Below are 115,343 nucleotides of genomic sequence, written 5' to 3' on the forward strand. Positions count from 1 at the left end.
GCCGATATCGGTCGGCATCGGCGCTCTTACTTCTTGGCGGCCTGATAGGCCCCGGGCACCATACGGGTCGCGATCGCGATCCGGTTGTACGCGTTGATGACCGTGGCCGCCCAGATCAGCGCCGCCACCTGCGCCTCGTCGAAGACACCTGCGGCCTCGGCGTACACCGCGTCCGGGACCTGGCCGTCGTGCACCAGGGTCACCGCTTCGGTCAACGCCAGTGCGGCGCGCTCCCGTTCGTTGAAGAAGGGGGTCTCGCGCCAGGCGTTCAGCGCGTAGATACGCTGCTCGGTCTCGCCCTGGGCGCGGGCGTCCTTGGTGTGCATGTCGAGGCAGAACGCGCAGCCGTTGAGCTGTGAGGCGCGGATCCTGATCAGTTCCAGGATCTCGGGGTCGACCTTGGCGTCCTGCGCCGCGGAAACGGCGACGCCGTGCAGGGAGCCCATCGCGGCGGAAACATCGGGGGTTATCTTCTTGAGCGCCACACGGGACACGGAATTGTTGTTCGTCATGAGGGCGACTCTATCCGATGTCCTGTCGGGGAAAAGTAATTCCGGAGCCGTTCTCACCGAATGGAAGTGCCCGGCACAACGCGTCCAGCGCGCCGGACCAGGCGTGGTCCGGCGGGGTTCCGTACCCGACGACCAGGGCGTCGAGAGGCTCGGTGACCGCGTCCGGGTGGCGGTAACGGGGCACGAGGCCGTCGACCGCCAGGTCCTGCCCGGCCGCCGCCCGGACCGCCTGCTCCTCCGTGCCCGGCGGGAGCCGCAGGACGGCGTGCAGTCCCGCCGCGATGCCGGTGACGCGGATCGCGGGGGCGCGGGCGGCGAGGGCCGCGACCAGCGCGTCACGGCGCCGGCGGTAGCGCAGACGGGCGGCCCGGACGTGGCGGTCGTACGCGCCCGACGTGATGAACTCCGCCAGCGTCAGCTGGTCCAGGACCCCGGCCGTGTCCACCCCGCCCTTGGCCGCCGTCACCTCCTCCGCCACGCCCGGCGGCAGCACCATCCAGCCCAGCCGCAGGCCGGGGGCCAGGGACTTGCTGGCGGTGCCCAGGTACACCACATGGTCCGGGTCCAGGCCCTGGAGAGCGCCGACGGGCTGGCGGTCGTAGCGGAACTCGCCGTCGTAGTCGTCCTCCAGGACGAGGCCGCCGGTGTGCCGCGCCCGGTTCACGACGGCCGTCCGGCGGTCGGGATGCAGGGCGGCTCCCATCGGGAACTGGTGGGCGGGGGTGAGCAGTACCGCGCCGGCGCCCTTCCACTCGCCCGGATCGGTGCCGAGTGCGTCGAAGGGCAGCGGGACCGTGCGCAGGCCCGCCGCCGCCAGCAGCCTCCAGTGCTCGTCCAGGCCGTACGACTCGACGGCGATCGTGCGCGTCCCGCGCGCTCTCAGGACGGTGCTGAGCAGCTTCAGGCCGTGCGCGAACCCTCCGCAGATCACGAGGTTCCCGGGGTCGGCGCGCACCCCGCGGGCGCGGGCGAGGTAGCCGGCGAGGGCGGTGCGCAGTTCGGCACGGCCGCGGGGGTCGCCGTAGCCGAAGGCGTCGGAGGGGGCGTCCGTGAGGGCGCGGCGGGCCGCCCTGAGCCACTCGGCGCGCGGGAAGGACGCGAGGTCGGGGGTGCCGGGGCGCAGGTCGTGGGCGGGCCTGCGGGGTGCGGGGCGGCGGGGCCCCGCACCCGGCGGCGGGCTGACCCGGCCCTCGGCCACCCTGGTGCCCGAGCCCTGGCGGGCGGTGAGCCAGCCCTCGGCGACGAGGTCGGCGTAGGCGTCGGCGACCGTGTTGCGGGCGATGCCCAGGTCGGCGGCGAGGGAACGCGAGGAGGGGAGCCGGGTCCCGGAGGGCAGCCGGCCGCCGCGGACGGCCTCCCGCAGGGCATCGGTCAGCCCTCGGCGCAGCCGCGGCCCGGTCGGTTCCAGATGCAGGTCGACACCGAGAGTGGCCCATGATCTCGCCATGGAAATGGACCATACTCCTGGGCTGCCCCGCTCCTAAGGTCGAGGTCATGACGACGCACGCACATCCCACGACCACCGACGAACAGGTGCGGTACGCCCCCGAGCACACTCCCCGGCTGAACTGGTCCGCGCACGCCCCCGAGGTGTTCTCCGCGATGCGCAGGCTCGACGCCGCGGCCCGCAAGGGCCTCGACCCGAAGCTGGTCGAGCTGGTGAAGATCCGCGCCTCGCAGGTGAACCGCTGCGCGCTCTGCGTCGACATGCACAGCAAGGACGCACTCGCGGCGGGCGAGAGCGTCGAGCGGATCGTCCAGCTCAGCGCGTGGGACGAGTCGGAGCACTTCTACACGGAGAGGGAACTGGCGGCGCTCGCGCTGACGGAGGCGGTGACCGTCCTCACGGAAGGCTTCGTGTCCGACGAGGTGTACGGGCGGGCCGCGAAGCACTTCGGGGAGGCCCAGCTGGCGCAGCTGATCGCCACGATCACGGTCATCAACGCCTGGAACCGGTTCGGCGTGGCCTGCCGGCTCGTGCCGGGGCACTACCGGCCGGGGCAGCACGCCTGATCACCGTGGCACGGAGGGGGACGGGCCCGCGCCGGCGTGAGGCGACCCACGCCGGCGCGGGCGTGTTCAGGACAGCCACGCCTTCCATGTCGAGGCGTGGCCGTCCACCCACTTCTTCGCGGCCTGCTCCGGAGTGAGCTTCTGGTCCGCGATCATCAGGGCCACCTCGTTCTGGTCCTCGAGGGTCCACCTGAACTTCTTCAGGAAGGCGGCCGCCCTGCCGCCGTCCTTCGCGAAGTCGGCGTTGAGGTACTTCTGCAACGGGGTGTGCGGGTAGGCGCAGGCGACCTTGTCCGGGTCGGCGTCGCAGCCCTCCTTGTAGGCGGGCAGCTTCACCTCGGTCATCGGAACCTTCTCGAACAGCCACTGCGGGGCGTACCAGTAGGTGAGGAAGGGCTTCTTCTCCTTGGCGAACTGCTTCATCTGCGTGATCTGGGCCGCCTCGGAACCGGCGAAGACGACCTGGTAGTCGAGCTTCAGGTTCTTCACCAGGGCCTTGTCGTTGGTGACGTAGGACGGGGAGCCGTCCATGAGCTGGCCCTTGCCGCCGCTCTCCGCGGTACGCAGCAGCGGGGCGTACTTGTCGAGGTTCTTCCAGTTCGTGACGTCCGGGTGCTGCTTGGCGAAGTACGTCGGGACGTACCAGCCGATGTGTCCGGTGACGCCGAGGTCGCCGCCGCGCGCGATCGTCTTCTTGTCGTCGACGTAGCGCTGCTCCTGGTCGGGGTGGCCCCAGTCCTCCAGGATCGCGTCGACCCGGCCCTGGCTGAGCGCGTCCCAGGCGGGCACCTCGTCGACCTGAACGGTGTCGACGCGGTAGCCGAGCTTGTGCTCCAGCAGGTACTGGGCGACGGCCACGTTGGCCTGTGCGCCCACCCAGGACTGCACCGAGAGGGTGACGGTTCTGGCGCCCTGCGCGTTGGCGAAGGGCGATGCCTGCTTGGTCATGTCGGCGGCGCCGCAGCCGGTCAGCAGCAGGAGCGCCGACGCCCCGGCGGTCAGCGCCGTCACGGCCGTCGTACGAGACCGCGTGTCACGAAGTCGTAGCCGTCGAAGTCGCATGTCACGCTCCCTTCTTCACGCGCCGGTCGGCCGGCTGGGTCACCCGGTCGAGCATCAGGCCGAGGCAGACGATCGCGGCGCCGGCCACCAGACCGGTCGCGAGGTCGCCCTGGGCGAGCCCGAAGACCGCCTCGTAGCCGAGTGCGCCTCCGCCGACCAGCCCGCCGATGATGACGACGGCGAGGACGAGGACCACACCCTGGTTCACGGCGAGCAGCAAAGCGGGCCGGGCCAGCGGAAGTTGGACCTGGCGCAGTTGCTGCGCCCCGGTCGCGCCGAGCGAGCGGGCCGACTCCATCGCCGCCGGGTCGACCTGACGCAGGCCCTGCGTGGTGATGCGGACGACGGCGGGCAGCGCGTAGACGACGGCCGCCGCGACGGCGGGGGCGCGGCCGACGCCGAACAGGGCGACCACCGGGATCAGGTACACGAACTGCGGCATCGTCTGGAACACGTCCAGGACCGGACGCAGCAGCCGTTCGAAGCGGTCGCTGCGGGCGGCGGCGATGCCGATGGCGAAGCCCAGGACGAGGGTGACGGCCACGGCCGCCAGCACCTGGGAAAGGGTGTCGAGGGACGGTTCCCACACGCCGAGCACACCGGTCGCGGCCAGCGCGAGGACGGCGGTCAGCGCGGTGCGCCAGGTGCCGATCGGCCAGGCGATCGCGGCGACCAGCAGGAGCACCGCCCACCAGGGCAGGCCCTGGAGTCCGGCCCGGACGGGGTCGAGGACCCAGGTGGTGAAGTGGCCCGCCCAGTCGGCGGTTCCGCCGATCACCGGGACCCCGGAGTAGAGGTGGTCGGTCATCCAGTCGACGGCGTCGTTGACCGGTGCGGCGATGGCCACCGTCCAGCTGTCGGGCCAGTCGAGCCGGCCCGCCGCGCGGCCGGCGAGCGCCACGGCCACGGCGGCGACGGCGGTCCAGGCCCATGCGGCGCGGTGGCTGCCCGGTTCACCGTCGCCGGCGTCACCGGCGGCGGCCGTGACACGGTCCAGCACGACCGCGAGCAGCACGATCGGGATGCCGGCGGCGAGGGCCGCGCCCACGTCGACCGAGGCCAGCGCCTGGTAGACGCGGTCACCGAGGCCGCCCGCGCCGATCACCGACGCGATGACCGCCATCGACAGCGCCATCATGATCGTCTGGTTGAGGCCGAGGAGGAGTTCCTTGCGGGCCAGCGGGATCCGGGCGGTCAGCAGACGCTGGCGCGCGGTCGCGCCCAGCGACTCCACCGCCTCCAGGACCTCCTTGTCGGCGCCCTTCAGTCCGAGCGCGGTGAGCCGGGCCATGGGCGGGGCCGCGTAGACGACGGTGGCCAGGACGGCCGCCGGGACCCCGATGCCGAAGACCAGGACGACCGGGAGCAGGTACGCGAAGGCGGGCAGTACCTGCATGGTGTCGAGGACCGGGCGCAGGGCGCGGTCCATGCGCTCGGAGAGACCGCCGGCCAGGCCGAGCAGCGCGCCCACGACGACCGACACCAGGACGGCGACGACCATCAGGGCGAGGGTCTGCATCGTCGGCACCCACATGCCGAGCAGCCCGCAGGCCAGGAACGCGGCCGCCGTGCCGAGCGCGAGCCGCACCCCGGCCACCCGCCAGGCGACCAGCGCGGCCGTCGCGGTGACCCCGGCCCAGCCGGCGCCGAGCAGCACCAGGTACACGGCGCGCACCGAGAGGACCACGCCGTTGCTGAGGTAGCCGAAGAAGTAGGTGAACAGGGGGTGGCTGTCGCGGTTGTCGATGATCCAGTCGCTGGCGCCGGAGAGCGGCTGGGTCAGGTCGACGGTGAGCGCGTGCGGCCAGGTGCCGCCGCCCCACCGGGCATGGGCCAGCGGGACGAGGACCGCGGCCGCGAGAGCGAGCAGCAGGAGCTTGCGGACGGCCTGGTGTCCGAGGACGCCCGGGAGGGCGACCCGCGGGGCGGGGGTGGTCAGCGTGGCCATCAGACCGCCTCCTTACGGGTCTCCGTTCCGACCGCGACGGACCCGGGCGGGACGGATCCGGGCTCCCGTCCGGACGGGGCGGATCCGGGGCTGCGGTCGGCCGGGGCGGGGGCCGTTCCGGCGGGTTCCGTACCGGCCACGACGCCGAGCAGCCGCTCGTGGTCGACGACGCCCAGGCACCGGCCCGCGTCCATGACCCGCGCCGGAGCGCCGGCCCTGGCGACCGCCTCGATGGCCTGGGACACGGTGGCGTCCGGGGCGAGGGCGGGACCGCCGCCCGCTTCCTCGACGGAGGCGGGGCGCATGGCCGTACGCACCGTCATGACCTGCTCGCGCGGTACGTCGCGGACGAACTCGCGGACGTAGTCGTCGGCCGGGGAGCCCACGATCTCCTCGGGGGTGCCCAGCTGCACCACCCGCCCGTCGCGCATCAGGGCGATGCGGTCGCCCAGCTTCAGCGCCTCGCTGAGGTCGTGCGTGATGAAGACCATCGTGCGGCCCTCCTCGCGGTGCAGCCGCACCACCTCCTCCTGCATGTCGCGCCGGATGAGCGGGTCGAGCGCGCTGAACGGCTCGTCGAAGAGGAGGACCTCCGGGTCGACGGCCAATGCCCTGGCCAGGCCCACGCGTTGGCGCTGGCCGCCGGAGAGCTGGCCGGGTTTGCGCTGCTCCATGCCCTCGAGTCCGACCTTCTCGACGACCTCCTTGGCACGTGTGCGCCGCTCGGAGCGGCCCATGCCCTGGATCTCCAGGCCGTAGGCCACGTTGTCCAGGACCGTGCGGTGCGGGAGGAGGCCGAAGTGCTGGAAGACCATCGCGGCGCGGTGCCTGCGCAGTTCGCGCAGCCGGGTGCGGTCCATCGCGCGGACGTCCTCGCCGTCGACGACGATCGTGCCGGCCGTCGGCTCGATCAGCCGGGTCAGACAGCGCACCAGGGTGGACTTGCCGGAACCGGACAGGCCCATCACGACGAAGACCTCACCCTTGCGGACGTCGAAGGAGACGTCCCGGACGGCGGCCGTGCAGCCGGTGCGCGCGCGCAGCTCGGCGGGGTCGAGGGCGGTGAGCCCGGGGTCGGCCGGGACGCGCTCGGGCTTGGGTCCGAAGACCTTCCAGAGGCCGTCCACCGAGAAGACGGGTGCGCCGGTCGTGGCGGTGGGCGGTTTGCGAGTGGCGGGCGTGGTGGTCATCGCGCACCACCTCCGATCAGGTCTACGGCTTTCTCCCCGACCATGAGCACTCCGATCATCGGGTTCACGGCGGTCATGGTCGGGAAGACGGATGCGTCGGCGATGCGCAGGCCGTCCAGGCCGCGCACCTTCAACTCGGGGTCCACAACTGCGAGTTCGTCGTCGGCGGCACCCATGCGGCAGGTGCCCGCCGGGTGGTACACGGTGTGCGCGACCCTGCGGGCGTACTCGCTCAGCTCCTCGTCGCCCGTGATGTCCGGGCCCGGCGCCACCTCGCGTTCGAGCCAGCCGGCCAGCGGCTCTGTCTTCGCTATCTCGCGGGCGATCCTGATCCCGTCGACGAGGGTGCGGGCGTCGTGGTCGTCCTCGTCGGTGAAGTAGCGGAAGTCGAGGGCGGGCTTCACGGAGGGGTCCGCGCTCTCCAGGTAGAGCCGCCCGCGTGACTTCGGCTTGGGGATGTTGGGGGTCATCGAGACGCCGTACGGCGGGCGTTCGTACCCCAGGCGCTCCGGGTTGTCCGTGAAGGGCACCTGGTAGAAGTGGAACATCAGGTCGGGTCCCGGGTGTCCGGGGTCGCGGCGCACGAAGAGGCCGGCGTCGGAGTCCATCGCGGAGTTCTCCGGAAGCGGGCCGCGGGTCTCCCAGACGATCACCGACTCGGGGTGGTCGAGGAGGTTCTCGCCGACGCCCGGAAGGTCGTGGACGACGGGTATGCCGAGCGCGTCCAGGTCGGCCTTCGGACCGATGCCGGAGTGCAGGAGGAGGCGGGGCGAGTCGACGGCCCCCGCGCACAGCACGACCTCGCGGCGGGCCCTGACGAGGATCTCCTCGCCGTCCTTGGTGCGGACGTGCACCCCTTGCGCGCGCGTGCCGTCCAGTTCCAGCCGGTGCGCCCAGGTCTCCAGCAGGATCGTCAGGTTGGGCCGTTCGTCCATCACCGGGTGCAGGTAGGCGACCGACGCGCTCGACCGCTTGTTGGTCTCCGGGTGGTAGGCGAGGTCGAAGAAGCCGGCACCGTCGTCGAAGGGCTTCTGGTTGAAGCCGTCGATGCGGGGCACTCCGGTCGCCTTCTGGGCGGCGTCGACGAAGTCGCGGGCGATGGGGTTCCGGTCCTTCTCGTCGACCGGGACGATGTTGTTCAGCAGGCGCGTGTAGTACGTCTCCATGGAGCCGGCGCCCCAGCCCAGGGCGCCGGCCGCCTCCCACTCGTCGAAGTCGGAGGGCAGCGGCTTGAAGGCGATGAGCGTGTTGTGGGAGGAGCATCCACCGAGGACGCGGGCGCGGCTGTGCCGGATGTGGGAGTTGCCGCGCGGCTGCTCGGTGGTCGGGTAGTCGTAGTCGAGTTCACCGCCGAGCAGGCCCATCCAGCGGCGCAGGGTCAGGACGTCTTCGCGGCCGACGTCGCTGGGGCCGCCCTCGATGACGGCGACGGTCGTGTCGGGGTTCTCGGTGAGCCGGGAGGCGATGACGGAACCGGCGGTTCCGCCTCCGATGACTACATAGTCGTAGAGGTGAGTGCTCTCTGGCATGGGGGGTACTCCAGGGGCGTGCGAAGTCTTGGGGGCCGGTCGGGTCTTGGTGGACGGTCGGGCCTTGCGGGACAGTCGGGCCTAGGGAGACAGCGGGGACAAAGCGGGAGGGGCGCAGGCCGACACGGACGGACGAGCCGCAAGGGACGGGCGGGCCGTGGGGGGCCGGCCGGTCCCGGGAACGGCGGGGTGTCAGCCGGCGAACCAGCGCACGGGGCGTGGCGCGAGGTTCTGGTAGACGTGCTTGGACTCGCGGTACTCGGCGAGTCCGGCGGGACCGAGTTCGCGGCCCACGCCGCTCTTGCCGAAGCCGCCCCACTCCGCCTGCGGGAGATAGGGGTGGAAGTCGTTGATCCAGACGGTGCCGTGGCGCAGCCGGCCCGCGACGCGTCGGGCCCGGCCCGCGTCGGCGGTCCAGACGGCGCCCGCGAGGCCGTACTCGGTGTCGTTGGCGAGGGCCACGGCCTCGTCCTCGGTCCGGAAGGTCTCGACGGTGAGGACCGGACCGAACACCTCCTCCCGCACGACCCGCATCTCGCGGTGGCAGCGGTCGAGGACGGTGGGCTCGTAGAAGTAGCCGGACTCCGGCCGGTGCGGGGCGGGCTGCGGACGCCGGCCGCCGCTGCGCAGTTCCGCGCCCTCGGCGAGCGCGGAGGCGACGTACGCCTCGGTCTTGGCGCGCTGCTGCTCGGAGACGAGCGGACCGCACTCGACGCCGTCCTCCGTGCCCCGTCCGAGCCGGATCCTCTCGGCCCTGCGGGCGAGTTCGGCGACGAAGCGCTCCCGGACCGACTCCTCGACGATGAGCCGGGAGCCCGCCGAGCAGACCTGGCCGCTGTGAATGAAAGCGGCGTTGAGGGCCTGGTCGACGGCGGTGTCGAAGGCCTCTTCGGTGGCGCAGGCGTCGGCGAAGACCACGTTGGGGTTCTTGCCGCCGAGTTCGAGGGCGACCTTCTTGACGGTCGGGGCGGCGGCCTGCGCGACCTTCGTGCCGCTGACCAGACCGCCGGTGAAGGACACGAGGTCGACGTCGGGGTGCTCGGCGAGCCGGGCGCCGACCGTGTGCCCGGGTCCGGTGACGATGCCGGCGACCCCGGCGGGCAACCCGGCCTCCAGCAGCAGGTCGATGAGCGCGATCGTCGTCAGCGGGGTGATCTCGCTCGGCTTGACGACGAAGGTGTTGCCCGCGGCGAGAGCCGGGGCGATCTTCCAACTCGCCTGGAGCAGAGGGTAGTTCCAAGGCGTGATCAGTGCGCACACGCCGACGGGCTCATGGACGACGACGCTGTGGATGTCGGGCGAGCCCGCGTCCACGACCCGGCCGGGAGCCTCGCTGGCGACGAGTCCGGCGAAGTAGCGGAAGGCGTCGGCGACGCAGTCGATGTCGACACGGCCCTCTTCGAGCGTCTTGCCCGCGTCCCGGCTCTCCAGCAGACCCAGCCGTTCGCGGTCGCGTACGAGGAGGTCGGCGACACGCTGGAGCACGGCGGCGCGTTCGACGACGGGGGTGTGCGGCCAGTCGCCCTCGTCGAAGGCGGCTCGGGCGGCCGCGACCGCCAGGTCGGTGTCCTTCTCGTCACCCTCCGCGACGACGGCGAAGGGGCGGCCGTCCGCAGGGTCGAGGATCTCGCGGGTCTCGCCGGAGACGGCTTCCAGCCACTCTCCGCCCGCGTGGATCGTCCGATGGTCTAGCTGTTCCGGCTGTTCCGTCCTGTCGGCCATGATCGGTATTGCCTTCCGTTCCTGTTCAGTCCCCCTGCGTCACCCGTGGATCGGTCTCGGCGACCGCGACCACCTGCCCCGGACCTTGCATTGCATGCGCAATCCATGGCCGAAAGTGCGCCGCATCACTGAAGTTGTGGACATAAACCGACAAAAAGTACGCGTGGTCATGAGCGAACGGGATGGACGCGGTCAGAACCTTTGACTAAAGTCAAAGAACTATGGAGCCAGTGCAGCCGACACAGCCCGCACGCCCGACATCCGCACCCTCGACATCCGCACGGTCGTCATCGACACGGCCGACATCCGCACGGGCACAGCAGTCCACGCGCCCGACGCATCCGGTGGCTTCGGAGCAGGTGGCCGCCTTCCGCCGGTTCAACCGCTACTTCACACGCCGCATCGGCGCCCTGGACGACCACTTCCTCGGCCAGGACCGCCCACTGGGCGAGGCCCGGCTGCTGTTCGAGATCGGTGACGGGGTGTCCCTGCGCGAGCTGCGCGGCCGGCTCGGTCTGGACGCCGGGTACCTGAGCCGGATGGCGAAGGCCCTGGAGGCACAGGGCATGGTCCGGATCAGGGTGCACCCCGACGACAACCGGCTGCGCGTGATGGAACTGACCCCGGCCGGACGGGTCGAGCTCGAGGAACAGAACCGCCGCGCCGACGTACTCACGGCGGACCTGCTGACGGGGCTCGACCAGGGACAGCGCGCGGAACTGACCGCGGCGATGGCCACGGCGCGCCGGCTGCTGCGGCTGGCGGGCATCACCGTCGAGCACGTCGACGGCGCCGCGCCGGACGCCCGCGCCTGCCTCGACGCCTACGCCGCCGACCTCGGCGCCCGCTTCGGCGGATTCAGCGCGTCCGACCTGGTCCGCCCGGAGGAGGTGTCCGGCGCGAAGGGCGCGTTCTTCGTGGCGTACGAGGAGGGGCGCGCGGTGGGCTGCGGGGGACTGCGCACCCTGGAACCGGGCGTCGGCGAGCTCAAGCACGTCTGGGTGCACCCGGACGCCCGCCGTCTCGGCCTCGCCCGACGGCTCCTCGACCACCTGGAGCGGGCGGCGGCGGCGCGCGGCCTGCACCTGCTGCGCCTGGACACGAACGCCACCCTCACCGAGGCACGGGCGATGTACCGGGCGTGCGGATACCGGGAGATCCCCGCGTACGTCGACCACGTCTACGCCGACCACTGGTTCGAGAAGCGGCTGTCACCGGCCGTCCGCTAGTGCCGTGACCCGAAGGGTCTGCCGGGCGTCGCTGGCCGGTGACCCCTTCCGGTCACGGCACCGGACCACCGGCCGGAGCAGCGGCCGTCATCACGGAGCGGGACGCACTGATCCCCGGGCGGCCGAAGCCGTCCGGGGATCAGTGGGGTTTGCGGGAACTCAGATGAGGCCGAGCGCGCGGACCGCCTCGCGCTCCTCGGCCAGCTCCTGCACCGAGGCGTCGATACGGGCGCGGGAGAACTCGTTGACGTCCAGGCCCTGGACGATCTCGTACGAGCCGTCCTTGGTGGTGACCGGGAAGGAGGAGATCAGGCCCTCCGGGACACCGTAGGAGCCGTCCGACGGGATGCCCATCGAGGCCCAGTCGCCGTCCGCCGTGCCGTTGACCCAGGTGTACACGTGGTCGATGGCCGCGTTGGCGGCGGAGGCGGCGGAGGACGCGCCACGCGCCTCGATGATGGCCGCGCCGCGCTTGGCGACGGTCGGGATGAAGTCCTCGGCGAGCCACTTCTCGTCGCCCACGACCTCGGCCGCGTTCTTGCCGGCGACCGTGGCGTGGAAGATGTCCGGGTACTGGGTGGCGGAGTGGTTGCCCCAGATGGTCAGGCGCTTGATGTCGGCGACCGTCGAACCCGTCTTCTTCGCGAGCTGGGTCAGCGCGCGGTTGTGGTCGAGGCGGGTCATCGCGGTGAAGCGCTCGGCCGGTACGTCCGGGGCGGCGGCCTGGGCGATCAGCGCGTTGGTGTTGGCCGGGTTGCCGACGACGAGGACCTTGATGTCGTCCGCGGCATGGTCGTTGATGGCCTTGCCCTGCGGCTTGAAGATGCCGCCGTTGGCCTCGAGGAGGTCACCGCGCTCCATGCCCTTGGTGCGCGGCCGGGCGCCGACGAGGAGGGCGACGTTGGCGCCGTCGAAGGCGACGTTCGGGTCGTCGCTGATGTCGATGCCCTGGAGCAGCGGGAACGCGCAGTCGTCCAGCTCCATCGCGGTGCCTTCGGCGGCCTTCAGCGCGGGGGTGATCTCCAGCAGGCGCAGCTTGACCGGCACGTCCGCGCCGAGCAGCTGGCCGGAGGCGATGCGGAAGAGCAGGGCGTAACCGATCTGGCCGGCCGCGCCGGTGACGGTGACGTTCACGGGAGTGCGGGTCATGGCGTTCTCCGTATGACAGCTGTCGGTGGGGCGTCCCTGCCCCGGGTGGGACGTACAGATGATCGATCTCTTGGTATCAAGAGATTCGACCAGCGGTCAGGCTATCGCGCCTGCGGGATCACGGACGGCCGGGGTTGTGTAACCCGCCCCACAGAGCGACCCGGTTCCGCACGGCCGGGGCGCAGAACGCGGCGACCGCCGGTCCGGGAGAGGTGGAACCGAGCGGCCGCCGTGGTGGGGGTGCCGGGTCGCGCCGGACTCCCGTGGGGGTACGGTTCGCCTTCCCGGCTCGGAGGCGGGTATTCCTGTGCGCGCCGCCCTTTTTCACCGCGGATACCGCCGACCCGCCTCACCTGGCCGGTTCCCCCGTACCCCCACCCGTCCTGTCGGACGTGCGCCACCTGTCACCCGGCCGCGTCGATACGCCGGCCGTCTCAGGGCGTGCACCCCTGCTGTCCCGACGCCAGCACCGCGCACGCCGTCGCGGCCGCCGCGTCCGCCGCGCTCCTCACGGCCACCATCGGCGTGTACGCGATCGTGTCACCGGCCACCGTGATGGCGCCGGTCTGCCGCGCCGAGCCCGCCGTCAGGCGCACCTCGTCGCCCTGTCCGGCCCGGGTGATCCGGCCCCAGACCGCCCCGCACGTACGGCTGTAGCGGACCTCGACCAGGGTCGTCCCGACGGTCGCGCTCCTCGCCGTCGTCGCGAGGTCGCCGCTGCACCCCATCTCCTCCGCGTCCCGGCCCGTGCAGCCGGCGCCACCGCACAGCACCCCGGACGGCAGGACGGTGCTCGGACCGGCCGAGGCGGACGACGACGGCGCGGTGGCGCCCGCGGTCCGCTCCGGGTCCCCTCCGTCGCTCAGCAGGAACGCGCCCACGGCGACGACCACCACCCCGACGGCCCCGGCGAGGAACAACGTCGTCCGGCGCGGTCCGGCGCCCCGGGCACCACCGCCCGCCGGGCCGGTGCCGTCCGGGGTCCCCGCGTCGCGGTCCGCGCCGTCCGCGCGCACCTCGGGCGGCGGCCCGAACTCACCCAGCGCGGCCCGCGCCTGCGCGATGCGGACGGCCTCCATGGTCCGGTCCTGCCGCATCTCCGAGCGGCTCCAGGCGCGTTCGGCCAGCTCCCACATCGTGGTGAGGTGGACGGGCGGCGTGCCGGTGACCTCGGCCAGCGCGACGACCGCACCCTTGGGGGCGAGCAGCCGGCCGTCGAGGTACCGCTCCCAGGACGTCCTGCTGTAGCCCGTACGGTCGGCCACCGCCGCGACGCTCAGTCCCGAGCGGTCCACGACCCGCCGCAACTGCTCGGCGAACTCCCGTACCTGCGGGTCGAGTTCGTCGGGAAAAGTCCTCCACCGAGGCATCGAACCCCCCTCCCTCCGCCAAGTCCCCATCGGCCACGTTAGACCCGATGCCGAGACGATCCGGGACACATGCCCGAACTGTCGACGTACCGGCACGAGGCGCGCACATCCGGACGCCGGGCGCACCTCAGCCGAAGACGACCGCTCCCCCGACGGCGGTGCACAACAGGGCCAGCAGGAGCAGGGCCGCGTAGAGCAGAAGACGTCCGGCGGACCGCGCCGGAGCCTGGGGGACGGGCTCCTCCGGCCGGTCCCACCAGGGAACCGTCGGGTCTTCCCGGTACTCCTCGCCCCGGTGGTCCTCGGCCGGGCTCAGCGGCGCCGGCCGCGGCCATGCCTCCACGGCCAGCTCCCAGCGCACGACATGGCGTTCCGCCTCCGCGCCGAACAGCCCCGCCACCCTGCACAGCGCGGCGACGGCCTGCCGGGGCGGCGGCTGGACACCGTTGAGATAGCGCTGCCAGGAGGACTTGCTGTACGCGGTGCGCGCGCCGAGAGCGGCCAGGCTGAGGCCCGTACCGTCCTTGAGCTGCCGCAACTGCTCCACGAAGTGCCGTACCTCCGACGGCAGCCCGTCCGGCAGCGGCTGCCAGGCGCCCATCCCGCCCACCTTTCCTTCGATCCGTTGGAGGGACGACGCGGAGCGGGCGGGCGGTTCCCGCGGCGGGCGCGGCTGTGGCACGGCGCGCACACCGTGGCGGAACGGTCACCTCCGTGCCACAGCGGCCGGCCGGCTGTTGAACCGGCCGGTTGCGAAGGGGAACGTGGAACGCGTCGGCGGCCCGTCCTCCTCGGGGGATGAGGACGGGCCGCCGTACCGCCGCATGCCCGTACGCGCCGGCGGGTCCAGCCGCGCGTCGCCGGGTTCAGCTGCTGACCGTGAAGTGCAGGGTGTCCTTGAGGAAGGGGATCTGGAGCCACGGGTCGGGCTGTGCCATCAGCGCCAGCAGGACGATCGCCGCGCCCAGCACGGTGTAGGTGACGATGTCGGTGAAGCGGGAGCGCACGGCCAGCATGCCGACGCCGGGCAGCAGCCAGCGCAGCACCGCGCCGAGCAGCAGCCCGACACCGATCAGGATCGAGCCGATCCGGAACACGTCGAGCGCGGTCACCAGCAGCCCGAGCGCGACGATGCCCAGGACGACGATGATCGGCCACTGCCGGGCGGCCAGCGCGTCACCGGGGGCGGCCCTGCCGCCGCCCTCGGGGCGCGCGGTGTCCCGGGTGAACAGCGGGAAACGGCGCGTGGCGCGGCGCGGCACCCCGTCGACGTCGGGCGCGCTGACCGGGTCCCGCACCTCGATGCCGTCGATGCCATCGGTGCTGTCGGTGCCGTCGGTGCCGTCGGTGCTGTCGGTGCCGTCGGTGCTGCCGACGCGGGCGGTGGCACGAGGGGTGTCGGCGGCACGAGGGGTGTCGTCGGCGCGGGCGGCCCCCGTGCGAGCGGTGCCGTCGACGCCGTCGACGCCGTCGTCGAGGCGTCCGGTCCTGCCGGAGGTGCTGTCAGCCGACACTGCGCTCAGCCGCCTCCACCACGTTGACGAGCAGCTGGGCGCGGGTCATCGGACCCACTCCGCCGGGGTTCGGGGAGATCCAGCCGGCCACCTCGTGGACGTCCGGGTGCACGTCGCCCACGATCTTCCCCTCGGCGTTGCGGGAGACGCCGACATCCAGGACGGCCGCGCCCGGCTTGACGTCCTCGGCCCGGATCAGGTGGGCGGAACCGGCGGCGGCGACGATGACGTCGGCCCGCTTCAGGTGCGCCGAGAGATCCCGGGTGCCGGTGTGGCACTGGGTCACCGTCGCGTTCTCGCTGCGCCGGGTCAGCAGCAGCGGCATCGAGCGGCCGATGGTGACCCCGCGGCCGACGACCACGACCTCGGCGCCCCTGATCTCGACGCCGTGGCGACGCAGCAGCGTGAGCACGCCGTTGGGGGTGCAGGGCAGCGGGGCGGGCTCGTTGAGGACCAGCCGGCCGAGGTTCATCGGGTGCAGACCGTCGGCGTCCTTGGCCGGGTCCATCAGCTCCAGGATCCGGTTCTCGTCGATGCCCTTGGGCAGCGGGAGCTGGACGATGTAGCCCGTGCAGGCCGGGTCGTCGTTCAGCTCGCGGACGACCGCCTCGATCTCCTCCTGCGTGGCCGTGGCGGGCAGCTCGCGCTGGATGGAGGCGATACCCACCTCGGCGCAGTCGCGGTGCTTGCCGGCGACGTACTTCTGGCTGCCGGGGTCGGTGCCGACGAGGATCGTGCCGAGTCCGGGTGTCACGCCCCTCTCCCTCAGCGCCGCCACCCGGGCGGTCAGATCGGACTTGATCGCGGCTGCGGTGGCCTTGCCATCGAGAATCTGGGCGGTCATGGACCCATCCTCCCGGATGACGGCCCCCCGGTTCCAATCCGGATGAAGCCGGGCAGCGGTGGAGGCGGCTCCCGCGCCCCGCCCCGACACTTCCGGCCGGTGCTGTTCAGGCCATGATCGGCAAGGTTGCACTTGCACAAAGCCTGCGGAAAGCGGCTGGACAGGAGCACACCTGGCCAAGAACATAGTCATCCGCAGTACGCGGTCGGTGTTGGGGGGCAAACCGCTTATTTACAGACGTTCCTCCGCGCGCTCCGCTCGTCCCCGCTTGTGCAACGGAGGAGATCCACCATGAGTTTCGGCCCGCCCAACGACCCCTACGGCCAGCCGCAGCACCCCCAGCAGGGCCAGCCCGGTTACGGCTACCCGCAGCAGGGTCAGCCCGGTTACGGTCAGCAGGCTCCGCAGGGCGTCCCCCCGCAGGGGTACGGCCAGCCGCAGCACCCGGGGTACCCGCAGCAGCCCGGCTATCCCCAGCAGGGTTACGGCTACCCGCAGCAGCCCGGCTACGGCGGGCAGCCGCCTTACGCGAACTGGGGCCAGCGGTTCCTGGGCACCCTGGTCGACATGCTGGTGTTCGCGGTCCCCTACGCCCTCGTCATCATCGGCAAGGACACCCCGGTGCTGATGCTGGTGGGCGCCCTCGTCCTGATCGGCCTCGCCATCTGGCAGCTCATCCAGGAGGGCCGCACCGGCCAGACGGTCGGCAAGAAGGCGCTGGGCATCCGCCTGGTGCGGGAGAGCGACGGGCAGCCGCTCGGCGTCGGCATGGCGTTCGTCCGCCGCCTCGCCCACTTCCTGGACAGCCTGGCGTGCTACCTGGGCTGGCTGTGGCCGGCGTGGGACGCCAAGAAGCAGACGTTCGCCGACAAGGTGTGCAGCTCGATCGTGATCCGCACGAACTGAACGGCGTGACCCGCACGCTGCGCGGCGTGCCCCGCGCGCGACGAGCGGCGGGCGAACGGACGACGGCCCCGGCCCCCTGCTTCAGGGGACCGGGGCCGCTTCACCGTCCGTCCGGCCGGGCGGTCAGTGGAAGAAGTGGCGCGTACCCGTGAAGTACATCGTCACGCCCGCCTTCTTCGCGGCCTCGACGACCAGCTCGTCACGGACCGAACCACCGGGCTGCACCACGGCCTTGACGCCCGCCTCGACCAGGACCTCCAGCCCGTCCGGGAAGGGGAAGAAGGCGTCGGAGGCGGCGTAGGAGCCGCGCGCCCGCTCCTCACCGGCCCGCTCGACGGCCAGCTTCGCCGAGTCGACCCGGTTGACCTGCCCCATGCCCACGCCGACCGACGCACCGCCCTTCGCGAGCAGGATGGCGTTGGACTTGACGGCCCGGCAGGCCCGCCAGGCGAAGGCCAGCTCGGCCAGTTCGGCCGCGTCGAGCGCCTCGCCGGTCGCCAGGGTCCAGTTGGCCGGGTCGTCGCCGTCGGCCTGAAGCCGGTCGGTGACCTGGAGCAGCGCGCCGCCGCCGACGGGCTTGAGCTCGACGGCACCCGAGGGACCCTGCGGAGCCTTCAGCACCCGGATGTTCTTCTTCTTGGTGAGGGCCTCGAGGGCCCCCTCCTCGTAGCCGGGCGCGACGATGACCTCGGTGAAGATCTCGGCGACCTGCTCCGCCATCTCCCTGCTGACCGGCCGGTTCACGGCGATCACACCGCCGAACGCCGACAGCGGGTCACAGGCGTGCGCCCTGCGGTGCGCCTCGGCGACGTCCGCGCCGACGGCGATCCCGCACGGGTTGGCGTGCTTGATGATCGCGACAGCCGGCTCGGCGTGGTCGTACGCGGCACGGTGCGCGGCGTCCGTGTCCGTGTAGTTGTTGTACGACATCTCCTTGCCGTGCAGCTGCTCGGCCTCGGCGAGACCGCCACCGCTGCCGTCGACGTACAGCGCGGCGGGCTGGTGCGGGTTCTCGCCGTAGCGCAGGGTGCTCTTGCGCTCCCAGGTGCCGCCGAGGAAGTCGGGGAACCGCGACTCGTCCACGGGCGCGTAGGAGGAGGCGAACCAGGAGGCCACGGCCACGTCGTAGGCGGCGGTGTGCTGGAAGGCCTCGGCGGCGAGCCGCTTGCGGGCGGCGAGGTCGAAGCCGCCGGACTGCACGGCCGAGAGGACGTCGCCGTAGCGCGCCGGGCTGGTGACCACGGCGACCGACGGGTGGTTCTTGGCGGCGGCGCGCACCATGGACGGCCCGCCGATGTCGATCTGCTCGACGCACTCGTCCTCGGAGGCGCCCGAGGCGACGGTCTCCCGGAAGGGGTAGAGGTTGACGACGACGAGGTCGAACGGCGCGACGCCCAGCTCGTCCAGCTGCTGCCGGTGGCTCTCGAGCCGCAGGTCGGCGAGGATGCCGGCGTGCACCTTGGGGTGCAGGGTCTTCACCCGGCCGTCCAGGCACTCCGGGAAGCCCGTGAGCTCCTCCACCTTGGTGACGGGGACGCCGGCGGCGGCGATACGGGAGGCGGTGGACCCGGTGGAGACGAGCTCGACGCCGCTCTCGTGCAGCCCGCGCGCGAGCTCCTCCAGACCGGTCTTGTCGTAGACGCTGACGAGCGCGCGACGGATGCCCCGCTTGCCGCTCTCTGCCGTGACAGTGCTGTCGGCGGTCACTGGATAACTACCTTTCGTCCCTCAATGCGATAGCCGTTGCGGGCGAGCCGCCCCACGACCTCGACGAGCAGCCTTCGCTCGACTTCCTTGATGCGCTCGTGCAGAGCGCTCTCGTCGTCCTCGTCCCGGACCTCGACCACGCCCTGGGCGATGATCGGTCCGGTGTCGACGCCGTCGTCGACGAAGTGGACGGTGCAGCCGGTGACCCGGGCGCCGTACGCGAGCGCGTCCCGCACACCGTGGGCCCCGGGAAAGCTGGGCAGCAGGGCCGGGTGCGTGTTGACGAACCGCCCCCCGAACCGTGCCAGGAATTCCTTCCCCACGATCTTCATGAACCCGGCGGAGACGACGAGGTCCGGCTCGTGCGCGGCCACCGCCTCGGCGAGCGCGGCGTCCCACTCCTTGCGGCTTCCGAAGTCCTTGACCTTCGCCACGAAGGTGGGGATCCCGGCACGCTCGGCACGGGCGAGCCCCTCGACACCCTCACGGTCGGCTCCGACGGCCACGATCTCGGCGCCGTAGGTGTCGACGCCGGTGGTCGCGATGGCGTCGAGGAGAGCCTGGAGGTTCGTACCGGATCCGGAGACCAGCACGACGAGGCGCTTGGCCACGGGCTTGGCGGCCACGGTGGGGCCCTTTCTCGGGGGGAGCGTCTGTCCGGCCGGTTTATACATTCGTACGAATGCTTCGCGCCCCGGGATACGGGGAAGTCTACGAAGCGGCCGACCGTCAGCAACGATACCGGCACACCGGGCGGCCCCCGTGGGACGGGGGCGTGGCCGGAAGGTAGCGTCAGGGGCGAGCGGGCTCGGGAACGCGGTGGTGGTGCGGTGCGTTCTGCAAGTGACGGCCCGGCGAGGCAGTACCAGCTCCGTACCGGCCGGCACCGGCCGAAGCCGTGATCACCGCCAGGATCACAGCCTCGGTCAGCACGTCGGCCACCACCTCGATCACCGTCGTAGCACCGTCCTGACCACCGCCTGATCACTAGGGGAAGACGCTCACTTGATGCCGGACCGCAGTCTGCGACTCCTCACGCTCCCCCCGCAGTCACCGCAGGGAGGGGAGCGCGGCGCCGTGCTGCTGCGAGAGCGCCCGCCCTCTCCGCCCGACGCTCCCTCGGGCGACAGCACGCCCCCCGAGGACGACAATCCCTTCGCTCCTCCGCCCGAGGGCTCCCCGGACCGCCCGTGGCAGCCCCGCCGCCCGGCGGACGGCGACCCCGAGGGCGGGCGCACCCCGTGGGGCGGTCAGTGGAGCGACCAGCAGCCCGGCCGCTCCCCCGGCGGTTTCGGCGAGCGTCCCGGCGGCAACCCCGAGGGCGGCGGCGGCCCCGGCACGGACCCCGCCAAGCGCTGGGACCCCACGGACCCCGCCCAGCGCCGCGCGCGCTACGCCCTGCTCTGCGGCATGTGGGCCTTCTTCTTCGCCCTCTTCGGCTGGCCTTACGTGGCGCTGCTGCTCGGCGCGCTGGCCCTGAACTGGGGAATCGGCGCCCTGCGCGCCAAGCCCCGCACTCCCGACCCGGACGCGCCGCCCGCCCCGCCCACGCAGGAGACCACCGGCCGCCCCCAGCGGACCGCCGCCGTCACCGGTCTGGTCACCGCGTCCCTCGCGCTGGCCCTGGTCGCCGCGAGCTTCACCGCGCAGCTGGTCTACCGCGACTACTACACCTGCACGAACGACGCCCTCACCAACGAGGCGAAGCAGTCCTGCGGCGACCTGCTGCCGAAGGAACTCAAGAGCATCCTGGGCGCAAACGCCTGAGAGTCCCGGATCGGGGACGAGGCCCTTCGGGCGGAGCGAGGGCCGGAGGCGGCAGCCTCCGGGGACGGGACGGCCTGGGGGGGCGGGCAGCATCTGGCCGGCCGTCACCGTCCCTCGTCGGCCCCCTTGCCCTCCTGCGGTCCCTTGCTCTCCCGCGATCCCTCGTCCTCCTGCGGCCCCTTGCTCTCCCGCGGCTCCTCGTCCTCCCCCGCTTCCCGCAACGCCGCCCAGCGGACCTCCCGAGCCGCACCCCGGTGCCACACCGGCTCGACGTGATCCGCCGGATCCATGGGGTCGACCAGCTCGGACGAGTCCAGCGCGTCGAGAGGTTCCGGCGGGTCCAGCCACGCGACCGGCTCGGCCGGCCCGGCGAACCCTGCCGGGGCCGGGGGCAGAGCAGGACCGCGGTCCACCAGCGCGTCGGTCCCGGCGTAGCCGCCGGCCCCGCGGAACCCGGCCGTCCCGGCGTGCCCCACGGCCTCGGCAGGCTCGACGTGCCGCGCCGGACCGCCGTGCCCGACGGACGAGAAGTCGTACAGCTCCGACTCCGTCAGGGGCACACCCGACTCCTCGCGCACCCCACGCCGCCCCCTCCAGGTCCTCCGGGTCCCTCCCTGTGACCCGGTGCTCCGCTTCCTGCACCGCCACCCCCGCACCGCCACTGCCACCGGCATCCCCACCCCCACGGTCCACGGGACCACCGCGCCCCCCACCTGCCACCACACCGGTCCGAACCGAGCCAGTGCGGAAACCCCCAACGGCCCACCGCTCAACCCCGCGAGCGTCCCCATCAGCACCCCGCACCCGACCCCCGCCAGCAGCACAACCCCCACGGTCCTCCCCCGGGACCAAGCGCCCCGGGCCCCGGCCGCCCCCACCGCGCCAGCCCCGCCCACCGTGCTGTTCCGGCTTCCCGGGCCACCCGCCGCCCGCGCCACGAACACGCCCAGCGTGACTCCGGCGGCCACCGGCACGACCCCCGCCGCCCAGTTCCACAGTGTTCCGCTCCCCGCCTCGGGCACCGCCGCCAGCAGCGGGAACTGTGGCAGCAGGGGCGCCGGGTCGGAGGACAACGGCGCCACCACATGCCCGGCGCCGAGGACGAACCCCGGCCCGAGGGCGTACGCCGCCCCCCACACGGCCGCGTTCGGCACCAGCGCCACACACAGCAACAGCACCGCGAACCGCCCCGACCACCCCTCCGTCAGTTGCAGAAACGCCTCCCGGGCCGCACCCAGGTGCCACACCGAGGACACCGCCACCAACAACACCCCGCCCCCGAAGAGCACCGCCGCACCGGCTCCCGCCGCCCGCCCGGCGACCCCGAGCCGCTCCCGCCCGTCCACCCCGGGGAACAGCCGCCGCACCCCGCCGGGCAGCAGGAGCAGCGCGCTGTCCACGGACCCGCGGGGACGGCCCTGTGCCGACCACGCCCCCGCCCCGGCGGCCAACGCCGCGACCACCGGCACGCACACCGCCGTCCACGCCCACGAGGGCCGCAGCGCACCGCCGGCGGCGTAACAGGCGGTTCCCGATCCGACCGCGAGGTAGCCGAGCACCACACCCGCCCACGCCGCGGGGGCACTGCCGGACACCGTGCCCTCGTCGTCGTACCCCCCTTCCACCGCGTCTCGCGCCGCGCGCCACACCAGCCACACCGGCAGCCCCAGCAGCAACAGCGGTGTGACGCCGACCGGTGCCGGAACCCCGGACAGCGTGTCCACACGCACCACCTCGGCGCCGTGGGCCAACAGCCAGAGCGCGGCGGCGACATGCAGCGCGCCGCCCGGCCCGCTGTCGGGATACGGCGAGCTGATCCACAGCACCATCACGAGCACGGCGAACGAACCGAACCCGAGCCCGGCCGCGAGCGCTCCCCCCAGGAGGCCGGCGGCCAGCCCGGATGATCGGTCACGCATCCGGCTGAGCAGGGGCGACAACGACGGTCGGCGAGCGGTCATCTGGATCACGCCCGTCATGCTCCCAACGACACGCGCTTTCCCGTCGTAACAGGCGAAGCCCCGTTGTGTCGCTCAATATATGTTTATGTACTTTTTCGCCCGAAGGGTTCGCCGGTGACCCAGAGCCCTGCCACCCCGCTCCCCTCCCCCGACCAGTGCCGACACCTGCGCGTGGCGGCCTCGTTGACGCAGGCTCAGGTCGCCGCGCGGGTGGGGGTCACCCAGGGGACGGTGCGCGCGTGGGAGTCCGGCCGCACGACACCGCGCGGCCACAGGCGGGAGGCGTACGCAAAGCTGCTGGCATCACTGACCGGGACGGCCGAAGCGACGGACACCCTGAAGACGAACACCCGGAAGGCGGCACCTCCCACCCGGATGACGGTGCGCCGGGGCAAGGACTCAGGATCCCCCCGAGCGGCATCGGCCCCCGCGACCACCCCGGTCACCCGCGCTCCCGTCGCCACTCCGCCCGGCACGTCCCCGACCCCCGCTCAGGCCTTCGACGCGCTCTACGCCTTCTGCGCCCCCGCGCTCGTACGGCAGACCTACCTGCTCTCCGGGCGGCGCGAACTGGCGCGGGAGTCGGTCGAGCGGGCGTTCCAACTGGCCTGGCAGCGCTGGCCCGAGGTGGCCGTGGACCGCGACCCGCCGGGCTGGGTACGGGCGACGGCGTACGAGTACGCACTGTCCCCCTGGCACCGGTTCCGGCCCCGTTACCGCAACCCGGAGCCGCCCCCGGCCGACGCGTCCGACCGTGCGCTGCTGGACGCCCTGCTGGCCCTCCCCGCGCCGTACCGCCGCACGCTCCTCCTCTACGACGGTCTCGGCCTCGATCTCCCGGAGACCGCGGCGGAGACGGAGGCGAGCACGCCCGCGGCCGCGAACCGGCTGCTGCACGCCCGCGCGGCCGTCGCCGAGCGGCTGCCCGAGCTGGCGAACCCCGCCCGGCTGCACCGGCGGCTGGCGGAGGTGGCGTCCGCCGAACGGCTGCGCGCCGCCAAGCCGCCCACGGTGCGGACCGGCGGCGAGCAGCGGGCACGCTTCTGGACCAGGACGGCGATCGCGTTCACGGTCGCGATCGTCGGCGCGACCGCGCTGACCCTGCGTACCGCGCCCACCCGCTACGAGCCCCCGGTTCCCCCCGGCGAGACCGTCCAGGGCGTCCCCCCGCGGGCGGCCCCGGGCACGCTCTCGAACAAGGAACTGAAACTGCGGTCCAAGCTGAGATCCGAGACCCAGCACGGTCCCCAGCGGCTCATCCCCCTGCCCGGCTGATCCCTCCCCACCGCGCCGCCCCGCCGCCCCCTCCGCCGCCCCGATGTTCCGCCGCTGTGCCCCTGCCCCTGCTCCTGTCCCTGCCGAGTTCACGGTCGGCCGAGCCCACCGCCGGCGAGCGGCGCCGCCTGCCGGCACGGTGCCAGGAAATGCCGGTGGGCCCGCCCCCGCAAGGGGAACGGGCCCACCGGCACGTGGCTGAGGATCAGCCGGCCGCGAGGATCTCGCGGGCCAGCTTCGCCGTCTCGGTCGGCGTCTTGCCGACCTTGACGCCGGCGGCCTCGAGGGCCTCCTTCTTCGCCTGGGCGGTGCCGGAGGAACCGGAGACGATGGCGCCGGCGTGGCCCATGGTCTTGCCCTCGGGCGCGGTGAAGCCCGCGACGTAGCCGACGACCGGCTTCTTCACGTTGTCCTTGATGAAGGCCGCGGCCCGCTCCTCGGCGTCGCCGCCGATCTCACCGATCATGACGATCAGGTCGGTGTCGGGGTCGGCCTCGAACGCGGCGAGCGCGTCGATGTGCGTCGTGCCGATGATCGGGTCGCCACCGATGCCGACGGCGGACGAGAAGCCGATGTCACGCAGCTCGTACATCATCTGGTAGGTCAGCGTGCCGGACTTCGAGACCAGACCGATGCGGCCCGGCTTCGTGATGTCGCCCGGGATGATGCCGGCGTTCGACTGGCCCGGCGTGATGAGACCGGGGCAGTTCGGGCCGATGATCCGGGTCTTGTCGCCCTTGGACCCGGCGTACGCGTAGAACGCGGCCGAGTCGTGGACGGCGATGCCCTCGGTGATGACGACCGCGAGGGGGATCTCGGCGTCGATCGCCTCGACGACGGCGGCCTTCGCGAAGGCCGGCGGCACGAAGAGGACGGACACGTTGGCGCCCGTCTTCTCGATCGCCTCGGCGACGGTGCCGAAGACCGGGATCTCGGTGCCGTCGATGTCGACGGAGGTGCCCGCCTTGCGGGGGTTCACGCCACCGACGATGTTGGAGCCGTCCGCCAGCATGAGCTTGGTGTGCTTCATGCCCGTGGCACCGGTCATGCCCTGGACGATGATCTTGCTGTCCTTGTTCAGGAAGATAGCCATGGCTGTTCTGTCCCTCTTCCCTTACTTCGCAGCCGCGAGCTCGGCGGCCTTGTCGGCCGCGCCGTCCATGGTGTCCACACGCTGGACCAGCGGGTGGTTGGCGTCGGAGAGGATCTTGCGACCCAGCTCGGCGTTGTTGCCGTCGAGACGGACGACCAGCGGCTTGGTGACTTCCTCACCCTTGTCCGCGAGCAGCTGGAGCGCCTGGACGATGCCGTTGGCGACCTCGTCACAGGCGGTGATGCCACCGAAGACGTTGACGAAGACGGACTTGACGTCCGGGTCGCCGAGGATGATCTCCAGGCCGTTCGCCATGACGGCGGCGGAGGCGCCACCGCCGATGTCGAGGAAGTTGGCGGGCTTGACGCCACCGTGCGCCTCACCGGCGTACGCGACGACGTCCAGGGTGCTCATGACGAGACCCGCGCCGTTGCCGATGATGCCGACCTCGCCGTCGAGCTTGACGTAGTTGAGGTTCTTCGCCTTGGCGGCGGCCTCGAGCGGGTTGGCCGACGCGTGGTCGACGAACTCCTCGTGGCCCGGCTGACGGAACTCGGCGTTCTCGTCCAGCGACACCTTGCCGTCGAGGGCGATGACGTCGCCGGAGGCGACCTTCGCCAGCGGGTTGACCTCGACGAGGAGGGCGTCCTCCTCGATGAAGGTCTTCCACAGCGTCACGAGGACGTTGGCGACCTTGTCGGCGACCTCGGCCGGGAACCTCGCGGCCTCGACGATCTCGCGGGCCTTCTCGGGGGTCACACCCTCGTTGGCGTCGATCGGCGTCTTGGCGACGGCCTCCGGACGGGTGGCCGCCACCTCCTCGATCTCCATGCCGCCCTCGACGGACGCGATGGAGAGGAAGGTGCGGTTGGCACGGTCGAGGAGGAAGGAGACGTAGTACTCCTCCAGGATCTCCGGGGCCGTCTCGGCGATCATCACCTTGTGGACCGTGTGGCCCTTGATGTCCATGCCGAGGATGTCCGTCGCACGGGCGACGGCCTCGTCCGGGGTGGCGGCCAGCTTCACGCCGCCGGCCTTGCCGCGGCCGCCGACCTTCACCTGGGCCTTGACGACGGACTTGCCACCGAGACGCTCGGTGGCTGCGCGGGCCGCCTCAGGCGTGTCGATGACTTCACCGGCCAGCACCGGTACATCGTGCTTGGCGAAGAGGTCCCTCGCCTGGTACTCGAACAGGTCCACGCGCTTCCGTCCCTATCAGTGATCTCGCGGTTCGTTGTCTGCGTGGGCGTGCCGCGAGGGCAACGTGACGTCCGCTTCGTCTGTCAGTCACAAGGGAGGCGCACACGGTGTCCGAGCGCGCGGCATGTCCGTCTCGCAGGTTATCGCTGCTTGCAGGAGGCCCCTAAATCGAGGGTCACACCTGAGCGGTGATACCTGTCACATGATGCCGGGATCACTGGCACCCCGTGCCGGATGTGAGGCGGACGCGAGTCCGCTGGGCGGGCTCTCGGCGGGATGCCAGCGGGGCCTCACCGGGTTGGGATTGGCCCGGTGAGGCCCCTGGAACAGCCCCTCAGGGGCTCAGGGCGCGCGATCCCCACCCCAATGGGGACCACTCGACCCCGTCCATGAGGTCTCGGCCCGACAGACCGATGGCTTTCGGCCGTCCGGGGGCTGACGCCTCACGGAGTCAACCGGTCAGTCGCGGTTCGCGCTGCCGGAGTGTGTGGTGTGCGGGCCGCCCGGACTGCGCGGCCCACGCCCTTCACCTCACCTGCGTCGCCTGCGTCCCATACGTCACCTGCCCGGCCTGTACCGCCTGGCTTGCCTGCCTGGCCTGGCTTGCCTGTACCGCCTGGCCTGCCTGGCTTACCTGTACCGCCTGGCTTACCTGTACCGCCTGGCTTACCTGTACCGCCCGGCTTGCCTGTACCGCCCGGCTTGCCTGCCTGCCTGGCTTACCTGCCTGGCTTCCGTGGCGTGCCACCCGGTGTGACCCTTCCGGTCCGTCCGGCTCCGACGGCTCCGGACGACCGGCCGGGCGACGCCGTCGACGTGACACCGGCATCGGGGACCGGCGGCATGCCCGCACCGGAGCGGGCGACGTCCGTGCAGGGAGCGGGTGGACGACCGGGGTGGGCCGCTCCGGCCTGCGCCGAAGAATCACCCGGGAGGGGAAGCGGGGTCGCCCGTCCTACACGGGGAAGACCTGGATGCCCCGGTGTGCCTGACCCGCGTCCCGGCCGCGTCGGAGCGCACGACACCGCCGGAGACCAGCCGTAGCGGCACCGGATGACACGACGCGACGGCAGGCTCGTCGTGTCGCCTCGGAGCACCTCCGCCGAGCACCGGCCCACCGCTCAGGACACCGTCGTACCCACCGGCGGGCCCGGGGGGCTCGGAGGACTCGGGGAGGTCCGGTGCGACCGCGGTCCGCCCGGTCACCGCGGCCGGTGTGGGCCGGCCCTCCGCCGCATGCGCGTGTTCGCCGCGGAGGAACGCGAGCGCGACCGACGGACCCGGCAGCAGGGCGAGTTGCAGCACGCGCCGCCTCACCGCGCCGCGCGGCACGCGCGGGGCGGCAACAGTCGAAGCGGTGGGCCAGGTCAAGAGGGGACGTTCCTCCCGTGCGGCGGCAACGTGGCCCCAGATCCTTGCACGGGCGCCCCTCGGTTGCGCAAGCCCCTGTTACCGATGGGTAAGCATGTCGGCCGTGCCCCTTCCGCCGGCGTTCCCTCTCCTCTCAGGCGGTGTCCGGCACCGGCAGCGGACGCTTCTCGATCGCCGCCGCCAAGACCTCCGGGAAGAGATCGGGCGTGCAGGCGAACGCCGGCGCCCCCAGCACCGCGAGGGCGGCCGCGTGCTCACGGTCGTAGGCGGGCGCCCCCTCGTCCGACAGCGCGAGCAACGCGACGAACTGCACGCCCGACGCCTTCATCGCCGCGACCCGCTTGAGCATCTCGTCCCGTATACCGCCCTCGTACAGGTCGCTGATGAGCACCACCACCGTCTCGGCGGGCCGGGTGATCTGCGACCCGCAGTACGCGAGCGCCCGGTTGATGTCCGTACCGCCGCCGAGCCGGGTGCCGAACAGGACGTCCACGGGGTCGTCGAGCCGGTCGGTGAGGTCGACGACCGACGTGTCGAAGACGACGAGCCGGGTGCTGATCGCCCGCATCGACGCCAGCACCGCCCCGAAGACCGAGGCGTACACCACCGACGACGCCATCGACCCCGACTGGTCGATGCAGAGGATCACCTCCTTGCGCACGGACCGCGACGCCCGTCCGTACCCTACGAGCCGCTCCGGCACGACCGTCCCGTACTCGGGCAGGTAGTGCTTGAGATTGGCGGCGATCGTGCGGTTCCAGTCGATGTCGTGATGACGTGGACGGCGGACCCGCGTGCCACGGTCGAGGGCACCGGTGAGGGCGGCACGGGTGCGGGTGGCGAGCCGCTTCTCCAGATCCTCGACGACCTTGCGGACCACGGCCCGTGCCGTCTCCTTCGTCGTCTCGGGCATCGCCTTGTTCAGCGAGAGCAGCGTGCCGACGAGATGCACGTCGGCCTCCACCGCCTCCAGCATCTCCGGCTCCAGCAGGAGCGCGGACAGCCCGAGCCGGTCCATGGCGTCGCGCTGCATGATCTGTACGACGGAGGAGGGGAAGTACGTCCGGATGTCCCCGAGCCAGCGGGCCACCGACGGCGCCGACGCCCCGAGCCCGGCCGAGCGGTCCCGCCCCCCGCGCGCCGCGCCGTCCTTCCCGTAGAGCGCGGTGAGCGCCCCGTCCATCGCCGCGTCCCGCCCGGAGAGCCCGTGGCCGGTCCCGTCCGCCGTCTCGCCCCCGAGCACCAGCCGCCAGCGCCGCAACCGCTCCTGTCCGGCTTCCGTCGTCCCCGCGTCGATCGTCGTCATGTGCCCGCCTCCGCAAGCTCGTCGTCGACCCTGCCGGGGTCCAGCCCGAGCAGCAGCCGCACCACCGGCAGGACGGCGTCCGCGCGTCCCGCGTCGAGCCCGGCCGCGAACCCGGGTGTCCCGGAGCCCGCGCCCGTCCCTCCGCCGCTTCTGTGGCCAGGGCCGCGCCGGACCAGTTCACCGAGCGTTCTGCGCACTCCCGCCTCGTACGACGAGAACGTCCGCCGCAGCAACGGCAGGACATCGGTGAACGCCTCCGCCGGCACCGCCGTGAGCCACCGGTCGACCAGCCCGAGCAGCCGTTCGTCGTGCACGAGGAGCATCCCGCCCCCCGCTCCGCCCCCGACGAATCCCTCGATCCAGCCAGCCGCGTCCGACGGCGGTGTCCCCGGTGACAGGGCGAGCCCCATGAGTCGCGCCGCTTCGTCCTGGTCCACCTCCCCCTCGTCCAGAAGCAGCCGCACGGCCCGCCCTCGGATCACCCCTGGCACGCTGTCCCGTCGGGAGAGCACCCCCAGCACCCCCCGCCAGCGCGCCCGCAGGCCCCCGCGCCCCTCTCCTGGTTCGCCGCTCCGGTCCCGTCCCTCACCGAGACCCCGGCCTCCCACCTCGAAAGCACCGGGCAGCCCTCCGCCACCGCCGGTCACCCGGGCCCCGGGGGAACCTCCCAGTGCGCCGCCGGGCGCGCCGCCAAGTTTCTGCTCGCCGACGTCGCCGACCTCGGCGGCACCCGGCAGCCCCCTGCCACCCCCCGTCTCCCCGTCCCCGTGCGGAGCTCCCCCCGCTCCGGCGGGCGCGCCGCCGAACACCCGGTCGCCCCGCTGGACGGCGCCCGGCAGTCCTTCCCCGACGCCGGCCTCCACGGCCTCGGACCGGCCCTCCTGTGCTTCAGTTCCAGCGGGCGTGTCGGCCCGGTCCGCTCGGCCGCCCGCCCGGTCCATCCGGCCTGCTCGGCCCGGCTGTCCTGGCCGGTCGGCTCCGTCGGTCCCGTCGGTCCCGTCGGCCCCGTCGGCCCGCCCCGGAGGCGCCGCCGTCTCCTCCAGCAGTCCCACCGCCCCGTGCACCGCGTCCACGTGGCGCCGCATCTCGTCCGCCGCGTCCGCGTCCAGCGAAGCGCAGGCCGGGGGGAGGCCGACGAAGATCCGTTCGGCGAGGCCCGCGGCCACCTCCGCCAGCGCACCGGTGTCGGTGCCGCGTACGTCGCCGTAGCGCAGCGAGCGGACGAGCGCGGGCAGCGCCTGGGCGAGATGGCCGACGTCCGTGTCGAGGGCGGCCCGGTCCGCGAGGACCCGCATCACCGTGGGAAGCGCGTCCGGCAGCCCGGCCAGCAGACAGCGCTCGGCGAGCCCTGTCACCTCGCCGAGGCCCCGCGCACCGACGGCTTCCGCCTCCGCCCTGGCGGTGGCCGCGGCGAGCACGGTCGTCCCCCACACCCCCGCCTCGGCGGTCCGCACCGACAGCTCCGGCTCCCACCGCAGCCGCCACGTCTCCCGGAACGTCCCCGTGCTGCCGGGCGAGGCGGCCGGCACGCCCCAGCCGACGCGCAGCAGCCGCAGCCGGTGCAGGAGCCTGCTGCGCTCGGCGTCGTTCTCCTTGCGCAGATCGAGCGCCAGCTCGCGTTCGTCCGCCTCCGGTCTGAGCCGCAGCCGGCGCTGAAGCCGGTCGAGGTCGCGCTGCAACGGCACCGCGGGCGCGCCGGCCGGCACCTCACCCAGCACGTCCCCGACCACCAGCCGGTCGCGCACCAGCGCCAGCGGAACGTCCGACCCCTCGCACAGCACCGCGCGCGCCGCGTCGGTCGTCTCGCTCAGTCCGGGCAGCGGACGACCGCGCACCGCGGCAAGCGTCTCGGCCAGCCGGACCGCCTCGATGACGTGCGCCGAGGACACGATCCGGTCCTCCTCACGCAGCAGGACCGCCACCTTCGTCAGCCAGCGCTCGACCGGCCGGTCCCGCGCACCGAACAGATGGGCGTACCAGCCCGGCGAGTCGATACCCGCGCCGTACCCTCCGGCCCGGGCCAGCCTGCGGTGTGTCCACGGCACCCAGGTCAGGTCGGCCTTGACCTTGGGCAGCCCCTTGAGCAGCGCACGGTCGGCCGCGACGGCGGCCTTCAGGCGCAGCGCGGGCACATGCCAGGCGCCGCACACCACCGCCACCGCGTCCTCGCCGAACTCCCTCTGCGCCGCCCGCACCTGGAGACGCATGTACGCCTCCCGCACGAGGTCCCGGTCGTCACCCTCGCGCCCCGCGTCGGTGTCGTAGGCCTCCCTGAGCGCGCCCATGGCCTCCTCGATCACGGCGAACGGCGCGAACGGGTCCTTCGCCCCCGTGGACCGATGCTCGACGACGTCCTCCCACCAGCGCTCCGCGTCGTCGTACCCGGCGACCGCGGCGAGCCCCCCGAGCGGATCGCCCCGCACCTCTTCCCCGACGCCCTCCTTCTCGTTCCCCTGCTCGCTCTCGCCGCCCTTGACGCCCTCCTCCCTCTTCCACGCCAGGGTGTGCGTGGCGGGGAGGTCGATGAAGCGGGCGGGGACACCGTGGTCCAGCGCCCAGCGCAGGGCGATCCACTCGGGGGAGAACGCGGCCATCGGCCAGAAGGCGGAGCGGCCGGGCTCGTCGACGGCGTGGGCGAGCAGCGCGACCGGCGGGTGCATGTCCTCGTCGGCGGCGAGCGGGATCAGCGCGTCGGCCTCGGGCGGCCCCTCGATCAGTACGGTCCGGGGCCGGGCGGCGTCGAGCGCCGCCCGTACCGCCCGCGCCGACCCCGGCCCGTGGTGACGCACCCCGAGCAGCAGCGGCCATGGCGCCCCCGCGTCCGGGCCGCCGCCCTCGTCGGCTCCTGTCATCCCGCCGCCCCACGCCTGCGGGGCCACCTCGTGTCGTCGTCCACTGTCACCCTCCACGCTCCCCGGGCCCACGCCCGGATCCCGGTGCTCCCCTTGTCGTCCCTGTCCCTGTCCCCGTGGCCGCCGTGGCCGCGGTAGGTCCCGTTCACGCGCTCACCTCCCGGCAGGCTCGGTAGAAGTCGGTCCAGCCGGCACGTTCCCGGACGACCGCTTCCAGGTACTCCTGCCAGACGACACGGTCGGCCGCCGGGTCACGGACGACGGCCCCGAGGATGCCCGCGGCCACGTCCCCCGCCCGCAGCACGCCGTCCCCGAAGTGCGCGGCCAGCGCGAGACCGCTGGTGACGACGGAGATGGCCTCCGCGGTGGACAGCGTTCCGCTCGGTGACTTCACCTTGGTGCGGCCGTCGGCGGTGACGCCCGCGCGCAGTTCCCGGAAGACCGTCACCACCCGGCGGATCTCGTCGACGCCGTCGGGGGCGGCCGGCAGGTCCAGGGAACGCCCGATCTGGTCGACGCGCCGGGCGACGATGTCGACCTCGGCCTCGACGGTCTCCGGCAACGGCAGCACCACCGTGTTGAAGCGGCGGCGCAGTGCGCTGGACAGCTCGTTGACCCCGCGGTCGCGGTCGTTGGCGGTGGCGATCAGGCTGAACCCGCGGACCGCCTGCACCTCCTGCCCCAACTCCGGTATCGGCAGCGTCTTCTCCGACAGGATGGTGATGAGGGTGTCCTGCACGTCGGCCGGGATACGGGTCAGTTCCTCCACCCGTACCGTCGTCCCCTCCGCCATGGCCCGCATGACGGGGCTGGGCACCAGCGCGGCCCTGCTCGGCCCGTTCGTGAGCAGCTGCGCGTAGTTCCAGCCGTAGCGGATCGCCTCCTCGGGTGTCCCCGCGGTGCCCTGCACCAGCAGCGTCGAGTCACCGCTGACCGCCGCCGCCAGGTGCTCGGAGACCCAGGTCTTGGCGGTTCCCGGGACACCGAGCAGGAGCAGGGCGCGGTCGGTGGCGAGGGTCGACACGGCGACCTCGACGATGCGGCGCGGGCCCACGTACTTCGGCGAGATCGTGGTGCCGTCCGGCAGGACGCCACCGAGAAGGTAGGTGGCTACGGCCCACGGCGACAGCTTCCAGCGGGCCGGACGCGGGCGCTCGTCCTGCGCGGCCAGCGCGGCGAGTTCGTCGGCGAAGGCGTCCTCGGCGTGCGGGCGCAGTGCCTGAACCGACGCGGTCCCACTCGGCTCCACGGACGTTGGATCTACGGACACAGACATGGCTGAGGCCCCCTCCAGCTCGGCCGGTTGCGATCTGGTGTCCACCGTGCACCACACCACTGACAATGCGACCTGACCTGCACAAACGCACTCGCGCCCGGGTTCGCGGGACCGATTGTCAGTGGGAGGATCTACCTTCGGGGACATGACTCAGCAGGGGGTGCGCTGGACCGCGGACCAGGTGCTGGCACTGGCGCCTGACTCCACGTCACGCAAGGCGGGGAGCGGACTCGGCACGGCCGGTCCGTGGTCCGGGACGGGCAGTTCGCGGGAGGGCGCGGTGTGGGGGCTGTGCGAGGGCGGTGGCGGCCTGCCCTACCGGACGGTCGTCGACACCGCGGACGCGGCCGGTCCGGCGTACAGGTGCAGCTGCCCGAGCCGTAAGTTCCCCTGCAAACACGCGCTCGGGCTGCTGCTGCTCTGGTCGGGCGGCGAGGGATCGATGCCGGCGGGGCAGGCACCGGACTGGGCTGAAGAGTGGATCGCGGGGCGCAGGCGTGCGCAGGAGAAACGGGAGGCGGGCCCCACGGGTTCCGCGACCGGCCCCGCCGATCCGGAGGGGGCGCGCCGCCGGGCGGAACGGCGCGCCGAGCGGATCACCTCGGGGGCGACAGAGCTGGAGGAGCGGCTGGCCGATCTTCTGCGCTCCGGCCTGGCCTCGGCCGAGCAGTCGGGGTACGGGCTGTGGGAGGAGACGGCGGCCCGCATGGTCGACGCGCAGGCGCCCGGACTGGCCGCCCGGGTGCGGGAGTTGGGTTCGATACCGGCATCCGGGCCGGGCTGGCCGGTGCGGCTGCTGGAGGAGTGTGCGCTGCTCCATCTCCTCGACCAGGGCTGGCTGCACCGTGAGCGGCTGCCGGACGCCCTGGCGGCGACGGTCCGCGCCCGTGTGGGCCTGCCCTCCTCGGCGGTGGGCCCGCCGGTCCGGGACCAGTGGCTGGTGCTCGCCCAGTACGACACGCCGGACCCGAAACTGACGACCCGTCGCATCTGGCTCCACGGCACCACCTCGGGCCGCACGGCACTTCTCCTCTCCTACGGCGCCGCGGGGCGCGCACCGGAGCTCTCGCTGCCCGTCGGTCTCGCCCTGGACGCCGAACTGTCCGCGCACGCGGGCACCGGGCAGCAACGGATGTCGCTGGGCGAGCAGTTCGCCCCGCCCGTCCCCACCGGAATCCGGCCCCCGGGCGTGACGCCGACCGAGGCGACCGCCCGGTACGGCGACACCCTGCGCCGCGACCCCTGGCAGGTCTCCGTCCCGGTGACGCTCGACGCCGTCGTCCCGACGCCGGCCGACGGCTCCTGGCAACTGGCGGACGCCGAAGGCGACACGGCCCTGCCGCTCACCCGCCTGGCGGCCTCCCGACCCGGCCTGTGGCGCCTGGTGGCCCTCTCGGGCGGTGCCCCCCTCAGGGTCTTCGGCGAGTGCGGCCACCGTGGCTTCACCCCGTTGACGGCCTGGCCGACCGGCGCTGGAGAGGCGGTACGGCTGTGCTGAACCGAGCCCCGCGACTGCCCCGACGGCCCCGAACAGAACACCACCCACCGCTACGGCCGCACCGATGCCCAGGGGCGCCACGGCGGCCACCCCGACCACGACGATGACGACGGCAAGAGAAGGGAGCCCGATGAACGCGCACCCGTCCCGCCTTCCGACGCCCGCCTGGGAGGACCTGGTCACCGCGGCCCTGCTCGGCACGGACCGCCGTACACCCCCGGGGGCGGCCCCCGGCCGGTCCGCGCCGGCCGCCCTGCTGGACGCGGCGGCCGCGGAGACCGTACGCCGACGGGCCGGCCTGCGTCCGGGTCCGGCGGCCCCCCTCCTGGAGCCCGCTCCCGAGGACCCGCGCCCGAAGCTGCCCGTCGCGGCGGCCCGTCGGCTCGCATTCCTCCTGGCCGACCGCCCCGGCACCGGCACCGGCGGCCGCCGAGGTACGGCACCGGATCTCATGGAGCTGCTGCCCCAGTGGCTGACGGCGGTGAACACCCGGGGGTTCGCCGCGCCCGCCGAGTCCCTCCCCGCACTCCTCGACGCGGCACGCGGACGTACGGATCTGCGCGCGGCGGCGCTGGAGTTCGCCGGGCCGCGGGCCCTGTGGCTGGCCCGGCTGAACCCCGACTGGCGGTTCGCACTGCGCGCGACCCCGGGCGGCGGCGCCTCACTGCCCGGCCCCGACGAGCGCCGGCGCGTCGAGACGCTCTGGCAGGAGGGCCTGTTCGCCGAGCGCGTCGCCCTCCTGGCGGCGATCCGCTTCCGCGCCCCCGACGCGGCCCGTGAGCTGCTGGCCGCCACCTGGTCGACGGAACGGGCCGAGGACCGGCTGATGTTCCTGGACTCGCTGCGCACCGGCCTGAGCGCACGGGACGAACCGTTCCTGGAACAGGCGCTGGCGGACCGGAGCCGCAACGTGCGGGCCACGGCAGCGGAGTTGCTCTCGGCGCTCCCCGGTTCGGCGCTCGCCGCGCGGATGGCGGTCCGGGCAGGCACCTGCGTGGCCGTCGACCACACCGCCGACACGCCGACGCTTGTCGTCGAGGCACCGCACGAGTGCGACGCGGCCATGGAACGCGACGGCGTGTCGGCCAAGGCGCCCCCCGGCCGGGGTGAACGGTCCTGGTGGTTCGGCCAGCTGGTGGAAGCGGCCCCGCTCGCCGCCTGGCAGGCGCGTCTGGGCGGCCGTACGCCGCAGGAGATCGTGGCGCTGCCGGTGGCCGACGACTGGCTGAGCGAACTGCACGCGGCCTGGTGCCGGGCGGCCGTACGGCAGCGCGACGCCGACTGGTCCCGGGCACTGCTCGGGGCGCCGTCCTCGCCCGGCGCGGGCGGCCCGGGCGCGGTCTCCCTCGCCGAACGGGCCAAGCTGCTGGGCACGCTTCCGGTGGCCGAACGGGCCGACTGGGTTGCCGGTTTCATCGCGGCGCACGGCCTGTCGGAGGCGTTCCAACTGCTCGGGGTCTGCGCCGTGCCGTGGGCCGGGCCGCTCGGCCGTTCCGTCGTGGACGCCCTCAACATCGCGCGGGACGCGGGGAGTTACCCGTGGAGCTTCAGCGGCGTGATGGGTCTGGCTGAACGCTGTCTGGACCCCGCGGAGGCGACCCGCCTCGACGCCCTCCTGGCCGTTCCGGACGAACCGGAGGACGCCTCGCCGGGCGCGGGTGGCTACTGGGCGGAGGCGTTCCAGCGGCTGGGAAGGACGCTGCGGCTGCGGGCGGTGATGGCACAGGAGCTGGAGGTGCCGTGAGGGGCGGGAGCCGAGGGGGAGTCCGGGGGCGGCACCCCCGGTGGGCGGCCGCCCGAGCGCCCCGCGCGACCGCCGCTCAGGCGCCGGCGGGCTGCCGCACGTTCGCCCGGACCCAGTCCACGATCGAAGCGGTGGTCGCCCCCGGCGTGAAGATCTCCGCGACGCCCTTCTCCTTCAGCGGCGCGATGTCCGCCTCCGGGATGATGCCCCCGCCGAAGACCAGGATGTCCGCCGCGTCCCGTTCCTTCAGCAGCTCGATCACCGCGGTGAAGAGCGTGTTGTGGGCCCCGGACAGGATGGACAGACCGATCGCGTCGGCGTCCTCCTGGATCGCGGTGCCGACGATCTGCTCGGGCGTCTGGTGGAGCCCGGTGTAGATGACCTCCATGCCGGCGTCGCGCAGCGCCCGCGCGATCACCTTGGCCCCGCGATCGTGGCCGTCGAGTCCCGGCTTGGCCACCACCACGCGGATCGGACCGGCTGCCACACCCATCACTGCCTCCATGAAGCGACTACGTCCATCCTCAATGGCACGGACCCCCCGTGCCAGACCCGCCCGGGGAAGTGAACGAACGTTATCGCCAGCATCCCGCAACCGGCAGTTTCACGGTGTCGACCGAGGGGGAAATCACACGAAGGGACACGTTCACCGCGCACCGCTCCCCCACGTCACGGGGAACAGGCGCACCGGGAGCCGCAACGAGGTCGCCGTACCGTCCGCCAGAGGCCGCTGGCGTGGCGGTGCGGCGCATCGGAGGGCACGATGGGCACGTAGGACAGGTAAGGCACGACAGCGAGGAGCCTCGTCGCCACGCCGGCAGGGATCCCCGTACGTCACCGGTGCAACGGGTGTCACACAAGCCGTACACACCCCGCACTCCGGCCGAACCGGCCCCACGCCCTGTTGTGCCCGATCGACCTCCTCCAGCGCGACTTCCACGAGGGCACACGGGGGACAGAGACGTCCTCGGCGTGCCGACAGGAGGTCGGCCATGAAGGTCACCCGGGCACTACAGCCCTTTATTCCGTTGTGTCAGCGTCTGTTGCCGGACCTGCGGACCCTGCCGGGCATCCTGAACCTCTCGAGCCTGCCGAACCTCCCAGGTCTCCCCGGCCTTCCGAGCAGACTGGCCGGACTGTCCCTGACCCTGCTCAAGGCGACCGCCCTCGACCTCGCGATACTCGCGGGACACCTGCTCCTCTACCCCTCCGGCATCGCCCAGGAGCGCCGCGCCGCGGTCCGCCCGGCGCTGTCCGGGACGCCGTCCGCCGGGGACCCGCCGCAGTTGCCGACCCAGGCCCCGCCCCCCGTCGTCCTGCTGCACGGGTTCATCGACAACCGTTCGGTGTTCGTCCTGCTGCGCCGCAGCCTGGCGCAGCACGGCAGGCACCGGATGGAGTCGCTCAACTACTCGCCCCTGACCTGCGACATCCGGACCGCGGCCGAGCTGCTCGGCCGGCACATAGAGGAGATCTGCGAGCGCACCGGCAGCCCGCAGGTCGACGTGGTCGGACACAGCCTGGGCGGCCTCATCGCCCGCTACTACGTGCAGCGCCTGGGCGGTGACGGCCGCGTCCGGATCCTGGTCACGCTGGGTACCCCGCACTCCGGCACCCGGGTGGCGCCGCTGGCGAACGCGCACCCGATCGTGCGCCAGATGCGCCCCGGGTCCGCGGTGATCGAGGAGCTCTCCCGGCCGGCGCCGGGCTGCCGTACGCACTTCGTCAGCTTCTGGAGCGACCTCGACCACCTCATGGACCCGCTGGAGAGCGCCTGCGTCGATCACCCCGACCTGCTGGCGCAGAACGTGCGGGTGACCGGGATCGGGCATCTCGCCCTGCCCGTGCACCCGGCCGTGGCCACCGGCATCCGGCAGGCCCTCGACACGGCGCAGACGGAAGGGTCCCCCGGCGCACGGACGGGCACCCGCAGCGGCCTCTCCCGCGCCGGCTCGCAGACCGACGGCCTCACCGTGGCGTGACGGCCCTCCGCCGAGGCCCTGACGAGGGCCCGGCGGCGCGTCACGACAGCGCTTGCACGGCCGCCCGACAGCGGGCGCAATTAGAACGCTATTCGAACGTAGAGCCAAACCCGCGTCCGCCGTTCCCCGAAACACGGCCGAATGCCCCTTTCCCGCGGGCACGAAACCTGCGGAAGATTGTCGTGCCCGCGTACTGCCGGGTACAGTCGCCGCACTGCTCTGGCAGCCCCTGTTGTCGGCGAAAGAGAAGTTGGTGAACGACCGTCACCCGTCGGGGAGCATGACCACCCCGACCCCGGCTTCCGACGCCGCTTCGGCGACCTACGCGTCGTACGGCGCCCAGGAAGCCCAGCACGACGACTTCACCGCGTTCCATGGCTACGAGACCGGCGCGTTCGACGCCGGCACCCACGCCACCGGCCACTTCATGGCGGCCGACCCCCTCTTCGGTGAGTTCCCGGGCGGCGACACGACGGCCGTCACCGGCACCTACGACGCCACCCAGTGGGGTACCGGCGGCCATCAGCCCCTGGACACGGGCAGCCACCAGAGCCTCACCTACGACGGGTACGCGGCCCAGCACCACGCCACGTACGACACGGGCGCGTACGACGCCGGCGCGTGGTCCACCGATCACCACCAGCACCTGTCCGCCATCCCCCAGCAGGGGACGGCACCGGATGCCAGTGGCCACGGGGACGCGAGCGCCTGGCTCCAGCCCGACCACTCCGCGAGCCCCGCCGACCGGACCCAGCAGTGGGAATGGGGCACGCAGAACTTCGACACCGGCGCGTACGACGCCACGCAGTGGAACTCCGCCGGCGGCGAGACCGCCCAGCAGGCCGCAGACGAGTACGAGCAGCAGGCCGAGGTCCCCTTCGACCAGCAGGCCACCGCCACCTTCGAGCAGGTCGGGTACGACGAACACGGCCCGGCCGAGGGTGAGTCGTCCGACGACGCTCCGCTCCTCCTGGACGACCAGGAGGAGGCCGCGCCGGCAACGTCCTTCGCCCCGGGCGGGCGGGCGGCCGGGCGCGGCGCCGGCCGATCCCGGCGCCGGATGCCCGCGAAGCGCTCCGCGCTGCTGACCGTGGCCGTGCCGTCGGCCTGTGTCATGGGGGTCGCCGGCATCGCCGCGGCCTCGGTCGGCACACTGACCGGTGGCGACGACAAGGACACGACGGCGTCCGCCTCGGACGCGCAGGCGGTGAAACCGTCCGCCGCCAACACCAAGCTGGACGCCCAGCTCGAGACGCTCAGCGCCGGCGCCGACGACTTCGCCGACCGGGCCAGCCGCACGCAGGAACGCATCGACCTCAAGGCGCAGCAGGAGGCCGAGAAGAAGAAGGCGGCGGCCGAGGCGGCCCGCAAGGAGCGGCTGCGCCCCAAGTACGCCCTCCCGGTCGCGCAGCACGGCCTCAGCGCCTACTTCGGTCAGGCGGGCATCAACTGGATGTCCCAGCACACCGGGATCGACTTCCCGGTCTCCTACGGCACCACCGTGATGTCGGCCACCGACGGCACCGTCCGGACGCAGTGGAACAGCGCCTACGGCAACATGCTGATCATCACCGCGAAGGACGGCACGGAGACCTGGTACTGCCACCTCTCCAGCTACCGGGTGCCCTCCGGCACGACGGTCAAAGCCGGTGAACCGGTCGCGTACTCCGGCAACTCCGGCAACTCCACCGGACCGCACCTGCACTTCGAGGTCCGGCCCGCGGGAGGATCCGCGATCGACCCGCTGCCGTGGCTGCGCAGCCACGGGCTCAACCCGACGTAAGTGCGCTCCGCGCTCCGGCCCCCGCTGTCGCAGCGGGGGCCCGCTCGTGCTCTACGCCGTGTCCGGCCTAGAGCTTCTCCACCGGCGCGTACCGCAGGAGCAGCCGCTTCGGTTTGACGTCGCCGAAGTCGACCGTCGCCTCCGCGTTCGCGCCCGTGCCGTTCACGCCGACGACCGTGCCGAGACCGAACTGGTCGTGGGTGACGCGGTCCCCGACGGCCAGCGCCACCACCGGCTTCTCGGCGCTCCGGCGCGTCGCGAAGCCGGAGGCGCCTGCGGCCGAGGAGCGTGAGCGGGACGAGGACAGCGAGGCCGCCACACCGGAGACGGGACCGGAGGCCACGGGCCCGGCCGCCCCCGTCCGCTTCCAGTCCACGTGCGCAGGCGGAATCTCCTCCAGGAACCGGGAGGGCGGGTTGTAGGACGGCTGCCCCCAGGCGCTGCGCAGCGCGGACCGCGTCAGGTAGAGCCGCTCTCGCGCGCGCGTGATGCCGACGTAGGCCAGCCGGCGTTCCTCCTCGAGCTCCTTGGTCTGACCGAGGGCGCGCATGTGGGGGAAGACGCCGTCCTCCATGCCGGTCAGGAAGACGACCGGGAACTCGAGGCCCTTGGCGGTGTGCAGGGTCATCAGGGTGATGACTCCCGAGCCGTCCTCCTCGTCGGGGATCTGGTCGGAGTCCGCCACCAGGGCGACCCGCTCGAGGAACGCGGAGAGTCCGGCCGGGGCCGTGGCCTCGCCCTCCGCCTCGCTTGCCTCCTGCTCGAACTCCAGGGCCACAGCGGCGAGTTCCTGGAGGTTCTCGATCCTGGTCTCGTCCTGCGGGTCGGTGGAGGCCTGCAACTCGGCGAGGTAGCCGGTGCGTTCGAGGACCGCCTCCAGGACCGTCGCCGGTCCGGCGCCCGACTCCACGATCGTGCGGAGCTCCTCCATCAGCACGTTGAACCGCTTCACTGCGTTCGTCGAGCGCGAGGCCATGCCGTACGCCTCGTCGACACGCCTCAGGGCCTGCGGGAAGCTGATCTTCTCCCGCTGCGAGAGGGCGTCGATCATCGCCTCGGCCCGGTCGCCGATGCCCCGCTTGGGCACGTTGAGGATCCGGCGCAGCGGCACCGAGTCCTCCGGGTTGGCCAGCACGCGCAGGTAGGCCAGGACGTCCCGGACCTCCTTGCGCTCGTAGAAGCGGACCCCGCCGACGACCTTGTAGGGCAGACCGACGCGGATGAAGATCTCTTCGAAGACACGCGACTGGGCGTTGGTGCGGTAGAAGACGGCGACATCGCCCGCCTTCGCGTCGCCCGCGTCCGTCAGCCGGTCTATCTCGTCGGCGACGAACTGCGCCTCGTCGTGCTCGGTGTCGGCGACGTAGCCGGTGATGCGCGCGCCCGCGCCCGCGTTGGTCCACAGGTTCTTGGGGCGGCGGGACTCGTTGCGTTCGATGACGGCGTTGGCGGCGGACAGGATCGTCTGCGTGGAGCGGTAGTTCTGCTCCAGCAGGATCGTCGTCGCGTCCGGGTAGTCCTCCTCGAACCGGAGGATGTTGCGGATCGTCGCGCCGCGGAAGGCGTAGATCGACTGGTCGGCGTCACCGACGACGCAGAGCTCGGCCGGCGGCAGGTCGTACTCGCCCGGGGGGACGTCGACGGGGTGCTCGGAGGTGCCGACCAGCTCGCGCACCAGGGCGTACTGGGCGTGGTTGGTGTCCTGGTACTCGTCGACCAGGACGTGCCGGAACCGGCGGCGGTAGTGGTCGGCGACGTCCGGGAAGGCGCGCAGCAGATTGACCGTCGTCATGATCAGGTCGTCGAAGTCGAGGGCGTTCGCCTCGCGCAGCCGCGACTGGTACATCGCGTAGGCCTGGGCGAGGGTCTTCTCGAACCCGTCCGCGGCCTGCGCGGCGAAGTCCTCCTCGTCGATCAGCTCGTTCTTCAGGTTGCTGATCTTGGCGCTGAACGATTTGGGCGGGTAGCGCTTGGGGTCGAGGTCCAGGTCACGGCAGACCAGGGCCATGAGGCGTTTGGAGTCGGCCGCGTCGTAGATCGAGAACGACGACGTGAAACCGAGCCTCTTGCTCTCGCGGCGCAGGATGCGCACGCACGCGCTGTGGAAGGTCATCACCCACATCGCGTTCGCGCGCGGGCCGACGAGCGCCTCGACGCGCTCCTTCATCTCGCCCGCGGCCTTGTTGGTGAAGGTGATCGCGAGGATCTGCCCCGGGTGCACATGCCGCTCGGCGAGGAGGTGGGCGATGCGGTGGGTGAGCACGCGCGTCTTGCCGGAGCCCGCGCCGGCCACGATGAGCAGCGGGGTGCCCGCGTGGGCGACGGCGGCGCGCTGGTTGTCGTTCAGCCCCTCCAGGAGCGCGGCGGCGTCCAGCACGGGGCGCGGGGCGCCGTCGCGGTAGTGGGTGTCCCGGTCCGGAGGCACGTCGAACTTCCCGCCGAACAGATCGTCCGGAACCGACTCCGGTCCGTGATCGTCCTCGGGCGGTGGCGGGGGTTCCTCCTCGTGGGCACGGGGGCCCTGGAGGTTCGCCAGGAAGCTGTCGTCAAAGAGGCTGCTCATCGCTCTACGAGTCTAGGGGGCGCCACCGACAACCGGCCGCCGTCCCGGAACTTCCCCCCCTGCCACCCTCCGGGAGACCCCGGTCACCATCCGCGACCGGGGCGGCACGGGCGGCTGAACATGGCCTCAGGTCACGAAAATGTATCGGGCATATCGCCCAGCAACCTTCACACGGACCACACGAGTTGGCTACCGTGCCGAGCAGGCCGTACGACCCCCGACCGGCGACCCCCGCCGGACCGTACGACCTCCGCCGAGTCCGCCGCGTCCGCTCACGCCGGCCGGAACCGGGAACGACCGCAACCCGGGGTGAACCGGTCCGCCGCCCCCTGGGAGGCGGGCCGCAGGGCAACCCTTCCGACGTACCTGCCCGCACCCTCCCCGGTGCCCGAACGGGCCCGGGAGGGACCCCACCGCCGACCCGGCAGGCGGAGCACTGGAAGGAGTCGCCCCCCTTGGCGTCGCAGCACCGCAAGCCGCGTACCGCGGGCATGCGCGTGGCGGGTGTCCGCACCCCCGCCCTCGCCACCGCCGCCCTCACGTCCGTGGCCCTGCTCTCCCAGACGGCGGACGCCGCCCCGTCGGAGGACGGCCGGCCGAGCCTGGAAGAGGTCGAGAAGAAAGTCGACGACCTCTACCGCCAGGCTGAGTCGGCGACGGAGAAGTACAACGCCGCCAAGGAGAAGACGACCAAGCAGCGCAAGCGGGTCGACGGTCTCCTGGACGAGGTCGCACAGCGCGCCCAGAAGCTCAACGAGGCGCGGGAGAAGCTGGGTTCCCGTGCCGCGGCCCAGTACCGCGCCGGCGCCGCCGCGCCCGAGACCGCGGCCCTCCTGCTCGCGGACACCCCGCAGGACTACTTCGACCAGAACCAGCTGATGAGCCGTCTGACGGAGCGCCAGAAGGGCCTGGCCGACGAGTACGTCACGGAGCGGTCCGCGACGACGCAGCAGCGCCGGGAGGCCACGGAGAGCCTCGCGACGCTCACCGACGCGCAGCACGACCTGAAGACCGCCAAGGCCACCGTCCAGAAGAAGCTCGGCGACGCACGCGAGCTGCTGTCCCGGCTGACGGCTCAGGAGAAGGCCCGCCTCGCGGCGGTCGAGAAGCAGCGTCAGGAAGCGGCCGCGCGCGAGGCGGCGGAGCTGGCCCGGCAGCAGGCGGCGGCACAGGCCGCGGCCCGGCAGGAGAGCGGCGGCGGCACGTCGGGCGCGGGATCGGGCACAGGGCCGAGCGCGGGGTCGAGTACGGCGCCGGCCCCGGTCCCGGCCGGTGCCTCCCCCGTGGACTCCTCGTACGCCACGAAGGCCGAGAAGGCGCTCGCCTTCGCCCGCGCGCAGATCGGCAAGCCCTACGTGTGGGGTGCGACGGGCCCCGACTCCTACGACTGCTCCGGCCTCACCCAGGCCACCTGGAAGGCCGCCGGCGTCGTCCTCCCGCGCACCACCTACGACCAGGTGAACGCGGGCGCCGCAATTCCCCTCGCCGACGCCCGGCCCGGCGACCTGGTCTTCTTCTACGGCGACGTCAGTCACGTCGGCGTCTACACCGGCAACGGCATGATGATCCACGCCCCGAAACCGGGCGCGTACGTGCGTGAGGAGTCGGTCTTCTACGACGGCCAGTCGGGCATCCACAGCGTGGTACGCCCGGCCTGAGAGACCACACGGCCGCCAAGGGCTCGAGGGGCGCCCGGACTCACCCCGGTGAAGGATCCCGGGCCCCGTGTCCACGCCCTGCACGCGCGCGTATTTCCGTGCCCACGCGCGCGTGCCCCGCTCGCGCGGCGCGCCGTGCTCCTTAGCATCGGCCGCATGTCAGGCTCTCCGGCTTCCCCGTCCCCGGCGCCCCCTCTCGGCTCCGCGCTCCGCGACTGGTGGGCGGGGAGGCCGCCGACGGCGGGGGCCGCGGTCATGGCGACCGGCGTCGTGTCGATCGGACTGCACCTCACGGGGTACGACGTGCTGTCCCGCGTCACCCTGGCGATGACGGCCGCCGCCTGGGTGGCACTGGCGGCGGACTTCGCCGTACGGCTGGTGCGCGGGCGCGAGCGATGGCTGACGGAGGCGGGCACTCCGGGGGCGCCGACCGCCGTGGCGGCGACGACCGTACTGGGCACGCGCGTGTGCGCGCTCGGCCGGGTGACCCTCGCCGAGGCGCTGCTGGCGCTGGCGGTGGTGCTGTGGCCCGTGCTGCTGGTGACCGTCGTACGGCAGTGGAGGCGGGGCATGCCGGGGGCGGTGTTCCTGTGCTGCGTGGCCACCCAGGGACTCGCCGTGCAGGGAGCGGTCCTCGCGAAGGCGGAGGCGGCTGCCTGGCTCGCTCACACGGCGCTCGTGCTGTTCTGGCTCGGGCTCGTGCTCTACGCCGTCGCCCTCGCCCTCTTCGACCTGCGCCAGGTGGCCGAGGGCGCCGGCGACCAGTGGGTGGCGGGCGGCGCGCTCGCCGTCTCGGCACTGGCGGGAGCGGAACTCCTCGCGGCCGACGACGGGGGCCTGTACCTGTGGAACGACGACGACACCGGCGTCCTGCGCACGGTGACCGTCGCGCTACTGGTGCTCGCCCTGACCTGGTACGCCGTCCTGCTCGTCGCCGAGGTGCGATGGCCGCGGCCGCGCTACGACATGTGCCGCTGGGCGACGGTGTTCCCGATGGGGATGACGGCGGCGGCGGCCCTGTCCGTGGCCGCCGCCGTCGACGTTCCGTCGCTGAGGGGCCTCGGGGAGGTGCTGCTGTGGGCCGCCGTGGCGGCGTGGCTGGCCGTCGCCGCGGCCGCCCTGGCAGCGGCCCTGGCGTCCGTCAGGTCCAGAGCACCGCGATGAAGACGTTCGCCACGGTCAGCAGGCCGACCAGGCCGAACAGGGGCTTCTCCACCGTCTCGTCGTCGCGCTTCACATAGACGAGCCCGAGGATCACGATCAGCAGGGCCAGCTTCACGCCGATCTTGATGTTGTTGACCGGCTGGTCGTCGGCCTGGTTGAGGCCGACCAGGATGACGCCGGTGACCAGCATCGTCGCCGCGCCGTGGAGCATCGAGGGGACGAAGCGGGCCGCGCCGCGGCCCATCGCCTTCAGCTGGGTGAGGAAGCCGCCCAGCAGCGCCGCGATGCCGATGATGTGCAGGCCGACGAAGAGATGGATGAGTACGTCCATGAGGCCGGATGCTAATCAGCCCCGCGGGTGCGGTCCGACACCGGCCCCCCTTGCGGCCGCTCATGCATATATGCGCGCCATAGCATCCTGGCGCTCCGCCCTGCCCCGAAATCACCGTTTCGGTCAGGGCACCGCGTGAAGCCGACGGCCCCGGTCCGGAGGACCGGACATATGCGATCACCCCGCGGTCCGCTCGCGTCACTTCCGTACTTCGCGTTACCCAACCGTCACAGCCGGGCCTAGCGTCCTCCCCCAGGTGACCGGCTCCCCACCGCCGCCCGGGCCAGGGGCGGCAGTCGGCCACCACCGCCGAGAAGGTCCGGCGGCGTTCCGCTCCCCCGTGCGGGCCGTCGCCGGACGCGTCAGCCGCCACCCGGGACCGTCCGTCCGCTCCCCCGACGGTCGTCCGGAAGCTGTACGGACGGACGAGGCGGTCGACGAAAGGACGTGCAGTCCCCAGTGGCAGCGCACCGCAAGCCCCGTCGGAGTCCGGTCGGCGGCCGAACGGCCCGCACGGCGTTCACTCTCGCTCTCGCGGGCGCCGCGACGGCGACGGCCTTCGACGGAACCGGACAGGCCGAGCCGAACCTGACTCCGGCCCAGGTCAGGGCGAAGGTGGCCAAGCTCTACCAGGAGGCGGAGGAAGCCACCGAGAAGTACAACGGAGCGAGGGAGAAGGCGACGGCGGCCGAACAGCGGCTGGAGAGCCTGCGGGACGAGGCGGCACGCAAGGAGGAGAAACTCAACGCGGCCCGGGAGACGCTGGGTTCGATGGCCGCCGCGCAGTACCGCAGCAGCGGACTCGACCCCGCCGTGCAACTGGCCCTCTCCGACGACCCCGACCGGTACCTCGACGGCGCCGCCTTCGCCGAACGGGCCGGCGACCGCCAGTCGGCCGCCGTCACCCGGGTACGCGGACAGCTGCGGGAGATCGAGCAGTTGCGCGGCGCCGCACGCGTCGAACTGACCTCGCTCAGAACCCGCCAGGCCGAGCTGAGAACGCACAAAAAAACAATCACCGGCAAGCTGGAGGCCGCGCGCCGTCTGCTGTCCGGGCTGACGGCGGCGGAGCGGTCCCGGATCGGCGGGGGAACCGGCAGCGGCGGCACGGGCGGCCGGGCCTCACGGGACGCGACGGACGGACGCGACGCCCTCCAGACACCCGGCACGTCCACCGCCGCGGCCCCCAACTCCCGGGCCGCGGAGGCCGTCTCCTACGCCTACTCCAAGCTCGGCAGCCCCTATGTGTGGGGCGCGACCGGGCCGAACGCCTTCGACTGCTCGGGCCTCGTGCTCGCCTCGTACCGCTCCGCCGGCGTCTCCCTGCCCCGCACCACCTACGCCCAGATCGGCGCCGGACAGCGGGTCTCCCGCTCCGAACTCCTCCCCGGCGACCTGGTGTTCTTCTACTCGGGCATCACCCACGTCGGCCTCTACATCGGCAACGGCCAGATGATCCACGCCCCGAACCCGTCGGCCCCGGTCCGCGTGGCCCCGATCGACCAGATGCCGTTCGCGGGGGCCACGCGGGTGGTGTGAGGGGCTGACGGGACCGAGCCGTCCCTACTGGAACTCGTCCCAGACGTCGTCGGCCACAACCGCCTTCAGTTGCTCCACCGTGAGCGGTGGGACGGAACGGGTCGGTGCATCCGACCCGGGGCCAGCGTTGTAGCACGTGGCGATCACCCGAAGACCTCCTGGCCGTACCGCGGTCACGGACCGGCGCAACGTGCCCGCGTGACTCCACGGGTCCAGGCCATCCAGCTTCGTGAGCCGCACCTGGTCGCTGTCGTTCTTCCCACGATGGTCGAAGGTGATCTCAACCAGACCCCAACCCCTGCCGTCGTCGACTTTGAGACTGAGGAAGTTCGTGGGGCTGGTGCCGCCCACGAGGAATTGGTGATGCTTCAGACCCGCTGGGAGCAGCGGTGTGACCATGTCCTGCATATCGTCCGCGCTCGGCGCGTCCGGGTCCGGCTCTGCGGCGCCTCGCCGAGGGAAGGAGTCGAGAGTGTCCTGCCACTCCTTCGCCGTGACCACGTCGGTCAACTGCTGCTGTGTCAACGGGGGCGTTTCACGCACGGGCGCGCCGCCCTTCTGCCTGGGGGCGTTCCACTCCATGACGGTGAGCATCGATCCGTCCGGCGTGATGAGGCGAGCACTCCACACCTTCGGATCCTGATCACGGTAGGGCTGCTCATATGCCTGAGTGAGCAGCAGGTCGGAGCCGTCTGCCAGTTTTTTCTCCGTGCAGGTTCCCCTGGGACCCATGCTGCCGACGCCGCCGCCGCCGACCGAGCAACCCGCCTGGCTCGCAGGGTTCGAAGGCGAGTCCAACCTGTCCAACACGATCGAGATCGCGGCCGCGCCCTTGCCGTCGTCGAAGACGAGCGAACCGCCCAGGTACGGCCAGAAAGAACTGCTGTGCTTCTGGTTCCGTTCCTCAGTCACCTTCCCCTTGGGAAGCAGACCCTTGAGGATGGAAGCCGGCCGTGCCGTTTCACTCTTCTCCGCCGCGAGGTCGCCTCCCTCGCCCCTGCCCGTGTCGAACACTCCCGCGTACACGCCGCCCGCCCCCACGACGCCGATCAGTGTGAGGCTCGCGGTGACCATGGCCGTACGCCTGCGCCGCAGGGTGCGGCGGCCCCGGGCCACCAGGACGGCCGACTGCGAGAGCGCATCGGCCGAGCAGTCCGCCTCCGCCAGCTCGTGCAGCCCCCGCCTGAGCAGTTCCTCTTCCGCATGGGCCGTCTCGCTCATCGCGTTCCCCTTCCCGCGTAACCGGCCAGCGCGCCCGCGGCACGCAGCCGTTCCAGGGCCCTGTTGGTACGGCTCTTGACCGTCCCGGGCGAACAGCCGAGCAGGTCGGCCGTCTCTTCCACCGACAGGTCCTCGTAGAAACGGAGCACCACGACCACGCGTTGCGCACGGGGCAGGGTGGCGAGGGCACGGTCCAGCTCGAGCCGTGTCTCCGCGTTGTGCGCCATGTCCCCGGCGTCGGGGGTGTGGTCCGCCTCGGGACGCACGACCTCCGTGTGCCAGCGTCGCCTGCGCCAGGTCGCGTAGAGATTGACGACGACCTTGCGGGCGTAGGCGTGGGGCGAGCCCCAGTCCGCCGAGCGGGACCAGCGCAGGTACACGCGCACCAGCGCCGCCTGGAGCAGGTCCTCGGCGCTGTGCCGATCGCCGGTCAGCAGACGGGCCGTCCGCAACAGTGACGTGTGCGCCCCCGTCACGAATTCCGCGAATTCTTCGTCGCGCACCGAACTTCGGTCACGCACGGATGCTCCCCCCAGGAGTACGAGGTCCGAGGACCCTGTCACCCACTCGACAACGTGGGCTCTCCGGGGGGGTTCCATCCAATTCCGGTTCACACCAGCCGTCGTGCCGTGGCCCAGCGGGTCAGCTCGTGCCGGTTGGAGAGCTGGAGCTTGCGCAGCACCGCCGAGACGTGCGACTCGACCGTCTTGACGGAGATGAACAGCTGCTTGGCGATCTCCTTGTAGGCATAGCCGCGGGCGATGAGGCGCAGCACCTCGCGCTCGCGCTGGGTGAGACGGTCGAGGTCCTCGTCGACCGGCGGCGCGTCGGTGGAGGCGAAGGCGTCGAGGACGAACCCGGCGAGGCGGGGCGAGAACACGGCGTCGCCCTCCTGCACGCGGAAGACGGAGTTCACCAGGTCCTTGCCCGTGATCGTCTTGGTGACGTAGCCCCGGGCTCCGCCGCGGATCACCCCGATCACGTCCTCCGCCGCGTCCGACACGGACAGGGCGAGGAAGCGCACCGGCTGCTCGGCGTCGGCCATCAACGGGGCGCAGCGGCGCAGTACTTCGACCCCGCCGCCGCCCGGCAGGTGGACGTCGAGGAGGACCACCTCGGGCCGGGTCGCGGTGATGACGGTGACCGCCTGGTCGACGTCCGCCGCCTCGCCGACGACCTCGACGCCGGTCTGCTCGGTCTGGCCGATCTCGGCCTGCACTCCGGTACGGAACATGCGGTGGTCGTCGACCAGGACCACGCGCACATGGCGCCCGGCGCCCGTGCCGTCGCCCGGGGACTTCGTCGGCTCGGCCGCCTCCGCCGCTCCCGCAGTGCCGTTCGTTTCCGTCGGGTCGCTCATGACGTCTTCTCCGCCCTCTCCATCTCCAGCTCGACCTCCGTGCCGCCGTCCGGGACGGCCCGCAGCCGCGCCGTGCCGCCGTGGCGCTCCATGCGGCCGATGATCGATTCTCTGACGCCCATGCGATCGCCGGGTATCGAGTCGAGGTCGAAGCCGGGGCCGCGGTCCCGGACGGACACGAAGACCGTCCTGCCCTCGACTTCGGCGTAGACCTGCACGGCGCCGCCGTCGCCACCGTACTTGGCCGCGTTCACCATCGCCTCACGCGCGGCCTGCATCTGTGCGCCGACCCGTTCGTCGAGCGGGCAGTCGCCGACGACCACCACCTCGAGGGGGACGCCGTGCTTGTCCTCGACCTCGGCGGCGTTGCGCCGCACCGCCTCGGCGACCGTGGCGGGCTCGTCGGCCTCCTCCTTGCCCGTGCCCTCGGGTCTGTAGAGCCAGGTGCGCAGGTCGCGCTCCTGGGCGCGGGCCAGGCGGCGCACCTCCCCGGCGTTCTCCGCGTTGCGCTGGATCAGGGTCAGGGTGTGCAGCACCGAGTCGTGGACATGGGCGGCGACCTCCGCGCGCTCCTGTGCCCGGATGCGCATCAGGCGCTCCTCGGAGAGGTCCTGGGTCATACGGACCAGGTAGGGGCCGGCGAGGAGCGTGATGCCGACGAGGACGGCGAGAGCCGCCTGGAGCACGGAGCCGAGGTGGGCGGCGGAGCCCTGGAGGACGAAGATGCCGGAGACCCCGGCCGTGACCAGCAGGACTCCGGCGCCCGCCCGCAGCAGTGTGAGCGTCCGGCGTCGGCGGCCGACCTCGACCCAGCGGGCCCGGCGCGCGTTGTCCGCCTGGCGCCAGACGAGGGCGACGCCCGCGCCGACGAGGACGGCGGGCAGCAGATACGCCTTGGCGCCGTTGCCCAGGTTCACGTTGCCCACGAAGACCATGGCGACGACGACCATGAGGAGCAGCGCGACGATCTGCCCCTTGTCCGGTTTTCGGGCGACGAGCCGGCGACGGCCGTCGGGAGCGGTCTCGGTGCCGACGAGCGCGGGCGGCTTCTGGCCGCCGACGCCTCCGACCCCGAGCGGCACGAAGAACCAGAAGGCCGCGTAGAGCAGCGCGCCGAGACCGTCCGCCATGAACAGACCGGCGAAGACGAGCCGCACCCACACCACGGGCAGCCCGAGGTGCCCGGCGAGCCCCCGCGCCACGCCACCCAGCCAGCGTCCGTCGCTGCTGCGGTAGAGCTTGCGCGGCGGCCGCGGTTCGGCGAGGGGCATGGCTGCGGCTTCCGGCATGCCAACGATGGTCACACGGGTGCCGGTCCAGGGCATCAGGGTTCGCCCCCTAGACGCCCCTGATCTGCGGGGCCCGCGTGCCTCGAACGCCTTCCCCGCGCCGGATCAGGGCCGATATCAGGGTCCGACCAGGGTCGTTCCGACTGCCGTGCGGGCGGCTCGCCCGCCACCATGGACTCATGACAGATCACCAGCACGCCGCGGATGCCGTGCCCGACGGGGGCGCCGCGCCCGACGCGGCCGCCCCGTCCCCCGGCGCCCCGGGCGCCGCAGGTGAGCAACCGCGCGCACACGGGCGGGCGGGCGCGCACGCGAAGGAGAAGGAGGGGGAGCGGCCAGAACCCGGCCGGTCCACCCACGCGGCCGCCGACACCGACACCGACGCCGACACCAACGCCGACACCGACGTCAGGACCCCGCTCGAGGCGGCTGCCGAGGCCGCGACGGCGGCGGCGGCGAGCGGGGCCCGGCCGAGCAGTGGCGGCGGACCGGAACCCGGCGGCGGCCCCGGCAGCGGCGGCTCGGCGGAACGGGCTCCAGGGCCGGAGGGAGGCGGAAGGCCAGGGAGCCCTCAGCCACGACCGCGCGGCACCGAGGCAACCGAAGCGACCGGAGCAGCCGGGCCGTCGCCGAGGTTCCGGCGGGACCGCGAGCACAAAGTGCTCGCCGGGGTGTGCGCGGGCCTCGGACGGCAGTGCGACATGGACCCGGTGATCTTCCGGATCACGCTCGCCGTGCTCTCCGCGACCGGCGGCATCGGGCTCATTTTCTACGGCTTCGCCTGGCTGTTCGCCCCCTACGCCGACGACGAGCAGAACGAGGTGCGCAAGCTCCTGACCGGCCGGGTCGACGGCCAGGCCCTGGCGGCCGTGCTGTTCGCCCTGGTCGGCTGCGGAGTCTTCCTCTCGATGCTGAACAACGGCAGCGTGCTGGCCTTCGCCGTCGTCGTCTCCTTCCTCCTCGCGGGCGCCGGCTACTGGTCACGGCACCGGGACTCCTCGGACCCGGATCCGCTGGCCGCCCAGGCCGTGGCCGACGCCCCGCCGGAGGCCCAGGCGCCGCCCGTCCCCTCCGCCTACCCCTCCTGGTGGCGCGACCCCATCGTCAAGGACGGCACCCACGACGGTGGCACGGGCTACCTGTGGGGCCCCTGGGACGCCCGGCACCGGGACATCACCACGACCGTGGAAGTCGACCTCATCGGTCACCACCGCCGCCCCGAGGACACACGCCCCGCGCACCAGCCGTACACCGGCCCACGCGGCCCGCGCTGGATCGGCGGCTGGCTCTTTCTGCTCGCGGTGCTCGCGGGCGGCCTCGTCACCCGGCTCACCTGGGACGACCACCCGCTCGGCACCAGTCTTCAGGCCGGGCTTGCGGCCGCGCTCATCGTGCTCGGCGCGGGCATCGCGGTCAGTTCGTTCCTCGGGCGGACAGGCGCGGGATCGGTGTTCCTGGCGATCGTCACGGCGGGTCTGCTGGCCGCTACGGCCGTGCTGCCCAAGGACATCGGCACCCGCTGGACCGACACGCTGTGGCAGCCCGCGTCGGTGACGGCCGTACGGACGGGCTACGACCTGGGCACCGGGGACGGCACCCTGGACCTGTCCCGGCTCCGACTCGCGAAGGGAGAGACCATGAGCACCCATGCCGAGGTGGGGGCGGGCCGGCTACGGGTGATCGTGCCGCCGGACGTGACCGTGAAGGTGAGGATCGACGTGGGGCTGGGGGACATCCAGCTGCCGGGCGACGACAAGAAGGACGTGGACGTGCAGCCGGGCAGACACAAGGAGGTGACGCTGTCGCCGGTCTCGGGCGGGAAGGACGCCGGGACCATCGACCTCGATCTCCAGGTCGGCGTGGGACAGGCGGAGGTGGCCCGTGCTGCGTCATGAGTTCCGGCCCGGCAGGCTCGTCGCCGGCGCCTTCTTCGTCCTCGCGGGCGTGATCTACGCGGGTGATGCCGGCGGCCTCTGGGAGACACCGTGGTTCGTGGTGATCCCGGTCGTCGTGGCCGGTCTGTGCCTGGCGGGCGCGACGGGTGTCGTGGCCAGGAGCGTGCGCAGACGACGGGGCCCGTCCCCACTGACCGGCCCGGCGCGGACGACCGGCCCGGACACGGGCCGCTGATCCGACCCGGGTGGCCTCGGCACGCCACCCGGTCGGAGTCGGGCCGTGCCCGAGCTGAAGCGGCTGCGTGCCGGTCATGCCCCGGCGGTCCTGGCCTTCGAGCCGGCGGACCGCGCCTGCTTGGCCGCCTCGGTCTCCGACCGGGGCGACGACTTCTTCGAGTGATCTGGTGGTCCATCCGTAGACCGCGGTCTTGGCTGCGGGCTCGACGCAGAGCCGGCAGAAAGGCGGGCCGCGGCCACCGCCGGTCCTCGGTGCGCGAGGAGCGGACCCGGCTACCGCCAGGCCCCGGCCTGGTCCCGTCCCTGCCGTCGGCCCCTGATCAGGGCGTCCAGTGACCAGTAAGGCGCTCCGGCCAGGACGAAAGGCACCCAGAGGAACATGTACGGGAGATCGTTGCCGTAGTAGTACGGGTCCGAGGCCCAGCTCACCGTCAGCCAGAGGCTGAGCGAGATCAGGGCGCCGCCGAGCGCCGCGAGCCGGGTGAGGAGACCCACCAGGATGCCGATGCCGACGGCGAGTTCGCCGAACGCCATCGCGTAGCCGAAGCCGACGGGGTTCTTCAGGGCCATGTCGACCATCGCGGGGATGGCCGAGGAGTCACGGACGGCGCGCATCGTGTCGCCGATCGAGCCGGCGCCGCTGTCCTTGAGGAACGCGCTGTCGGTGAGTTTGTCGAGCCCGGCGTAGATGAAGGTGACGCCCAGGAAGATCCGGAGGGGAAGGAGGGCGTAGCGGGTGGCGGTGCCCCGCCAGTCGCGGCCGCCGCCGTCGAAATAGGGGGGGTGGGTATCCGTCCGCATGCCGTGAGTCATCGCCCGTAGCCGCCTCTCGCCCCGAGTGGTGGGATCCCTCAACAGACCATACGTACGAAATGGGGGGTGTGCTCAACTGTTTGCACGAGCTCTGCGCATCGCCGGTTCACTTCGCCCGGTGGATTCACTCCGCCCCACCGGTCCCCGGTGCCCCGAGGGTTCCTCCGCCCCACCGGTCCCCCCTCCCAAGGCTGGTCGGGGCGGTCGGTTCCGTCGGCTCCTCGGGCCCGGCCGGTTCAGTCCGTGACGTCGATCGCGTATCTGTTCGTCTCGGCTCCCGCCGCCGTGACGACCTGTACGTCCAGGCGGCCCGGTTCCACGTCCGCCGGGACGGGCACGGTGAGGACGGCGTCGGTGGGGTTGCTGAAGCCTCCCGTGACCGGCACGAGGGGGACGTGGACATGGACCGGGCCGATGCGGACGACCATGCGGGACAGCCGGTCGGCGGTCTGCGCGCCGGGCGGGACGAAGCCGGCGCCGCGGATCTCGATGTCGTCGCCGGTGCGGATCGGGGCGTCGAGGTCACCGGCCTCACGGGAGCGGACGACGGAGAGGATGACGGGCCGGCCGCCCTCCGCGTACTTGCCGGCGACGTAGGTGGCGGCCGACACCAGGACCACGACCGCCAGGCCCCAGGGGAGGTCGGGCAGTTGGTCGGGGCGGCGGGCCAGCCGGACGGCGGCGAAGACCAGGGCGACGGCGCCGATCACGACGTACTGGATGTCGGCGAAGGTACCGCGGCCGGCGTCGTCGGTCAGCAGGTCGGCCGCCCGCGGGCGATGGGCCCGGATCTTCTGGAGCCGCTGGGAGAGGACGCGCAGGCCGACCACCCGGCGCACCAGCACGGCGATCCCGCAGACCACGGCGAGGACGGTCACCACGCCCGCGCCCCGGGCGAGGTCGAGCCCGGCGAGCAGCGCGTCGCGTTCGGCGTGGCCGGAGGCGGCGGCGAGCCGGCCCACCAGGACGAGTACCGCGTAGGCCACGAGCAGGACCCAGGCGGCGGCGACCGCGCGGGAGGTGGAGAGGCGGTTGTCCTCGCCGATCACGGGGGCCAGTGCCCCGCCGCGAGCCCGGTGGAACCAGGAGGCGGTGGTCAGCGCACCGGCGACGACGAGCGCGGCGAGGAGCCCGGCGGTGCGGGCGTCGGTCCAGCCCGCGCCGATGGCGGTCAGGGACTGCACCAGCAACAGGACGACGACCGACGCCCACACGGTGACCGCCGTACGGAGCCACAGGCGGGCGAGCCATGCCTCGCCCTCGGCGCGGCCGCGTTCGGCGACGACGTCCGCGGACTGGGCGAGTTCCTCGGAGACCCACTGGCGGGAGGCCGGGACGGAGTGGGCGACGGCGGCCGGCAGGCCGCGCCCGGCGGCGAACCCGTCCCGTTGCAGCAGGAACTCGGCGACCGCCCGCCGGTGTCCGGCGCGGGCCCCGTGCGGGCAGTCTCCGCAGGTACAGCCGCCCTCGTGCGCGCCGGGTCCTCTGCCCGGCTCCGCGCCCTGTCTCGCCTCCTGGACCGCCATGTCCGACGCCCGCCTTCCCCACGACCCGATCGGATGGCGGCCCTCCGGGGACCCGGTAAGGGCCCCGCCTGCCGCCTGTGAACAACTCCCCCGCAATGACAGCGAATTGTGCCCTACCGAACGCCCCCCGTTCCCGGCAGGTCTGGTCAGCGCGGGTGACGTGGGCGGGGCCGTGTTGACCCGACTGCGAGAATTCCCGTATGGCCGAGATCATCCAGCGTGACGGGACCTGGGCCTTCGACGGCACATCGGTCAGGATCACACCGGGGCTGCACCGCTCCGTACCGCTGTTCCGCCAGACGTACGGGGAGATCACCGTGCCCCTGGAGGCGGTCGCGGGGGTCGTCTACGAGCCCGACCGCAAGCGGGGCCGGCTGCGGATGCGGCTGCGCGAGGGGGCCGATCCGCTGTTGCAGGCGACCGGCGGTCGGCTGCCCGACCGGGCCGACCCCTACCGGCTCGTCGTGGACGCGGACCGTTCCGGGGTCGCCGAATACCTCGCCGAGGAGGTCCGGCACGCGCTGCTTCTCGACGAGATCCCGGGCGAGCCGACGGTGGGCTATCTCCTGCCGGGTCCGCCGGTTCCGGTCTCGGTGCGTTCGTCCGACGGCACCGTCTCCTTCGACGGCACCCAGGTGCGGGTGGACTGGGCGGACACCTCGGACCGGGTGAAGCGGGCGACGGGCCCGCGTGTGATCGACGTCGGTGATGTGGTGCGCGTCGAGTGGCTGCCCAACTCCGGTTACGAGGACGGCTTCCTGCGGTTCGTGACCCGCGAGACGGTGTCCTCGGAACTGACGCCCGAGAAGGATCCGTACGCCCTGGATCTGTGGGGCAACGTGAGCCGCGACCTGCTGACGGCGCTGGTGGCGACCGCGGTCACCGCCCGGCTCCCCCACCCCACCGCCCGCGCGGGAGCCGGACAGGCGTCCGGGCAGGAGCACGAGGACGGGGGACCGGCGCGCAGGCGCGGGCTCACGGCGGCCGTCCCGCCGCCGTCCGACCACCACGACGTGCTGCTGCGCCGCCTGCGCGAGTTGGGCGAGCTGCACCGGGACGGGGTGCTCACGGACGAGGAGTTCGCGCGGACGAAGGCGGTCGTCCTGCGCGGCTTCTAGGAGAGGAGTCCCACGGTTCCGGCGGGTTCCCTGACACGGCTCACCGGTCCCGTTCCACCGCACACGCCTCACCGCGCACGCCTCACCGGTCGCGGCCGTCGGGACGGGGCTCAGCTGAGCAGATCCGGCTCGCTGCGGCTGATGTCCTGCCAGAGGGGCTGGTAGTTGATCCAGGCCACCAGGTCGCCGCCGAGCTGTTCCCGGGTCGCCACCGCCGCCCGGTGGTCGATCAGGACGGGCCGGCCCGCCGCTTTCGCGGTCAGCTGGACCTGGCTGGAGCGTTCCATCGACAGGAACCACCAGGCGGCCGCGTCGACCGAGTCGCCGACCGTCAGCAGCCCGTGGTTGCGCAGCACGAGCGCCTTGCGGGAGCCGAGCGCGGCCGCGATGCGCTTCCCCTCCGCCGCGTCGACGGCGACGCCGGTGTAGGCGTCGTACAGGGCGTGGTCCTCGTAGAACGCGCAGCTCTCCTGGGTGATGGGGTCGAGCAGCTCGCCGAGTGCGGCGAGGGCACGGCCGTGCACCGAGTGGCAGTGGGCGACGGCGACCACGTCGGGGCGGGCGGCGTGCACCTGGGCGTGCACGGTGAAGGCGGCCTGGTTGACGTGGTAGCGGCCCTCGACGACCTGTCCGTCGGCGTTGGCGAGTACGAGGTCGCCGACGGTGACGTGCTTGAAGGGCATCCCGAAGGGGTTCACCCAGAAGCAGTCGTCGAACTCCGGGTCGCGAGCCGTGATGTGCCCGGAGACGCCGTCCTCGAAGCCGAGCCGCCCGAAGATCCGTACCGCGCCCGCCAGCCGTTCCTTGCGGTGTCGGCGCTCGTCCTCCACCGAGTCGTGCATCGGCGGCATCGCGAACTGAAGCCGGTCGGTGGGCAGCGGGGCAGGCGGCGTGGGCCCGTGCATCGATCCTCCAGCACTGGGTTGCTTGACGAAGCGGAAGTTACCGTCGGTCAGCGCAAAAGGGCAGAGCCGTTATGCAAAGATGACGATTTCCGTCACCTCCGGAGCACACCTTGAGCATGGCCGACCGCCACATCACCGCCCTCATGCGCCAGATCGCGACGCGCGACGCCATCGAGCTCGTCCACCCGTTCGCGGAGCTGGAGACGTTCGCCGCTCTGGTCTACATCGCCGAGTGCTACGGCTTCCGGTACGAGAGCGTGCGCCTCGTCGGCAAACACCGCATCATGCACATCCAGCTGGTGCGGGACCCCGGCCCCTGGGCCCGCCGGCGCGCCGAGGCGAACACGGCGGCGTTCCCCGACCCGGGCCCCGGCCGCCCGGTGCCGGGTATGTACCTGGGCTCGCTGACCCCGGTCCCCGAGGCGCAGGCCGACGTGGACGTGCTCACGGCGCTCATCCGTCACGACGCGCTGGGCGCGGCCGCCAACCGCAAGCAGATGCTGGCCATCGGCTGGGGTGCCGCGGTGCTGTTCCTGCTGATGGCCCCGCTGACCGGCGCGTATGCCGTCCTGCTCCCGCTCGCCGTGCTGATGCCGCTGTTCATGCTGGGCGCCCTGCGGGTGAACACGAGCCGGCGCGCGAAGCTGGCGCGGCGGCTCACGGCGGCCGGCTGTACTCCTGTGCGGGACGCGGCGGGGCTGGAGCGGTACGTACGACCGGTCCCCCAGGGCTTCTGACCCGCGGTTGCGGTCTCCGGCTCCGGCGCCCGACGCCGATACCGGACAGTGGATGTCGGGTATCGGGGTCACACTCGCGGTATGACAGCGAACTGGGCGGCCTTCGCCGCAGCCGAACCCGCACTCGCGAAGATCACCGAGGACCGCTTCGGGGCCTTCACGCACCACGTCCTGGCGACCTTGCGCAAGGACGGCTCCCCGCGCACCACCGGCATCGAGGTCCGTTTCCTCGGCGGAGAGCTGTGGCTCGGCATGATGCCGGGCTCCCTCAAGGCCCTCGACCTGCGCCGTGACCCCCGCTTCTGCCTCCAGGCCAACCCCGGCGAGGGGACCGGGATGGGCGGGGGCGACGTACGGATCGCGGGGCGCGCGGCCGAGGCGGCGGACGGGCCGGCGAAGTCGGCGTACGTGAAAGAGGTGGAACCGCCGCAGCCGTTCCACCTCTTCCGCACCGAGCTGACGGAGGTCGTACGGACCTACGTCGAGGACGACACGTATCTGGTCGCCCAGGTCTGGAAGCCCGGAGAGGCGGTGCGCACTCTCAAGCGGACCTGACCCCTGCTGTCAGGGGATCCTGGGAAGGCCTACTCCCACTCGATCGTGCCCGGCGGCTTCGAGGTCACGTCGACGACGACGCGGTTGACGTCGCGGACCTCGTTGGTGATCCGGGTGGAGATCTTCGCAAGGACGTCGTAGGGCAGCCGCGACCAGTCGGCCGTCATGGCGTCCTCGGAGGAGACCGGACGCAGGACGATCGGGTGGCCGTAGGTGCGGCCGTCGCCCTGGACGCCGACACTGCGGACGTCCGCGAGCAGGACCACCGGGCACTGCCAGATCTCACGGTCGAGACCGGCGGCCGTCAGCTCCTCGCGGGCGATCGCGTCGGCGTCGCGGAGCAGGTCGAGACGGTCCTTGGTGACCTCGCCCACAATCCGGATACCGAGGCCGGGGCCGGGGAACGGCTGGCGCTGGACGATCTCCTCGGGCAGGCCGAGTTCCTGGCCGACCATGCGGACCTCGTCCTTGAACAGCTGGCGCAGCGGCTCGATCAGCTGGAACTCGAGGTCCTCCGGCAGCCCGCCCACGTTGTGGTGGGACTTGATGTTCGCGGTGCCGGTACCGCCGCCCGACTCGACGACGTCCGGGTACAGCGTGCCCTGGACGAGGAACTCCACGGCCGGGCCCTCGTCCGCGATGATCTCCGCCTGGGCCTGCTCGAAGACCCGGATGAACTCGCGGCCGATGATCTTCCGCTTCTCCTCGGGGTCCGAGACGCCCTTGAGGGCGGTGAGGAAGCGCTCCTCCGCGTCCACGACCTTCAGCTGGACGCCGGTCGCGGCCACGAAGTCCTTCTCGACCTGCTCGGTCTCGCCCTTGCGCATCAGACCGTGGTCGACGTACACGCAGGTCAGCTGGGAGCCGATGGCCTTCTGCACGAGGGCCGCGGCGACCGCCGAGTCCACACCGCCGGAGAGGCCGCAGATGGCGCGCTTGTCACCGACCTGCTCGCGGATGGCGGCGACCTGCTCGTCGATGACGTTGCCGGTGGTCCAGTCCGGGCTCAGACCCGCGCCCCGGTACAGGAAGTGCTCCAGCACCTGCTGCCCGTGCGTGGAGTGCATGACCTCGGGGTGGTACTGGACGCCGTAGAGCTTCTTCTCGTCGTTCTCGAAGGCGGCGACCGGGACGACGTCCGTGGAGGCGCTGACGCTGAAGCCCTCGGGGGCCGCGGAGCAGGCGTCTCCGTGCGACATCCACACGGCCTGCTCGGCCGGGGTGCCCTCGAAGAGGGTGGAGGAGGCGCGGGAGACGCGCAGCTCGGTGCGGCCGTACTCACGGGCGCCGGTGTTGTCGACGGTGCCGCCGAGGGTCTGCGCCATCAGCTGGAAGCCGTAGCACATGCCGAACACGGGGACGCCGGCCTCGAAGATCTCGCGGTCGAGACGGGGGGCGCCCTCCTCGTACACGGACGACGGGCCGCCGGAGAGGATGATCGCCGCCGGGTTCCTGGCGAGCATCTCCTGGACCGGCATGGTGCTCGGCACGATCTCGCTGTAGACCCGCGCCTCGCGGACTCGGCGGGCGATGAGCTGGGCGTACTGCGCACCGAAGTCGACGACCAGGACGGTGTCGGGGGCGGCGGCAGTAGGAGTCGCTGATGACACGGGGGCCTTCCGGCGGTGGGGCGGGGTCTCTGTGTGACCCGATTCTACCGAGGCGGGCGCGGGACCGGACCCGGCGCCGGAGGCACCACCGCGTCTCAGGATGCGAACCGCCTCGCGAACCGCCTTGGACCTCACCCCGCGACCCTGCATACTGACCGCATGCTTTCGCACACGACCTTCGTCTTTACCTATGGCAACCGGCCCACCGGCTGCCATGGTCGTGCTGCTTGAGCAACTGACGAGCGACTTCCCAGGCGCCCCGGGCCGACAAGGCCCGGGGCGTCTGTCGTTCTTCCCGGGTCCTGCCGCTCCGGGGCCTCCCGTACCCACCACAGGAGCCCCCATGACCGCCATCGACGTGACCGGCGCCCGCACCTCCGAGGCCGCCGACGTGATCACCGGCGCCCGTGAGCGCATCGACGCGCTCGACGACCGGATCATCGGTCTGATCCAGGAACGGATGGCCGTCTCGGCCGTCATCCAGGAGGCGCGGATCACCTCCGGCGGCCGGCGCGTGAACCTCTCCCGTGAGATGGAGGTCCTCGGCCACTACAGGGACGCCCTCGGCAAGCCCGGCACCCCGCTGGCGATGACGCTGCTCGAACTGTGCCGGGGGCGTGTCTGAGGTCGGGCGTCAGTTCGGCCCTCTTCTCACCCGTACGGCGCGTGACCGCCGCCCGGACGGCCTCGTTGGTCCCGGTGTCCGCTCCAGCCAGGGGCGGGCCCGGAACAACCACGCGTGGCTCGCCGGAGCGATGAGGCGTACGGATCGTGCAGTGCGCCGTGGGACCTCGCTCCGTACAGGTGACCGGACGGCAGGGGACAGCAGTCCGGTCACCCAAGAGAACGGCCGGTCCCGGGGACGCCCGGGACCGAGCCGACCGGCGAAAAATGCAAAAATGCACAAGGCTGGGTCAAACGGTTGCGGGGGCCGCGCTCATCCAGCACGATGCGTAGAAAGCCCCGAACACCCCCAAGTCCCCCTACAGGCAACCGTCTTACGCGTTGCCCGTACTGCCAGAGGTCCAGGCCAGCGGCGCGACCCCCCGGCGCCGCTCCCCGGCACCGGCGCTGCCCTGACGCCGGTGCTGACGATAAAGAAGGGCCTCGCGGATCCGTCCCGCGGGGCCCTTCGTCATGCCCGGGGCGAGCCCGCCTCGGCGTCGGCGGGTGTGGCTCGCACGGGCGGGCGGGCGGTGTGACGGACGTCGGCCGGAGCGGCGGGTGCGGTGACGGTGACTGGCGCGACCCATGCGGTCGCCGTGCCCGGTGCGGCGGGGTGCGGCTGTAGTGACCGGTGCGGCGGGGTGCGACTCTCGTGACCGGTGCGGCGGAGTGCGGCTCTCGTGACCGGTGCGGCGGGGTGCGGCTCTCGTGACCGGTGCCGCGGAATGTGGATATCGCGACCGGTGCGGCGGGTGTGACACGAGCCACATAAAGATTATGTGAGCTGCGTACAACGGTTCTCGGCCATCACGGGTCACACCCAGTGAACCAAGGCCCACTCCCACACCCCCATGCGGAAGGCCTCCTCCCCACTGGATCCACCGAGGTCTTCATGAAGCTCCGCCGCTCACTCGTCACCGCCGCCGCCACCGCCGCCCTGGTGCCGCTCGCCCTGCTGTCGGCGCCCGCCGCCTTCGCGCAGGAGAGCGGCTCACCGTCCGCGGGCTCGTCCGCGTCGGACGACACCACCACCGCCTCGCCGTCCGGATCGAGCGACTCGTCCCCGTCCGGCTCCGCCTCGGAGTCCGACGCCTCGTCTCCGTCGGCCTCCGGATCGCAGAGCGGAAGTGCCTCCGGCTCCCCGTCCGGTACCTCCTCGCCGTCCGCTTCCGGCTCGGGGAAGTCGACCGCCGACCCGTCGGCCGACGAGGGCGGGTTCGACCCGTACACGGACTGCAAGACCTTCGACCTGGACGAGAACATCACGGCCGAGATCAAGGGCCTGCCCAGCAAGATCGTCGCCGGTTCCGGCTGGCACGACTTCACGTACGAGGTCGAGAACAACTCCGACGTCGACGTCAAGAACGTGTACATGGCCACGTACCTGGAGTACGCCGACGACACGGACGCCTGGCTGTCCGAGGGCCTCGCGGTCATCCAGGTCAAGGAGGACGGTAAGTGGACCGACGCCTACCAGGACTCCTACGAGGACGAGGACGGCAAGAGCGTCAACGTCACCGGTTCCTTCGTCGCCCTGCTCGACGGGCTGGAGAAGGACTCCTCCGAAACCCTTGACCTCCGGGTGAAGGTCAAGGCGTCGGCCCCGGCGGGTTCCTCGTTCGCGATGAGCGAGGCCCTGTACGTGGGCGACAAGGGCGACTGCCACATCAACGGTGACGAGTACGACGTCGAGATCCTCGCCGCCGGCGGCGACGCGGACGGCGTGGACGACGCCGAGCCGAACGGCGACAAGCCCACCGACGGCGCCAAGGCCCAGGGCGGCGCCAAGCCGATCAGCGGCAGCCTCGCCGCGACCGGCTCGAACTCCGCTCTGCCGGTGATCGGCCTTGTCGGCGGCGTCGCCCTGGTGGCCGGCGCCGGTGCGGTGTTCGCGGCGCGCCGCCGCAAGGTCGGCACGCACGCGTAACGCGTCACGAGACCAGCGAAGGGACCTGCGCTCGGAGGGGGGCGCAGGTCCCTTCGCCTGTGCCTCGGGCGGGCAGCCGCCTGGCACGGCGGCCGGACGGCGGCCCGGGCGAACGGCCGGACTACTGCTTGGGCGGTACGGTCGGCATCCCCAGGAACGGCAGGCGCAGTGCGCCGAACGCCTCCGCCGGCACCGCCGGGCCGACCGGCTCCACCGGCTTCAGCCGCTCGTACGCCGCGCCCTGTGCCGGGCGCGGGTCCGTCTCGCCCTTGTTCGGCCAGTACGACATCGCGCGCTCGGCCTGGGCGGTGATGGTGAGCGACGGGTTCACACCCAGGTTCGCCGAGACGGCGGCGCCGTCGACGACCGAGATGCCCGGGTGGCCGTAGAGGCGGTGGTACGGGTCGATGACGCCCGTCTCGCGCGAGTCGCCGATCGGACAGCCGCCGAGGAAGTGCGCGGTGAGCGGGGTGCCCATCAGCTCGCCCACGTTGGAACCGGCGAAGCCGTTGATGTCGGCGGCGATCGCGGAGGCCGCCTCGGAAGCGGCCCTGATCTGCTTGGGGTTGGGGGCGCCGTGCCCCTGCCGGGCCGTCAGCAGGCCCCGGCCCACACCCGCCGGCTTGAGGTACGTCGTCAGCGAGTTGTCCAGGGACTGCATCACCAGCCCGATGATGGTCCGCTCCGACCAGCGCCGGTTGGAGAGCGAGCGCAGGACGAGGAGCGGGTGACGGGCCGCGTTCGTCAGCCAGCCGGCGACCCTCGACGAGCCCTCCGCGTAGGGCACCTGAAGGATCGACAGGCTGCCCATCGAGTTGGAGCCCTTGCCGTAGCGGACCGGCTCGATATGGGTGCTGTCGTCCGGGTGGACGGAGGAGGTGATGGCGACTCCGCGGGTGAAGTCCACCTTCGCCGCGCCCGTCGCCTTGCGATAGCGGCGGTCGTCGGTCTGGGCGCCGACGAGCGCCTCCGAGTTGGTGCGGGTCAGCTCACCCAACCGGCTGGAAACGTAAGGAAGTTGACCGTTCGCCTTCATCCGGTGCAGCAGCGTCTGGGTGCCGTAGGTACCCGCGGCCAGCACCACCCGGCGGGCCTTGAAAACCCGGCCCTTCGCCTTGCGGCGGCCGTCGGTGGGGAGGGTGGCGACCGCGAAGCCGCCCTGTGAGTCGTCCGTGACCGACACGACCGTCGTCAGCGGGTGCACGACCGCGCCCGCCTTCTCGGCCAGGTGGAGGTAGTTCTCGTTCAGGGTGTTCTTGGCGCCGTGCCGGCAGCCGGTCATGCACTCGCCGCACTCGGTGCAGGCCCTGCGGGCCGGGCCCGCGCCCCCGAAGTAGGGGTCGGCGACCTGCTCCCCGGGCTTCGCCTTCGCCGTCCCGTCGGCGTCCTCTCCGTCGCCGAAGAACACCCCGACCGGCGCCATGTGGAAGGTGTCGCCGACGCCCATCCGCTCAGCGGCCGCCTTCAGGTGCACGTCGGAGGGAGTGGTCGTCGGGTTGAGCCGTACGCCGAGCATGCGCCGGGCCTGGTCGTAGTACGGCTGCAACTCCTCCTGCCAGTCCGTGATGTCCCGCCACTGCGGGTCGTCGAAGAAGGGCTTGGGCGGTACGTAGAGGGTGTTGGCGTAGTTGAGCGAGCCGCCGCCCACGCCCGCGCCGGCCAGCACCATGACGTTGCCCAGCAGATGGATGCGCTGGATGCCGTACAGGCCGAGCCTGGGGGCCCAGAGGTAGTTCTTCAGGTCCCAGGAGTTCCTGGGCAGCGACTCCCGGGTGAACCGGCGGCCCGCCTCCAGGACGCCGACGCGGTAGCCCTTCTCCGTCAGGCGCAGGGCGGTCACCGAACCGCCGAAGCCCGATCCGACGACAAGGACGTCGTAGTCGTAAGCGTCCTGGGACACATGCTCTCCTCGTTGAGAACGGGTGTGGTGGGGTGCGCCCGGGCGCGGCCGCCTTCCGTGCGAGTCGCCCGGGCGCGGGCCCTCTAGCGGAAGCGGAACGCCTTCATCAGCTTCAGGCTCCGGCTCATGAACTCCGCGTACTTCTCGTCGTTCATGCCCAGCGCCGGGGCCATCGGCAGCAGGCGCTGCTGGGCCACCGTCTGGGCCTCGGTGTACTTGAGGATCCCCTCGGAGCCGTGGCGGCGGCCGAGCCCGGAGTCCTTCATGCCGCCCATCGGGGACTGGACGCTGCCGTAGGCCGAGGCGTAGCCCTCGTTGACGTTCACGGTGCCGGCCCGCACCCGGGCGGCGACCTCGCGGCCACGGCGGCCGTCCTTCGTCCAGACCGACGAGTTCAGGCCGTACGGGGTGGAGTTGGCGAGCTCGACGGCCTCGTCGTCGGTCTTGAAACGATAGATCGAGACGACCGGGCCGAAGGTCTCCTCGGTGCAGACCGACATGGGTTCCGTCACCCCGTCGAGGATCGTCGGCTCGAAGAAGTACGGGCCGACGTCCGGGCGGGCGACCCCACCGGCGACGACCTTGGCGCCCTTGGCGACGGCCTCCTCGACGTGCCGGGTCACCGTCTCCAGCTGGCGCTCGCCGACCAGGGAGCCCATGTCGGCGCCGTAGGCCAGGGAGGTGCCCAGGCGCATGGCCCTGGTACGGGCGGCGAAGCGCTCGACGAAGGCGTCCGCGATCGACTCGTGGACGTACAGCCGCTCGATGGAGATGCAGAGCTGGCCCGCGGAGGAGAAGCAGGCGCGTACGGCGCCGGCCGCGGCCTTCTCTATGTCCGCGTCCTCGAGCACCAGCATGGCGTTCTTGCCGCCGAGTTCGAGGGAGACCCCCACGAGACGGGCGGCGGCGCCCTGCGCGACCTCACGGCCGGTGCGGGTGGAGCCGGTGAAGGAGACGTAGTCGGCGTGCCGCACCACCTCGGGGCCGACGACGGGACCCTCGCCGAGGACGACCTGGAAGACCTCGGCGGGCAGACCGGCCTCGACGAGCAGGTCACGGGCCCACAGAGCGGTCAGGCAGGTCTCCGTGTCCGGCTTCATCACGACCGCGTTGCCCGCGACGAACGCCGGGAGCGCGTCTCCGACCGACAGTTCCAGCGGGTAGTTCCAGGGGGCGATCTGGCCCACGACACCGCGCGGGTGGCGCAGCTCGGTGACCTTGGTCAGCGTCGGCATGGCGCCCGCGTGCCGCTTGGGACGGAGGTAGGAGGGGGCCTTGCGGCCGTAGTGCCGGGCGGCCACGGCCACCGCCTGCACCTCCTCGTGGGCGTGCAGCCTGGCCTTGCCGGTCTCCAGCTGGATCAGGTCGAGCACCTCGGCCTGACGCTCCAGCACCAGGTCGTGGAAGCGGAGCAGGACCGCGGCGCGCTCCCGCACGGGCGTGCGCTCCCAGACCGGCTGCGCCTCGCGGGCCGCCTCGAAGGCCTTCAGCACGTCGTCGGGTGTGGACTCGGGCAGGTCGGCCAGCTTCCCACCGGTGAACGGCGTGTGGTTGGCCGTACGGCCGGAGCCCGTCACGCCCTTGGTGAGCTGGGCGATCAGCTCCGGGGTGACCACGTCCGCGGCGGTACGGACGCCGGTGGGCGAGGGGGCGAGGGGGTTGGTACCGGTCGTGGTCTTCCCACTGATCTCGGTGCCGGTCTTTTCCGGGGCCTGCGAGTCCGTCATGAGGCGCAGGGTATGACGTGGGGAGGACTTTGGGTACCCGCCGGTAATACCGGTTTCACCGACCGGATGCACGGCGCCAGCGTTCACTGGCAATAAACCCGCTGATCAGGACGTTGAGCCCGGTCGTTCGCCGCGTTCCCGGCGGTCGTCCGCCTCCCCGGCTAAAGCTTGTCGATCTTCAGGTTGGCGATCGCCGTGCGGGCCACCTCGCGGCCGCGCGCGGTGAAGTCACCCTTGCCCGGGTAGCCGATCATCAGCTTGTACATGTCGCCGCCGGTGGACTTGTAATACAGGATCCTGAGCTCGCGCGGGGCCGGTTCCTGGCTGTCGTCGGTGGTGTAGACGACCGTGTTCCCGGCGGCCTTGCGGCCATGGAAGGTCATGTCGCCGTCGGTCCGGGTCCGCGGCCCCTTCGGCATATCGAGTTCGTAGCTGCCGGACTCCCTGAAGTCACCGTCGTCGGCGTACATCTCGGCGGCCGCGGACGCCTTGATCTCGTGGCCGGTGTCCTGCGCCCTGCGGTTCACCAGCAGGACGACCGAGATCGCGCCGCTCGGGTCGGTGTAGCTGACCCAGTGATCGTCGGCGGCGGCGTTCTTCCCGGGCTCGCCGCGCACGTAGGAGCCGGGCACCGCCAGCGTCGCGGTGACGTCCTTCTCGGGCTTCGTCTTCCAGTCGTCCGGCAGCGGCCCCGCGAACGGGTCGGCGACCACCAGGTACACCGCCACCGCGGCGGCGACGACCGCGGCCCCGAGTCCGGTCCACGCCGCCCGGGCGAACCTGCGCCGGACACGGGGGGCCTGCGCCTGTCGCACGGCCTGCGTGGGCGGGGGCACGGGCGGGGTGGCGGCGGCCTCCAGCAGGGCCCGCACCCGGGCGGCGGGCAGGCGGTGCGCAGGGTCCTTCTCCAGCAGGCCGCCGATGGCCTCGGCGAGCGGGCCCTGCGCGGCGGCGGGCGGCGCGGGGACCGCGTTGAGGACGGACTGGAGCGTGGCCGGGGTGTTGCTGCGGTGGAACGGCGAGACGCCCTCGCTCGCCGCGTACAGCACCACACCGAGGGACCACAGGTCGGCGGCGGGGCCGGGGCGCCGGCCGAGCACCCGCTCGGGGGCGATGTACTCGGGCGAGCCGACGATGCCGCCGGTGTCGGTCAGGTTCGTCTCGCCCTCGATCTGGGCGATGCCGAAGTCCGTGAGCACGATGCGGTCGTGGCGGCCGAGGAGGATGTTGTCCGGCTTCACGTCCCGGTGCAGGATGCCCGCCGCGTGCGCCGCCTCCAGGGCGCCCAGTACCTCCAGGCCGATCCTGGCCGCCTCGCGTGCACTGAGCGTGCCCTCCTGGAGGGCGTCGCCGAGCGAGCGTCCGTGGACCAGCTCCATCACGATCCAGGGCCGGCCGTCGACGACCGCCACGTCGTGCACGTTCACGACCGCCGGGTGGTCCAGCCGGGCCGCGGCCCGTGCCTCGCGGCGCATCCGCTCGAACACATTGGCCTGTTCGCGTTCGGGAAGGTGACCCGGTACCCGGGGCTCCTTGACGGCGACCTCGCGATCCATCGTCTCGTCCTTGGCCCGCCACACCGTGCCCATGCCGCCGTGTCCGAGCTTGCCGAGCAGCCGGTAGCGCCCCGCGACAAGCCGCCCGACGCCGGGCTCCCGCGGCGGGGCGACCTGCACGGGTACGGCGGTCTGCGGCGGCGGCTCCGGCCACACCTGCGCCTGTGCCCGCGGCTGCCCCTGAGCCTGCGGTTCCGGCGGCGCCGACCCGGGTCTGGGTGGTTGCAGAACAAAACTCGTCGTGTCGTCGGCCTCGTGGCCGGCGCCCCCGTCGTGACTCATGCGTCCATCCCTATCGCGCCGCGCAGGCCGGATTCCACCGTCGTCGCGTACCGGTCACAGACCCGTGACGCGCGGTGTCGCTTATCTCCCGTTCAGGTGGATACGGTGAACGTGTCGACGGCGACGTCGAAGTACTCCCGCGCCTCCCGCACCTTCCCGACCGGCGCCGACACCCAGACGTCGTACAGCAGCCCGTTCTCCTCCCAGCACAGGTCGTACGTGTGCCGGGGGCCCTCCGCCGCGCTGAAGCCGTTCCAGGTGAACTCCCAGAGGGCGGCGGGCCGACCGCCGTGGCTGGTCCTGGTGACCCGGCCGTCGTGGTAGCCGGGGTTGGTGTCCGCCCCCTTGGCGGCCGCGCGCTCCATCACGCCGAGCGGGCCGCCGGCTTCCGGTACGGCGATCTTGACGCCGAGCCGGAAGACCTGCCCCGGGGACATGTAGAAGACCCGCTCGCCCTGCGGCACCCGGGTGAAGTCCTCCGGCACGGCGAGCGCGAACCCGGCGGGGTCCTGCGCCGTCCGATAGCCGGAGGGGGCCGTGGGCGTGCCGGGACGGTCGTCGGAGGCGGGGGAGGCCGAGGAGGAGCCGGCGGGCCGGGAGGAGGTGAGGGAGCCCGACGGGGAACGGGTCGCCGAGGAGGAGCCGGCCGAGGTCGGCGCGTGGCTCGCCGAACCGCTCGCGGAGGCCCCCGGCGCCGAACTCGTCGGCGTGCGCCCCCCGTCGCCGTCACCCTTCATCAGCAGCGCCGCCGCCGACACGCCCGCCCCCGCCATGGCGGCGACCAGCAACGCGGCCACCAGCACACCCCGCGTGGAGCGCTCGCGGGGCAGAGGCTCCGGCTGCGGCCGGGGCAGGTCCGCCTGGGTCGGCGTGTAGCCCGAGGACACCGGCGCCGGCGTCCGTCCGGTGTCCAGGTAGGCGCGCAGCAGCCGCTCCGCCTCCGCGGCGCCCAGCCGCCGGTCGGGATCGCGCTCCAGCAGCCCCCGCACGACGGGCAGCAGCGGCGCCGCCTGCGCGGGCGTCCGGATCTCGGCGAAGACGACGGCGTGCAGGATGCCGCCCAACGAGTCGCGGCGGAAGGGGGATTCGCCGCTCAGCGCCGTGCAGAGCAGCGCGCCCAGCGACCACAGGTCGGACTCCGCGCCGGTCCGTGCCCCGGACATCCGCTCCGGCGCGGTGTACTCGGGCGAGCCGACGAACGACCCGGTCTCGGTGAGGGTGGTGGCCCCCGCGACCTGCGCGATACCGAAGTCGGTGAGGACGACACGGTCGCTGTCGCGTTCGAGCAGGACGTTCGCGGGCTTGATGTCCCGGTGCAGGACCCCCGCCGCGTGCGCCGCGCGCAGGGCACCGAGCAGGGCGATACCGATCCGGGCCGCCTCGTCCGGCTGGATCGGCCCCTGCGCGGCGATCCGGTCGGCTAGCGAGCCGCCGTCGATCAACTCCATGACGATGTAAGGGCGTTCGCCGTCCTCGACGACGTCGTGCACCACGATGATGTGCGGATGGCTCAGCTGCGCCACCGCGCGGGCCTCGCGCAGTGTCCGGTCGCGGCGGCCGCGTGCCTCCTCGGCGGAGAGCGTGTCGTCCTGGGTCAGTTCCTTGACCGCGACGCGCCGTCCCAGCAGCTGGTCGGTGGCGCCCCACACGACGCCCATGCCGCCGCGGCCGAGCCTCGCGTCCAGCCGGTATCGGCCCGCGATGACCCGTGCGCCGTCCCGGCCCCCCTCGGTCCCCATGGGCCCATCATGCCCCACCGGACGCCGCGCCTCCGGGGCGCCGTCCGGCCAACTACCGTGACCCGCCCGCCGGGAGCCGGCCATCCGCCGCCGGTGGCCGGAACCCTACGCGGCCGGCTCGCGCCAGCTCTGCAGTACGGACGTGAACTGCTTGGCCGTCGTGGCCCAGTCCGCGGCGGGCGAGGACATGTAGATCACGTACTCGCTGCCGTCCCGGGCCATGTACGTCTCCTCGATGGCGCGGCGCGGCCCGGGGAAGTCCGTGTCCTTCGCCAACGCGGTCCAGGTGTACTCCCATTCGGAGCCGGCCCGGTCCCGGTAGACGTTCTTCTCCAGGGTGACCCGGTCGTAGTCGACCAGCCGCTCGAGCTGCTGTTCCAGGTCGACCTGATGCGCGTAGGGGTCGCTGAAGTCGGGGGACGAGTCCAGGGCGATGCGGACGAAGTGCTCGCCGCCGTCGGGCGTGTAGTCGATCTGCTTGAGGTCGCCGTCGTCCTGGTACACGACGCGCTCCCAGCCCTCGGGGAGGGCGAGCCCGAAGCCCAGCGGGTCGTCGATCTGGTGCCATGAGCCGGGCGCGGCGCCCTCCCCGCCGGGCTCGTTCGTCCCGGCCGGGGTGCTCGGGCTGGGCGAGTCGGACGTCGACGCGGACCCGCCGTTGCGCTGCCGCCCCTCGTCCCACTTCTGCCAGGCCACCGCCGTACCCCCGCCGACCAGCGCGGCGAGGACGACCACGAGCGCGAGCACACGCCGGCGGCGCCGGGGCGGCCGCTCGGACGGCGCGGGCCGGCCCGGGCCCATGGCCGTCGGTCCCACGGCTGTGGGCCCGGTGACGGGGTGGCTCGGTACGGGCGTCGACGCCTCCGGTCCGAGCGGGACGTACGAAGCGCCTGACGCGGGGCCGGTCTGCGGGTGGGGCAGGGAGTGGGCGTGCGGGTGGGGCGGGGAGTGGTCACCCGTGGCCCGGTCGGGCCCCCCGAACTGGGTCGGCACATACGCCTGCGCCCCGCTGGGGCGTCGTCCGTCGGCCGCCTCGGCGAGGAGCCGCTCGGCCTCGGCGGTGTCCGGGCGGGCGGCCGGGTCCTTGCGCAGCAGAGCCGTGATGACGGGGGCGAGCGGTCCGGCGTACCGGGGGTCCGCGGCCTCCTCCTCCACGACGGCCTGAAGGGTGGTCAGCGGTGAGGTGCGCCGGAACGGCGACCGTCCCTCGACCGCCGTGTACAGCGTCGCGCCCAGGGCCCACAGGTCCGAGGACGGGCCGGGATCGTGGCCGCGCACGCGCTCGGGCGCCAGGTAGTCGACCGAGCCGACGACCTCCCCGGTACGGGTGATGGTGCTGTCGCCCTCGATCTGGGCGATACCGAAGTCGGTGAGGAGGACCCGCCCGTCGTCGGAGAGGAGCACGTTGCCGGGCTTGACGTCACGGTGCAGGACCCCGGCGGAGTGCGCGGCGCGCAGGGCACGCAGCACCCACAGCCCGATCCGGGCCGCCTCGGCGGGCTCCACCCGCCCGTCCTCCTTGACGGCGTCGGCCAGCGAGCGGCCCTCGACCAGCTCCATCACGATCCACGGGCGGCCGTCGTGCTCGAGCACGTCGTGCACGGTGACCACGGCGGAGTGGTTGATCCGCGCGGCCGCGCGGGCCTCCGCCCTGGTCCGCGCGAGCAGGACGGCCTGGTCGCTCTCCGCCACGTAGAGCGCGGCCGTCAACTCCTTGATGGCCACGGCCCGGTGGAGCAGCTCGTCGTGCGCACGCCACACCCGGCCCATACCGCCGCTCCCGATGGCGTCGGCGAGCCGGTAGCGACCCGCCAGGAGCAGGCCCTGCATCTGATTCACGTTGCCCCGCAATGCTCTTGACAGGCTCAGCGTAAAGACCGGGCCGCTTCCGGGGAACCAGCGGGGTCCCACGAAGACACCACTGTGACGGTTGTCGCTTCTGCGTCCACACCGGAACCGGCCTGGGTCGGTGACGACGGGGAGGGTTCCAGGCGGGAGGCCCGGGGGCCCGGGGAGAACCGGGGCCGGTCCCGGGCGGGAGACCGGGCGGGTCCCGGCGGGAGACGGGGACCGGTCCCTGGCCGGAGACCGAGGCCGGGGCCAGGTGGGAGACCGAGGCCGGTGCCGGGCGGGAGATCATGCGGGTCGGCAGGCGCTCAGCCGGTGTACCGGTAGGTCGACGATGCCTCCTCGAACAGCCGGGTGACCTCGTCCCGCTCGGCCTCCGGCCCCCTGACCTGCACAATGTGATACCGCCCGGCGATGAGGATCGCGACGTTGCGGACGTACAGCTCCCGTCCACCGCCATCGGTCCAGGTGAACTGTCCCTCGGCCATGGTCCGCGCACCCACCGTCGTCGTGCGCAGCCCGGAGGCCGTCGCCCAGCTGGAGTCGCGGTACGGCTGGAGTTCGCTCTCCTTCTCCCGCTGATAGACCATCGGGTCACTGCCGTTCGACGACGCGCTGTCGCGTCCGGGTACGACGATCAGCTCGAAGTCACCGTGCGCGTAGACGACCTGACCGCGGGCGTTCTTCGGCGTGCGGTCCCATCCGTTGGCCACGGCGACCTTGAAACCGGCCTGGTCGGAACGGATCGTGAACCCGGCGGCGGCATCCGTCCCGGCCCCGCCGCCGTTCTGCGTCTGGGTGGCCTCCGCCGCCGAGGACGCGGAGGAAGGGGAGGAACCGGTGCCCGGCGATGTCCGGTCGGGCCGTGGCGCACCGCTGGCCTGGGGCTTCTGGCCGCCTGGCGCCCCGGTGGCCCCGGTCCGCCCGGAGCCGTCCGTACCGGCCGCGTCCTTCTCACCCGACTTCGGCATGAACATCAGGGCGTACGCGATCGCCGCGGCCAGCAGGAGCAGGATCAGCACCAGCAGGGTGCGGCCCAGGCTGCGGGGCGAACGGTTCGTCTCCGGCCGGCCCCGCTTGTGCCGCCCGTGGGTCGCGGGCAGCCCGGCGCGCCGTCTGCGCACCAGTTCGCCCCTGCGGCGGACGATCGGAAGACGGCGCGGATCGGTGGGCGGCGCGGCGATGACATACGTACCCGCCTCCGGCTCCGGCGCGGACCGCACCAGCGAACGCAGCCAGCCCCGCAGCTCCTCGAAGCCGAGGCGCTCGGTGGGGTCCTGGCGCAGCAGCGACTCCACGACCGGCCTGAGCGGTCCGCACTCCTCGGCGAAGGCCGGCGGCTCGGCGCACACCATCTGCACCAGCTCGGCCGTCGACTCCTCCGGATAGGGCGCGTGCCCCTGTACGGCCCTGAACAGCAGCGCGCCCAGCGCCCAGAGGTCGGTCGCGGGACCGATCGGCGCGGCCAGCTGCCAGTTCTCGTGCACCGGTCCGGCCTGTTCCGGCGCCCACCGTTCGGTGACCGGCCCGACGACGGCCATCCGCGCCTGACGCGCCCGCTCGGCGGCCAACGCGGTGGCCGGCCCCCGCCGGACGGCGCTCCCGGGCGCCCCGGCCGCCGGCTCGTCCCAGTGGGCCCCGCCCCGCGTCTCACCCGAGGGCGCCTGCCCCTGGACGGGGATCTGGGCACCGGGCACGGGCGTGAGCGACGCGTGCGATCCCGGGGCGGGGGCATGCGGTGAGCCACCGGGAGCAGGGCCTGCGGTGTGGACGTGGGCGGGCGGCGTCCGGCCGTACCCGGGCAGGGGTGGACCGGGCACGGGTGCGCCCGAGACTCCGTAGGGGTCGGCGATCTGCCCGGGAGGATCGCCCTGCGTGGTCCCGTGGCCGCCGTCGGCCGCGGTGCGGGCGCCGGGCAGGGCCGCGCGTTCGTTCTGCTGGGCCTCCTGGGCCTCCTGCACGCGGGCGGCCGCCCGCGCTCCCGCGCGGTACGCGGCGATCGCCCCGGCGCGCGCGGCGCGGATGTCTCCGCCGGTCTCCGTGGGCGCCCTGCGGGCCACCGCCCCGCCACCGGACGGCTCACCCGTCGGCGCCGGCAACGCACCCGCCCCCCGCGCCTCGATGGCGGCCCGCCGGGCCGCCTCCGGATCGACCGCCCCGCCACCGGGCCCGACCCCGGCAGAACCCCCGAACCCACCGGACCCTGCCGACCCGCCAGGACCAGGACCGCCTGCCCCTCCAGAACCACCGGGCCCACCAGGACCACCGGAGCCGACGGGCCCGGCGACACCTCCCGACGGACCGACACCAGCCGGCCCGCCGGCATCTCCCGGCGCGGGACCACCGACGCGACCTGGACCACCGGGCCCCACCGGACCGCGGAAGCCGCCCACGTCTGCGGGGCCACCCGGACCGCCGACAGCACGTGGGCCTCCGAAAGCCCCCGCGCCACCCTGCTCCAGGGGAGCGGCGAAGCCCCGGGGCCCGGCATTCCCGCCGATGTCCGCGACCCCGCTCTCCCGGCCCCCCGCGCCCCGCGCGCTCACCTGGCCCTGCGCGCCCGCGGCGCCGGGCGCGCTCCGCGTCCCGGCCGCCGCGTCCTCCGTCGGCACCGGGTCGTACCCGCACAGTGCTTCCTCGGCCGCGCCGACCGCCAGACCGGTCAGCATGACCCGTCCGTCGTCGCAGACAAGGACCGTGCGCGCGGTGATGTTCCGGTGGACCCAGCCGTGCGCGTGCAGCACCCGCAGCGCCATGAGCACGTCGGAGGCGACCTCGGCCGCCCGGTACGGCGTCAGGGGCTTCTCGGCGAGCAGCGCCGACAACGGCCGCGCGGCCACCAGTTCACTCACTATCCACAGCGAACCGCCCTCGGCGAACACGTCGAAGACCTGGTCGAGCCGCGGATGGTCGGGGATGCTCGCGGTGGCCTGCGCCGCCTCCATCGCCCGCCGTACGACGGGGTCGGCGGGCCGTCGTGTGCCCTCACCCGCGCCGGCGCCCTGTGTCCGCGGGCGCCGCGCGCCGCGGTCCCGGGCCTGGAACCCCTCGGGCAACCCCTCCGCGTCGAGCACCTCCGCCTCGACGACCTCCGGCAACGGCACCTGGCGGACCAGGACTTCCTGTCCGCTGTAGGTGTCGAAGGCCCGTGTCTCGGTGAGTTCGAACTCGTCGGAGGGCGGCAACGGCAGGCGGTAGCGGTCGACGAGTACCCGACCCGCATAGTCGTCCACGTTGCCTCCCCCGGCCGCCCGGTCCGTCAATTCCGTTCGCCTTGCGTGCCGTTGGAGCCGAATCCGGCCGTCTTGCTGGATGCGTACGGTCCGCAGCCACTCACGATACGTGCCGGAGGCAACCTGCAAAGAGGGGTTGCCGGATCTCACGTCGAACCCGGCTCCCCGGCAGCTTCCCGACGACTCGTCCGCGGCTTCCCGCCAGCCGCTCCACGGGTTCCCGACGACCGGTCGGCGATGTCCGACGACCGGTCGGGATGCCCGACGGTTGTTGCTACTTCTTCGGCGTGAAGCTGTCCGCCAGCGCCTTCCAGGTGCTCTCCCGCAGGTCGGTACCCCATGCGGCGGACTTCGCCGTGTACATCAGGGCGTAGCCGAGACTGTCGTTCACCACGAACCCGCGGTCGATGGTGCGGTACGCGGTCCCGCCGTCCGTGTAGGTGAACTCCCAGTCGGCCGTGTTCCAGCCGCGGTAGCCCACCTGCTCTATTCGGATCTTCTTGTACTGCGAGCGCACCATGTAGCGCTCCTGGTTCTTCCAGTCGGCGACGGGGTCGCCCTTGGGCGTGGTCGTCCAGGCGACGAGCAACTTCTGTCCGTCGGGCCCGGTGAAGCGGTCCCCCGCGCTGCCCGAGGTCTGGTACTTCCACCCCGCGGGCAGGCCGATCGAGTACCCCTGTCCGCCCTTGTACGGAGTGGTCGCCACGCCGGTGCCCCCGGACCCGGTGACGCCGGATCCGGCGCCTCCGGTCGTGGACGTGTTCGCCCCGGCTCCGGAGGACGCGGTGGACTGCGCGGACGCCCCGTCCGTACGGGTCCCGCTGTCCTCGTCCTCCTTGGTGTCGGCGCTCGCACTCCCGCCGGCCACCGGCCGCGAGCCGCCGCCGTCCTTCGAGCCGGCGGTGTCGCCGCCCCCGCCGAGGGTGAGGGCCAGCACCGTGCCGAGCACGGCCAGCACCACGACCACGGCGATGATCACCAACGTGCGCTTCGGCACCACGTCCGTCAACGGCGCCCTGGGCACGGGCCGCGGCGGCAGATCCGGCGGCGTCATCACCGGCCACCCGGAACTCCGCCCGGCGCCCCCGTCCTCGGCCCCGGTCCCCGTACCCGAACCGGAACGGGCCGCAGGAACGGACGGCGACGACGACGCCGTGCCGGACACCGGGCTGGACGCCGACCTCGCAGCCGACGCCGACGGCGCAGTGGTACCTCGGGAGTCCGGGGCCACGGGCGCGCCGACGGACGGGGCGGCGGCGGAAGCGGCGGCCCCGGTACCCCGGGCCGCCCCACTCTCCCGCGCCCCGCTCGGCCGCGCCTCGGCCGCGCTCACGGAACCGGAGCCACTCGTCCCGTTCGCCGGCTTGGTCCGGCCCGCGACCGCCGAGGTGGCGGCGCCGGCGGCGACGGCGGCCTTGCGCACCGACCGGAACGCGCCGCGCAGCTTCTCGCCCGCCTCCGCGCCGGCCGAGCTCCCCTTGCCGTTCGCGGCGTCCGGCAGCACGGGCAGCGGCACGACCTTCGTCGCGTCCGCCGGCTCGGCGTGCCGCGGCTCGGGGGCGTGGAGCACCGCGTTCAGCATCGCCCGCGCACCGGCGTCGTCGAGCCGCCGCGCGGGGTCCTTGGTGAGCAGGCCGTAGATGACGTCCTTCAGCGGCCCCGCGTTCTTCGGCTCCTCCAGCTGCTCGGTCATCACCGCGGTGAGCGTGGCGATCGCCGAGCCCTTGTCGTACGGAGGTGAGCCCTCGACCGACGCGTACAGCAGCCCGCCGAGCGACCACAGGTCGGCCGCGGGTCCCGGCTTGTGACCGCGGGCCCGCTCCGGGGAGATGTACGACGGCGCGCCGACGAGCATGCCGGTGGACGTGATCGACGGGTCGCCCTCGACCTGCGCGATACCGAAGTCGGTGAGCACGACCCGGCCGTCCTCGGCGATCAGCACGTTCGACGGCTTCACGTCACGGTGCAGGATGCCCTCGCGGTGCGCCGAACGCAGCACGTCGAGGATCGCGAGCCCGACCTCCGCGGCCCGCTTCGGCTCCAGCACGCCGTCCTCACGGATGACCTCGGCGAGCGACTTGCCCTCGACGAGTTCCATCACGATCCACGGCCGGTCGTCCTCCTCGACCACGTCGAAGACCGTCACCGCGCTGTTGTTGCGGATCCGCGCGATGGCCTTGGCCTCGCGCAGCGTCCGCGTGATCAGCCGCCGCTTCTCGTCCTCGTCGATGTTTCCCGGGAACCGCAGCTCCTTGACGGCGACCGTGCGTCCGAGGGTCTCGTCCTCGGCGCGCCACACCGTCCCCATGCCGCCGCGGCCGAGTACATCTCCCAGCCGGTACCGCCCGGCGAGGAGACGTGCGCTCTTGTCCTGACGGGATGCTCCCGCCCGCTCCGCCTCCGACATGCGTCCCCTCATGCAACCCGCCCTGACAGAGCCTTCATTGTCCCTCACCCGACAAGTGCCCGACGCCCAGGGTGCCCCTCGTCCCCTCCCGACCGTACCCAGGAGTGGAGCATTCCGGCCAGAAGGTGCAGCACGGTGGGGCCAAGGAGCCCCAACAGCCCCGTTCATGACGCGGATGCAGGGTGAAGTGCGGCGGGACCGGCCCTGCATGATGAGCACGCACCCGGGGAGCGAGGTCAGGAGGTGGCGTGATCGCGCCACTTCGGAGCACGGTGGCCGCGTCCGCGGCCGCCGTGCTCCTCCGCCTGGTCACGACCGGCTCACAGGCGGCCACCGTGGCCCCCACCGATCTCCTTCTGCCGCTGTTCCCCACCCGGGGCAGGGCGCCCGCAGCCGCCCTGCTCGCCGGTGAGGGGACCGGCGCCCGCTATCGGGAGGCGGGGCCGGGCATCTTCCGGTCCGGCCGCTTCCGGGCCGGCAGCATCACCATGACCTTCCTCGCGACGGTCGTGCTCCGACTTGCCGCCGGGCACCGGCTGTCGCTGTCCGACACGGTGGCCGGGGTCAGGTCAGCGGGGCGATGTCGGGTGCCCCCAGCCGGGCCGCGTCCGCCGTCAGGTCGTCGGGCTGGCGCTGCGACTCCCGCTCGGCCTCCACCCGCTTCTCGTAGTGCTGGACCTCGCGATCGATGTGGTTCTTGTCCCAGCCGAGGACCGGCGCCATCAGCTCGGCGGCCTCGCGGGCGCTGCGCGTGCCGCGGTCGAAGGTCTCGATGGAGATGCGGGTGCGGCGCGTCAGGACGTCGTCCAGATGCCGTGCTCCCTCGTGCGAGGCGGCGTAGACGATCTCGGCGCGGAGGTAGTCGTCGGCTGCCTGGAGCGGCTCGCCCAGCGACGGGTCGGCGACGATGAGGTCCAGCACCTCCTCCGCCATCGCCCCGAAGCGGTTCAGCAGATGCTCCACCCGCACCACGTGCAGTCCGGTCTGCGCGGCGATCCGGGCCCGCGCGTTCCACAGCGCCCGGTAGCCCTCCGCGCCCATCAGCGGCACGTCCTCCGTGACGCACTCGGCGACCCGCTGGTCGAGGCCGCGCACCGCCTCGTCGACGGCGTCCTTCGCCATCACCCGGTACGTCGTGTACTTGCCACCCGCCACGACCACCAGCCCCGGCACCGGATGCGCCACGGTGTGTTCGCGCGAGAGCTTGCTGGTGGCGTCGGACTCGCCGGCCAGCAGCGGCCGCAGCCCGGCGTACACGCCCTCGACGTCGTCGCGGGTCAGCGGCACCCTCAGCACCGAGTTCACATGCTCCAGCACATAGTCGATGTCCGCGCTGGAGGCGGCCGGGTGGGCCTTGTCCAGGTCCCAGTCGGTGTCGGTGGTGCCGACGATCCAGTGCCGGCCCCAGGGGATGACGAACAGCACGGACTTCTCGGTGCGCAGGATCAGTCCCGTGGTGGAGCTGATGCGGTCCCTCGGGACGACGAGGTGGACGCCCTTGGACGCGCGTACGTGGAACTGCCCGCGCTCCCCCACCATCGCCTGGGTGTCGTCGGTCCACACGCCCGTGGCGTTGACGACCTGCCGGGCGTGGATCTCGTACTCCCCGCCCCCCTCGACGTCCTGCACCCGCGCGCCCACGACGCGTTCTCCCTCACGCAGGAAGCCGGTCACCCGCGCGCGGTTGGCCGCCTTCGCCCCGTAGGCCGCGGCCGTGCGCACGAGGTTGGCGACGAAGCGGGCGTCGTCCATCTGGGCGTCGTAGTACTGCAACGCGCCGACCAGCGCGTCCTTCCTCAAGGCGGGAGCCACGCGCAGGGCGTGACCCCGGGTCAGGTGACGGTGCATCGGCAGGCCCCGGCCGTGTCCGCGGGCCATGGACATCGCGTCGTAGAGCGCGACGCCCGCACCGGCGTACAGCCGCTCCCAGCCCTTGTGCTGGAGCGGATACAGGAAGGGCACCGGTTTGACGAGGTGCGGGGCGAGCCGCTCCAGCAGCAGCCCCCGCTCCTTCAGCGCCTCCCGCACGAGTGCGAAGTCGAGCATCTCCAGGTAGCGCAGTCCGCCGTGGATCAGCTTGCTCGACCTGCTCGATGTGCCGGACGCCCAGTCGCGCGCCTCGACCAGTCCCGTGGACAGGCCGCGCGTCACGGCGTCCAGGGCGGTGCCCGCGCCGACCACGCCGGCCCCCACCACCAGCACGTCCAGTTCGCGCTCGGCCATGGCCGCCAGTGACTCGGCTCGCTGCGCCGGCCCCAGTGTCGCTGTCCTCACCGCTGCCTCCCGCTGTCCGTAGCGCCGGCCACACCCTCAGGGCGAGATCCGGTTCGTATCCCTCATGCCCAAATTCTGACCGCGTTGTCCGACTTCAGCCACCACTCGCCCCCGGCCTGTGGACAACTCTCCCGGAACCTCGGCCGGCGTTCCGGAGAACACAGCCGGTCACGGCCGCTCGGCGGGCCCTCCGTGCCGGACGTTCGACACAGCCGGGCCAACACAGTCGATCAATCACGCATAACGGTCATATTTACTCCTAGTCTGACATTGCGCTCGCCCACTCTGTCCACAGGGCTTGCGCACCTGTCCCACCTCGGTTATTGGGAAGGACGCCATACGCCATGCCCGCAGATCTCGCCGTCATCGGACTCGGCCCGCTCGGCCTGCCCCTGGCCCAGGCCGCGGTGGCCGCCGGCATCTCGACCATCGGCTACCGCACCGGCCCCGAGGCCGGCTCCCTCAGCCCCGCCGAACTGCGCAGGATGCTCTCGGGAGGCTTCCGGCCCGCCACCAACCCCGCCGAACTGGGCCGGGTGCGCACCGCCGTCATCTGCGCCCCTACCCCGCGCGACGCGGACGGCGGACTCGATCTGAGCCAGGTGGAGACGGCCGCCCGCACCCTCGCCGGACACCTGCGCCCGCACACCACCGTGATCCTCGAGTCCGCCGTGTACCCCGGGGCCACGGAGGAATTCCTGCGGCCGCTCCTGGAGGAGACGTCCGGCCTCCGCGCGGGCCGCGACTTCCACCTCGCCTACTCCCCCAGCCGGGTCGACCCCGGCAGCCGCGCCTTCACTCCCGCCAACACCCCGAAGGTCATCGGCGGCCTCACCCCTGCCTGCACCGAGTCCGCCGCCGCCTTCTACAGCCGGCTCACCGACAAGGTGGTACGCGCGCGTGGCCTGCGGGAAGCCGAGACCGTGCAGCTCCTGGAGACCAACTTCCGCCACGTGAACATCGCCCTCGTCAACGAGATGGCGGTGCTCTGCCACGACCTCGGCATCGACCTGTGGGACGTCGTCCGCTGTGCGGAGACCAAGCCCTTCGGCTTCGAGTCCTTCCGCCCCGGGCCCGGCGTCGGCGGCCACTCGGTCCCGCTGGACCGCACCGGCCGGCCCGGCGGCTCGCTGCGCCTGGTCGAACTGGCCCAGCAGGTCAACAACCACATGCCCCGCTACGTCGTCCAGCGGGCCGCCGCACTCCTCAACGAGCACGGCAAGTCGGCACGGGGCGCTCGGGTGCTGCTGCTCGGCGTCACCTACAAGCCCGACCTCGCCGACGAGCAGGGCGCCCCCGCGCGCGAGATCGCCACCCGCCTGATGGAGCTCGGCGCCGCCGTCAGCTACAACGACCCGCACGTCCCGTCCTGGAGCGTCCTGGACCGCCCGGTGCCTCGCGCCGACTCCCTCTACGAGGCCGCCGCCGACGCCGACCTGACGATCCTCCTCCAGCAGCACCGGACGTACGACCTCCAGGGCCTTTCGGTGAAGGCACAACTGCTGCTGGACACCAGGGGAGCCACCCCTACGGGGGCGGCGCACCGGTTGTGAAGCGGGGCGCACACGGCCGCCGCGGGCTCCGGGGGCTGGTGGCGTACGGCACGGCCCGCCGGTAACGTACGGAACAGGTGGAGCCCACCGCAGCGGTCACTGCGGCAGGCCCCAGGATGGATGACGGAGTGTCCGCCCCTAGTTGTGGTTGGGGCGGCCGCTCACCATCCGAAAAGACGCAAGATCCACCTCCTCCGGCACTGCACCGTCCGAAGACGGAGTCGGTCCCAGCGGGTGGTCTTGCGGTGACGTCCCATGGGCGCCCCCTTCCACGACGCCGCCCGGTGAACGGCACGTTCAGGAACTCGGGCCGGGCCCCGAGGGCCGGGGTCCGGAACCATGTCCTTGGAAGGGGGCACCCCACACGACGGGGGCGCCGACCCGGACGCTACCGTCCCCGACCCCCCTGACCAGCCCACTTCCGCCTCGAACGCAACCGCGCGCCCCCTCCCGCACCACCCGCCCCGGTGCGCGCGGAGCGGGGTGACGGGCACACGAAAGGGGCCGGCCGCCTCACTCTGGTGAGGCGGCCGGCCCCTGCCGGCTTCCGACGTTCTGCGGTCCTACCGCCGGTGCACCGAGTCCGCCACCGTCACCTCGACGCGCTGGAACTCCTTCAGCTCGCTGTAGCCGGTGGTGGCCATGGCGCGGCGCAGGGCGCCGAAGAGGTTCATCGAGCCGTCGGGCGTGTGCGACGGACCCGTGAGGACCTCCTCGAGGGTGCCGACCGTGCCGAGGTCGACCTTCTGGCCGCGCGGCAGCTCCTCGTTGACTGCCTCCATGCCCCAGTGGTGGCCACGGCCCGGTGCGTCGGTCGCGCGCGCGAGCGGCGAGCCCATCATCACCGAGTCGGCGCCGCAGGCGATCGCCTTGGCCAGGTCGCCGGACCAGCCGACACCGCCGTCCGCGATCACGTGCACGTACCGGCCGCCGGACTCGTCCATGTAGTCACGGCGGGCCGCCGCCACGTCGGCGACCGCCGTCGCCATCGGGACCTGGATGCCCAGCACGTTGCGCGTGGTGTGCGCCGCGCCGCCGCCGAAGCCGACCAGGACGCCCGCCGCGCCCGTGCGCATCAGGTGCAGGGCCGCCGTGTAGGTGGCGCAGCCGCCGACGATCACCGGGACGTCGAGCTCGTAGATGAACTGCTTCAGGTTCAGCGGCTCGTGCGAACCGGAGACGTGCTCCGCGGAGACGGTCGTGCCGCGGATGACGAAGATGTCCACGCCGGCGTCGACGACCGCCTTGGAGAACTGGGCCGTGCGCTGCGGGGAGAGCGCGGCGGCGGTGACCACGCCCGAGTCGCGCACCTCCTTGATGCGCTGCCCGATCAGCTCCTCCTTGATGGGAGCCGCGTAGATCTCCTGGAGACGGCGGGTCGCGGTCTCCGCGTCCAGCTCGACGATCTCGTCGAGCAACGGCTGCGGGTCCTCGTGCCGGGTCCACAGGCCCTCGAGATTGAGGACGCCGAGACCGCCCAGCTCGCCGATGCGGATGGCGGTGGCCGGGGAGACGACCGAGTCCATGGGGGCGGCCAGGAACGGCAGCTCGAACCGGTAGGCGTCGATCTGCCAGGCGATCGAGACCTCCTTCGGGTCCCGCGTACGGCGGCTGGGGACGACGGCGATGTCGTCGAAGGCGTACGCCCGGCGGCCGCGCTTGCCGCGCCCGATCTCGATCTCAGTCACGTGTGTGGCCTTTCCCTGATGCGTTGCAGCGTCTTCCAGTATCGCCGACGGGTACGGCGAAGGCGGCCCCGGAGTCTCCGGGACCGCCCTCGGTACACCTCGCGCACGCCTTACGCGCGCGTGCGGGTCACTTGTTGCTGTAGTTCGGCGCTTCGACCGTCATCTGGATGTCGTGCGGGTGGCTCTCCTTGAGGCCCGCGGAGGTGATCCTGACGAAGCGGCCCTTGGACTCCATCTCCCCGATGGTCGCGGCGCCGACGTAGCCCATCGTCTGGCGCAGACCGCCGACGAGCTGGTGCAGTACGTTGCCCAGCGGGCCGCGGTAGGGCACCTGGCCCTCGATGCCCTCGGGCACGAGCTTGTCGTCGGCTGCCACCTCGGCCTGGAAGTAGCGGTCCTTGGAGTACGACTTGGCCTGGCCCCGGGACTGCATGGCGCCCAGCGAGCCCATGCCGCGGTAGGACTTGAACTGCTTGCCGTTGATGAACTGCAGCTCGCCCGGCGACTCCTCGCAGCCCGCGAGGAGGCTGCCCAGCATCACCGTGTCGGCGCCGGCGGCGAGCGCCTTGCCGATGTCTCCGGAGTATTGCAGGCCGCCGTCGCCGATCAGTGGAATGCCCGCGGGGCGGGCGGCGAGGGAGGCCTCGTAGATGGCGGTGACCTGCGGGACGCCGATGCCGGCGACCACGCGGGTGGTGCAGATCGAGCCGGGTCCGACACCGACCTTGATGCCGTCGACACCCGCGTCGATCAGTGCCTGGGCGCCGTCGCGGGTGGCGACGTTGCCGCCGATCACGTCGACGCGCACGCTCGACTTGATCTTCGACATCCAGCTGAGGGCGTTGCTGTTGTGGCCGTGCGAGGTGTCGACGACCAGGAAGTCCACACCGGCCTCGGCGAGCGCCTGGGCGCGCTCGAGGGCCTCGGGGCTGGCGCCGACGGCGGCGCCGACGAGCAGCCGGCCCTCGGTGTCCTTGGCGGCCCGGGGGTACTGCTCGGCCTTGACGAAGTCCTTGACGGTGATGAGTCCCTTGAGGACGCCCGCCTCGTCGACCAGCGGCAGCTTCTCGATCTTGTGGCGGCGCAGCAGCTCCATGGCGTCCGTGCCGGAGATGCCGACGTGCCCGGTGACCAGCGGCATCGGGGTCATGACCTCGCGCACCTGACGGGTGCGGTCGGACTCGAAGGCCATGTCACGGTTGGTGACGATGCCGAGCAGCTTCTTGGTGCCGTCGGTGACCGGCACGCCGCTGATGCGGAACTTCGCACAGAGGGCGTCGGCCTCGGCCAGCGTCGCGTCCGGGTGCACCGTGATCGGGTCGGTGACCATGCCGGACTCGGAGCGCTTCACGAGGTCGACCTGGTTGACCTGGTCCTCGATGGAGAGGTTGCGGTGCAGCACGCCGACGCCGCCCTGGCGGGCCATCGCGATCGCCATGCGGGACTCGGTGACCTTGTCCATCGCCGCCGAGAGCAGCGGGATGTTGACACGGACGTTGCGAGAGATGCGGGACGAGGTGTCGACCGCGTTGGGGAGCACCTCGGATGCGCCCGGCAGCAGCAGCACGTCGTCGTAGGTGAGCCCGAGGGTCGCGAATTTTCCGGGCACTCCGTCGACGTTGGCAGTCATGACACCTTCCCCAAATGGCCTTGATCGGTGCGGATGTCCATGCTAACGGGAAGCGCACCTCCCGAATTCCACGGTCGAGCGTGACTCCGGGCTTCGTATGTTCGTACGGAAACCAGGGGCGCCCTGTTCACCGGCGCCTCTCCCGCAGGGACGGCTACTGCTCGGCGAGAGCCCGCAGTCTGCTCAGCGCCCGGTGCTGGGCGACCCGGACGGCACCGGGTGACATTCCCAACATCTGGCCGGTCTCCTCGGCGGTGAGGCCCACCGCGATGCGCAGCAGGAGCAGTTCCCGCTGGTTCTCGGGCAGGTTGGCCATGAGTTTCTTCGCCCACTCGGCATCGCTGCTGAGGAGGGCGCGCTCCTCGGGACCGAGCGAGTCGTCCGGCCGTTCGGGCATCTCGTCGGAGGGGACCGCCGTGGAGCCCGGGTGCCGCATCGCGGCGCGCTGGAGGTCGGCGACCTTGTGCGCGGCGATGGCGAAGACGAAGGCCTCGAAGGGCCTGCCGGTGTCCCGGTAGCGGGGCAGGGCGAGGAGGACCGCGACGCAGACCTCCTGGGCGAGGTCCTCGACGAAGTGGCGCGCGTCGCCGGGCAGCCGGGACAGCCGGGTGCGGCAGTAGCGCAGCGCGAGGGGGTGGACATGGGCCAGCAGGTCGTGCGTGGCCTGCTCGTCCCCGTCCACGGCGCGATGGACGAGTGCTCCGATCGTCCCCACGGCAGTGACCGCCTCGTCATCGCGCATCGGTCCATGGTGCACTGCGGCCGGACCGGCCGCGGCACCGTGCCCGTCGTTGTGCACCGAAGCGTTATGAGCAGGTGCGCCGGAACTCATCCCCTGCGCCCTCCCCTCCCGCTCGACCGACTCGTCCCCGAGGAACTCCACACCTCAAGGATGCGGCATCCGCGGCGAAACCAGCAGCGGGTGCCGTGCGAGGGCCTGTGCCGCCGCCGCCCGCCGTGCGGCGGGAGGAGGCTTCGCCGGACCTCCGGACCACGTCTGAGCTGGGAGGTTCGCTCAAGGCTTCGCTCCCCTCAGTGAATGACGCATGTCACCCGAGTCCGGTCGGGTCCGCCCGGACGGCCCAGGACCCGGCCCCCGTCGCACCGGTCCGCAACAGCAGGGACCGGCAGGCGGGGACGGGCGGCCGGTCACGGCACTAGGGCGTGTCTGACAATTCGCGTCGGATCAGCGCGCGGCGTCCGGTGCGGTGCATCGCAAGGCGGAGCATCGCCCGCGTACTGGATGTACTCGGGTGATGCGACAACGCGGCGTGGGGGCACCCCCGGCCGAAGGCTGGGGGAGTGCCGTGCCGGACACCGCGCGCCCGGCGGGAATTGTCAGACACGCCCTAGCGGACCAGTCCCCACCGGAAGCCGAGTGCCACGGCGTGCGCGCGGTCCGAGGCGCCGAGCTTCTTGAACAGCCGGCGGGCGTGCGTCTTGACGGTGTCCTCGGAGAGGAACAGCTCCCGACCGATCTCCGCGTTGGAGCGGCCGTGGCTCATACCCTCCAGGACCTGGATCTCACGCGCGGTGAGGGTGGGCGCCGCGCCCATCTCGGCCGAGCGCAGCCGGCGCGGGGCGAGCCGCCAGGTCGGGTCGGCCAGGGCCTGTGTGACGGTCGCGCGCAACTCCGCGCGCGAGGCGTCCTTGTGCAGATAGCCCCGGGCGCCGGCGGCCACCGCGAGGGCGACGCCGTCGAGGTCCTCGGCGACGGTCAGCATGATGATGCGGGCCCCGGGGTCGGCGGACAGCAGCCGCCGTACGGTCTCGACGCCGCCCAGTCCGGGCATGCGTACGTCCATCAGAATCAGGTCCGAGCGGTCGGCTCCCCAGCGGCGGAGGACTTCCTCGCCGTTGGCCGCCGTCGTCACGCGCTCGACGCCGGGCACGGTCGCGACCGCGCGGCGGAGCGCCTCTCGGGCAAGCGGGGAGTCGTCGCAGACGAGGACGGAAGTCATGGCCGCCCTCCGCAGCTGATGCGCGTCACCTTGTGCCTCCAGGCTGTTACGAATCGTCACCTGTGCGGTCGACCGTCTCGGACGCCTGCCCGAGCGTTTGTGTTTTCAACCGCCACCGCACTACCAACGACGGTCACTCGAAAGAGTTACGGGGCCGCATGCATTCTTCGGCACTCTACGTGAGGGGGCGGATACAGAGGAGTCAGCCACACGGACCCTCAGCCTTTCACCACAACCGATGCCCCATATGGCGCTATTTCTTCCCTTTTACTGGTGTCTGAGGCTAGATTCGCAATGAGTCATATTTTCATCTCCTTAGATCGTAGTTGTACGGTCGTGGGCACCGTATCCGCTCTGAACGGCTACAAGGGGTCACGCAATGGCAGATTTCTCCCGCCTTCCCGGACCGAACGCGGACCTGTGGGACTGGCAGCTCCTGGCTGCCTGCCGCGGAGTGGACAGTTCGCTCTTCTTCCATCCGGAGGGTGAGCGCGGGGCGGCTCGGAGCGCTCGAGAGAACTCGGCCAAGGAGGTCTGCATGAGGTGCCCGGTCCGCGCGCAGTGCGCGGCGCACGCGTTGGCGGTACGTGAGCCGTACGGCGTGTGGGGCGGGTTGACCGAGGACGAGCGCGAGGAGCTCATGGGCCGGGCGCGCAACCGCCTGGTATCGGCGTCGTCGAGTGCGGGAGACGCCTCGTCGAACGCATGAAGGAACGTTTCTCCGGATTCCGTGAGCAGGAACCCCCCAAGCGGCGGGCACACGCGTGTACCCGCCGCTTTCGCTTGCCCGGCCCCGTGGGCCGCTCCCGCCGGCCCCGTCCGCGCCGGCTGATCGCATCCAGTCGGCCCGTCCGCACCGGCTGATCGCATCCAGTCGGCCCGTCCGCACCGGCTGATCGTCTTCGGACGGCTCGGGGGTTCGGCTGCTCGTCCTCGGTGGCTGTGTCAGCCGGCGCGCGCCGCCGCCCGTTCCAGCTGATCCAGCGTGGCCGACACCGCCGGCACCTGGGCGAGGTCGGGCAGGGTGAGCGCGACGATCTCCCGCCGCACCGCCGGCTCCAGCGTCACCGCGCGGGCTCCGCGGGGCCGGACGGACTCGATGGCGAGCTGGGGCAGGACGGCGACGCCGAGACCGGCGCCCACCAGACCGACCACCGCCGGGTAGTCGTCGGTCGCGAAGTCGATGCGGGGCGTGAAGCCGGCGCTCTCGCACACCTGGACCAGCTGGCCGCGACAGCGCGGGCAGCCGGCGATCCACGGCTCGGCGGCGAGGTCGCCGATGGCGACCGACCCCGAGGCTCCGGTGCGCGCGAGGCGGTGCCGTTCGGGGACGAGGGCGACGAGACGGTCCGTCAGCAGCGGCCGTACGACCAGGTCGTCCCATTCGCCTTCGCCGGCCTGCTCGGCGTCTGCGGCGTCCGTCGCGCGTTCGTAGCGGAAGGCGAGGGCGATGTCGCAGTCGCCTTCGCGGAGCAGCTCGACGGACCGCGGCGGCTCGGCCTCCTCCAGGGAGACCCGGGTGCCGGGGTGGGCCGCGCGCAGAGCGGCGAGGGCGGTGGGGACGAGAGTGGAGCTGCCGCTGGGGAAGGACACCAGACGGACCCGGCCGGCACGCAGCCCCGCGATGGCGGCGACCTCCTCCTCGGCGGCGGTCAGCCCGGACAGGATTCCGGCCGCGTGGCGGACGAGGGCCTCGCCCGCCTGGGTCAGGCGCATCTCGCGTCCGCTGCGGATGAGCAGCGGGGTGCCGACGGACGCCTCGAGGGCCTTCATCTGCTGACTGACGGCCGGCTGGGTGCAGCCCAGTTCGCGCCCGGCCGCGGAGAAGGAGCCGGTGGCGGCCACGGCGCGCAGGACACGGAGATGACGGGCCTCGATCATCTTCCGATCATAAGCGAGCCTTGGGTGAGTGTGCGAATAATGCGTCGACACTTTGACCCCGGAGCTCGTACGGTGCCGCCATGAGGCTTCTGTCTGTCAATCTGGGCCGCGCCACGGCCGTGCCGTACACCGACCAGCCGCAGGGACTGACCGGGATCGACAAGCGGCCGGTCGAGGGGCCCGTGCGGATCGCGGCGCCCGGCCCCAAGGGGGTCGGGGCGAGCGGGCTGGCCGGGGACACGGTGTGCGACCTGCGCCACCACGGCGGCAACGACCAGGCCGTGTACGCCGTCGCGCGCGAGGACCTCGACGACTGGGAGCGCGAGCTGGGGCGCACGCTGGCCGACGGCGCGTTCGGCGAGAACCTGACCACCACGGGTCTGGACGTCTCCGGCGCACGGATCGGCGAGCGCTGGCGGATCGGTCCCGACGTGGTGCTGGAGGTGACCTCGGGGCGGATACCGTGCCTGACCTTCCAGGGCCACGTGGGAGAGAAGCGGTGGGTGCGGCGGTTCACCGAGAAGGCCGCCACGGGCGCTTATCTGCGGGTGATCGTGCCGGGTGAGATCCGCGCGGGCGATCCCGTGGAGATCGTCCACCTGCCGGAGCACGAGGTGACGGCCCGGATGGAGTTCAGGGCCACCACCACGAACCGGGAACTGCTGCCCCGGTTGCTCGCGGCGGGCGACGCGCTGCACCCGGAGGCCCTGGCGGCGGCCCACGCATATGTGGAGAAGTACGGGCACGCGTAAGGGGTGGGACAGGGGTGCGGAGCGGGGGGTGGCAAGGGGACCGAGGCGACCTCGCCGGAGGGGGCGCGCGGGACGGAGCGCGGGGCATGCGCACGAGGTCTTCACCTTCGGGAGGCCGGGTGCAGAGATCGGACCCAGGTACTCCGGGTCACTAACCTTGCGCCATGACAACGGCTCTGATTACTGGTTCGACCGCGGGCATCGGTGCCGCGTTCGCGCGCAGACTGGCGGCGGACGGGCATGATCTCGTCCTCGTGGCACGGGACACCAAGCGACTGCGCGAGCAGGCGACCGAGTTGCACGACCGGCACGGCATCGAGGCGGAGGTACTGACCGCCGACCTCGCCACCGACGAGGGCATCGAGGCGGTGGCAGCCCGGCTCGGGGACCGCAAGAACCCCGTCGACCTGCTGATCAACAACGCCGGCTTCGGCAACAAGGGCCGCTATCTCGACGTGTCCATGGCCGACGAGCTGAAGATGCTCAAGGTGCACTGCGAGGCGGTGCTGCGGCTGACGTCCGCGGCGACGACGGTGATGCGCGAACGCGGACGCGGGGGCGTCGTCAACGTGGCCTCGGTCGCGGCCTTCGTGCCGCGGGGGACGTACGGGGCGTCGAAGGCGTGGGTCGTGCAGTTCACGCAGGGCGCGGCGAAGGACCTGGCGGGCAGCGGGGTGCGGCTGATGGCGCTGTGCCCGGGGTTCGTGCGCACGGAGTTCCACGCGCGGGCCGGCATGGGCACGGACAACATCCCGGGCTGGATGTGGCTGGACGCGGACAAGCTGGTCGCGGCGGCGCTGCACGACCTGGCGCGCGGGAAGTCGCTGTCGATCCCCGACCCGCGCTACAAGGCGCTGATGGGTCTGGTGAAGGTGACGCCCCGCTCGTTGCTCGGCGGGATCAGCTCGAGGACGGGCCGGAAGTACGGGCCCCGGTAGCGGGAGTCCGCGGTGGACGGGTGACGTCGGCGCTCCGGTGAGAAAATGGGCGTGACGGGGACCGGATCCAGGGGGGCCGGAGGCGGCGTCATGACGTTCGTACAGCTCATCGACTGCAGGACCAGCCGGTTCGACGAGATGGACCGGCTGATGGACACATGGGTCGAGCAGACCAGGGGCAAGCGGACCGCGACGCACGCGGTGGTCGGCAAGGACCGCTCCGACGCGTCGCACTTCATCGAGATCGTGGAGTTCCCGTCGTACGAGGAGGCGATGCGGAACTCGAACCTTCCGGAGACCGACAAGGTCTTCCGGGAGCTGGTGGCCCTGTGCGACGAGATGCCGACCTTCACGGATCTCGACGTCGTACGGGACGAGCAGCTGTACGCCGAGACGGCGCGGCGGTTCTTCGAGACGGTCGGGACCCGGGGCGCGCTGCCGCCGCTGGACGGCCTGCTGGCCGAGGAGTACCACGACCACGACCCGTCCAACGAGCAGGACACCATGGGGATGGACGCGATGCGCCGGGAGATCGAGATGTGGCGGGGCGGCTTCGACTTCGCCTTCTCCCTCGAGGACCAGATCGAGCAGGGCGACCGCGTGTGCAACCGGTGGACCTGGAGCGGCACCCACAAGGGCGACTTCATGGGGATCCCGGCCACCGGTAAGCAGGTGTCCATGACCGGAACGACCATCTTCCGGTGCAGGGAGGACGGAAAGATCGTCGAAGCCTGGTGGCAGTACGACCGGCTGGGACTGATGGAACAACTCGGGGCGCTGGACGAGCTGGCGCAGTAGCCGCCGTCCGGAACGCCGAGGCCCGGCACCCCTTGTCCGCAGGGGTGCCGGGCCTCGTTGCTGCCGTGCGTGCCGGCCCGGGCCGGTGTTCAGAGCCCGGGACGGCGGCGGTGAGGTGTTGCGTCAGTGGGAGTGGCCGTGGCCGTGGCCCGCTGCGGCCGGCTCTTCCTCTTCCTTCTTCTCGACGACGAGGGTCTCGGTCGTCAGGAGGAGGGAGGCGATGGAGGCGGCGTTCTCCAGGGCGGAGCGGGTGACCTTGACCGGGTCGATGACGCCGGCCTTGACCAGGTCGCCGTACTCGCCGGTCGCGGCGTTGAAGCCCTGGCCCTTGTCGAGCTCGGCGACCTTGGAGGTGATGACGTAGCCCTCGAGGCCCGCGTTCTCGGCGATCCAGCGCAGCGGCTCGACGACGGCGCGGCGGACCACGGCGACACCGGTGGCCTCGTCGCCGGTCTTGCCCAGGCCGCCCTCGAGCACCTTGGCGGCGTGGACCAGAGCGGAGCCACCACCGGAGACGATGCCCTCCTCGACCGCGGCGCGGGTCGCGGAGATGGCGTCCTCCAGACGGTGCTTCTTCTCCTTCAGCTCCACCTCGGTGGCGGCGCCGACCTTGATCACGCACACGCCGCCGGCCAGCTTCGCGAGGCGCTCCTGGAGCTTCTCGCGGTCCCAGTCGGAGTCGGTGTTCTCGATCTCGGCCTTGATCTGGCTGATGCGGCCCTGAACCTCGGAGGAGTCGCCGGCGCCGTCGACGACCGTGGTGTCGTCCTTGGTGACGGTGACGCGGCGGGCGGAGCCGAGCACGTCGACGCCGACCTGGTCGAGCTTGAGGCCGACCTCCTCGGAGATGACGGTGGCGCCGGTGAGGACCGCGAGGTCCTGGAGCATCGCCTTGCGGCGGTCACCGAAGCCCGGGGCCTTGACGGCGACCGCGTTGAAGGTGCCGCGGATCTTGTTCACGACCAGGGTCGACAGGGCCTCGCCCTCGACGTCCTCGGCGATGATCAGCAGCGGCCGGGAGGAGTTGGTCTGGATGACCTTCTCCAGCAGCGGCAGCAGGTCGGCGATGGAGGAGATCTTGCCCTGGTTGATGAGGATGTAGGGGTCCTCGAGGACGGCCTCCATGCGCTCCTGGTCCGTCACGAAGTACGGCGACAGGTAGCCCTTGTCGAAGGCCATGCCCTCGGTGAAGTCCAGCTCCAGACCGAAGGTGTTGGACTCCTCGACGGTGATGACACCGTCCTTGCCGACCTTGTCCATCGCCTCGGCGATGAGCTCGCCGACCTGGCTGTCCTGGGCGGACAGACCGGCGACGGCCGCGATGTCGGACTTCTCGTCGATCGGGCGGGCGGTGGCGAGGAGCTCCTCGGAGACCGCCTTGACCGCGGCGTCGATGCCCTTCTTCAGGGCGGCCGGGGAGGCACCCGCGGCGACGTTCTTCAGGCCCTCGCGGACCAGGGCCTGGGCGAGCACGGTGGCGGTGGTCGTACCGTCACCCGCGATGTCGTTGGTCTTGGTCGCCACCTCCTTCACCAGCTGCGCGCCGAGGTTCTCGTACGGGTCGTCGAGCTCGACCTCACGGGCGATCGTGACACCGTCGTTGGTGATGGTGGGGGCGCCGAACTTCTTGTCGATGACGACGTTGCGGCCCTTGGGGCCGATCGTCACCTTGACCGTGTCGGCAAGCTTGTTGACGCCGCGCTCGAGGGCGCGACGGGCGTCCTCGTCGAACTTCAGGATCTTCGCCATGGGAGCGGTTCAGCCCTCTCGGAAAGCGTGGGAGAAACGAACTGCGCCCCCAGCACCCGGCTTCACAAAGACGCGGGGCCAGGAGCGCAGTTCACTGCAAAACTGGGTGAATTACTTCTCGATGATCGCGAGCACGTCGCGGGCCGAGAGGACGAGGTACTCCTCGCCGTTGTACTTCACCTCGGTGCCGCCGTACTTGCTGTACAGGACGACGTCGCCGACCTTGACGTCGAGCGGCAGGCGCTCGCCGTTCTCGAAGCGACCCGGGCCCACCGCGAGGACTGCGCCCTCCTGGGGCTTCTCCTTCGCGGTGTCCGGGATGACCAGGCCAGAGGCGGTGGTCTGCTCGGCGTCGAGCGGCTGGACCACAATGCGGTCCTCGAGCGGCTTGATGGCAACCTTGGAGCTGGTGGTCGTCACGATCCGACCTCCCCCTTCGGAGATCTCACGGGGCTGATTGTCTGAGGTGGCGACCAGGTGGATCCGTCGTCGCGGGTGCCGGACCTGCCCGTCGCTGTTGGCACTCTCCAGTGGGGAGTGCCAGGAGCGAGACTATGACTGCGATTAGCACTCGGTCAAGCGGAGTGCCAATGCGCGCGGCGCGTCGGCCGGATTTCAGCTTGGGTGAGTGGCCCATTCGCCGTTGTGGGCCCGCGCGAGTCCGCACCGGCGGCTGCCGTCCTTCGGCCCCCGCTTCGGCCCTGAACGGGCCTCGTCCTCGGACTCACCCGGGGGGAGCCCCCCGACGGGCTGAAAAGACAGACCCCCGGCTCTCAGACGTAGTCCTCCAGCCTGGCCACCGTCAGGCCCTGCTCCTGTACCCGTCGCAGCAGGCGCGTCGTGCGTTCCCGCAGGCCCGAGCCCGTCGTCTCGTCCGGGGCCACGGCGATGATGTCGCCGGGGTGGAGACGACGCGGCCCGTGGGCGTAGGTGAGGCCGGCGGGGCCCATCGAGGCGCGCCACAGGACGACGGCCGCGAGGCCGCAGTCGGCGGCGGCGCGTCGGGTGGTCGTGTCATAGGCGCCGTAGGGCGGGCGGAAGAGGCGGGGGCGCACCCCGAAGCGGGACCGGAGTTTGTCCTGCTGACCGCAGATCTCGGCGCGCTGGCCGGCGTACGGCAGGCCGCGCAGGGCCGGGTGGTCCAGGGTGTGGTTCTGGATGCTCGCGCCGACGGACCGGAGGCGGGCGAAGTGGGCGTAACCCGGGCCCACCACGCTGTCCGTGAGGAACATGCTCACCGGAAGGCGCAGTTCGCGGACCATGTCGACGAAGCGGGGGTCGCGTTCGGCGCCGTCGTCGTAGGTGAGGAAGACGACGCGGTCGGCGGTCGGGACGTGGTCGACGACCGGGGGGAAGGCCGCTCCCGGACTGCCCGCCAGGGAGCGGGCCGGATGGCGCGGCGCGGGAGCCAGGGGGCCCGCAAGGCCCCAGCGGCGGTACGCCTCCTGCCCGGTCGGGCGGTGCGGCCCGACTCCGGCGGCGGCCTTCTTTCCCAGCCGTTCGATGGGGTCGACGGACTGGGCACAGCCCGTCGCCAGAGTGGCCAGGGCCGCGAATGCCGTGACGGCGGCCAGGATCAGGGAGGCCGGCGGCCGCCTCGGCCTCTTCGATGCCACCGGTGCCGTGCGCGTCATCGGCGCCGCCGGCTTCACCCGCGCCGTCCGTGCCGTCCGCATGTCCCTCACAGGTAGTCCTCCAGTCGGGCCACCGCGTAGCCCTTGGCCGTGACCTTGTTCAGAAAACGGCGGACCATCCCGGGCATCGTGCCCTTCCAGTCGCCGCGGCCGCGGAAATGAGTCAGGACGATGTCCCCCGGGTGGAGGCTCCGATCCCCCTCGCGGTACTCCCAGTGGTCGACGAAGACCTCCTCGTCCCAGAGCGGGGCGTAGCGCACACCGCAGGTCTTCGCTGCCCGCAGGGTGTCCCGGTCATAGTTGCCGAAAGGCGGCCGGAAGAGGGTCGGGCGCGTGCCGTAGCGCTTCTCGATCACGCGCTGCATGCCGCAGATCTCGTACTTCTGGCGCGCATAGGAGAGGGCGGGCAGGTAGGGGTGGTGGAGGGTGTGGTTGTTCAGGGACACGCCCGTGTCCTGCATCTTCTTGAAGTAGCCGTAGTCATCCTTGATCAGATAGTCGCTGAGGAAGGCGGTGTACGGGATCTCCAGCTCGCTCATCATGCGCAGGAACGCCGGGTCCTTCTCGGCGCCGTCGTCGACGGTGAGGAAAACGACCCGGTCCTCGGTCGGGACGGTGGTGAAGACCGGCGGGAGGCCGAGTTCCTCGTGACCGTCGACCTCGAAGCCCTTGCGCGTGGTGATCTCCGGCTTGTGCACGGGCGGCGCCGGGGGTGTCAGCGGGACCGCCCTCAGGCCCCAGCGCTTCGCCGCGGCGACCCTGGCCCGGTGCGCGGCGCGGAGCCTCGTGGCGTACGAGTGCAGGGCGCGGGCGGGCGGCGCCTCGGGGGGTGCCGCCTTCCTGGGCTGCTGACCCGCCGCGGGGCGGGCCGAGCGGCCGCCCTCTCCGCCTCCCGCGCAGCCCGAGGCGATGCCGGCCAGCGCGAGGACGACGAGCACACTCCGGAATGCCGTACGCCCGGGCCTTTCATCATTTAGTACGACAGATCTCATGGCGCCGGATCATCGCAGCCACCGCCCCGGAACCCGACCCGACACCGCCGCCGGACAGCCACCGTCCACCGACTGGCCCACAGGTACGACCGGCGGCTCCCGCCCGGCCGACAGGACCCCCTGGCCGGGCGGGGCGGGCGGCGGGCCGACAATGAAGGGGTGAACGTCCTCGCTCCGCTGCTCACCCCCCAGGGCCGTGCCCTCCTCGACGCGGTGCGTGGCACCGCGCCCGCCGACGAACTCGCCGTCGCCACCCGGCTGCGCCGCGAGCACCCCGCCGACCTGGTGTCCGCGGCCCTCGGCCAGGCCAGACTGCGGCAGCGGGCGGTGGTGAAGTTCGGGGCCGAGGACGCGGAGCGGATGTTCTTCACGCCGAACGGGGTGGAGCAGTCGACGCGGGCGAGTGTCGCCGGGTACCGGGCCGAGCGGATGAAGGCGCTCGGCGTGACCTCGGTGGCCGACCTGTGCTGCGGGATCGGCGGCGACGCGATCGCGCTCGCCCGGGCCGGGATCAGGGTGCTGGCCGTGGACCGGGACCCGGCCACGGCGGAGGCGGCGCGCGCGAACGCCGACGCACTGGGGCTGAGCGGACTGATCGAGGTGCGGGAGGCGGACGTCACCGAGGTGGACACCGGCGGCTACGACGCCGTCTTCGTCGATCCGGCGCGCAGAGGAGGCCGGGGACGCATCTTCGACCCCGAGGCGTACTCGCCTCCGCTGTCCTGGGCGGTCGGCGCCGCCCTCGCCGCCCCGCGCGCCGCCCTGAAGATCGCGCCCGGCGTGCCGCACGAGGCGATCCCCGCCGAGGCCGAGGCCGAGTGGATCTCGGACGGCGGGGACGTGAAGGAGGCGGTGCTGTGGTTCGGGACCGAGCCGGGGGCCGTCCGGGCCACCCTGCTGCCGGGGCCCCGGACCCTGCTCGGCGGCGGGCTGCCCGACCCGGACGTCCGGCCGGTCGGGCGGTATCTGTACGAGCCCGACGGCGCCGTCATCCGGGCCCATCTGGTCGCCGACGTGGCCCGGGAGCTGGAGGGCGGGCTGATCGACGCGACCATCGCCTACGTCACCGCCGACGCCCTGCGCCCCACCCCGCACGCCACCGCCTACGAGATCACCGACCGGCTCCCCTTCAACGTGAAGAAGCTGAAGGCGCTGCTGCGCGAGCGGGGGGTGGGGATCCTGACCGTGAAGAAACGGGGGTCGGCCGTGGAGCCGGAGGAACTGCGCAAGAAGGTGCTGCCCAAGCCGCAGGGCTCCGAGGCGGCGACGGTGTTCCTCACCCGAGTGGCGGGCGCCCCGACCATGCTGATCGGGAAGCCCGCCACCGCCTGACGCCGTTCAGGCCGTCAGCCGTCCTCCTGCGAGGCGACCGCCTGGCTGCCGCCGATCAGTAGCGGTCAGCCGACTCCGCTGACTCCGCCGCCCTGCGCAACAGCAGGTGCCGTTCGGGTGTGCTGGCCGTCAGCGCCGCCGCGCGTTCGAACTCCGCGCGGGCCTCCGCGGCACGGCCCAGGCGGGACAGGAGATCGGCGCGGACGCTCGGGAGCAGGTGGTAGTCCCGCAGGGCGGGTACGGCGGTCAGGGCGTCGACGAGGGCCAGGGCGGCGGCCGGGCCCTCGGTCATCGACACGGCGACCGCCCGGTTCAACTCGACCACCGGAGAGGGGAAGCGGGCCGCCAGCAGCCCGTACAGGGTGGCGATGCTCGCCCAGTCCGTGTCGGCGTAGCGGTACGCGTGCGCGTGGCAGGCGGCGATGGCGGCCTGGAGCGCGTACCGGCCCGGGAGGCCACCGGCAGCAGCCCGACGGGCCAGGCCGAGGGCGGCGATACCGCGGGCGATGAGCATCCGGTTCCAGCGGCGCCGGTCCTGGTCCTCGAGGAGGACGGGCGTCCCGTCGGGCGCCGTGCGGGCGGGCGTGCGGGACGCCTGGAACTCCAGCAGGGAGACCAGGCCGTGGACCTCCGGCTCCTTCGGCATCAGGCACGCCAGCTGCCGGGCCAGCCGCAGCGCGTCCTCGCACAGCGCCGGGCGCAGCCAGTCGTCGCCCGCGGTGGCCGCGTACCCCTCGTTGAAGATGAGGTAGATGACGTCGAGGACCGAGCCGAGACGGGCCTCGCGGTCGGGGCCGTAGGGCACCTCGAAGGCGATGTTCCTGGTGGCCAGGGTCTTCTTGGCGCGGACGATGCGCTGGGCCACGGTCGCTTCGGGCACCAGGAAGGCGCGGGCGATCTCGGTCGTGCTCAGGCCGCCCAGCAGGCGCAGGGTGAGGGCGGTGCGGGCCTCGGCGGACAGCACCGGGTGGCAGGCGGTGAAGACGAGCCTGAGCAGGTCGTCGTCGATGTCGTCGGGGTCGGCGGGCTCCTCCGGCGGTTCGGCGGTGTCCAGGCCGCGGCCGATCTCCTGGAGCTTGCGGGCGTAGTTCTCCCGGCGGCGGACCAGGTCGACGGCGCGGTGCCGGGCGGTGCCGGTGAGCCAGGCGCCGGGGTTGTCGGGCACACCGTCACGCGGCCACTGCTCCAACGCGGCGACCAGGGCGTCCTGCGCCAGTTCCTCGGCGATGCCGACGTCACGCACGACACGGGCGACGACCGCGATGACCCGGGGCGACTCCAGTCGGAAGACGGTCTCGATGGCGGTCCGGGGATCCGGGACGGGAGGGGCGTCCGGGGCGGGCCGGGGGTCCGGGGCGGGCCGGGGGTCCGGGGCGGGCTGTTGTTCCACAACCCACCATCGAACACCCCGGCACGCGTTCGGACCAAGGAACGCACCGCGAACCTACCGACGACCCCGCCCACGACCGCGCCGACGACCGCATCGGGCAACGCGTCCGGGTGCGTACCCGGGGAACGCTCAGCCCTCCGCGATCTCCCGCACCTCGCAGGTCACCGTCCAGTGCTCCTCGTGCACCTTCAGGAACCGCTTCGTCCACTCGAGGGCCTCGGCCATGTCCTTGCACTGCATGAGGGCATAGCCGCCGACGACCTCCTTGGACTCGGTGAAGGGGCCGTCGGTGACCGAGAGCTTTCCGCCCTCCCAGTGCACGCGGGCGCCCTGGGCGGACGGGGTGAGCCCGGCGGTGTCGAGCATGACGCCGGCCTTGGTGATCTCCTCGATCAGCTCGCCCATCCGCTGCATCAGCTCGGGGCTCGGTCCCTCCGCGGGGGCGGTGGCCTCGTCGATCTGCACGAGCGACAGGTAGCGCGGCATGGTGACTCCTCGGGTCGGGTGAGCCGGGTCCTTTCCGGCCTCTCACACCTTCGTCGAACGGGCCCGGACCGGATCGACACCTCACCGGGACTTATTTCAGCGACTTCCACAGCGCGCTCGCGGCAGGCTCCCGCGCCACCACCCGGTTGGGGTCGGAGGGGGCCGCCGCCACCGGCATGGTCACCGTTTTCACGCCGGCGGCCGGCAGCCCCTTCAGACTCCGGCCGAGCTCCGTCAGTTCGGCGAGGGAGTCCAGGCCGGTGTCCGTGGTGAGGCCGGCGGTGACCGCGTAGGCGACCTTGTACAGCTTGGCGGGGCTGGTCAGCAGGTCGGTCGAGGCGATCTGCTCCAGCAGGGCCTTCACCAGTCTTTGCTGGAGGCCTATGCGGCCGAGGTCGCTGCCGTCGCCTATGCCGTGCCGGGTGCGGGCCAGGGCGAGCGCACGGGTGCCGTTCAGATGGTGGGTGCCTGCCGCGAGACGGAGGTGGCTGTCGTCGTCGTCGATGTCCTCGTCGGTGGTGACGGTGACCCCGCCGAGGGCGTCCACGAGCTTCGCGAAACCGGAGAAGTCGACCTCGATGTAGTGGTCCATACGCACGTCGGTGATCGACTCGACCGTCTTGACGGCGCAGACCGGACCGCCGAGGGAGTAGGCCGTGTTGAACATCGCGCCGTGGGCCACCGCCGTCGTGCCGCCGTCGGACAGCGGGCAGGAGGGGCGGGTGACGAGGGTGTCGCGCGGGATGCTGACGACGGTGGCCTTCGTACGGCCCGCGTCGATGTGCACGACCATCGCCGTGTCGGAGCGGGCCCCCGAGCTGTCGCCGCCGCCGAGCTCCTGGTTCTCCTTGCCGCTGCGCGAGTCCGAGCCGAGCACCAGGATGTTCACCGCCTCGGTGGGCAGCGGGGAGGCGGACGGTGCCGGGGTGGTGACCGCCCTCACGGGCCGGTTGTCGCCCAGCGCGTTGTCGATGTCGACGCCCTTGATGTTGTCCTCGAGGCGCCAGTAGGCCCAGCCCGCAGTCCCGGCGCCCACCACCAGCGCGGCGGCCAGACCGAGACCGGCGGCCTTCAGCACTCCCGGCCGCCGGCCGGCCCGTCTGCCCGCGTCGTCCTGCTCCTCGTGTCGCGTCACGGACAGGAACGTAAGTCCGAATTATGAGCGGACTGTTAGGACGGCGGGCCGACAGCGGAATTCTCGGGAAGATCTCACGATCCCCGGCCCGCCGCCCCCGTCAGCCCAGTGCCACCGTGGGCGCCGGATTGCTGCCGCTCCAGTTCGCGTTGAACCCGAAGCTGACCGAACCCCCGTCCGGGACCGACCCGTTGTAGGAGGCGTTCACGCACGTCACGGCCGCCCCCGACTGGGTGCAGTTCGCGTTCCAGGCCTGGGTGATCTGCTGGCCCGCGCCGTACGTCCAGGTCACCGTCCAGGACGACAGGGAAGCGCCCGAGCAGGAGACCGTCACGTTCCCGGTGAACCCGGTGTTCCACTGGCTGCCCACCTCGTAGGCCGCCGTGCAGGCGCCGGCCGGCGGTGGGGTCGTCGTGCCGCCCAGCGCCTCGGCGATGCCGTAGTACGCCGGTTTCGGCGCGTAGTTCGCGTCGTACGGCGTCGCCGCCCCCTGCCCCGGGAAGGTGCTCTCCACCCAGGAGTCGGAGTCGGTGAAGCCCCACACGGTGAGGTTCACACAGCGCGTCACCGCCACGCAGGCCGCGGTGACCGCCGTGTAGTCGGCCTTCTGCTGGGCCAGCTTGCCGCTGTCGGACGGGAGTGCCATCCGGATGTCCAGCTCGGTGATGGCCACGTCGACGCCGAGGTCGGCGAACCGCTGGATGTTCTGCTGGAGGGTGGAAGGGACCTGACCGAGGACGAGGTGGGCCTGGAGGCCGACCCCGTCGATCGGAACTCCCCGCTCCTTCAGCGACTTGACCAGGTTGTAGAGAGCGGTGCTCTTCGCGTTGACCCCCTCGACGTTGTAGTCGTTGATGTAGAGCTTCGCGGCCGGGTCGGCGGCCCTGGCCCAGGTGAGGGCGTTCGCGATGTAGTCCGCGCCGAGGCCGTTGTACCAGAGGGTCGAGCGGTAGGTGCCGTCCTCGTTGAATGCCTCGTTGACGACGTCCCACGCGGCGATCTTTCCCTTGTAGCGCCCGGCCTCCGTGCTGATGTGGTTCTGAAGGAGGGCCCCGAGCTGGGCGGACGTCCAGGTGCCGTTGGTGAGCCAGCCGGGGTTCTGGCTGTGCCAGACCAGGGTGTGGCCGCGCACCTGCTGGCCGTGGGCCTGCGCGAAGGCCACGATCTGGTCCGCCTCCGCCCAGTTGAAGGAGTTCTGGGTCGGCTCGACCGATCCCCACTTCATGGCGTTGCCGGGGGTCAGCGAGCCGAACTGCGTCCCGGCGAGGTCGCCGTAGGTCCCGGTGAGTCTCGAGCCGGTGACCGCCGTGCCGATGACCTTGCCCTTGGCGGCGCCGAGGTCGCGCAGCGGGGTGTCGGCGGCGTGCGCCACTCCGGTGAGGAGGGCTCCGACGGTGGCCGCCCCGGCGAGCAGGGCGGCGAGACGTGCACGTATCGAGGAACTGGAGGAGCTCATTGCGGGTGCCTCCGAAAGTTTCGGTCGTGCAACCGATTGACTTCGGAGGAGTGTGGGGGCGTCCGCCACACCCGTCAATACGTCAACTTCCGGCCAGACCGCCCCGTTGTCACCCGGCGGGCGGCGCCGCGGTACTCGACCGCACCACCAGGCTCGTCGCCAGCTCCACCCGGGTCGCCGTCGTCGTCTCCCGGGACGTCGAGCGGCCCAGTTCCAGCACCAGCCGGGCCGCCGCCTCAGCCATCTCCGTCAGCGGCTGGCGGACGGTCGTCAGCGGCGGGCCCACCCAGGGGGCCACCGGGAGATCGTCGAAGCCGACCACGCTCACGTCCTGCGGGATGCGCAGCCCCAGCTCGCGGGCGGCCTCGTAGAAACCGAGCGCCTGGAGGTCGTTGCCCGCGAACACGGCGGTGGGACGGTCCGGACGGTCGAGGAGCTCACGGCCGAGCCGGTAGCCGGTCTCGTGGTGGAAGTCCCCGGTCCTGATCAGCCGCCGGTCGACCGGCAGCCCGGCCGTCTCCAGCGCCGCGCGGTAGCCGTCGATCCGGGCCCGGCTGCACATCATCTGCGGCGGCCCGCTGATCGCGCCGATCCGCCGGTGCCCCAGCTCCACCAGGTGCCGGGTCGCGGCGAGGCCGCCCTGCCAGTTGGTGGCCCCGATGGACGGCACGTCCGCGCCCGGGTCGCCGGCCGGGTCCATCACCACGAACGGGATGGACCGGCTGGTCAGCAGGGCCCGCTGGGACTCGTCGAGCCCGGACAGGACCAGCACGACACCGTGCGGGCGGCGGGCGGCGACCTGGTCGGCCCAGGTCCGCCCGGGGGTCAGCCGTCCGGCGCTCTCACTGAGCACGACACTCAGTCCGGCGTCCCGCGCCACGTTCTCCACACCCCGGATGACCTCCATCGCCCAGGCGCTCTCCAGCTCGTGGAAGACCAGGTCGATGAGCGGTGAGCGGGTCGCCTCGGCGCGGCGCCGCCGGTAGCCGTGGGCGCGCAGCAGCTCCTCGACGCGGGTGCGGGTGGAGGGGGCGACATCGGCGCGGCCGTTGAGGACCTTCGAAACAGTCGGTGCCGACACGCCCGCCTCGCGGGCGATCTCCGCGAGCGTCGCGGTCTGGGCCGGCCGCGTTTCCGTCCGTGCTTCCGTACGGGTTTCCGCGGGCTCCGAGGGTGTCATGGCGGCGATCGTATCGCCACGCGGCCTCTTGACGAACCTAGTACGACGCCATAGGTTCCCGGAACATTCGAAGTACAGCTCGAAACATTCGTACGGCCCGCCCCACACACCGCCCGCACCGACTGTCCACCTGGTGGCTCACCGACCTCTGACAGGAGTTTCATGACCACCGCCCCCTGGCGTGATCCCGCCCTGCCCGCCGCCGCCCGCGTCGACGATCTCCTCTCCCGGATGACCCTGGAGGAGAAGACCGCCCAGCTGTACGGCGTGTGGGTCGGCGCCGCGGCGGACGGCGACGGCGTGGCCCCGCACCAGCACGACATGACCGCCGAGAGCGCCGACCCCGCCGCCGACTACGACGAGCTGATCACCCGTGGGCTCGGTCAGCTGACCCGGTCCTTCGGCACCGCGCCCGTGGACCCCGCGCTCGGCGTCCGGGCGCTGGCCCTCGCCCAGCGCCGGATCGCCGCGGCCGGCCGCTTCGGCATCCCCGCGGTGGCCCACGAGGAGTGCCTGGCCGGCTTCACCGCCTGGCGGGCCACCGCCTATCCGGTCCCGCTGGCCTGGGGCGCCGCCTTCGACCCGCCGCTGGTGGAGGAGATGGGCCGGGCGATCGGCCGCGATCTGCGCGCGGTCGGCGTCCACCAGGGCCTCGCCCCCGTCCTGGACGTCGTGCGGGACCCGCGCTGGGGCCGGGTCGAGGAGACCATCGGCGAGGACCCGTACCTGGTCGGGACGGTCGGTACGGCCTACGTGCGCGGGCTGGAGTCCGCCGGGGTCGTCGCCACGCTCAAGCACTTCGCCGGGTACGCCTCCTCCGTGGGCGCCCGCAACCTGGCCCCGGTGCGGGCGGGGACACGCGAGTTCGCCGACGTCACCCTGCCCCCCTTCGAGATGGCGCTGCGCGAGGGCGGCGCCCGCTCGGTGATGGCCGCCTACACGGAACGCGACGGCGTCCCGGCCTCCGCCGACCCCGAGCTGCTGACCCGCCTCCTGCGCGACGAGTGGGGTTTCACCGGCACGGTCGTCGCCGACTACTTCGGCATCGCCTTCCTCCAGACCCTGCACCGCGTCGCCGGCACCCCCGCGGAGGCGGCCCACCTCGCCCTGGCGGCCGGCATCGATGTCGAGCTGCCCACCGTGAAGTACTACGGCGAGGCGCTGGTCGCGGCGGTGCGCGCCGGCGAACTCCCCGAGGAGCTGGTCGACCGGGCCGCCCACCGCGTCCTGCTCCAGAAGTGCGAACTCGGCCTGCTGGACGAGGACTGGCGGCCGGAACCGGAGACCGCGGGCCCGGTCGACCTCGACCCCCCGGCGAACCGTGCCCTGGCCCGCCGGCTGGCCGAGGAGTCGGTGGTCCTGCTGGACAACCCCGACGCCCTGCTCCCCCTCGCCCCCGACACCCGCATCGCCGTGGTGGGCCCGCGGGCGGCGGACGCGCTGGCGATGCTGGGCTGCTACTCCTTCCCCTCTCATGTCCTCACCCACCACCCCGAGGTGGACCCGGGCATCGAGATCCCCACCGTGCTGGAGTCCCTGCGGGCCGAACTCCACGACGCGAAGGTCACCTTCACCGAGGGCTGCGGGGTCTCGGACCCGGATCCGTCCGGCTTCACCGAGGCCATCGCCCGCGCCGCGGAGGCGGACGTCTGCGTGGCCGTCCTCGGCGACCGGGCGGGCCTGTTCGGCCGGGGCACCTCGGGCGAGGGCTGCGACGTGGCCGACCTCAGCCTGCCCGGCGTCCAGGGCGAACTGCTGGACGCGCTGGTCGCGACGGGCGTCCCCGTCGTCCTCGTGCTGCTCACCGGACGCCCCTACGCGCTCGGCCGCTGGCACGGGCGGCTGGGGGCGGTCGTCCAGGCGTTCTTCCCGGGCGAGGAGGGCGGCCCGGCGGTGGCGGGCGTGCTGTCCGGCCGGGTGAACCCCTCGGGACGCCTCCCGGTGAGCGTGCCGCACCTGCCGGGCGGCCAGCCCTGGACCTACCTCCAGCCGCCGCTGGGGCTGGCGGGCGAGGTCAGCAGCCTGGACCCGACCCCGCTGTACCCGTTCGGCCACGGGCGCTCCTACACGGAGTTCGCCTGGGAGGACTTCTCCGGCCCGGACGCCGAAATCGACACGGACGGCTCGTACGACCTCTCCGTGACGGTCCGCAACAGCGGTGGGCGGGCCGGCGCGGAGGTCGTGCAGCTGTATCTGCACGACCCGGTGGCGAGTGTGACGCGCCCCGACGTACGGCTGATCGGTTACCGGCGGCTGGAACTGGCTGCGGGCGAGTCGGCCCGGGTGACCTTCCGCTTCCACGCCGACCTGTCGGCGTTCACCGACCGGGCGGGGCGCCGGGTGGTCGAACCCGGGGACCTGCAACTGCGGTTGGGGACGTCCAGCGGGCAGACGCGGGAGACGGCCCGGGTGCGGCTCACCGGGCCGGTGCGTGAGGTGGGGGCCGAGCGGCGACTGCACTGCGAGGTGGAGGTCCTGCGGGCGTGACGGCCCCGACCGGTCAGGACCGTAGATCCTGTACGACGGCCCTGACGGGACGATTCCCCGGCCGGGGCGTCCGGGCCCCCGTGCCCGACGAGACGTCCCACAGGACCACGGCAGCAGGCGGGCCGTCCCCCGCGGCCTCACGGACGTGGCCGTCGCCGACCGCCTCCAGCTCCCCGAGCCCGTCCTCTCCCACCTCACCGGCGCCCTCCCGCTCCACCGCCCCGCCCTCGGCGCCGGCCACCGGAGCCACCGGCAGCGCGTCCCCCCGGCCCGGCCCCAGCAACTCCGCGCCCCCGGTCCTGCGCTTCGGGGACACCGGCCCCGAGGTCACCGAACTCCAGTTGCGCCTGCGCCAGATCGGCTACTACGGCGGACCGGCCGGCGGGGACTACGACCGCCAGGTGGAGAGCGCGGTGCGTTCGTACCAGCTGACCCGGGCCGTCCTCCAGGACGATTCGGGTGTCTACGGCACCGCGACCCGCGCCTCGCTCGAAGCGGAGACGGACGAGCCCTGACCGCCCGACCGCTCAGCCGTCCCCGTCCGGCCCCGTCACGGACTCGAAGCGCCACCGGTGCACGGCCCGGCTCACCAACTCCTGGTCGGGCTCGGGAAGTTCGGGGAGAACCGCGTCGTAGTCGGCGTCCCACCAGGTGATGACCAGCACCCGGTCCTGCGGGGCGCGCAGGATCTCCCGGCGCACGGGCGGGGCCGCGAGCTCCTGCGCCCTTGCCCAGGCCAGCAGTTCCCCGCCCCGCCCGGCGACCGCCCGGGCCTCCCACATCAGCGCGACGGTCATGACGTGATCCTCATGAGTAGAGGTTGTCCTTGGCCGCCTCGTGCACGTGCTCGTGCGGCTGAGCCGGCACGTGCGGCTCCGTCACCGGCAGTGAGGAATCCGCCGACAGGTCCCAGCCGGACGCGGCGCGCCCCCGGGCGACCATCTCCGCGCCCAGGGCCGCCACCATCGCGCCGTTGTCCGTGCACAGCTTGGGGCGCGGGACGCGCAGCCGGATGCCGGCGGCCTCGCAGCGTTCCTGGGCCAGGGCCCGCAGCCGGGTGTTCGCGGCCACGCCGCCGCCGATCATCAGGTGGTCGACGCCCTCGTCCTTGCAGGCCCGGACGGCCTTGCGGGTCAGGACGTCCACGACCGCCTCCTGGAAGGAGGCCGCCACGTCACGGACCGGGACCTCCTCGCCCGCCGCCCGCTTCGCCTCGATCCAGCGGGCGACCGCCGTCTTCAGCCCGGAGAAGGAGAAGTCGTAGACCGGGTCGCGCGGGCCGGTGAGGCCGCGCGGGAACGCGATGGCCGTGGGGTCGCCCTCGCGGGCGTAGCGGTCGATGACCGGGCCACCGGGGAAGCCCAGGTTCAGCACGCGGGCGATCTTGTCGAATGCCTCGCCCGCCGCGTCGTCGATGGTCGCGCCCATCGGGCGGACGTCGGAGGTGATGTCGGTGGACAGCAGCAGGGACGAGTGGCCGCCCGACACCAGCAGCGCCATCGTCGGCTCGGGCAGCGCGCCGTGCTCCAGCTGGTCCACGCAGATGTGCGAGGCGAGGTGGTTCACGCCGTAGAGCGGCTTGCCGAGGGCGTACGCGTACGTCTTCGCCGCCGAGACGCCGACCAGCAGGGCGCCGGCGAGGCCGGGACCGGCCGTGACCGCGATGCCGTCGAGGTCCTTGGCGTTCACCCCCGCTTCCTTCAGGGCCCGGTCGATGGTCGGGACCATCGCCTCCAGGTGGGCCCGGGACGCGACCTCCGGCACGACCCCGCCGAAGCGGGCGTGCTCGTCGACGCTGGAGGCGATCGCGTCCGCCAGCAGGGTCGTGCCCCGCACGACGCCCACACCGGTCTCGTCGCAGGAGGTCTCGATCCCCAGAACCAGGGGTTCGTCAGCCATTGTTCTCGGTTTCCTGTGTCCCTTGTACCGGAGTCGGTACGGATGTCGATGGATCGGTCAGCCGCATCACCAGGGCGTCCACGTTCCCCGGCTGGTAGTAGCCGCGCCGGAAGCCGATGGCTTCGAAGCCGAAGCGTTCGTAGAGCTTCTGGGCACGGACGTTGTCGATCCGGCACTCCAGCATGACCTCGGCGCACTCGAAGGCGGTGGCCGCGCGCAGCAGCTCCGTCAGCAGGCGCCCGCCGAGACCTGTGCCCTGGTGGTCGCGGGCGACGGCGATGGTCTGGACGTCGGCCAGGTCACCGGCGGCGGCCAGGCCCGCGTAGCCGACGATCCGCTCGACGCCGGCCGTGGTGTCGACCGCGACGAGATACCGCCGGGTGGCCTCCGGGCCGCGGGCGTGGGCCAGATCGGACCAGAACATGCCCCGTGACCAGGCGTCCTCGGGGAAGAGGTCCTTCTCCAGCTCCAGCACGGGTTCGATGTCCCACCAGCGCATCTCCCGCAGCACGGGCCGACCGGGTGGGTTGGCGGCTTCGGTCACTTGGGGGTGACCACCTTGTAGTTCTTCGGCACCTGGGCGTCCGGCCTGCGCAGGTACAGCGGCCGCGGCTCCGGCAGCTCCTCACCGGCGGCCAGCTTCTCCGCGGCCAGGGCCGCGAGCGCCGCGGCCGAGACGTGCCCGGGCTCGCGCGCCTCGGGGAAGGCGTCCGGGTACAGCAGGGCGCCCGCGCCGACGGCCGGCAGCCCTGCCACCTCGTCGGCGATGTCGGCGGGCCGGTCCACCGCGGGGCCCGAGACCCGGGTCCGGGAGTCGGTGTAACGCGCCCAGTAGACCTCCTTGCGGCGGGCGTCGGTCGCCACGACGAAGGGGCCTTCGAGGTCGCAGGCGTAGGCGAGGCCGTCGAGCGTGCACAGTCCGTGCACGGGGACGCCGAGCGCGAGCCCGAAGGTGTCGGCGGTCATCAGGCCGACTCTCAGCCCCGTGTACGGGCCGGGGCCGACGCCGACGACGACGCCGGTGACGGCGTCGAGCCTGAGCCCGGCTCCTTCGAGCAGCCGGTCGACGGCCGGCAGCAGCAGCTCGCCGTGCCGGCGCGCGTCCACCTGGCTCGAGGAGGCGATGACGTCCGTGCCGTCGTGCAGCGCGACGGTGACGGCGGGGGTGGCGGTATCCAGAGCGAGCAAGAGCACGCAAACAGCCTACGGCTCCCGTGCCCCGGACACGGCCGTACCGGTCGGAGCCATGATGACTGCTAACGTCGCCGCAAAAGGGACGTACGGGACAGACGGGGTGGTCGTCGATGCCAGGCAGCAGCTCGACATTCGTGGCCGGACTCACCTCGGCGGCCCTGGCCGCGGTCGCGTTCCTCACCTTCCAGGCGTCGGCGAACGTCCCCGCCGGCCTCGCCGCTGCGCGACGCGGCGGCGTACCCGTGAAGGCGGCGAAGGCGTCCGGGGACAGGAAGCACCCCACCGCACTGCCGGCCCGTTCCGGGCTGGGCGAGCGGGTCGTGTACGCACTGGACGGCGACCGGGTGTGGCTGGTCGCGTCGGACGGCACGGTCGAGCGCACGTTCGGGGTCGCCCCCGGCAGCGTGGACCCTCTCCCGGGCAGCTACTCGGTCACCTCCCGGGCGGGCGCCGTCACCGGCACCGACGGCACGCCCATCGAGCACGTCGTGCGCTTCACCACCGTGGACGACGTGACGATCGGCTTCAGCGCGGCGCTGGACGGCGAGCTGCCCGAGCCCGACCCGGAGGTGAGGACGGGCGGCATCCGCGAGAGCGTCGCGGACGGCGAGGCGATGTGGGCGTTCGCGACGATCGGCCGGGCCGTCGTCGTGGTCCCGTAGTCCGCCGTCCGGTACACCCGTGCCGTGGTCCGGGGGGGCCGTCGGCCTCGTGCGCCTCGTGAACGTTCCGACAAGACGTCGGCAAAATGTTGCGTTCCCTGTCACGGGCGTGGTCACATGGTACCAACTTCGTAGTTAGGTCTACCTAACTACGTCCGCCCCCGAACCTCAGGAGGCGTCCATGCCGGTCACCGAGCCCAAGGCGCAGGAGCCGCGGCCGTTCCCGCCCGCCGGGGTGTCCATGCGCGATCTGCTGGCCTCGTGCGCGGCCGCGGAAGCCGTGTCGACGCCTCCGAGACTGCCCGACCCCGCGCTCACGGACCGGTCGGCCAGGCGTCCCAAGGCGGCGTGAGGGCCCATCGCCGAGCGGCGACGGGCGACCGGCCGAGGAACGTCGTCGTCCTCCGTCCTCGGACCGGCCCGCAACCCTCAGGCCGACAGCGTGCCGAGGTCCGCCGTCGCCCACCGTGCCCCGAGCCCCGTCACCGTCACCTGCCGGACCTCGTCGGTCGTGTCGCCGACGGCCCGGTGGATACGGACCTGGAGCCGGTCGTCGGTCAGCTCCTCCACTTTGCCCTCGCCCCACTCCACGACGACCACCGACGCGGGCAGGGACACGTCGAGGTCGAGGTCCTCCATCTCGTCCAGTCCGCCGTTGAGGCGGTAGGCGTCCACATGGACGAGCGGCGGGCCGTCCCCCAGGGAGGGGTGCACCCGGGCGATCACGAACGTCGGGGAGGTGACGGCGCCCCGGACCCCGAGGCCCGCGCCGAGCCCGCGGGTGAGCGTCGTCTTGCCCGCGCCGAGCTCCCCGCTCAGCATCACAAGATCGCCGGCCCGCAACAGCTCGGCCATACGACGGCCCAACTCGCCCATCTGCTCGGGGGAGTTGACGACGATCTCCACGCGGTTGCCCACCGGGTCGGACTCAGCCGGGCTGTGCTGTGCTGCTGGTGCTTCCATAGCCAGTCACGGTAGCTCCTGCGGGCACGGCGCCCGCACGGGTGAGCAGGTCGGCGAGGCGGTCGGTGACCACTTCCGGGTGTTCCAGCATCACCAGGTGCCCGGCGTCCGGCACGAGCACCAGCTCGGCGTCGGGCAGCAGGTCGGCGATCGCCTCGCTGTGGTCGCTCGGCGTGACCAGATCGCCGATCCCGGCGAGCACCAGTACCGGTATGCCGGTGAAACAGGCGAGCGCCTCGGTCTTGTCGTGATCCGTGAACGCCGGGTAGAACTCGGCGACCACGTCGATCGGCGTGCCCTCGATCATCCGCTCGGCGAACCGCGCCACCGCCGGATCGACGTCCCGCGACGCGAAGGAGTACCGCTTGATGATCCCGGCGAAGAGGTCGGCGGTGGCCCGTCGCCCCTTCTCCACCAGCGCCGCCTGCTGCCCCAGCGCCTTCAGCACCCCCGGCAGCACCCGCCGCACCGCGTTCACACCCGCGACCGGCAGTCCGAAGTTGACCTCGCCGAGTCGTCCGGACGACGTGCCGACGAGGGCGGTGGCGACGACCCGGTCCCGGATCAGCTCGGGGTACAGGGCGGCCAGGGCCATCACCGTCATCCCGCCCATGGAGTGCCCGACGAGCACGATCGGCCCCTCGGGCACGGCCGCGTCGAGGACGGCCTTCAGATCGCGCCCCAGCTGGTCGATGGTGACGGGCGCCCCGTCCTGTATCTGGGCGCTGCCGCGACCGGACCGGCCGTGGCTGCGCTGGTCCCAGTGGACGGTCCGTACGACACCGCGCAGGGCCGCCCGCTGGAAGTGCCAGGAGTCCTGGTTGAGGCAGTAGCCGTGGCTGAAGACGACGGTGACGGGGAGCGGGGCCTTGCGCCCGAAAAGCCTGCGCCGCCGGTTCGCGGCTCCGCCCTGCGGCTCGACGTCGTCGATCTCGTAGTACAGCTCGGTGCCGTCGTCGGCCCGTGCCTTGCCCGGGGTGCCGCGCAGCCCGCCGTACGGCCCCGTCGAGTCGAGGGCGAGCCGGGCCTTCGCCCGCATGCCCCGCCCCACGGTCATCCGCTCCAGGGCGACACCCGCCGCGGCGCCCGCGGCGATCACGCCTATCGCGGTGCCGGCGATACCGGTCGCCCGGCGCCAGCCTCCCGTTGCCCCCGTCGCGGAGGCGGCAACGACCGCCGAGGCGGCGCTCGCCGCCATCTCCGCGCCGGTCGCCACCACCTCCGCACTGCTCTCGCTCACGTACCGCTCCTCTTTGCCCGATGTCCGTGCTCCGGCTGCGGAGTACCCGTCTGGTTACTCATTCACCTGAACGGGTCTCGATGACACTGGTCTCATCGACATAGACGCGAGGAACGCGCGGTCCGATGCGTGTGACGATCTCGTATCCGATGGTTCCGGCCGCCTGGGCCCAGTCCTCGGCCGTGGGCTCACCGCGGTCGCCGGGGCCGAAGAGGACCGCCTGCGCTCCGGGACCGGGCTCGTCGCCGCCGAGGTCGACGACGAACTGGTCCATCGCGATGCGTCCGGCGGCCGTCCGCCACTTGCCGCCGACCAGCACAGGTCCGCTCCCGGAGGCGTGCCGGGGAACACCGTCCGCGTATCCGAGCGGGACGAGGCCGAGGGTGGTCTCGCCCGGGGTGACGTAATGGTGGCCGTAGCTCACGCCGTGCCCGCCCGGGACCTGCTTGACCAGGGCCAGCGAGGCCACGAGGGTCATCACCGGGCGAAGCCCGAGGTCGGCGGCGGAGCCCAGCTCGGGGCTGGGCGAGAGGCCGTACATCGCGATGCCCGGGCGGACCAGGTCGAAATGGGTCTCCGGGAGCGTGAGGGTGGCGGGGGAGTTGGCGATGTGCCGCACCTCGGGCCGCACGCCCTGCCGCTCGGCGTACTCCACCATCTCGTGGAAGCGGCCGAGCTGGAACGCGACGGAGGGATGCCCGGGCTCGTCGGCACAGGCGAAGTGGGACCACAGCCCGGTGACCCGGAGCAGCCCCTGCTCCTCGGCGCGCAGGGCCTCGCCCACCAGTTCGGGCCAGTCGGCGGGCTGGCAGCCGTTGCGCCCGAGCCCGGTGTCGGCCTTGAGCTGTACGCGGGCGGGCCGCCCGGCGGCCCGTGCCCCCTCAGCGGCCTCGCGCAGGGCCCACAGCCCGCTGACGGAGACGTCGAGGCCGGCCTCGACCGCCTCGCGCCAGGGACCGCCCGGCGTCCACAGCCAGCACATGATCCTGACGTCCGCGGGCAGCCCGCCCGTGGCGCGCAGCGCCAGCGCCTCCTCGGGGGTGGCGGTGCCCACCCAGCCGGCACCGGCCTCGACCGCCGCGCGGGCGCAGGGGACGGCCCCGTGTCCGTATCCGTCGGCCTTCACCACGGCCATGAACGCCGCGCCGGGCGCCTTGGCGCGCAGCGTGCGCACGTTGGCCCGCAGCGCGGCCAGGTCGATCTCGGCGCGGGCGCGGGGCGGGGTGGCGGGCGGCTCGGCAGTCTCACTCATCGCGCCCAGTGTCTCAGAGGCCCCGGACCGCCCCTAGGTACCGGGCCGGTGCCCCCACACGTAGACCCGGTCGCCCTTCTTCAGCACACCCCACAGCCTGCGCGCGTCACCGAGCGTGAGATTGACGCATCCCATCGAGCCGATGGTGGTGTGGATGCTGCCGTAGACGGCGTGGAAGGCCTGTCCGCCGTCGAAGAACTGCGCATAGGGCATGGGGGTGTTGTAGAGCGTGGACACATGGTTCTTGTGCCGCCAGTAGATGGTGTGCCATCCCGTACGGGTCGGATGGACGACGCGGCCGCTGCGCATCGGCACGGGCCCGAAGACGACCTTCGTGCCCTTCTGCACCCACGTCAGCTGCCGGTCGAGATCGACGCAGGCGATCCGGCCGGTCCGCACCGGGCACTTCTTGTGGGCGTTGGGGTTCTTCCTCGCGGCGAGGAGCTGCATCCGCGCCCAGGTGACGGGCCCGGCGAAGCCGATGGCGGGCTTGATCCCCTGCTTCTGCTGGAACGCCCGGATCGCCATGCAGTCCGCCGCGGACTGCTTCCCGTCCACCTTCAGCTTCAGCCACCGCTCGACCCCGCGCTGGTACGGCCCGGTCCGTGCGCTGCACAGCACCCGGGTCACGGCGTCGCCCAACGGCACGTACTCGACGAGCGCGTACGTCCCCGGCATCGCGTCCCGCGGTTCGACGGCGTCCTCGGCGGCGGTGGGCTCGTACACCTTCGGCGCGAGCACCTGGTCGGGCGTATCGATCTGCCAGGGCTGGGACGGACCCGGCGGCACCCCGGGCACCAACTGGCTCTCGGGCCCAGGGGGAGGCGGCACGGCTCGGGCGGGCGTCCCGAGGGGAAGCAGGGCGACGGAGGCGAGAACAAGGGCCACTGTTCGTACGCTGAACATCCGATCAGACAAACGCGGTAGTCCTGGAGACCAGGGTTGCCACGCGGCGGCTTCACCCGTTCAGAGGGGGTACGACTTCCCGGGGACGCCCGGGGTCGGGGGTACCCGCCCCGTATCCCGGGCGGATACGGGCGGCACGGCGACCGGCCCGGGCTCGGCCGCCCCGGACGGATTCACACCGCCACCGGCAGGTTCAAGCCGCCGCCCCGGGCTCGACCCAGGCCAAGGGAAGCGCCCCGTATCCCGGGCGGATACGGGCAGCACGGCGACCGGCCCGAGCTCGGCCGCCCCGCACGGGTTCACACCGCCTCCGGCAGGTTCAGGCCGCCGGCCCGGGCTCGACCCAGGCCGGGGGTGCCCGCCCCGTATCCCGGGCGGATACGGGCGGCACGGCGACCGGCCCGAGCTCGGCCGCCCCGGACGGATTCACACCGCCACCGGCAGGTTCAAGCCGCCGCCCCGGGCTCGACCCAGGCCAAGGGAAGCGCCCCGTATCCCGGGCGGATACGGGCGGCACGGCGACTGGCCCGAGCTCGGCCGCCCCGCACGGGTTCACACCGCCTCCGGCAGGTTCAAGCCGCCGGCCCGGGCTCGGCCCGGCGGCCCGAACCGGCACGGTCCGCACGGCCGGAGGACTCCCCGGAGGCCCGGCAGAGCCCGGCCCGCTACTCCCGCACGGACCTCCACGCCTCGCGGACCGCCACGGCCACCTCGTGCGCTCCCACCGGCGCCCCTCCCGCCGCGAACCGCCCCGCGAGCCCGTGGAGATACGCCCCCGTGCTCCCCGCGTCCAACGCGCCGAGCCCCGCCGCCAGCAGCGACCCCGCGAGCCCCGACAGGACGTCCCCGCTCCCGGCGGTGGCCAGCCACGCGGTGCCGGTCGCGTTCACCCGCACCACGCCCTCGCCCCCCGCGTCCGCGATCAACGTCGTCGACCCCTTCAGCAGCACGGTCGCCCGGTACCGCGCCGCCAGTTCCCGCACGAAACGCAGCCGGGCCCCCTCCACCTCCTCCCGCGCCACCCCCAACAGCGCGGCCGCCTCCCCCGCGTGAGGCGTCATCAACGTCGGCGCGGTACGCCCCCGCACCGCGTCCGGGTCCGCGAGCCGCAGCCCGTCGGCATCGATCAGCACCGGCACCTCGGCGGCCAGCACCTCCGCCACCGTCTTCGCGTCCTCCCCGGCACCGGGCCCGACGACCCACGCCTGCACCCGCCCGGCCCGCCGGGGCCCCTGGTCGGACACGAGCGTCTCGGGGAACCGCGCGATGACCGCGTCCCCCGCCGGCCCGACGTACCGCACGGCCCCCGCCCCGCCCCGCAGCGCCCCCGCGACGGCCAGCACCGCGGCCCCCGGATACCGGGCGGACCCGGCGGCGATCCCGACGACGCCTCGCCGGTACTTGTCACTGTCGCCCCCCGGCACGGGCAGCAGGGCGGCCACGTCCGCGTGCTGGAGCGCCGCCAGCTCGGGCTCTGCGGGCAGCACGTCCCCGAGTCCGATGTCGACGAGGCGCACCGACCCGGCGTACTCCCGCGCCGGATCGACGAGCAGCCCCGGCTTGTGCGTGCCGAAGGTGACGGTGACGTCGGCGCGGATCGCGCTCCCGTGCACCTCACCGGTGTCGGCGTCGACGCCGCTGGGCAGATCGACGGCGACGACGACGGCCCGCGCCCCGGCGGCGGTCGCGGCCAGCGCGGCCGCGTCGGGCCGCAGCCCGCCCTTCCCGCCGATGCCGACGATGCCGTCGAGCACGAGGTCGGCGCGCCGGACGGCGTCCTGCGCACCCTCGGGCGCGACCGTGCGCCCCCCGGCCCGCCGCAGGGCCGCGAGCCCCCCGCCGTGCGCGCGCCCGGGTGTGAGCAGCACAGCGGTCACCCCCGCCCCGCGCCGGGCCAGCCGGGCGCCGGCGTACAGGGCGTCACCCCCGTTGTCTCCGCTCCCGACCAGCAGCACCACCCGCCGCCCGTACACTCGCCCCAGCAGATCGGCGCAGGCGGCGGCGAGCCCGGCGGCGGCCCGCTGCATCAGGGCCCCTTCGGGAAGCCCGGCCATCAACTCCCGCTCGGCACGGCGGACGGTCTCGACGCGATAGGCAGTACGCATACGGACGAGTCTCCCCCGGACGCCCCCACCCCCGCACGCGGTCCCGCCCCTTCCCCGGCCTCCCCCACGGCGCGAGCGGGAGGACTCAGCCTTCGGCCACCACGACCGCCGACGCGACCCCCGCGTCATGACTCAACGACACATGCCAGCTGCGGACGCCCAGTTCGGCGGCCCGCGCGGCGACACTCCCCTTCACC

The 115,343-nt window shown here is 72.5% G+C and carries 92 protein-coding genes and 1 pseudogene (1 of these 93 running past the window's edge); 30 read left to right on the forward strand and 63 right to left on the reverse strand.

Annotated elements, in window-relative coordinates; all coding sequences use genetic code 11:
- Window positions 1–26: 26 nt before the first annotated feature.
- On the reverse strand, window positions 27–512 hold the full coding sequence (locus tag OHS71_RS16390; RefSeq protein ID WP_328480130.1) for a carboxymuconolactone decarboxylase family protein: 486 nt from the start codon (window positions 510–512) through the stop codon (window positions 27–29).
- 10 nt (window positions 513–522) lie between these two features.
- Complete coding sequence (gene pdxR / locus OHS71_RS16395; RefSeq protein ID WP_328480131.1) at window positions 523–1,959, reverse strand: MocR-like pyridoxine biosynthesis transcription factor PdxR; 1,437 nt, start codon at window positions 1,957–1,959, stop codon at window positions 523–525.
- A 47-nt stretch (window positions 1,960–2,006) separates the two neighbouring features.
- Here pdxR and OHS71_RS16400 point away from each other — a divergent pair, with 47 nt between their 5' ends.
- On the forward strand, window positions 2,007–2,525 hold the full coding sequence (locus OHS71_RS16400) for a carboxymuconolactone decarboxylase family protein (protein WP_328480132.1): 519 nt from the start codon (window positions 2,007–2,009) through the stop codon (window positions 2,523–2,525).
- A 66-nt stretch (window positions 2,526–2,591) separates the two neighbouring features.
- Here OHS71_RS16400 and OHS71_RS16405 read toward each other — a convergent pair whose 3' ends face one another.
- The 5 genes from OHS71_RS16405 to OHS71_RS16425 form a co-directional block, all read right to left on the reverse strand.
- Window positions 2,592–3,587 carry an ABC transporter substrate-binding protein gene (locus OHS71_RS16405; protein ID WP_328480133.1) on the reverse strand — a complete coding sequence of 332 codons (996 nt, stop codon included), beginning with the start codon at window positions 3,585–3,587 and terminating at the stop codon, window positions 2,592–2,594.
- Window position 3,588: 1 nt separating this feature from the next.
- A complete protein-coding gene (locus tag OHS71_RS16410; RefSeq protein ID WP_328480134.1) occupies window positions 3,589–5,535 on the reverse strand; it encodes an ABC transporter permease in 1,947 nt (648 codons plus the stop codon).
- Window positions 5,535–6,725 carry a quaternary amine ABC transporter ATP-binding protein gene (locus tag OHS71_RS16415; RefSeq protein WP_328480135.1) on the reverse strand — a complete coding sequence of 397 codons (1,191 nt, stop codon included), beginning with the start codon at window positions 6,723–6,725 and terminating at the stop codon, window positions 5,535–5,537. Before OHS71_RS16415 ends, OHS71_RS16410 begins: the two co-directional genes overlap by 1 nt.
- On the reverse strand, window positions 6,722–8,254 hold the full coding sequence (locus tag OHS71_RS16420) for a GMC family oxidoreductase (RefSeq protein WP_328480136.1): 1,533 nt from the start codon (window positions 8,252–8,254) through the stop codon (window positions 6,722–6,724). The genes OHS71_RS16415 and OHS71_RS16420 overlap by 4 nt, the downstream gene beginning before the upstream one ends.
- 192 nt (window positions 8,255–8,446) lie before the next feature.
- The gene (locus OHS71_RS16425; protein ID WP_328480137.1) at window positions 8,447–9,976 is read right to left on the reverse strand and encodes an aldehyde dehydrogenase family protein; all 1,530 of its coding nucleotides are present in this window, start codon (window positions 9,974–9,976) and stop codon (window positions 8,447–8,449) included.
- A 344-nt stretch (window positions 9,977–10,320) separates the two neighbouring features.
- Here OHS71_RS16425 and OHS71_RS16430 point away from each other — a divergent pair, with 344 nt between their 5' ends.
- Window positions 10,321–11,205: a helix-turn-helix domain-containing GNAT family N-acetyltransferase gene (locus OHS71_RS16430; RefSeq protein ID WP_328480138.1), complete on the forward strand. Its 885-nt coding sequence runs from the start codon at window positions 10,321–10,323 to the stop codon at window positions 11,203–11,205.
- A gap of 159 nt (window positions 11,206–11,364) precedes the next feature.
- On the opposite strand, the gene OHS71_RS16435 is transcribed toward OHS71_RS16430, so the two are convergent.
- The 5 genes from OHS71_RS16435 to OHS71_RS16455 form a co-directional block, all read right to left on the reverse strand.
- Window positions 11,365–12,354, reverse strand: a complete 990-nt coding sequence (locus tag OHS71_RS16435; protein ID WP_328480139.1) for a malate dehydrogenase — start codon at window positions 12,352–12,354, stop codon at window positions 11,365–11,367.
- A 434-nt stretch (window positions 12,355–12,788) separates the two neighbouring features.
- Window positions 12,789–13,724, reverse strand: coding sequence for a helix-turn-helix domain-containing protein (locus OHS71_RS16440; RefSeq protein ID WP_328480140.1), 936 nt, complete (start codon window positions 13,722–13,724; stop codon window positions 12,789–12,791).
- 127 nt (window positions 13,725–13,851) lie between these two features.
- A complete protein-coding gene (locus OHS71_RS16445; protein ID WP_328480141.1) occupies window positions 13,852–14,325 on the reverse strand; it encodes a helix-turn-helix domain-containing protein in 474 nt (157 codons plus the stop codon).
- Window positions 14,326–14,590: 265 nt separating this feature from the next.
- Window positions 14,591–15,238, reverse strand: coding sequence for a DUF3017 domain-containing protein (locus tag OHS71_RS16450; protein WP_328480142.1), 648 nt, complete (start codon window positions 15,236–15,238; stop codon window positions 14,591–14,593).
- Window positions 15,228–16,082 (reverse strand): bifunctional methylenetetrahydrofolate dehydrogenase/methenyltetrahydrofolate cyclohydrolase, encoded by an 855-nt coding sequence (locus tag OHS71_RS16455; RefSeq protein WP_328480143.1) that lies wholly within the window; start codon window positions 16,080–16,082, stop codon window positions 15,228–15,230. Before OHS71_RS16455 ends, OHS71_RS16450 begins: the two co-directional genes overlap by 11 nt.
- Before the next feature lie 291 nt (window positions 16,083–16,373).
- On the opposite strand from OHS71_RS16455, the gene OHS71_RS16460 reads away from it, so the two are divergent.
- On the forward strand, window positions 16,374–16,988 hold the full coding sequence (locus OHS71_RS16460) for an RDD family protein (RefSeq protein WP_328480144.1): 615 nt from the start codon (window positions 16,374–16,376) through the stop codon (window positions 16,986–16,988).
- A 123-nt stretch (window positions 16,989–17,111) separates the two neighbouring features.
- On the opposite strand, the gene purH is transcribed toward OHS71_RS16460, so the two are convergent.
- Entirely contained in the window at window positions 17,112–18,695 is a 1,584-nt protein-coding gene (gene purH / locus OHS71_RS16465) for a bifunctional phosphoribosylaminoimidazolecarboxamide formyltransferase/IMP cyclohydrolase (RefSeq protein WP_328480145.1), read from the reverse strand.
- Complete coding sequence (gene purN / locus OHS71_RS16470) at window positions 18,692–19,321, reverse strand: phosphoribosylglycinamide formyltransferase (RefSeq protein ID WP_328480146.1); 630 nt, start codon at window positions 19,319–19,321, stop codon at window positions 18,692–18,694. Before purN ends, purH begins: the two co-directional genes overlap by 4 nt.
- Before the next feature lie 382 nt (window positions 19,322–19,703).
- Between purN and OHS71_RS16475 the strand changes: the two genes are divergently transcribed.
- Complete coding sequence (locus tag OHS71_RS16475; RefSeq protein ID WP_328480147.1) at window positions 19,704–20,462, forward strand: hypothetical protein; 759 nt, start codon at window positions 19,704–19,706, stop codon at window positions 20,460–20,462.
- A 104-nt stretch (window positions 20,463–20,566) separates the two neighbouring features.
- On the opposite strand, the gene OHS71_RS16480 is transcribed toward OHS71_RS16475, so the two are convergent.
- Complete coding sequence (locus OHS71_RS16480; RefSeq protein ID WP_328480148.1) at window positions 20,567–22,441, reverse strand: cell division protein PerM; 1,875 nt, start codon at window positions 22,439–22,441, stop codon at window positions 20,567–20,569.
- A 96-nt stretch (window positions 22,442–22,537) separates the two neighbouring features.
- Between OHS71_RS16480 and OHS71_RS16485 the strand changes: the two genes are divergently transcribed.
- The gene (locus OHS71_RS16485) at window positions 22,538–23,698 is read left to right on the forward strand and encodes a sigma factor-like helix-turn-helix DNA-binding protein (protein WP_328480149.1); all 1,161 of its coding nucleotides are present in this window, start codon (window positions 22,538–22,540) and stop codon (window positions 23,696–23,698) included.
- Window positions 23,699–23,903: 205 nt separating this feature from the next.
- Here the strand turns inward: OHS71_RS16485 and sucD are convergent, their stop codons facing one another.
- The 5 genes from sucD to OHS71_RS16510 form a co-directional block, all read right to left on the reverse strand.
- Window positions 23,904–24,791, reverse strand: coding sequence for a succinate--CoA ligase subunit alpha (gene sucD, locus OHS71_RS16490; protein ID WP_328480150.1), 888 nt, complete (start codon window positions 24,789–24,791; stop codon window positions 23,904–23,906).
- A 21-nt stretch (window positions 24,792–24,812) separates the two neighbouring features.
- Complete coding sequence (sucC, locus tag OHS71_RS16495; protein ID WP_328480151.1) at window positions 24,813–25,991, reverse strand: ADP-forming succinate--CoA ligase subunit beta; 1,179 nt, start codon at window positions 25,989–25,991, stop codon at window positions 24,813–24,815.
- A 1,504-nt stretch (window positions 25,992–27,495) separates the two neighbouring features.
- The gene (locus OHS71_RS16500; protein ID WP_328480152.1) at window positions 27,496–28,668 is read right to left on the reverse strand and encodes a VWA domain-containing protein; all 1,173 of its coding nucleotides are present in this window, start codon (window positions 28,666–28,668) and stop codon (window positions 27,496–27,498) included.
- On the reverse strand, window positions 28,665–31,520 hold the full coding sequence (locus OHS71_RS16505; RefSeq protein WP_328480153.1) for a DUF5682 family protein: 2,856 nt from the start codon (window positions 31,518–31,520) through the stop codon (window positions 28,665–28,667). The genes OHS71_RS16500 and OHS71_RS16505 overlap by 4 nt, the downstream gene beginning before the upstream one ends.
- A 145-nt stretch (window positions 31,521–31,665) precedes the next feature.
- Window positions 31,666–32,796 (reverse strand): ATP-binding protein, encoded by a 1,131-nt coding sequence (locus OHS71_RS16510; protein ID WP_328480154.1) that lies wholly within the window; start codon window positions 32,794–32,796, stop codon window positions 31,666–31,668.
- A gap of 145 nt (window positions 32,797–32,941) precedes the next feature.
- On the opposite strand from OHS71_RS16510, the gene OHS71_RS16515 reads away from it, so the two are divergent.
- Window positions 32,942–34,294 (forward strand): SWIM zinc finger family protein, encoded by a 1,353-nt coding sequence (locus tag OHS71_RS16515; protein ID WP_328480155.1) that lies wholly within the window; start codon window positions 32,942–32,944, stop codon window positions 34,292–34,294.
- Between the two features lie 130 nt (window positions 34,295–34,424).
- On the forward strand, window positions 34,425–36,038 hold the full coding sequence (locus OHS71_RS16520; RefSeq protein ID WP_328480156.1) for a DUF5691 domain-containing protein: 1,614 nt from the start codon (window positions 34,425–34,427) through the stop codon (window positions 36,036–36,038).
- Between the two features lie 76 nt (window positions 36,039–36,114).
- Here the strand turns inward: OHS71_RS16520 and OHS71_RS16525 are convergent, their stop codons facing one another.
- Window positions 36,115–36,531, reverse strand: coding sequence for a cobalamin B12-binding domain-containing protein (locus OHS71_RS16525; protein WP_328480157.1), 417 nt, complete (start codon window positions 36,529–36,531; stop codon window positions 36,115–36,117).
- 499 nt (window positions 36,532–37,030) lie between these two features.
- Between OHS71_RS16525 and OHS71_RS16530 the strand changes: the two genes are divergently transcribed.
- Window positions 37,031–38,020 carry an esterase/lipase family protein gene (locus OHS71_RS16530; protein ID WP_328480158.1) on the forward strand — a complete coding sequence of 330 codons (990 nt, stop codon included), beginning with the start codon at window positions 37,031–37,033 and terminating at the stop codon, window positions 38,018–38,020.
- A 280-nt stretch (window positions 38,021–38,300) separates the two neighbouring features.
- Complete coding sequence (locus tag OHS71_RS16535) at window positions 38,301–39,803, forward strand: M23 family metallopeptidase (RefSeq protein ID WP_328480159.1); 1,503 nt, start codon at window positions 38,301–38,303, stop codon at window positions 39,801–39,803.
- Between the two features lie 67 nt (window positions 39,804–39,870).
- Here OHS71_RS16535 and pcrA read toward each other — a convergent pair whose 3' ends face one another.
- On the reverse strand, window positions 39,871–42,366 hold the full coding sequence (gene pcrA, locus OHS71_RS16540) for a DNA helicase PcrA (protein WP_328480160.1): 2,496 nt from the start codon (window positions 42,364–42,366) through the stop codon (window positions 39,871–39,873).
- Window positions 42,367–42,857: 491 nt separating this feature from the next.
- Here pcrA and OHS71_RS16545 point away from each other — a divergent pair, with 491 nt between their 5' ends.
- Both OHS71_RS16545 and OHS71_RS16550 read left to right on the forward strand, forming a co-directional pair.
- Window positions 42,858–44,024, forward strand: a complete 1,167-nt coding sequence (locus OHS71_RS16545) for a C40 family peptidase (RefSeq protein WP_328484540.1) — start codon at window positions 42,858–42,860, stop codon at window positions 44,022–44,024.
- A gap of 156 nt (window positions 44,025–44,180) precedes the next feature.
- Window positions 44,181–45,188, forward strand: coding sequence for a tellurite resistance/C4-dicarboxylate transporter family protein (locus OHS71_RS16550; RefSeq protein WP_328480161.1), 1,008 nt, complete (start codon window positions 44,181–44,183; stop codon window positions 45,186–45,188).
- Here OHS71_RS16550 and OHS71_RS16555 read toward each other — a convergent pair.
- Window positions 45,166–45,519: a hypothetical protein gene (locus tag OHS71_RS16555; RefSeq protein ID WP_328480162.1), complete on the reverse strand. Its 354-nt coding sequence runs from the start codon at window positions 45,517–45,519 to the stop codon at window positions 45,166–45,168. The genes OHS71_RS16550 and OHS71_RS16555 overlap by 23 nt on opposite strands.
- 459 nt (window positions 45,520–45,978) lie before the next feature.
- Here OHS71_RS16555 and OHS71_RS16560 point away from each other — a divergent pair, with 459 nt between their 5' ends.
- Window positions 45,979–47,058, forward strand: a complete 1,080-nt coding sequence (locus OHS71_RS16560; RefSeq protein WP_328480163.1) for a C40 family peptidase — start codon at window positions 45,979–45,981, stop codon at window positions 47,056–47,058.
- Window positions 47,059–47,082: 24 nt separating this feature from the next.
- Here the strand turns inward: OHS71_RS16560 and OHS71_RS16565 are convergent, their stop codons facing one another.
- The 4 genes from OHS71_RS16565 to OHS71_RS16580 form a co-directional block, all read right to left on the reverse strand.
- Complete coding sequence (locus OHS71_RS16565; RefSeq protein ID WP_328480164.1) at window positions 47,083–48,279, reverse strand: hypothetical protein; 1,197 nt, start codon at window positions 48,277–48,279, stop codon at window positions 47,083–47,085.
- Complete coding sequence (locus OHS71_RS16570) at window positions 48,276–48,800, reverse strand: SigE family RNA polymerase sigma factor (protein ID WP_328480165.1); 525 nt, start codon at window positions 48,798–48,800, stop codon at window positions 48,276–48,278. Before OHS71_RS16570 ends, OHS71_RS16565 begins: the two co-directional genes overlap by 4 nt.
- An 89-nt stretch (window positions 48,801–48,889) precedes the next feature.
- Entirely contained in the window at window positions 48,890–49,639 is a 750-nt protein-coding gene (locus OHS71_RS16575) for a response regulator transcription factor (RefSeq protein WP_328480166.1), read from the reverse strand.
- Window positions 49,636–50,928, reverse strand: a complete 1,293-nt coding sequence (locus tag OHS71_RS16580; protein WP_328480167.1) for an ATP-binding protein — start codon at window positions 50,926–50,928, stop codon at window positions 49,636–49,638. The genes OHS71_RS16575 and OHS71_RS16580 overlap by 4 nt, the downstream gene beginning before the upstream one ends.
- A gap of 179 nt (window positions 50,929–51,107) precedes the next feature.
- On the opposite strand from OHS71_RS16580, the gene OHS71_RS16585 reads away from it, so the two are divergent.
- The 3 genes and pseudogenes from OHS71_RS16585 to OHS71_RS16595 all read left to right on the forward strand — a co-directional run.
- A complete protein-coding gene (locus OHS71_RS16585) occupies window positions 51,108–52,823 on the forward strand; it encodes a PspC domain-containing protein (RefSeq protein WP_328480168.1) in 1,716 nt (571 codons plus the stop codon).
- The gene (locus OHS71_RS16590) at window positions 52,810–53,058 is read left to right on the forward strand and encodes a hypothetical protein (RefSeq protein ID WP_328480169.1); all 249 of its coding nucleotides are present in this window, start codon (window positions 52,810–52,812) and stop codon (window positions 53,056–53,058) included. The genes OHS71_RS16585 and OHS71_RS16590 overlap by 14 nt, the downstream gene beginning before the upstream one ends.
- Before the next feature lie 45 nt (window positions 53,059–53,103).
- Window positions 53,104–53,220: pseudogene (locus OHS71_RS16595) on the forward strand (GNAT family N-acetyltransferase); the annotation flags it as partial.
- Window positions 53,221–53,333: 113 nt separating this feature from the next.
- On the opposite strand, the gene OHS71_RS16600 reads toward OHS71_RS16595, so the two are convergent.
- Window positions 53,334–53,873, reverse strand: a complete 540-nt coding sequence (locus tag OHS71_RS16600; RefSeq protein ID WP_328480170.1) for a DoxX family protein — start codon at window positions 53,871–53,873, stop codon at window positions 53,334–53,336.
- Window positions 53,874–54,109: 236 nt separating this feature from the next.
- Window positions 54,110–55,399, reverse strand: coding sequence for a hypothetical protein (locus OHS71_RS16605; protein WP_328480171.1), 1,290 nt, complete (start codon window positions 55,397–55,399; stop codon window positions 54,110–54,112).
- A 200-nt stretch (window positions 55,400–55,599) separates the two neighbouring features.
- On the opposite strand from OHS71_RS16605, the gene OHS71_RS16610 reads away from it, so the two are divergent.
- Entirely contained in the window at window positions 55,600–56,517 is a 918-nt protein-coding gene (locus OHS71_RS16610) for a DUF4429 domain-containing protein (RefSeq protein WP_328480172.1), read from the forward strand.
- Between the two features lie 110 nt (window positions 56,518–56,627).
- Here the strand turns inward: OHS71_RS16610 and OHS71_RS16615 are convergent, their stop codons facing one another.
- A complete protein-coding gene (locus OHS71_RS16615) occupies window positions 56,628–57,422 on the reverse strand; it encodes a class II aldolase/adducin family protein (protein WP_328480173.1) in 795 nt (264 codons plus the stop codon).
- Window positions 57,423–57,538: 116 nt separating this feature from the next.
- Here OHS71_RS16615 and OHS71_RS16620 point away from each other — a divergent pair, with 116 nt between their 5' ends.
- The gene (locus OHS71_RS16620) at window positions 57,539–58,159 is read left to right on the forward strand and encodes a hypothetical protein (protein WP_328480174.1); all 621 of its coding nucleotides are present in this window, start codon (window positions 57,539–57,541) and stop codon (window positions 58,157–58,159) included.
- Between the two features lie 81 nt (window positions 58,160–58,240).
- A complete protein-coding gene (locus OHS71_RS16625; RefSeq protein ID WP_328480175.1) occupies window positions 58,241–58,714 on the forward strand; it encodes a pyridoxamine 5'-phosphate oxidase family protein in 474 nt (157 codons plus the stop codon).
- Between the two features lie 29 nt (window positions 58,715–58,743).
- Here the strand turns inward: OHS71_RS16625 and guaA are convergent, their stop codons facing one another.
- Complete coding sequence (gene guaA, locus OHS71_RS16630) at window positions 58,744–60,324, reverse strand: glutamine-hydrolyzing GMP synthase (protein WP_328480176.1); 1,581 nt, start codon at window positions 60,322–60,324, stop codon at window positions 58,744–58,746.
- 343 nt (window positions 60,325–60,667) lie between these two features.
- On the opposite strand from guaA, the gene OHS71_RS16635 reads away from it, so the two are divergent.
- Complete coding sequence (locus OHS71_RS16635; RefSeq protein ID WP_328480177.1) at window positions 60,668–60,949, forward strand: chorismate mutase; 282 nt, start codon at window positions 60,668–60,670, stop codon at window positions 60,947–60,949.
- Between the two features lie 933 nt (window positions 60,950–61,882).
- On the forward strand, window positions 61,883–62,917 hold the full coding sequence (locus OHS71_RS16640; RefSeq protein ID WP_328480178.1) for an LPXTG cell wall anchor domain-containing protein: 1,035 nt from the start codon (window positions 61,883–61,885) through the stop codon (window positions 62,915–62,917).
- Between the two features lie 121 nt (window positions 62,918–63,038).
- Here OHS71_RS16640 and OHS71_RS16645 read toward each other — a convergent pair whose 3' ends face one another.
- The 8 genes from OHS71_RS16645 to OHS71_RS16685 all read right to left on the reverse strand — a co-directional run bounded on the left by OHS71_RS16645 (window position 63,039) and on the right by OHS71_RS16685 (window position 79,883).
- Entirely contained in the window at window positions 63,039–64,817 is a 1,779-nt protein-coding gene (locus OHS71_RS16645; protein ID WP_328480179.1) for a GMC family oxidoreductase, read from the reverse strand.
- Window positions 64,818–64,900: 83 nt separating this feature from the next.
- Window positions 64,901–66,544, reverse strand: a complete 1,644-nt coding sequence (locus OHS71_RS16650; protein WP_328480180.1) for a succinic semialdehyde dehydrogenase — start codon at window positions 66,542–66,544, stop codon at window positions 64,901–64,903.
- 161 nt (window positions 66,545–66,705) lie between these two features.
- Window positions 66,706–68,382, reverse strand: coding sequence for a serine/threonine-protein kinase (locus tag OHS71_RS16655; protein WP_328480181.1), 1,677 nt, complete (start codon window positions 68,380–68,382; stop codon window positions 66,706–66,708).
- A 92-nt stretch (window positions 68,383–68,474) separates the two neighbouring features.
- A complete protein-coding gene (locus tag OHS71_RS16660) occupies window positions 68,475–70,121 on the reverse strand; it encodes a serine/threonine-protein kinase (protein WP_328480182.1) in 1,647 nt (548 codons plus the stop codon).
- Between the two features lie 105 nt (window positions 70,122–70,226).
- Complete coding sequence (locus OHS71_RS16665; protein ID WP_328480183.1) at window positions 70,227–71,951, reverse strand: serine/threonine-protein kinase; 1,725 nt, start codon at window positions 71,949–71,951, stop codon at window positions 70,227–70,229.
- 326 nt (window positions 71,952–72,277) lie between these two features.
- Window positions 72,278–75,202, reverse strand: a complete 2,925-nt coding sequence (locus OHS71_RS16670) for a protein kinase (RefSeq protein WP_328480184.1) — start codon at window positions 75,200–75,202, stop codon at window positions 72,278–72,280.
- Window positions 75,203–75,476: 274 nt separating this feature from the next.
- On the reverse strand, window positions 75,477–77,609 hold the full coding sequence (locus OHS71_RS16675) for a serine/threonine-protein kinase (RefSeq protein ID WP_328480185.1): 2,133 nt from the start codon (window positions 77,607–77,609) through the stop codon (window positions 75,477–75,479).
- 564 nt (window positions 77,610–78,173) lie between these two features.
- Window positions 78,174–79,883 carry a glycerol-3-phosphate dehydrogenase/oxidase gene (locus OHS71_RS16685; RefSeq protein ID WP_328480186.1) on the reverse strand — a complete coding sequence of 570 codons (1,710 nt, stop codon included), beginning with the start codon at window positions 79,881–79,883 and terminating at the stop codon, window positions 78,174–78,176.
- Between the two features lie 344 nt (window positions 79,884–80,227).
- On the opposite strand from OHS71_RS16685, the gene OHS71_RS16690 reads away from it, so the two are divergent.
- Window positions 80,228–81,436, forward strand: coding sequence for a nucleotide sugar dehydrogenase (locus tag OHS71_RS16690; RefSeq protein ID WP_328480187.1), 1,209 nt, complete (start codon window positions 80,228–80,230; stop codon window positions 81,434–81,436).
- A gap of 563 nt (window positions 81,437–81,999) precedes the next feature.
- Here the strand turns inward: OHS71_RS16690 and OHS71_RS16695 are convergent.
- The 4 genes from OHS71_RS16695 to OHS71_RS16710 all read right to left on the reverse strand — a co-directional run bounded on the left by OHS71_RS16695 (window position 82,000) and on the right by OHS71_RS16710 (window position 86,715).
- On the reverse strand, window positions 82,000–83,124 hold the full coding sequence (locus OHS71_RS16695) for a GuaB3 family IMP dehydrogenase-related protein (RefSeq protein ID WP_328480188.1): 1,125 nt from the start codon (window positions 83,122–83,124) through the stop codon (window positions 82,000–82,002).
- 127 nt (window positions 83,125–83,251) lie between these two features.
- On the reverse strand, window positions 83,252–84,754 hold the full coding sequence (gene guaB / locus OHS71_RS16700; protein ID WP_328480189.1) for an IMP dehydrogenase: 1,503 nt from the start codon (window positions 84,752–84,754) through the stop codon (window positions 83,252–83,254).
- A gap of 154 nt (window positions 84,755–84,908) precedes the next feature.
- Window positions 84,909–85,496: a sigma-70 family RNA polymerase sigma factor gene (locus OHS71_RS16705; protein WP_057584634.1), complete on the reverse strand. Its 588-nt coding sequence runs from the start codon at window positions 85,494–85,496 to the stop codon at window positions 84,909–84,911.
- A gap of 607 nt (window positions 85,497–86,103) precedes the next feature.
- Entirely contained in the window at window positions 86,104–86,715 is a 612-nt protein-coding gene (locus tag OHS71_RS16710; protein WP_003948568.1) for a response regulator transcription factor, read from the reverse strand.
- Between the two features lie 379 nt (window positions 86,716–87,094).
- On the opposite strand from OHS71_RS16710, the gene OHS71_RS16715 reads away from it, so the two are divergent.
- Window positions 87,095–87,424 (forward strand): WhiB family transcriptional regulator, encoded by a 330-nt coding sequence (locus OHS71_RS16715; RefSeq protein WP_328480190.1) that lies wholly within the window; start codon window positions 87,095–87,097, stop codon window positions 87,422–87,424.
- Window positions 87,425–87,660: 236 nt separating this feature from the next.
- Here OHS71_RS16715 and OHS71_RS16720 read toward each other — a convergent pair whose 3' ends face one another.
- Entirely contained in the window at window positions 87,661–88,596 is a 936-nt protein-coding gene (locus OHS71_RS16720; protein WP_328480191.1) for a LysR family transcriptional regulator, read from the reverse strand.
- Window positions 88,597–88,676: 80 nt separating this feature from the next.
- Here OHS71_RS16720 and OHS71_RS16725 point away from each other — a divergent pair, with 80 nt between their 5' ends.
- From OHS71_RS16725 to OHS71_RS16735, 3 genes are all read left to right on the forward strand, one after another.
- A complete protein-coding gene (locus tag OHS71_RS16725) occupies window positions 88,677–89,348 on the forward strand; it encodes an MOSC domain-containing protein (protein WP_328480192.1) in 672 nt (223 codons plus the stop codon).
- Between the two features lie 164 nt (window positions 89,349–89,512).
- Entirely contained in the window at window positions 89,513–90,286 is a 774-nt protein-coding gene (locus OHS71_RS16730) for an SDR family NAD(P)-dependent oxidoreductase (RefSeq protein ID WP_328480193.1), read from the forward strand.
- 90 nt (window positions 90,287–90,376) lie between these two features.
- Window positions 90,377–91,084, forward strand: a complete 708-nt coding sequence (locus OHS71_RS16735) for an ester cyclase (protein ID WP_328480194.1) — start codon at window positions 90,377–90,379, stop codon at window positions 91,082–91,084.
- A gap of 123 nt (window positions 91,085–91,207) precedes the next feature.
- Here the strand turns inward: OHS71_RS16735 and groL are convergent, their stop codons facing one another.
- From groL to OHS71_RS16755, 4 genes are all read right to left on the reverse strand, one after another.
- Window positions 91,208–92,833, reverse strand: coding sequence for a chaperonin GroEL (gene groL / locus OHS71_RS16740; protein WP_328480195.1), 1,626 nt, complete (start codon window positions 92,831–92,833; stop codon window positions 91,208–91,210).
- Window positions 92,834–92,944: 111 nt separating this feature from the next.
- On the reverse strand, window positions 92,945–93,253 hold the full coding sequence (gene groES, locus OHS71_RS16745; protein WP_020132158.1) for a co-chaperone GroES: 309 nt from the start codon (window positions 93,251–93,253) through the stop codon (window positions 92,945–92,947).
- Window positions 93,254–93,606: 353 nt separating this feature from the next.
- Window positions 93,607–94,467 (reverse strand): polysaccharide deacetylase family protein, encoded by an 861-nt coding sequence (locus OHS71_RS16750; RefSeq protein ID WP_443046963.1) that lies wholly within the window; start codon window positions 94,465–94,467, stop codon window positions 93,607–93,609.
- Window positions 94,468–94,514: 47 nt separating this feature from the next.
- Complete coding sequence (locus OHS71_RS16755; RefSeq protein WP_328480197.1) at window positions 94,515–95,459, reverse strand: polysaccharide deacetylase family protein; 945 nt, start codon at window positions 95,457–95,459, stop codon at window positions 94,515–94,517.
- Window positions 95,460–95,618: 159 nt separating this feature from the next.
- Here OHS71_RS16755 and OHS71_RS16760 point away from each other — a divergent pair, with 159 nt between their 5' ends.
- The gene (locus OHS71_RS16760; protein ID WP_328480198.1) at window positions 95,619–96,791 is read left to right on the forward strand and encodes a THUMP-like domain-containing protein; all 1,173 of its coding nucleotides are present in this window, start codon (window positions 95,619–95,621) and stop codon (window positions 96,789–96,791) included.
- 55 nt (window positions 96,792–96,846) lie between these two features.
- Here the strand turns inward: OHS71_RS16760 and OHS71_RS16765 are convergent, their stop codons facing one another.
- The 5 genes from OHS71_RS16765 to OHS71_RS16785 form a co-directional block, all read right to left on the reverse strand.
- On the reverse strand, window positions 96,847–98,091 hold the full coding sequence (locus OHS71_RS16765) for an RNA polymerase sigma factor (RefSeq protein ID WP_328484541.1): 1,245 nt from the start codon (window positions 98,089–98,091) through the stop codon (window positions 96,847–96,849).
- 219 nt (window positions 98,092–98,310) lie between these two features.
- Window positions 98,311–98,667, reverse strand: a complete 357-nt coding sequence (locus OHS71_RS16770; protein ID WP_328480199.1) for a YciI family protein — start codon at window positions 98,665–98,667, stop codon at window positions 98,311–98,313.
- A gap of 91 nt (window positions 98,668–98,758) precedes the next feature.
- Window positions 98,759–99,802 (reverse strand): LCP family protein, encoded by a 1,044-nt coding sequence (locus OHS71_RS16775; protein WP_328480200.1) that lies wholly within the window; start codon window positions 99,800–99,802, stop codon window positions 98,759–98,761.
- A 100-nt stretch (window positions 99,803–99,902) separates the two neighbouring features.
- The gene (locus tag OHS71_RS16780) at window positions 99,903–101,258 is read right to left on the reverse strand and encodes an endo-1,4-beta-xylanase (RefSeq protein WP_328480201.1); all 1,356 of its coding nucleotides are present in this window, start codon (window positions 101,256–101,258) and stop codon (window positions 99,903–99,905) included.
- A gap of 109 nt (window positions 101,259–101,367) precedes the next feature.
- On the reverse strand, window positions 101,368–102,438 hold the full coding sequence (locus OHS71_RS16785) for a LacI family DNA-binding transcriptional regulator (RefSeq protein ID WP_328480202.1): 1,071 nt from the start codon (window positions 102,436–102,438) through the stop codon (window positions 101,368–101,370).
- Between the two features lie 162 nt (window positions 102,439–102,600).
- On the opposite strand from OHS71_RS16785, the gene OHS71_RS16790 reads away from it, so the two are divergent.
- Window positions 102,601–104,925 (forward strand): glycoside hydrolase family 3 N-terminal domain-containing protein, encoded by a 2,325-nt coding sequence (locus OHS71_RS16790; protein ID WP_328480203.1) that lies wholly within the window; start codon window positions 102,601–102,603, stop codon window positions 104,923–104,925.
- Complete coding sequence (locus tag OHS71_RS16795) at window positions 104,922–105,440, forward strand: peptidoglycan-binding domain-containing protein (protein WP_328480204.1); 519 nt, start codon at window positions 104,922–104,924, stop codon at window positions 105,438–105,440. Before OHS71_RS16790 ends, OHS71_RS16795 begins: the two co-directional genes overlap by 4 nt.
- A gap of 12 nt (window positions 105,441–105,452) precedes the next feature.
- Here the strand turns inward: OHS71_RS16795 and OHS71_RS16800 are convergent, their stop codons facing one another.
- From OHS71_RS16800 to tsaB, 4 genes are read right to left on the reverse strand one after another with little or no spacing between them, the layout of a single operon-like run.
- Window positions 105,453–105,722, reverse strand: a complete 270-nt coding sequence (locus tag OHS71_RS16800; RefSeq protein ID WP_328480205.1) for a hypothetical protein — start codon at window positions 105,720–105,722, stop codon at window positions 105,453–105,455.
- A gap of 10 nt (window positions 105,723–105,732) precedes the next feature.
- Entirely contained in the window at window positions 105,733–106,824 is a 1,092-nt protein-coding gene (gene tsaD, locus OHS71_RS16805; protein ID WP_328480206.1) for a tRNA (adenosine(37)-N6)-threonylcarbamoyltransferase complex transferase subunit TsaD, read from the reverse strand.
- Window positions 106,817–107,323, reverse strand: coding sequence for a ribosomal protein S18-alanine N-acetyltransferase (gene rimI / locus OHS71_RS16810; RefSeq protein ID WP_328484542.1), 507 nt, complete (start codon window positions 107,321–107,323; stop codon window positions 106,817–106,819). Before rimI ends, tsaD begins: the two co-directional genes overlap by 8 nt.
- 41 nt (window positions 107,324–107,364) lie before the next feature.
- Window positions 107,365–108,018 (reverse strand): tRNA (adenosine(37)-N6)-threonylcarbamoyltransferase complex dimerization subunit type 1 TsaB, encoded by a 654-nt coding sequence (gene tsaB / locus OHS71_RS16815; protein WP_328480207.1) that lies wholly within the window; start codon window positions 108,016–108,018, stop codon window positions 107,365–107,367.
- Window positions 108,019–108,128: 110 nt separating this feature from the next.
- Between tsaB and OHS71_RS16820 the strand changes: the two genes are divergently transcribed.
- Together OHS71_RS16820 and OHS71_RS16825 are read left to right on the forward strand one after the other, a co-directional pair.
- Window positions 108,129–108,680 (forward strand): hypothetical protein, encoded by a 552-nt coding sequence (locus OHS71_RS16820; RefSeq protein ID WP_328480208.1) that lies wholly within the window; start codon window positions 108,129–108,131, stop codon window positions 108,678–108,680.
- Between the two features lie 181 nt (window positions 108,681–108,861).
- Window positions 108,862–109,032 carry a hypothetical protein gene (locus OHS71_RS16825; protein WP_328480209.1) on the forward strand — a complete coding sequence of 57 codons (171 nt, stop codon included), beginning with the start codon at window positions 108,862–108,864 and terminating at the stop codon, window positions 109,030–109,032.
- A gap of 77 nt (window positions 109,033–109,109) precedes the next feature.
- On the opposite strand, the gene tsaE is transcribed toward OHS71_RS16825, so the two are convergent.
- The 6 genes from tsaE to OHS71_RS16855 all read right to left on the reverse strand — a co-directional run.
- On the reverse strand, window positions 109,110–109,643 hold the full coding sequence (tsaE, locus tag OHS71_RS16830; RefSeq protein ID WP_328480210.1) for a tRNA (adenosine(37)-N6)-threonylcarbamoyltransferase complex ATPase subunit type 1 TsaE: 534 nt from the start codon (window positions 109,641–109,643) through the stop codon (window positions 109,110–109,112).
- Window positions 109,609–110,883 (reverse strand): alpha/beta fold hydrolase, encoded by a 1,275-nt coding sequence (locus OHS71_RS16835; protein ID WP_328480211.1) that lies wholly within the window; start codon window positions 110,881–110,883, stop codon window positions 109,609–109,611. Before OHS71_RS16835 ends, tsaE begins: the two co-directional genes overlap by 35 nt.
- A 58-nt stretch (window positions 110,884–110,941) precedes the next feature.
- Entirely contained in the window at window positions 110,942–112,135 is a 1,194-nt protein-coding gene (gene alr / locus OHS71_RS16840) for an alanine racemase (protein WP_328480212.1), read from the reverse strand.
- A 33-nt stretch (window positions 112,136–112,168) separates the two neighbouring features.
- Window positions 112,169–113,041 carry a L,D-transpeptidase family protein gene (locus OHS71_RS16845; protein ID WP_328480213.1) on the reverse strand — a complete coding sequence of 291 codons (873 nt, stop codon included), beginning with the start codon at window positions 113,039–113,041 and terminating at the stop codon, window positions 112,169–112,171.
- 665 nt (window positions 113,042–113,706) lie between these two features.
- On the reverse strand, window positions 113,707–115,146 hold the full coding sequence (locus tag OHS71_RS16850) for an NAD(P)H-hydrate dehydratase (protein ID WP_328480214.1): 1,440 nt from the start codon (window positions 115,144–115,146) through the stop codon (window positions 113,707–113,709).
- An 85-nt stretch (window positions 115,147–115,231) separates the two neighbouring features.
- A protein-coding gene (locus tag OHS71_RS16855) for a holo-ACP synthase (RefSeq protein ID WP_328480215.1) crosses the window boundary here: on the reverse strand, window positions 115,232–115,343 show its 3' portion. Its footprint extends 260 nt past the window's final position; only the last 112 of its 372 coding nucleotides appear in the window; its start codon lies off the right edge, out of view — the gene reads right to left on this strand; the stop codon is at window positions 115,232–115,234.

This window comes from Streptomyces sp. NBC_00377, from assembly GCF_036075115.1.
Taxonomy (GTDB): domain Bacteria; phylum Actinomycetota; class Actinomycetes; order Streptomycetales; family Streptomycetaceae; genus Streptomyces.

Bases quoted from the DNA above. Each gene is read 5' to 3' on its own strand.
- OHS71_RS16390 (WP_328480130.1), bottom strand. From the start codon at position 512: ATGACGAACAACAATTCCGTGTCCCGTGTGGCGCTCAAGAAGATAACC.
- pdxR (WP_328480131.1), bottom strand. From the start codon at position 1,959: ATGGCGAGATCATGGGCCACTCTCGGTGTCGACCTGCATCTGGAACCG.
- OHS71_RS16400 (WP_328480132.1), top strand. From the start codon at position 2,007: ATGACGACGCACGCACATCCCACGACCACCGACGAACAGGTGCGGTAC.
- OHS71_RS16405 (WP_328480133.1), bottom strand. From the start codon at position 3,587: ATGCGACTTCGACGGCTACGACTTCGTGACACGCGGTCTCGTACGACG.
- OHS71_RS16410 (WP_328480134.1), bottom strand. From the start codon at position 5,535: ATGGCCACGCTGACCACCCCCGCCCCGCGGGTCGCCCTCCCGGGCGTC.
- OHS71_RS16415 (WP_328480135.1), bottom strand. From the start codon at position 6,725: ATGACCACCACGCCCGCCACTCGCAAACCGCCCACCGCCACGACCGGC.
- OHS71_RS16420 (WP_328480136.1), bottom strand. From the start codon at position 8,254: ATGCCAGAGAGCACTCACCTCTACGACTATGTAGTCATCGGAGGCGGA.
- OHS71_RS16425 (WP_328480137.1), bottom strand. From the start codon at position 9,976: ATGGCCGACAGGACGGAACAGCCGGAACAGCTAGACCATCGGACGATC.
- OHS71_RS16435 (WP_328480139.1), bottom strand. From the start codon at position 12,354: ATGACCCGCACTCCCGTGAACGTCACCGTCACCGGCGCGGCCGGCCAG.
- OHS71_RS16440 (WP_328480140.1), bottom strand. From the start codon at position 13,724: ATGCCTCGGTGGAGGACTTTTCCCGACGAACTCGACCCGCAGGTACGG.
- OHS71_RS16445 (WP_328480141.1), bottom strand. From the start codon at position 14,325: ATGGGCGCCTGGCAGCCGCTGCCGGACGGGCTGCCGTCGGAGGTACGG.
- OHS71_RS16455 (WP_328480143.1), bottom strand. From the start codon at position 16,082: ATGACCGCCCAGATTCTCGATGGCAAGGCCACCGCAGCCGCGATCAAG.
- OHS71_RS16460 (WP_328480144.1), top strand. From the start codon at position 16,374: ATGAGTTTCGGCCCGCCCAACGACCCCTACGGCCAGCCGCAGCACCCC.
- OHS71_RS16475 (WP_328480147.1), top strand. From the start codon at position 19,704: ATGCCGGACCGCAGTCTGCGACTCCTCACGCTCCCCCCGCAGTCACCG.
- OHS71_RS16480 (WP_328480148.1), bottom strand. From the start codon at position 22,441: ATGACGGGCGTGATCCAGATGACCGCTCGCCGACCGTCGTTGTCGCCC.
- sucD (WP_328480150.1), bottom strand. From the start codon at position 24,791: ATGGCTATCTTCCTGAACAAGGACAGCAAGATCATCGTCCAGGGCATG.
- OHS71_RS16500 (WP_328480152.1), bottom strand. From the start codon at position 28,668: ATGACGACGATCGACGCGGGGACGACGGAAGCCGGACAGGAGCGGTTG.
- OHS71_RS16505 (WP_328480153.1), bottom strand. From the start codon at position 31,520: ATGACAGGAGCCGACGAGGGCGGCGGCCCGGACGCGGGGGCGCCATGG.
- OHS71_RS16510 (WP_328480154.1), bottom strand. From the start codon at position 32,796: ATGTCTGTGTCCGTAGATCCAACGTCCGTGGAGCCGAGTGGGACCGCG.
- OHS71_RS16515 (WP_328480155.1), top strand. From the start codon at position 32,942: ATGACTCAGCAGGGGGTGCGCTGGACCGCGGACCAGGTGCTGGCACTG.
- OHS71_RS16520 (WP_328480156.1), top strand. From the start codon at position 34,425: ATGAACGCGCACCCGTCCCGCCTTCCGACGCCCGCCTGGGAGGACCTG.
- OHS71_RS16525 (WP_328480157.1), bottom strand. From the start codon at position 36,531: ATGGGTGTGGCAGCCGGTCCGATCCGCGTGGTGGTGGCCAAGCCGGGA.
- OHS71_RS16530 (WP_328480158.1), top strand. From the start codon at position 37,031: ATGAAGGTCACCCGGGCACTACAGCCCTTTATTCCGTTGTGTCAGCGT.
- OHS71_RS16535 (WP_328480159.1), top strand. From the start codon at position 38,301: ATGACCACCCCGACCCCGGCTTCCGACGCCGCTTCGGCGACCTACGCG.
- pcrA (WP_328480160.1), bottom strand. From the start codon at position 42,366: ATGAGCAGCCTCTTTGACGACAGCTTCCTGGCGAACCTCCAGGGCCCC.
- OHS71_RS16545 (WP_328484540.1), top strand. From the start codon at position 42,858: ATGCGCGTGGCGGGTGTCCGCACCCCCGCCCTCGCCACCGCCGCCCTC.
- OHS71_RS16550 (WP_328480161.1), top strand. From the start codon at position 44,181: ATGTCAGGCTCTCCGGCTTCCCCGTCCCCGGCGCCCCCTCTCGGCTCC.
- OHS71_RS16555 (WP_328480162.1), bottom strand. From the start codon at position 45,519: ATGGACGTACTCATCCATCTCTTCGTCGGCCTGCACATCATCGGCATC.
- OHS71_RS16565 (WP_328480164.1), bottom strand. From the start codon at position 48,279: ATGAGCGAGACGGCCCATGCGGAAGAGGAACTGCTCAGGCGGGGGCTG.
- OHS71_RS16575 (WP_328480166.1), bottom strand. From the start codon at position 49,639: ATGAGCGACCCGACGGAAACGAACGGCACTGCGGGAGCGGCGGAGGCG.
- OHS71_RS16580 (WP_328480167.1), bottom strand. From the start codon at position 50,928: ATGCCGGAAGCCGCAGCCATGCCCCTCGCCGAACCGCGGCCGCCGCGC.
- OHS71_RS16585 (WP_328480168.1), top strand. From the start codon at position 51,108: ATGACAGATCACCAGCACGCCGCGGATGCCGTGCCCGACGGGGGCGCC.
- OHS71_RS16600 (WP_328480170.1), bottom strand. From the start codon at position 53,873: ATGACTCACGGCATGCGGACGGATACCCACCCCCCCTATTTCGACGGC.
- OHS71_RS16605 (WP_328480171.1), bottom strand. From the start codon at position 55,399: ATGGCGGTCCAGGAGGCGAGACAGGGCGCGGAGCCGGGCAGAGGACCC.
- OHS71_RS16610 (WP_328480172.1), top strand. From the start codon at position 55,600: ATGGCCGAGATCATCCAGCGTGACGGGACCTGGGCCTTCGACGGCACA.
- OHS71_RS16615 (WP_328480173.1), bottom strand. From the start codon at position 57,422: ATGCACGGGCCCACGCCGCCTGCCCCGCTGCCCACCGACCGGCTTCAG.
- OHS71_RS16620 (WP_328480174.1), top strand. From the start codon at position 57,539: ATGGCCGACCGCCACATCACCGCCCTCATGCGCCAGATCGCGACGCGC.
- OHS71_RS16625 (WP_328480175.1), top strand. From the start codon at position 58,241: ATGACAGCGAACTGGGCGGCCTTCGCCGCAGCCGAACCCGCACTCGCG.
- OHS71_RS16635 (WP_328480177.1), top strand. From the start codon at position 60,668: ATGACCGCCATCGACGTGACCGGCGCCCGCACCTCCGAGGCCGCCGAC.
- OHS71_RS16640 (WP_328480178.1), top strand. From the start codon at position 61,883: ATGAAGCTCCGCCGCTCACTCGTCACCGCCGCCGCCACCGCCGCCCTG.
- OHS71_RS16650 (WP_328480180.1), bottom strand. From the start codon at position 66,544: ATGACGGACTCGCAGGCCCCGGAAAAGACCGGCACCGAGATCAGTGGG.
- OHS71_RS16655 (WP_328480181.1), bottom strand. From the start codon at position 68,382: ATGAGTCACGACGGGGGCGCCGGCCACGAGGCCGACGACACGACGAGT.
- OHS71_RS16660 (WP_328480182.1), bottom strand. From the start codon at position 70,121: ATGGGGACCGAGGGGGGCCGGGACGGCGCACGGGTCATCGCGGGCCGA.
- OHS71_RS16665 (WP_328480183.1), bottom strand. From the start codon at position 71,951: ATGCAGGGCCTGCTCCTGGCGGGTCGCTACCGGCTCGCCGACGCCATC.
- OHS71_RS16675 (WP_328480185.1), bottom strand. From the start codon at position 77,609: ATGTCGGAGGCGGAGCGGGCGGGAGCATCCCGTCAGGACAAGAGCGCA.
- OHS71_RS16690 (WP_328480187.1), top strand. From the start codon at position 80,228: ATGCCCGCAGATCTCGCCGTCATCGGACTCGGCCCGCTCGGCCTGCCC.
- guaB (WP_328480189.1), bottom strand. From the start codon at position 84,754: ATGACTGCCAACGTCGACGGAGTGCCCGGAAAATTCGCGACCCTCGGG.
- OHS71_RS16705 (WP_057584634.1), bottom strand. From the start codon at position 85,496: ATGCGCGATGACGAGGCGGTCACTGCCGTGGGGACGATCGGAGCACTC.
- OHS71_RS16710 (WP_003948568.1), bottom strand. From the start codon at position 86,715: ATGACTTCCGTCCTCGTCTGCGACGACTCCCCGCTTGCCCGAGAGGCG.
- OHS71_RS16715 (WP_328480190.1), top strand. From the start codon at position 87,095: ATGGCAGATTTCTCCCGCCTTCCCGGACCGAACGCGGACCTGTGGGAC.
- OHS71_RS16720 (WP_328480191.1), bottom strand. From the start codon at position 88,596: ATGATCGAGGCCCGTCATCTCCGTGTCCTGCGCGCCGTGGCCGCCACC.
- OHS71_RS16725 (WP_328480192.1), top strand. From the start codon at position 88,677: ATGAGGCTTCTGTCTGTCAATCTGGGCCGCGCCACGGCCGTGCCGTAC.
- OHS71_RS16730 (WP_328480193.1), top strand. From the start codon at position 89,513: ATGACAACGGCTCTGATTACTGGTTCGACCGCGGGCATCGGTGCCGCG.
- OHS71_RS16735 (WP_328480194.1), top strand. From the start codon at position 90,377: ATGACGTTCGTACAGCTCATCGACTGCAGGACCAGCCGGTTCGACGAG.
- groL (WP_328480195.1), bottom strand. From the start codon at position 92,833: ATGGCGAAGATCCTGAAGTTCGACGAGGACGCCCGTCGCGCCCTCGAG.
- OHS71_RS16750 (WP_443046963.1), bottom strand. From the start codon at position 94,467: ATGACGCGCACGGCACCGGTGGCATCGAAGAGGCCGAGGCGGCCGCCG.
- OHS71_RS16755 (WP_328480197.1), bottom strand. From the start codon at position 95,459: ATGAGATCTGTCGTACTAAATGATGAAAGGCCCGGGCGTACGGCATTC.
- OHS71_RS16770 (WP_328480199.1), bottom strand. From the start codon at position 98,667: ATGCCGCGCTACCTGTCGCTCGTGCAGATCGACGAGGCCACCGCCCCC.
- OHS71_RS16780 (WP_328480201.1), bottom strand. From the start codon at position 101,258: ATGAGCTCCTCCAGTTCCTCGATACGTGCACGTCTCGCCGCCCTGCTC.
- OHS71_RS16785 (WP_328480202.1), bottom strand. From the start codon at position 102,438: ATGACACCCTCGGAGCCCGCGGAAACCCGTACGGAAGCACGGACGGAA.
- OHS71_RS16790 (WP_328480203.1), top strand. From the start codon at position 102,601: ATGACCACCGCCCCCTGGCGTGATCCCGCCCTGCCCGCCGCCGCCCGC.
- OHS71_RS16800 (WP_328480205.1), bottom strand. From the start codon at position 105,722: ATGACCGTCGCGCTGATGTGGGAGGCCCGGGCGGTCGCCGGGCGGGGC.
- tsaD (WP_328480206.1), bottom strand. From the start codon at position 106,824: ATGGCTGACGAACCCCTGGTTCTGGGGATCGAGACCTCCTGCGACGAG.
- rimI (WP_328484542.1), bottom strand. From the start codon at position 107,323: ATGCGCTGGTGGGACATCGAACCCGTGCTGGAGCTGGAGAAGGACCTC.
- OHS71_RS16820 (WP_328480208.1), top strand. From the start codon at position 108,129: ATGCCAGGCAGCAGCTCGACATTCGTGGCCGGACTCACCTCGGCGGCC.
- OHS71_RS16825 (WP_328480209.1), top strand. From the start codon at position 108,862: ATGCCGGTCACCGAGCCCAAGGCGCAGGAGCCGCGGCCGTTCCCGCCC.
- tsaE (WP_328480210.1), bottom strand. From the start codon at position 109,643: ATGGAAGCACCAGCAGCACAGCACAGCCCGGCTGAGTCCGACCCGGTG.
- alr (WP_328480212.1), bottom strand. From the start codon at position 112,135: ATGAGTGAGACTGCCGAGCCGCCCGCCACCCCGCCCCGCGCCCGCGCC.
- OHS71_RS16845 (WP_328480213.1), bottom strand. From the start codon at position 113,041: ATGTTCAGCGTACGAACAGTGGCCCTTGTTCTCGCCTCCGTCGCCCTG.
- OHS71_RS16850 (WP_328480214.1), bottom strand. From the start codon at position 115,146: ATGCGTACTGCCTATCGCGTCGAGACCGTCCGCCGTGCCGAGCGGGAG.